Genomic DNA, 115,343 nt, shown 5'->3' with positions numbered 1-115,343 from the left:
ACTTGGACAACATGCTCATTGTCGATACGCCGGATGCTCTCTTGGTTGCGCCGCTTGCTAGCAGCCAGAAGGTCAAGAAGGTCGTCGACGAGCTCAAGGCTCGCGGCTCCGACTTGCCGAAGGTCCCGCAGACGGTCAACCGTCCGTGGGGTACGTACTCCGTGCTCGAATCTAGCGACCGCTACAAGATGAAGCGCATCGTGGTTCGCCCGGGTGAACGCCTCTCGTTGCAGAAGCATTTGCACCGTTCGGAACACTGGGTCGTTGTGAGCGGAACTGCAACATGCACCGTTGGTGACAAGGTGTTCTACGTGCGTCCGAATGAATCGACCTACATTCCGTCCGGAACGATTCACCGCTTGCAGAACGAAGGCAAGCTCCCGCTCGTGATTGTTGAAGTCCAGGTCGGCGAATACACCGGCGAAGACGACATCATCCGCGTGCAGGACGACTACAAGCGCTCATAAACATGTGGCGGGCTTCGCCCGCTTCTGTCATCCTGAGCGAAGTCGAAGGATCTAAAAAAAATGGCGGGCTTTTAGCCCGCTATTTTTGTACCCACGAAAAAAGCGAACCTCAACGGTTCGCTTTTTTAATCTTTCGTCTAAACTAGAACTGGCTCAGGAAACGCTGGTCGTTTGCCGTGAGGAGGCCGATTTCCGGAATTTCGTGGCGGAGCATGGCGATACGGTCAAGACCGAAACCGAATGCAAAGCCCGTGAACTTTTCAGCATCGATGCCGCAGTTCTTGAACACGTTCGGGTCCACAGAACCGCAACCACCGATTTCCATCCAGCCCGTGCCCTTGCAACGACGGCAGCCCTTGCCACCGCAGAACACGCAGCTCACGTCCATTTCTGCGGACGGTTCCGTGAACGGGAAGAAACTCGGACGGAAGCGAGTCTTGACGCCTGCGCCAAAGAGTTTGTTCATGAACACCTGGAGCACGCCCTTGAGGTCGGCGAAGCTAATGTTTTCGTCAACGACAAGACCTTCGCACTGCTGGAACATCGGAGCGTGGGTCGCATCGTTATCGACGCGGAACACGTGGCCCGGAGCGATCATGCGGAAAGGCGGCTTGTGCGTTTCCATGTAGTGAATCTGGGTGCCAGACGTGTGCGTGCGGAGCATGACCTTGTTGTCCACGTAGAACGTGTCCTGCATGTCGCGGCTCGGATGGTCAGGCGGAGTGTTGAGAGCTTCAAAGTTGTACCAATCCGTTTCGATGTCGCGACCGAAGTCCACATCAAAACCCATCTGCGCAAAGAAGTCGATGATTTCTTCGCGGACGTCGTACAGCGGATGCGTAGAACCGGCAGCGATGCCAGCGCCCGGGAGCGTGATATCGACAGCGCCGCTAGCGAGCTTCTTCTGGAGAGCGGCTTCGTTTGCGGTTTCGATAGCCTTGTCGATAGCTTCGGAAACGGCAACCTTCAGTTCGTTCACGAGCTTGCCGTAAGCGGGGCGTTCTTCGGCGCTCAAGGAACCCATCTGCTTCATGAGGTCCGTGACGGCGCCCTTCTTGCCGAGGTACTTTACGCGGAGATTGTTGACCGCTTCTTGATTGGTGAGGTCCGTTTGTGCAAGTTCTGCATCAAAGGCCTGCTTGACATTGTTAATAGCTTCACTCATAGTACGGCGAAATTTAGAAAAATAGCGGCCTCATTGCACGAGTAGATGCAAAAAAAAGCTCCCCGGCGGGGGAGCTTTTTAGGTGGTAATGAAAAATTTTATTGTTTCCAGTCGCAATCTGCAATTGTCATATCAGCGGTGGATTTTAAGTAGATTCTACAGGCTCCAATATTAATCTTTTCATACCAGTAGTTATCATGTTGGAACGTGTATGTTTGTGTATTCCCTGAGCAATCCGTGTATGTCATTTTTGTTCCGGCAACAGGAGCGGAGAAATTCCAACTGCCTGTATTTGCACCATCTGTTCCGAAATAACAACTAAAGGTATAACAAGTATTCGCTGATACTGAATGATTTCCATTACCTGTGAGATCTGTTGAATTGTTGGTGTTGCAATCAAATGTTATTTCCTCAGCAGATTTTTTACAATTATACCACCCAATTCGCGTATATGAATAATCCCCAGCTGTAGCACACACTGTTATATAGCCATCATCAGCGGCGGAATACTCCTTTGTCATGATATTATTTTCACCCATTTCAGCTTCATTCCCATTAACACAGAATGCACGCCCATTAGCACTACTTGACTGTACAGTAACTTTTGAAGCCTTTATTTTTACACATCGTGCACCCGTGCCCCAATTATTGATATTGCCGGCTCCGTTTTCAGTTTGGCATTCCCATTCATAAGGATTGGGGTCTGTCGGACACGTTAAAGGATCTTCCGTATTATTAATTGTGATGTTTCTTGAACAACTTGCTCCATAATTATTGTCTCCGCATGTACAGGCTAAAGTTAATGTCTTTCCTCCGGCAACCGTTGCCATTTTTGCTAATTCAATAGTGTTCGAGTTATCGGGGAAATCTACGCTTTGAGTCCCCGAATCATAAGTGTAATAGCAATTCCAGCAATTTTGATTTCTAGTTGCAGTAAATGTGTAATACGCCTTTTTATTAAGTTCAGACGGAGTCACTGAGCAAGAAAGCATTGGTTCAATAGTTACGCTTCCTTCGCATATCTTGCTTGTACCACTTGTTACGGAGTAACTGTAATTGCCTGGTGTTGTAGGAGCGGTTCTCGTATTATTCCAACAATTGCTTGGTGCACAGTCTATGGGTTGGCTATTCCCGTTTAACGTCCATGTGTATCGTGTATTTTTCGTAACCCCTGACACGTTCATTGAAATCACTTGCCCTTCGTACATTTTTCCAGATAAGTGGCAAGCGCCCGATTCTTCGTTTACGGTAACAGGAATGTCGCAAATCTTTTCATTATTGTAGTAAAGGCTGTAAGTGTAGTCGCCTGCGTTTAGTGTACCCAAATCTTTGATGTTTGTCAAACCGGACCAGTTGCTCAATGTTGCTGTGCCTAATTGTATTTCGCCATTTTTCAGTGTAACCGGATATTGCTTTTCAACGCTTTCGTTGTTTCGAGCAAGGAAATACACATTATCCGAAACGGATATCGGATTAGAGGAAAATTCGGTCGGGCTTGTCGAAATACCGCATGTTACTGATGGGGGAATGTCGTCTGCGTTTCTTTGAACTTTGAAGCTTGCGCTACAATCGTTAAAAAGTGCATGGTTTGCGGTGCTCTTCACAGTGTAAGTGTGTTCGCAACCTTCGGTCCTGTTGCAAGATTCGCTTTGGTTTGCGGAATGACGCGCTGCAGTTTTTTCCGTTCCTGTTGCAAATGGAGTGTATCCGTTGTCCAAATAGATTTCATAGCCGCAACCAGCGCCAGGGCATCCGCTGAAGTTTACATTAAATGTCGGGAATCTTGCTCCGCTTGCTACAGCGCTAATGACCGAGCAATCAACGCCGATGCGTCCAATCGGGTCTGGAGAAACCGAGCATTGCTTTGTGAATGTTTGGCCGGATGTTCCTGTAATTGTTGCGTTAAAGACGTACGATTTCTCCTGATGACTGTAAACGGTTGGATCAGGAATGCTGAGTGTTGCCATGTCGCCATTCCATACAATACCATCGTTACCTGTGGCATCTTTAGTTTGATTGATGGGGGTAGAGCCGTCGACAGTTGCCGTAATCTGTTGTTTTGAAATTAGGCTCTTGTTTGTCACCTGTGTTGTCACGTTCCAATTGTCACCATCGTATTCCGCTTTACAGTAGGTTATGCCGATGGCATTGGCGCAAGTGCTTGTAATCGATGTTACCGTAACACTTGTAGAACCGTGATTTTTCAAGACAATCTGTTTTACGTTTTCAGGGTCGAAACCGTTTGAACCTGTAGCAAATTCTTGCATGATGTTGAACGATCCTGTTGCTCCGCTCATGCTGACAGAATGGCTTTCGTGATCGTATTCGCCCCAGTTATCGCTTTCGCTGACCAACCAGATTTCTACTTCGTTGTTGTCGGTGTTCTCGAGCGTTACGTGGAGTGTTGCAGCTCTGAGGTTTTGCTTGTTCTTGAAAACGATGGTTTCTTCAAGGCTTCCGATGCTTTTTGAACCGCTAAAGAGGTCTTGATGCGCTAAGCACTCCGTAAATTCTCCAGTCCAGAAAGCTCCGCAATGAGCGCGTTCCTTGTCGGATGTGACCCCCCAGGCCATGGCTGATTCATCGATGTTTGTGCAGTTGCCGAGCCATGCTTTTGCTGTTTTGTATTCGGTTCCTGCTTCGGTGTAGCCGTGAGCGCCTATTCCACTCTTGTCGAACTTGTAACCGTCATTGCAGGATTCGCCATCGCAAGTTGTTCTGGCGTCATTGCCGTTGTAGTAGTAATAGAGCGGTGTACAGCCCTTGGAATCGAACCATCCAGAATGGCCAACCCAAGGTTTAACGAGTGTATCTATCTTGATGACTCCATCTGTTGCCACTGCGGCAAACGAGCATTTGACGGTGGGGTAGGTATCATAGCATTCAGAATTGTAAGTGGCGCTCTTCCAACCTATGCCGTAGATTTTGAAGTTTGGGTCACCGAGGCTAAATCCGACGTATTCATGGGCCGCATCGGCCAGCGGGTTGTTGAATTCCGAAAGGTCGAACGAACATTCATATTCCGACGGAGAGTCGTTATAGAAGTCCCCGATGTTTGCGCGTACTTCGATTTTTCCCGATGCCGTGATGCTGATGGTCGCCATGACCATCTTTGATGTGGACACATTAGCTTTGTAACCATTGCTGTTGGTCAATGTGGAAGTCAAACTTGTCGAGCCTTTCCAGAGCTGCGCTTCGAGATTCCCGCTGCTGTTTTCGTACAGGTTCAACATGAAGTAGTCGTTTCCGTACGTGTTGGCACGGAGCATGAACCCGGAGTTCTTGATGTTGGAAGAAGAATTGTCGTAGCTGGTCGTTACGCGTGGTACGTTGATCAAGGCTTTGAGCGTTCCCAAGATACCTGCGTTCACCGTGCTAAGGACCATAACTGGATTCCTGGCGGACTGTTTCTGCTTCTTGACTGCAGATTTGTCTATGTGGATTTCGCCACTAGAGCCGACGACAATTTGTGATAAATAACCCGAAATCAAGTGCCATTTCGCGTTCGGGTACAAGCTGTTTCCGTCTATGGCGCCTGTACATGTAGAATAGATGTCGTTGTTGCTGCATTTGTCAATGCAGTATTGCACATCGTCTCCGCATTCTACGCTGTTTCGCTTGAACTCGTCAAAGAAACAGTGCTTGTCGTTTTCGCCAAAGTATGCTATTAATTCAGTATTGTCGTCAGAAATTGTGAATGCGTCGAATTTCTTACTCGTGTTGGCACCGTCGGTAGTTGGGCAACTTCCGCCGGTACATTTCCAATAACTGAACTCGTTGGAGTCATCGTTGTCTTCAAGGGCGGCTTTCACACTCTCGCCTTTGAAAATCGAGAATGTACACGTCTTTGTGGATGTTTCTTCATTGTTTCTTGCATCGTCGTAGCGGCATTGTTCGTTTCGGCTACCGTAATTACTATCGATATATAGGGTTATTGTCGGATTATTGCCAGATCCTACGTTGCCTTTAAAGCCCACGGTGAATGTTCTTTTTTTCGCCTTGGCGCTTGCTCGCAAGGTGTAGCTCCTGTTTGCTTGCACTGCGTTTGCGGCAATCGAGTTATCTGTTTCTGGGATAATCGTTACGCAGTCGCTGCTGTTGCTTGTGCCCGTGAGGGTGACGCTTTGTGTGTTGCCAACGGTGATCACCCAAGAGTTGTTGTCCTGCAAGTTAATGAATGACGTTCCGGAGGGTTCTACCCATACTCCAGAAACGTCGCAGTCGGGCCAGTATGATTCGTAATTTGAGGGGCAATTTCCAGAATGGTTGTCGCAGTATTCCTTGATGTCTGTTGAAGAAACTTCTTCACGGTTCAACTGAGCGCTTGAAGCAATGTAGAGCTCTGTTGAGGAGGGCGAGCCAGGAATGTAGCCTTCACCAGGGAGCAACTGGAACAGTAATGTTCCTTTTACGGCATTTGAAGTCTTTATGGTGGCTATAGTCGGTGTGGTTTGCGAAGAATTGGCCACTAGTTTAAGTGAGCAAGACGTCCCATTGCGCGTGACGTTGTCGCCCAAAGAAACATAGGACCATGCTTCATTTTCGACGTCGGGGCAATAGAAGTTTATGGTAAGTTCTGCCGCATGTGCAGGGACGACGAGCTTTACTTCTTTTTGGTCGTCGGAATCCATTTCTTCGGATTCTTTTTCGAATACGATAGTTGTGGTTCCACGGGTGTCTTTGCCGACGTGGACCCAGAAGGGGATGCTTGGGTAACCGCTTGCTGCCGCAGTGCAAGTGTAGAGGCCTCTGCTGAGAGCTGTTCCCATATAGAGGCTCCCTGTTGTAGGCAGTGTTCCCGGCCCAGAGCAAGATACGTTTACATCTGATTTTCTCAAGGCCGCACCATTGCTGTTGAGCGTTTGTACGTTGTAGTAGTCGGTCAGCTGTCCGTAGGGGTCGCTAGGCAGGTAAATGATTCGCGGAAGCACGATGAAAGATGGCGAAAGCTCTGTAATGTTGTTGCTGTTTGCTTGTGGGGTGGCTTCTGAACTCTTGTTCTGGGATTCCAGTCTTATGCCCAATTGCGGAGCCATTGAAATGTAATAAGTATCGAATTGATTTTCGGTCGTTTCTGAGGAAGACGATGCGTCCCCTGTAGTTCCCGTTGTGGAACCTCCGCAAGAACTTTCTCCTACAGACGCGTTGCAAATGACTGCATTAGCGGTCAAGTCGTTCATCAAGTCGTCGTTGAAAACCAAGGAGCGTGCTTTGAAATCGCCCACTTTCGCGCAGTTGTCGGCGGTTGCATAAACCGAGCCGCTGAAAGTAGAATTGTTAAACAGTAGTCCGCCAATATCTTTTTTGGTGTAGATGAAGTAATTGTATATGCCGTTGTCAACTGCAGGTTGAATCGTTGAGCTTGCTCCTTCTTTCAGATAGAGGAGAACATAGGAGTCCGCCGTAGTCGGTGGCAAATTTTGTTGTCCTAAAGCTTGTGTTACGACGATGATAAACTTGCCCTTTAAGGGGGTGGTGGGGTTTTTAAGTTCGGTTCGATTTTTAATTTCGACGACTTGGTAGCCGTTGTAAAGGTTGTTTTTGTACTTGGTTGGATCGGAGCTGTTTTCTTTGTAGCATTCGTTAAGATAGCGACTCATGTTGTCGCCCCAGTGTGTTACATTGCTACAGTTTTTGTTGGCGTACGATATAAACTGATTGTAGGCGGTGACGAGAATGTCATCGACTTTGTAGCTAGCCCCGTCGCAGCCTTCTTTCTTTTTCCAGAGCTTGTTGCAATAGGTTTTGACGGATTCGGCGCATTCAAAAGGTTGGCTTGCCGGTAATTCGCTTGATACGGTTCCTTGGGATTTAAACCACGGGGTAACTCGGCATTCGGGGCGCCACTTATCTGGAGTCGCCTTGCAGTATGGCGAGCCTGTCGGTGTGCCGTTCTGGTAATTCAAGAAGTTATTTTTTTCCGGGGTATAGCCATACGATCCCCAATAGCCACTTTGGGGGGTGTAAAAAACTTTGTTTCCGACATAATAGTTGGCGTAATACGCTTGTGCGCCCCAGCCCCAACCACTTGCGTTTGAGACGATGTAGTCGACATCTTGACCTTTACCGTTGTAGTAGTAAAGGTAGTAGGCGTCGTCTTTGTTCTTCATGTGGGGCTTCAAATCAGGGTATGGACGGGTTGTCTTGTTATCCCATTTTGCTTGGGCGCCGTAATAGTAGGATCCTTTGTAATAGGTATTCTTTTCGATAAACGTCCTGTTGTTTCTGAGTGTTACGTAATCAGCAATGGGGTGGGCGCTCTTGATGTAGACTTTGGAATCCTTTTTGTTACCTAGAATAATCTTGTTGTATTCGCCTTCGTTGTCTTCGCCATTTCTAACCCAGATGGGGTATGTTGATTCGGCCCAGACGTTTCCTCCGACGAGGAAATCTCGTGCCGGATTTTTGTCGCTGATAAGGACTTGGCCATTTTCCCCAAAGCACATATTCCCTGCGACGCGGGAATCGTGTGCCCCGAGATTTGTTGTCCATGTGCCGTTGAGTGTCAGATTTTTCTGGAATTTTTGATCGCCTGTACTTGGTGCGTCAAGATTTCCTTCTATATAAACGTTGCCTGTGACGTTCGCGTTATAGAGTCCTGCTGCTTCAGATGTTGTCGGGAACGTGAAACTGGTCGCGTTTCCTCCGACGTAGAAGTCATTGCCGAGTACACCGTTGTTGGCATTGAGGTTTCCTCCGATGCATGCTGTAGTTCCTGCGCCAAGGGAGCTACCGGTGATATTGGCGTTTCCTGTAATGATAAGATCGTCATCTGTGTATACGGGGTTAGAACCGTTTAAATCGCCGTTGACAAGCAACGAAAATGCTTTTGTATGACCTTCCGAGTGCGTAGAACCACCAAAGTAATTGTACCTGAACGGAATGGCGCTATAATCGTTTTCTTCAAAAAGCCTGACTCGATACAAACCGTCTACGTTAAAGATGGCGGTTTCGTTCCATTGGGTGTTGTTCCTGGATTCGCCGGAGGAAAGAATTTTTAATTTGAACGTGGTCTTTTCGGTGTTCACACCTGTAAGCCATACGTGGTAGTTTTGCCCAGCGCGTTGCAACGGGCGTAACCTTGCGTCAAGGTTTATGGGCTTGTTTCCACCATCAATGAATGATTTTATCAATGCACCGACATCATTCGCGTGGAATGTCATCCACATTCGGGCGCTTTCGATACCCGCCTGTGAACTTTGATAAGCTTCTTGCTGGCGCATTCTGCTTTCGCTAGAGCGCCCTTGGCTTGTGAGCAACTTGTAGGTGGCTGTTGCCGCAATAGTTGCAATAAGCATTAGCATCAGTACGGTGATAAGAGATACACCGGATTTCATATTCTTTTGCTTAAACATAAATCCTCCTAATCGCGTGGACCGTTGCTTGGTGCAGGAACAACCATTTCAACATGTCCGGCCTCACCTCTGTTTGTAATATCCAGATCCAGCAGAAACGCCTTGACGTTCTGCTTGTCGCTTTTGTTAGCTTCGAAATCGTAATCTTCGAATTTGTAGTTTGCACTGGGTATTTTTAGGACTTTCAATTTTGTGATGGAAACTTTCCCTTGTGATACGAGCGGGGAATAGCAGGCGAACGTGAATGCGATACACGCTTTTGTAAACTTATCTGGGACAGAAAAACGCATGGAGCGCTCTCCGCTTCCTTCGTTCTTGACGCCCAAAGGTGGGAAAAATGCAAAATCACTAAATTTGGTGGCTGGCTCGCCATATGTAAAGGATGTCCCTGTTTCGAGACTTCTCAAACCGACTGCCATATGGTCTTCGCCTGGAACGAACAGCTTGCTTTTATCCGCATTTTCGTCTGTGGGTAGGATTTCGAATGAAATTTCATATTCGTTGTTCGGTTCAAAAGTAAAGTTGTTGCCTTCTTGGGCGCAAAGAGTTTGCCACGAAAAATCCGAGAATGTTTCGTTACGGACTGCGATAACTTCGTTGATCTTTCGGGCGGCTTCGCTTTTTATGGTTTGCATGTTTTGGTCGTAGTTCTGGTAAAATCCGGATATGGTTTGTGTGTTTCCGCCTTTGTGCATTTCTCCTGCTTCATTGCTCACGATAGGCATCTCACGGTCTCCGTCATTTCTACCGACGAATTTGAATTCGGATTCGCCTACGGCTGGGAATAGCTGGATGTTGTTCCCTACAACGCCGGGTTTTCCTGGAGTGATTTTGAACTTGCTCACGCCTGATGCCATTTCGATGTTGTTGGGCTCCGATGTCGCACCGTCGGTACAGGGGTCGTCGTCAGGGAGTGTCATTTTCTTTTCGATGACTTTGCAATTGCGCCAAAGCGATCCGTCTTGGACGAACCAGGCAATTTGCTCGACGGCAACGTAATGTCCGGATTCATCGTAACGTAAACGTCGAATAGTAAGGCTATCGAAACCGTCTTTGGTCACGACAGAAAAAGAGGACGAATCTTTATTGTCGCTGTTGGGGTCCATGTAAACGTTCGAGTAGATATTGCTGAACTTGTTGCCGTATTCTGCTCCAGATTCCGAGGCTCCATCTTCCATGGAAGTCTTTGCCCCTGTTTGTGCGATATCAGCCTTGAATATGGATGCCACCTTTTCTGCGGTTTCCGAAGCCTGCAGCATGCTCTGTGTGCGCATTCGCATCTTGGTGCTGTCGCTGAACGCCTGACCCGCGATGAGAACAATACCTCCAAGAAGGGCGATGTAGACCATCAACTCGATGAGGGTAAAACCTGCTTTGGTAGACCTGGGCATTCTTGTACCCTTGTCCATTACTTGACTTAAAAACTCCATATTCTGCCCTCGTTACCCTTTTTTGTAATTGCCGTAAAACCATGCTTTTATGCATGATTCCTGTTAATTTAAAAATAAGTTTTATGTATGAAAAAGTGATAAAAAATTCTTTTTTATTGTCTGATTTCACCTGAAAAATGATGAAAATCAACAAAAAAAAGCTCCCCAGCGGGGGAGCCTTGATGAAAATCTGGAATAATGGTTACCAGGAGTGCTGGCAGTACATTCCCTTGCCCTGTTGTTTAGCGTTTTCTTGGACGCTTGGGTTTGCACTGTTCGGCGGGAGGATGGTTATGGTTGTCTCGTAACCGCTGTGGCAAATATCGTCCTTGGAGCCGTCAACGGTTTGTCCGCCTGACTGTGAAGGCTTTACTTCGACGACGGTTCCGTGATATTGAATCTTGCAGTTCGAATAGCCCCATTCGGCATTTGGGCATTTGCAGACGAGTCTTCCGCCATTGCCTTCGCACTTGATGTCGTAGGTCCCTTCGCTGAAGTAATGCCAGTCATTACTGGAATTGTAATTGAGAACGACGGTGCTGCTGCTTTGACTGTTGAAGGACACGTTGAAGTTGCAATTCGCGACGTTGTCGTTGATGTCGGTTGCTTGCAGACGGTATTGCTTTGTTCCTGTTGCTTCGCGATCATAGAATATGAGGTCAGAACTCTTTTCGAGGTCTTCGTAGAAGATCTTGTAAGAGCAGCTGGAGCAGTTCTTGACTGTCGGGCTTACGACGATAGCTTCACTTGCATTCTGTCCAGTGATTGTTGTCGGGCATGAGAGTTCAATGGGGGATGTCACTGTCTTTAGCTTGGAACAAGAGCTTTCCCCGATTTTTACGGTATAGTTGTATGTGCCCGCCTTTCCTGGCGCGTATGTATAGTCGATGGTCGATTCATTTCCTGAGCCTGTTGTTCCATCGACAAGCTTGTTTCCGATATTGTCCAGGATGGTAAATGTGTATGTATAGTTGACGTCGTCAGGATTGCTTACGATAGCCGTAAATTTGCCGTTGTCCTCGACACTGCAAGACGAAATGGTGGGCGCTTGCTTTGTCTTGTCTTCTACGGTAAACGAGGCTGTACAGGACTGCGTCCAGTTGCCGATAATGAAAGAGACTTTGTATGTGTGACCACCACTGGCTGGCTTTGTATCGGAGTCCGAAGGCGAGTACGATTGCGTGGCTCCCATTTTGGCGGTGCCGTTGCTTTTCACGATGGTATTGTCCAGATACACGTTGTAATTGACATTGAAGTCCCAGCCGTTGATGCTTTCGCCAAACTTGAAATTGAATACAGGTGCCTTTGAATCGAATTCGATGGTCTGCTGGTCAGTTGGAACGCTGCAGGTAACGTTGTTGTTCCCAATTTTTTCACCCTTGATGGTGCAGGATTCAGAACCGAAGCTGTTTGTCGCTGTGACCGTGAATGTCGGCGGTTCATTGTAGATAATCCAGTTATTGGCAAAACCGTTTCCGTATTGCAGGTAAATGACGTCACTGCAATTGACATCGGTTTCGGAGTTGATGTTCGGATCTGTTGAAGTGTACGAGCATTTGACTCCATCTTTCTGGTGGTTTATCTTGATTTTCCAGCCTTTGTTCGTATAGTCGTAGACTGCCTGTTCGCACTTGAGGTCGAGTTTGTTTGGACATTTGCTGTGGATGTGCAGCTTTTCGATGTTGATGCTATTATCGCTTGTAATGATGACTTTTGTGACTTGTTCGGGATTGAAGCCCGTGGTTCCAATAAGGTCATCAACATTTATGTCATGCGCCCCGGCGGTGCTTATGGTTCTTGTCAAGCTCTGCATTTTGTTTGCGGAGAGCAGGTGAACTTTTAAGTTTGCGCCAAGGTTGTTGCCGTCTGCAATTTCGCCGTCCTTCTTGATATTAATATGCAATTGGGCCTCGCGTAAGTTGATGCCGTTTGTTTTGGGGGTTAAAAATTCATAGGGGACGTTTTCACCCATGTACTGGGCTTCGTTTACGATTTCGAAATCGTTGATGCAGTTTTGGGTTGTCCCGACTTGGAAGGTTCCGCAGCTGTAGAAGTCCTGGGCGAGGTCCAGACTGCCGGCGTCACCGGGGCATACCACCTTGATGGAGGCGTCCTGAGCTTTCTTGTTCTCGTCGATGAGGTAGCCATGCTGACCTTCCTGGGTAAACTGGTATGTTTCACCATCGAGTTTCGAGCCGATTTCGCCTGGTGTCCCTGTACCGTTGATGCATTCAGATGTCGAGTTGTCACAACCATTATAATAGTACTCCGTGGAGCAGTTCTTTTCGGAGAACCAGCTGGATACAAGGACTTTGGGCGATACGTAGTCGTTTAAGGGGACGATTTCGTACTTGTCGACAAAGTTGCACGATACGGTCGGAACGTCCCAGCATGTTTCTTCAAATGCGGATGGAACCCAGCCGTTGTCGAAAATCTTGAAGTCCTGATCTGCCAAGCTAATGCCTACGTGTGAATACGCGGCGTCGTTGCATTGGTAATCCTTGACGTTGAGTTCTCCTTCCCAAGTATCGTCATCGACTTTTGCTGTGACTTTTAACAGGTCTTTTTCATCGATGGTAAACCTGACTTTGATAAAGGAATTGCTGGTTATATAAATCGGGGTCGAACCTTCTTTCTTGGGAACTTCTTTGCAGGAACCCTGTGATGTGTTGTTTATTGCCTGTCCGCTGACCTTGCAGACGCGGAATGTCAATTCCCCTGTGCTGTTGGGCTTGCTGACTCCGAAAATGTTTAGAATCAGGTGCTCGTTCCCATTGCTTCTGAAAATGAGTCCCGAATTCAGGAAGTCGTTTGCTGTCGATTTCTCCAGTATGGAGGTTTTGACAAGGGCAAACATTGTTCCGTATAGACCTGCGGTCATGTTTCTCAAAATGATGGAAACTTTTCCGCTTTGGTTGTTTGCATTCTTGGTATTCGGAGCGTAAATGGAGCCGTTGCCGAAGTTTGGACGGGTATATTCTGCGTTGTTGCCGTTCCCGCTGTTGTGGTAGGTCATGAGCCAATGGGACTTGGGCTGCTTGCTGTTCTTCGGTGCGCAATGTGTTCCTTTAGAGAGCATCGTGGCGCATGTGTCGATGCAGTTTTCTTCACCGGCAGAGCAGAAGGCTACTGTATTGGCAAAGTCATCGTAATAGCAATGGGATTCCTTGTTGAATTCTGCGGTAATCGTGTGCGGTCCGTAGAATATGAATTCAGGTTCGTCTTCATGAGTTGTCGGTGCTGTGCAATTTTCGCCATCGCAAGCCCAGTAGTTGAAGTTTCCTTTGTCTTCGCCGGATTCCTCGTGTGTAAATACAATGGGTTCACCCGCCAATACGTTGAATGTGCAGGGGCTATTTTCTTTTGTACAAGTTTGACTAGACGTGTATTGTTGCCCTTGTAGTGTGACGGATGTATTTTTGTCGAATGCGTTTTTAAGGTTGACCGTCACTTCGACTTTTTTGCGCTTGAGGGAGGCGTAAAGGTTCTTTGTTTCTCCGCCAACAGGTGATGTGATGGAGTTGTTTGTAGACGGAATGATAATTTCGCATGCTTGTGGAATGTCGGCAGAACTTACGGAGGCAAGTGAAATGGCTGTGTTGGTCAAGCATTTCCAACTATAGTTCTTTTCGACGATACCACAGGCTGTACCATGAGCGATAATCCATTCGTCGCTGATTTCGCAGTCTGGGCGTTCGCTTTTTTCGCTCATGTCGTCGTCGCAATCGTTGACGTGGCAGTAATCGGAAAGTTCCGCCCTATTGATGGTCGTGTGGGTCCTGAGATACACGTGGTGGGTGAGGCCAGCCCCCGATACGAGGCGGCAGAGCTCTGTCGGCGCACTAAGTGTGAGATACATGTCGCCGTCATCAGCGTTGCTACCTGCGCTTATCGTAAAGATTTCAATGTCTTGTTCCTCGGTCGCATTCGGCGTGACTTCGACTGTATAGTAAAGGGCGCTTCCGCTTCCGCTGCGAGCTGTAACGCCTGGCTTGGTGGTTATAGTCCAGTCGGATATTGGCTGGTTTATGGCCACGTCGAATTTGATTTTCCCGCTGGTGTTGGTGGATTTGCCGATATGTACCGAGACATCGACACTGGAACCCAAGCTGAGGGCCTGAACGTTATGCGGTGCTTCCGGGAACGAAACGATCGGGAGCTCTCCGCTGGTGTTGCTTACAACAACATAGAACGGAATGGTTCCGTAATTTGTTGAAGCGTAGTTACAGGTGTATGTTCCGGGAGTCAGCTCTGTTCCTGTGTAAAGCTTTTCTGTTGTCGAAAATGTGCCATTGCAACTGACTTTGGATGGGCTCTTGTTTTCGTTTGCGCCGTTCAGACTCAAGACGGAATAATAATCAGCAAGCTTTCCAGCTGCGTTCCTGGAAAGGTAAATGATTCGCGGAATCACAAGAATGGAGGGGTCGATGTTGCTTGCGTCTTCGGGTGCTGCTTCTGTAGCTTTGTATTGTGATTCTAGCGTAACGTTTAGCTGAGGCGCAATGGAGATATAGTAGGGGTCCTTGCCGTTGATGCTTTCTTCGGATGCGGATGAACTCATGGGAGCCGCCGAGGAAGATGATGAGAATGCCGCGCCACCGCAGTTTGTAACGGAGGCATCGCAAATGATGCGGTTAATGGTCAGGCTGTTCATCAAGTCTTGATTGAATAGCAATGGCTTGGAGGACGTCAGTGCGGCCACTTTGGCGCAATTGGTTCCTGTTCCAACTTCGGCATACACGGATCCGCTGAGGGATGCGTGGTTGAAAAGAATTCCGCCACTAGGAGTGATTTGATGTGTTGTTTCACTATACGTTGATGATCCGATGTCTTCTTTGGTGTAGATGAAGTAATTATAATTGCTCGTACCAAGCCCCATCAGTTCACCGGCACCTTGTGTTAGGTAGAGAAATACGTAGTCATTTTCACCATAGGTCTGTGGGAATGCGACTTGTCCCGGTTTGTTTGTCACGATGATGATGAATTTTCCTTTGAGACCGTCTCCGTAATTTTTACTTAACTGCGTTGCCTCAATTTTTACAACGAGATAGCCGTTATACATGTGGTTCTTTTTCTTGTAATCATCTTTTGTGTTATCGTCGTAGCATGTGTTGGCAGCTTCTGCGAAACCGTCGTTTAAGGTTGTGATTGCTGCTGCACAACCACTATCGGCGTATTTTACGAATTGATTGTATGCCGTCGTTAATAGGTCATCCACCTTGAAGCTAGCTCCGTCGCACCCCGGCTTTTCTTCCCAAATGTCGTAACAGACTTGCTTGACGGAGTCGGCACAGGCTACAGGTCTAGTTGCGGGTAAATCTCTTGTAACTGTTCCTTTGGATTGGAACCACGGTGATACGTGACATTCTGGGCGATTTTCATCGGTGTTGTGCCGGCAATATGGTGAAAGCTTTTTATCATAACCGGTTCCATGTTGAAATTCATTATACCCATATACAGTTTTGAATAATTGGTTGCCCACATAATATACGCCACTGCTGTATGAAACATCTGTTACATTGGGCTCAACATAAAAGTAATATTTGTCCGAAGCTGGAGCTACATACACGTATGGTTTGTAATTTGGACTCCAATAGTTTACCCAACTATCAACAAACGCCTTGTTGTTGCGCATTTCGTCATAATTGCTGGAGGGGTATGCGTCTGGAATATAGACTTTAGAATCTTCGGTGTTCCCCAAAATAAGTTTGTTGTAGTTACTGCTGAAGTCTCCGTTATGTGCATAGAACGCTCTAGAGTGTGTTACCCAAACGTCTCCATTGACTGTAAATGGTTGATTGTACGTTGCCCCGCTACCTACAGAGCCTCCAATTTCAATTTGGGATATTGCGGAGTCAACACAAAGATTTCCGTTGATGGTGACGGGAGAACTTCCTGTACCCATGTGCGTCTTGAAAATATTTTTGATGGTGAGGTTGCCCCCGACGGTGATTTTTTTCTCACCATTCGCAGATTGAATGACTACTCCATCGAAGTAAGCGTGGTTTGTTATGCCTTTTTTGGTTTCGATATTTTTGGAACCGAAATCATAGGATGTTCTGTGTACATAGAGATTTTTTGCATCGAAACCGTTGTTTGCATAAAGGTTTCCACCGATGCAACCTGTTCCGTAAATATCGACGTTGTCACCGGAAAGTGAGGCATGTCCTGTGATGATGATGTTCTTGTCAATGCCAATCGGGTTTCCCGACCAGTTTCCGTTGATTAGCATGGATGAAAGTTTGGCATCGCCATGGTTCGAGATGGAACCTCCAAAGTACGAGTAGTCATAGGCAATGCTCTTGTACGTTTCCTCTTCTTCGGCTTCTGGAATTGATACTTGGTAAAGCCCTGAAACGTTGATGATTGCGGCTTCTGTATGCTTTGAGTTGTTGCGCGCAATGCCTTCGGATAGAATCTTGAATTTGAAGTAGCCGTTGGTTTCACTAACACCGGTCAGCCAGACGTTGAAATCCTGCTTGCTGCTGATGTGCGGGGAAACGCGGCTATTGAGCAAGATGGGCTGCTTCCTGCCGAGGACGTATTGGCGAACAAGGGCGCCGACTTCGTTTGCGTTGTTGGTCATCCAGGCTCTGGTGCTTTGGATGCCGGCGATGGCGCTCTGGCGGGCTTCTTGAGTCTGCATTCTCGTTGCTGAAGAACGGTTCTCGGAAGTGAGCCACTTGAATGTCGCTGTCGCTGCGATTGTAGCGACGAGCATAAACAGGAGAACTGTTACAAGAGAAATACCTTTTTTACTAAACATAACCACACTCCTCAATTTTTTTTAATCTCTTGGGCCGTTGCTTGGGATTGATATAATTGCTGTCTCGGCTCCGGCTTCGCCATTCTTGTTGATGGATAGCTCCAGCTTGATGGCTTTTACGTTTTTCTTGTCGGCTGTTGCAATCGCCTCGTCCGTGAATGTATAGTTTGAACTTGGAACCTTTCGGAGCCTGACGTTTGAAATGGTGATGTTCCCTGAAGAGGCTACAGGAGAGAAACTGACGAAAGTGAATCCTAGACAGACGTTTTCATAAGTCGTGTTTGTCGTAAAGCGCATCTTGCGGAGCCCCGTGTCGCGCTCATCGCCGACGGTTGGCGGGTAGAACTGAAAATCGCTCAGCCCGTCGAGCTTGTTGCCGTTCTCGGCATACCTGAAGCCTACAGCCATGTGGTCCCTGCCTGGGCAGAACATTCTGCTGGGGTCATCCGTTGCGGTATAGGGCATCGAAAATGAAATTTCGTATTCAATATAGGGGCTTAAGGTGACCTGGATGCACTGGGCTCCCCAGGAACACAAGCTGCTTCCGAGACTGGAAACGAAAACCTGATTCGCCTTGATCATGTCCGGATTGCTAATCGGTTCGCTGGTGGTAAAGTTGTAATTCATGGAAAAGCCTGAAAGCTTAATAGACGTGCCGCCTTCTTCGGGGGTAATCGTTACTGGCTCGAAGTTTTCATCGCCAAAACGGGAAACCAGTTTAAAGTTCTTGTCTGATTCGCTGGATGAGGGGAGTACGCTGACGGAGGCCACTTCTGTAGTGGGCTTTGCGGGCGTGAGCGAGAACTTGTCCACGTGTTCTGCGATTGTAACCACGCTAGCGTTTTCCGATGGGCATTCTGCATCTTCGACCAGGGCGCTTGTGCTTTTGCAAGATCTCTTAAGGACGCGGTCTTCAAGGAACCAGGTCACTTCTTCGACGGCCTGGTAGACGCCTGCATCGGAATAGCGCAGACGGCGCATGGTGATCTTGTCCCTGCCGTCTCCGTCATCGTTTTTGACGATTGTGAATGAAGATGAATCCTTGTCTGCATCTTCTGTAGCATCGGGATCCATGTAAACATCGTGAATATGGTCGGTGCTGAACACATCCATGGTTCCGCCGCCAGCTTCTTTTGAGCTTTTTGCACCTAGCTGGGCTATGTCGTCTTTGAGTATTGTACCGACGTTTCCGACGGTCTGGGATGCCTGTAACATACTCTGGGTACGTACACGCATTTTAGTGCTATCGCTAAAAGCTCGTCCTGCTATAAGGACTATACCACCAAGAAGAGCTATGTATACCATTAGCTCAATGAGGGTAAAACCCTCTCTAGAATTAAAACTCATTTTAATTCCTCATTCCAACTTCGTTTTTATAAATAAAGATAGGTTTTTTAGAATCAAAATGAAAATTTTTTTTTGCAACTTGTGAACTATCTCAAGAAATGTAAAAAAGGACCCCTTTGGGGGCCCTTTTCTATTCAGAATGGTTTTGCTATTTATTCTTGATGCAACGGACGGATGCACCGACTTGCTTGACTGGATTGTCTTGCGTTGTCGTTAAATTTTTGCGGTGAACGACAAGCCAGGCGAAGTTGTATTTGTCGGCGTAGGGTCGATCGGAGTAGTCGTATTCGGTTGATGTCCACATTAGCAATTCGATATTTTCGTTTGAAAAGCCGCTATTAGGACGGTAGAATCCGCCGATTTGGTTCAAGAAAAGCTCTTTTTCTGAAGGGTGCTTGTTGAGGTAGTCGTCTAACTGCTGCCATTCAGAAAGGCTTGGAAGGTGGCTACCTGCGGGGCAAATTCCTTGATGTGGTAACTTGATTTTGCCGAGCTCTGTTGTTGCGTAGCTTTCGTCTATGTTCATTGCCATGGTCCACGTATAAAGCCTGCCGTATTTTTCGCAGTTGGTGGAGAGGCTGTCGTAGCAGAAGCTTCCTTCGATTGGGATGTTTAAATTTTCCTTAGACCAAAGCTGGCCGCCAACATTGACAAAACTATCGTCTTCGTCGTTGGAATCGCTTCCGCATCCCCAAAATGCTGATGTTGCCATGCATGCAACTAGTAAAAAGGGAATATGAAATTTGTGCATAAACGAAACTCCTTGAAAAATCGTAATTAGCTCGGTTAATATACAATTTTTTTTGAACAAAGAAAAAAGGAACCCTTGCGGGTTCCCTTTTAGTATTGCCCTTCGGCGGGCTCAGGGCACTTGTAAGTTTGCTGAGCTTGCCGAAGCAACTTGTGCGGCTCTTACTTGATGATGAGCATGGAATCGTCCCAAGCTTCGTGCTTTTCGAGACCGAGGAGGTTGGCCGTCGTTGCAGCGATGTTGGAAAGGCCCCAGTCGCCTTCCTTGAGGCCGAGCTTGCCGCCAGTGACGTTATCGTAAAGGATGCACGGCACCTTGTTGAGCGTGTGGCTCGTCTTGGCCTTGAAGGAACCATCCTTGTTGACCTTCGGCATGCCGGTCTTCTTGTCGATTTCGTACATTTCGTCGGCGTTACCATGGTCAGCCGTGATGATAGCAACACCACCGAGTGCGTCAATCACCGGGAGGAGGCGGGCGAGGCCAATGTCCACAGCTTCGATAGCCATTGTAGCAGCGCGGAAGGAACCGGTATGGCCCACCATGTCGCCGTTCGGGAAGTTGCAGCGGAGAGTCTGATACTTGCCGCTCTTCAAAGCTTCGATCATGGCGTCGGTGATTTCGGCAGCCTTCATCCACGGGCGCTGTTCGAACGGAACAACGTCAGATTCGATTTCGAGGTAGGTTTCGCCGTCGAACTTGCTGGAACGGTTACCATTCCAGAAGTAAGTGACGTGACCGTACTTCTGCGTTTCGGAGCAAGCGAACTGCTTGACGCCGGTTTCAGCGAGCCATTCGCCGCTGGTTTCCTTGATTGCCGGAGGCGGAACGAGGAAGCGGTTCGGGAGCTTGAGGTCGCCGTCGTACTGGAGCATGCCAGCGTAGCAGACGTGCGGGAAGCGCTTGCGGTCAAATTCGTTGAAGGATTCTTCTTCGAAGGCGCGCGTGATTTCGATAGCGCGGTCGCCACGGAAGTTGAAGAACACCACGGAGTCGCCATCGTTGATGGTGCCAACCGGAGCACCGTCCTTAGCAATCACGAACGGCGGGAGGTCCTGGTCAATAGCCTTGGTTTCGCCACGGAGAGTTTCGATAGCCTGCGTAGCGTTGTCGAAGTAGCGGCCTTCGCCGAGCACGTGGGTCTTCCAGCCGAGTTCCACCATCTTCCAGTTAGCGTTGTAACGGTCCATGGTAATCTGCATACGTCCACCGCCAGAAGCGATGCAAACGTCGAATTCCGGAGAGCGGAGTTCGTCGAGGAACTTTTCAAACGGGCCGACGTAATCGAGAGCGGAGGTTTCCGGAACGTCACGACCATCGAGGAGGATGTGAACGCGAACCTTCTTGACGCCTTCCTTCTTGGCCTGGGCAACCATGGCCTTGAGGTGAGCGATGTTGGAGTGAACGTTACCATCGCTGAAGAGGCCGATGAAGTGAAGAACGGTGTTCTTTTCACGAACGTTGCCGGAGATTTCCTTCCATGCGTCACGGCCGAAGATGTCGCCGCTGTTGATGGCGTCTGCAACGAGGGCTGCACCCTGGTTGTAAACCTGGCCAGCACCGATTGCGTTGTGGCCGACTTCGGAGTTACCCATGTCTTCGTTGGTCGGCATACCGACGGCGCGACCGTGAGCCTTCAAGAGAACGTTCGGGTACATCTTGAAGAGGTTGTCGAGAGTCGGGGTGCGGGCGGCCTTGATGGCGTTGCCTTCGACCTTATCGGTGATACCAAAACCGTCCATCACGATGGTGACGACCGGGCCCTTGATGCCAGGGAAGTTGGAAAGTTTCTTGAGCATATTTACTCCATTAAAATGTTACGCGACAAATTTAGTAAAAGGCGAGCGCAGCGGCAAAACAACTTGTTGTTTTGACATTGCCGAGCCGTATTAAATGCGCTCCGAAGGAGCGCAAATTTAGAAACTTTTGCGTAAGGCGAGTGAAACGGGACTGTTTACAGGCCCACTTCCGAGCCTAGCAAAAGACACTCGAAGAGTGTCAAAAGGAGATTCCCGGTCATCCCCGTCAAGCGAGGACAGGCGCCGGGAATGACATGTAGGCAAAAAGGAAGACTACAAAAAAGACCTCCACGGGGGAGGTCTTTTTTCAAAGCTTTTTCGTTTTAGATTACTGTGCCTTGAGGTAGGTCAGATTGATCGAAACGTCGCCGTTGCCGTCCGGGGTGGACACGTCGCTCACGACGAATGCATAGAAGCCTACTGCAGAACCGGAGTTCGGAACGTAAGTGTCAGCAATGCCGACCGTGAACACTTCCAATTCGTTCAAGTAGTTGGCGATGGTTTCCTTCAAGGCTTCTGACTTGTACTTGAAATTGTCTGTAGTCGGAGAGGCCGGTAAATGTTCGCTAGTCCAGTCGTTCGTTCTGTCTGCGTCGTTCGGGTTGGTGTAGAAGGCGAACTTCAGACCCGTGCCGCTAGAAAGCGTGAAGGCGTCCTTGCCAACGCGGCTGATGCAGATATCGCCGGTATCACCAGTGGTGCCGGTAGCAAAAGTGAGGCACTTGGCAGACTTTGTGTTAAGAACAGTGGTTGCAACTGCGAGCGGTGCGCCCGGAACAACGACACTTGAAGAGGAGCTTTCCGGAATCTTGCAGTTTTCTTCGTCACGGACGAACGGAATCGTGTCTCTGGAGACAGACTGCAAAGTTTCGCCCGTTGCCGTTGCCGTAGAGGCGATTGCTGCAATAATGAGGTTGAAGTTACCACATTCAGTATAACCATCGTTAAGGTCTGCATAGAGACCGATCTGGTCGAAGTTGATGGTCGTAACCGGAGTTGCGGCAAAGTATGCTGCGTCCAAAGTAGCGCTCTGGGTCTTTATAGAACCAGTGCTTGTCTTTGATGCGCTTTCTACAAAGAACTGGATGTCCGTGAAACGGGCTGCGTTAACGTCGAAGTTTGCGGTTGTATCGCTGAAGTCGAGCTTTACAGTACCAGTGAAGTCAACTCTATTAATAAGAGTGGAGCTTACTCCGGTATTCAGGAAAAGGATTGTTGTAGTTGCAGTTTCTTGCGGAATTTCAGGCGGAACATAGGAAGAAGAGGTTCCCGGCTGGGAAGAAACGGTCGGATTGCTGTCTTCACCGCAAGCGATAAGACCAAATGCACTCAAAGCGAGTGCGGAGCTGAGAATAAGAGGCGTTGTGAATTTAGAACTCATTGTAAAACCCTTTCTATGTAATCTTAAAGTGAAAATAAACAAAATTTGGGCAAAAAGCACCAAGTATTTAACTTTTTATAATAATACAAAAATAAAATTACAAAGTGGAATTTTTATAAAGTGGGTGTGACGAATATTATAATAAATCTGTAAACAAAATTATACATTAAGCGTCGAGAGCGCGTATAATATCACGGATTCGGGCGGCTTCTTCGAAGTCGAGGCGGGCTGCCGCTTCTTTCATTTGGCGTTCCAGGTCGGCGAGCTTGGACTCGGATGCTTTGGATGGTTTGTCGGGATGTGCGCCGGGGACCGCTTTTTTCGAGGAGCTCTTCCTGAAGCGTGAAGGCTGTAAAGGTTCCATCGGACGGATGCCCAAATTAGTTTCTAGTTCAGAGTTACTAGTTACTAGAGAATCGTCTTCAATTTCGTTGTCGTCGCCGATATCGCCCAAGGGGTCGATGATTCGCAGGTCTTCTTCGATCTTGCGGGTGACGGACTTCGGTGTGATTCCGTGTTCCTTGTTGAATTCTTCCTGGAGGCCGCGGCGGCGGTTCGTCTCGTCGATAGCCTTTTGCAGACTTTCAGTCATATTGTCTGCGAACAAAAGCACTGTGCCGTTCACGTTGCGGCTTGCGCGGCCCATCGTCTGGATGAGGCTCCTGTAGTTGCGGAGGAACCCTTCCTTGTCGGCATCGAGAATCGCGACCATGCTCACTTCGGGGAGGTCGAGGCCTTCGCGTAAGAGGTTGATGCCCACGAGCACGTCGTATTCGCCGCTACGCAGTCCGCGGATGAGCTCGTGGCGTTCGAGCGTCTTGATGTCGCTATGGAGGTACTTGGCACGGACGCCTGCTTCGATGAAAAATTCCGTGAGGTCTTGCGCCATCTTCTTGGTAAGCGTCGTGACGAGCACACGGTCGCCGTTTTTGACGACTTCTTCGATGCGGTACAGGAGCACGTCCATTTGGCCCTGGATCGGGAACAGTTCGATTTTCGGGTCCAAAAGCCCGGTCGGACGGTTGATCTGTTCCGTGACAACGCCGTTCGTCTTTTTGAGTTCGTAGTCGCCGGGGGTAGCGCTCACAAAAAGCACTTGCTTCGGGTACATGTACTCGAATTCGGCAAAGTTCATCGGGCGGTTGTCGAGAGCGCAGGGGAGGCGGAATCCGTATTGCACGAGCGTGGTTTTGCGGGACTTGTCGCCTTCGGCCATGCCGCCCACTTGCGGGATGCTCACGTGCGATTCGTCAATCATCAAGAGCCAATCGTCGCCAAAGTAGTCGATGAGTGTGAATGGGCGGGTGCCCGGGGCGCGGTCTTCGATGATGCGGGAGTAGTTTTCGATGCCGTTGCACATGCCCGTTTCGCGGAGCATTTCCATGTCGTAGCGGGTGCGGCTCGAAAGGCGTGCCGATTCGAGAACCTTGCCTTCTTTGTCGAGTTCCGCGAGGCGGTCGGTCAGTTCCATTTGGATGCGCTGCAGCATACCCGCGCGGTTTTCTTCTTTGGTGACAAAGTGCTTTGCGGGGGCGATGGTGAGTTCTTCAACTTCCTTGATGACTTCGCCCGTGACGATGTTGAAGCGGTAAAGGCGGTCGACTTCGTCGCCGAAAAGTTCGATGCGCAGTCCGTCTTCGTCGTAGCTCGGGTGGACTTCAATCACGTCACCGCGGACGCGGAACGTTCCACGGTCGAGGCTAAAGTCATTGCGGGAATACTGGATGTGGACAAGGTCACGCAGAATCTTGTCGCGGTCGTAAATGTCGCCCTTCTTGATACGGACCATCAAGTCGAAGTATTCGCTAGGGCTTCCCAAACCGTAAATGCAGCTCACGGAAGCAACGATGATGACGTCGCGGCGGGTGAGGAGGTTGGCCGTTGCGCGCAGACGGAGCTTGTCGATTTCATCGTTGATGCTCGCGTCTTTTTCGATGAACGTGTCCGTGTGCGGAATGTACGCTTCGGGCTGGAAGTAGTCGTAATAGCTGACGAAGTATTCCACCGCGTTGTTCGGGAAGAACGACTTGAATTCTTGGTAAAGCTGGGCGGCAAGCGTCTTGTTGTGCGTGAGGATGAGCGTCGGCTTTCCGACATTCTTGATGACGTTTGCCATCGTGAATGTCTTGCCGGAACCGGTCACGCCGAGAAGCGTCTGGAACTGTTCGCCGTTCTTGAATCCTTCGGTCAACTCTTCGATGGCTTTGGGCTGGTCGCCTGCGGCGCCGTAAGGACTTACGAGGTCAAAATCCGCACGCGTGGGCGCCTGGAACTGCTTGAGCTTTCCGGGCAAGCTCTTGGAAGGCGGTAGCGGTTTCGCTATCGGTTTTGCATACGGATCAGGAGTAATAGTCTTACGTGCGCGAGCCATTGTTAGGTGATAAGATAGCAATATTTCTATATTGCATTCCATGATTTGCAATCGAATTCTTGGTACGACTCATCACGGCACTTACAAGAAGGTCGTTGACGTTCCTCTTTTGCGCGAGGAACTGACGGCTCGTTCAATCCGCTGCATCGCAAAGGATGGCGTTGAAATTGAAATCGATGTTTACGAGGACTTGCAGGAAGGTGATATTTTGGCGGAGACGGACTTTAACGTGTACGCCGTAAAAATCTACGTGCCCAAGAAAAAGCCCGCCGAAGCACCTGCGCCGAAGTTCAAGAGCTATTTGTAGAAATCTAAAGAGAATTTCTGTATTTTCTCCAGTCTCCGTATTCCGAGATGTCTTTCGCCTTGCCTGCTCGATACAGCTCAAGCACGGAGCTGTCGGCTACGAATCCCGAAATAAATCTTCCGTCAATGGTTTTTACTTTCCCTATCGAGAGCGGTGCAGGAACTCGCTTGACGAACTCGCCAAAATCTTCTGCAGAAAGTCCGTAGATTTCGATGTAGAAGCTTTTGCCTTCGCCATTGGATGCTGCAATAAGGGCTGGCTTTGGAATCGGGCCGTTCAGGGCGAGCATTTTGTACTCGGGTGCAGTTTCAGTCGCTTCTATGAAAACGGCACGGGAAAGTTCTTCGTGAAGAGAACATCCTTTGAGGTGCGCCCCGCAAACGGCCAACGGAATTTTTGAGGCGAGATAGCCTTCTACTTTCTTAGCGGCGTCAAGCAGTTTGTAGTCGTCGAATGCTTTGCCGACAAGGGTGACGCCAAATGGGAGTCTTGATGCGTTCCCGCTTTCGCTGGTTGCGTCTTCGGAGGGAATTGCTAATGCGGAATAATCCAGCAAATTCATGTAGTTGGTGTAGTACCCTAAATTCGAGTTCAGCTCGATGGGGTTCTTTTCGACATCGGCGGTCTTGTAAATTGTCCCTGCGGTGGGCGTGAGCAAAAAGTCTACGGATGAAATAATCTTGTCTGCAATTTTCTTGTAGGCTTGCAGCGTGTGGAACCCTTCGAAAACTTCTGAAGGGTGCGGGGTGCGCTTGGGCGTGATAATTGATTTTGTAACGGGATGAATTTCGTCCGGGTGCTTTTCGATAAACTTTCCTACGGCGTTGTAGCGCTCGAATACCCACGGGCCTTCGTAAAGGAGCTTTGCTGCTTTGAGGAATGGCTCGAACGGAATAATGACCTTGGTGCCGCCAGCTTTTTCAAATGCTTGTACAGTCTTTTCGAATGCTTTGCTGTATCCTTCATTTCCGAAAAATTCCAATTTGTCCGGTATGCCGAAAGTCCATTTTTCAGGGAGGCGTGCGCGATTGTTTTCGGTGTGAACCCAGGGCGCTTCTCGAGAATATGGGTCTTCGCTATCTTCGCCTTGAGCGATATTCAAAACTTCTTGGGCGTCGTTGGTGTCTAGCGCAAATATGCTTACGCAATCAAGGCTTCGACAGGCTGGAATAACACCGCTTGTGCTGAGCAATCCTCGAGTCGGCTTTACGCCAACTAGCTTGTTGAAGGCTGCGGGAACGCGCCCAGAGCCTGCGGTATCTGTACCGAGAGAAAAACTGCATAAGCCGTAAGCGAGTGCTGCGGCAGAACCGCTGCTGCTTCCGCCAGAGATGTATTCGGGTGCAAGCTTATTCGGGATGGAACCGTAAGGACTGCGTACGCCGACAAGCCCTGTAGCGAACTGGTCCATATTCGTTTTGCCAAGCGGTATGGCGCCTGCTGCGATGAGGCGGTTTACGACGAACGAAGATTTTTGCGGCTTGTAAGCGTAAGCGGGGCAGGCTGAGGTGCTTTCTAGACCTTCGAAATCAATGTTGTCCTTGATGGCGAATGGAATGCCGAACAAAGGCTTGTCCGCGGGAATGGTATTGCAATTTTCGAGCGGTTCCAAGTATTTTTCGAGAGCTTCTCGAGAAAGTCGGCTGATCCAAATCTGCGATGGCGCTTTGTCCATTTCTTTAAGGATGTTCTCGATGACCGTGCGCGGAGTCGTTGTTCCGTTACGGTAAGCGTTTAGCAGGGTTGAAATTCTAAGGTCCATAAAACCTCCTTTTAGGATTCCAGTAGGCGATCCATTGCAAGGCTGTAGAGTCCTGCGAAATATTCGTTTTCGGTATTGGGTTTGATGATGATTCGCGGCAGTTGCATGCGATTCAAATGTTTCCGCAGATGTTGAAGGATGGCTTGTTCGCTTATTTCGTTGGCGAGTCCGCCGGTAATGACAATCTGCGCGGGGTCCAAAAATACGGTGGCGGCGACAACAAGTTGGTTGACGATGGGCGAGGCGTATTCGATGTCGCTGAATGCGGCGTTTTGGCTGTTCTTGTCGAAGCTGAACGGAAAGTACGAAAGTTCTCCAGCCAAATTTGAAGTCCCTCGCAAAATTTTACCATCGACGATAAAGCCGCCGGCAGGCGTGTTCCCCTTGGGGAAGAACAGCAAGGCTACATTCTTCTCGTCGCTGTTTGCTTTGGAGTAGCCTAGCGCAATTGTATTCATGTCATTTTCGACGATGGTCGGGATCTTGACGGCTTCTTCAATTCTTTCGGCGAGGTTGATTCCGCGAAGTTCCTTGATATCGCAGAATTCAATTATTCCGTTGTTGACGCAACCTTGCACTCCGATGACGAGGACGCCTATGCCTGATTCCTTTTTCAAGATTTTTCGGATGTTTGCAATGATGACTTCTGCTGACAGATTCTTTTCCCTAAAGGCTCCGTTTTGCTTGATGTTCCCGGCGGTATCTTGAACGCGGTAACGTAAGAATTTTCCTTCGTGGTCGGCGTGGGCGAATAGGCAAAGGGTTTTCCCTTTTTCGTGGTTGTACTGGTAGGCCATTGCGGGGCGGCCACCGCTAGAAATTCTTTGTTCGTCTTCGGTGATTTCGCCGGAGGCTATTAATTCGTTTAAAATGGTGCCGCATGTGACAACGCTCAATCCAGTTTCTTGAGCGAGTTCTGCCTTGGTTGCGGAGCCCAAAGAAAATAGTGCCTTTTTTATGGCTTGCTTGTTATGTTGCTTTAAATCGGCTGTCGTGTTAGTTTGTTTCATGGTCAAAAATATAATGATGGTTTGGTACTTTTGTAAAGACGTTAAAAAAGTTTTTTTGAAAATTTTTTTGAATAGGTTAAAAATTCGTTTATTTGCATAAAAATGGGGTTTTACATTCTGTGAAATATCCCTATACTTTTTAAAAGTCTTTTACAAAGTGTGGTGCTACAGAACTGTTACAAAAAACATAAGTTCCTGAAAAATGGCGATTTTGAAGAAAAAACGGCAGTTTGAACGTTTTGGCACACCGTTTGCTTTTGGTGTAGTGAAAAGAAATCCAAAAAAGTGAGGACAATATGAATTTGAAAAAACTCCTTCTGACATGCATCGCCGTTGCCGCCGCTTCTGTATATGCTCAAAAGCCCGTGCTGAAAATCGCCTACAGTGATTGGCCGGGTTGGACCGCTTGGGAAATTGCCGACAAAAAAGGTTTCTTTAAAAAGCATGATGCCAATGTTAAACTGGAATGGTTTGATTATGGTCCGTCTATGGATGCTTTTGCCGCTAAGCAGGTCGATGCCGTTGGTGTGGCAAATGGCGATGCCATGATGATGAACGCTACGGGCGCCCGTAACTCAATTATCTTGATCAACGATTACAGTAATGGTAACGACAAGATTATTGGTGCTCCGGGAATCAACTCTGTTAAGGATCTCAAGGGCAAGAAAGTCGGTGTTGAAATCGGATGCCTTTCTCACGCGCTTTTGATCAATGCGTTGACGAAAAACGGACTCAAGGAATCTGATATTACTTTAGTCAACATGCCGACGCATCAAGCCGTGCAGACTCTTGAAAGTGGCGAAGTTTCCGCTGTTGTTGCTTGGGTTCCGCATTCTGTAAATGCTCTCGAAGTCGTTAAAGGATCTAAAGAGATTTATACCAGCGCGAATGAACCCGGAATCATCTACGATGTCCTCGCGGTATCTCAGGAATCGCTGATGAAAAACAAGGCTGAATGGCAGAAGGTTGTTGCCGCTTGGTACGATGTCATTGACTTCTTGAACGACCCGAAAAATAAGGATGAAGCGGTCAAGATCCTCGCTGCTCGAGTGGGAATTTCTGAAAAGAAATATGCCACATTTATGGGCGGAACCCGATTCTTGACGGCAGAAGAAGCGGCTGCACGATTCAAGAAGGGTAGTGGCTACAGCTCCATTTATGGCTCCAGCAAAAATGTCGATGCCTTTTTTGTCAAGAACAAAGTCTACGACAAAAGCGTGAATGTCGACCGCTATATCATCCCTTCGTTTACGGAAACCTTCCTCAAGACGAAATAACGAACCTTTAAAAATGGAATAATCATGGTAAACCCGATTGGAATTCAAAAGCATGTTGGGAAAAAGTGGACGACTGTGCTGACGGTACTTTCGTTCATCATTCCCCTTGCCATCTGGAGCGTGGTGAGTTACGTCCCCTTTGTATACCACCCGCTCGTCAAGGTCGTCGATGCCGGCGGAAGCATGTTTTGCCAACCGGGTGACGAAATTGAACGCAGTAATTTTGAAGAAGAGAACCGGAATCTCCTTGAGGCTAATGAAAAGCCCATGACGGGAATCCGCGTGAACCCCGCTTACCTTCCGGCTCCGCACAAGGTCGCAAAAGCTCTCGTCACGGCTTTTATGACTGAACCAAAGCGCGATGGTGATGTCTGGTTTTACGAAAGCATTCTGCATTCAATCAAGATTGTGTTCCTTGCATTTTTGCTTTCGAGCTTGATTGGCGTACCTCTAGGTGTTGCGTGTGGCGCTGTCCCGTTCTTTGAAAAGCTGACAGGTCCGTTTATCGAATTTTTCCGGTATTTTCCGGCGCCTGTGTTTGGAGCTTTGGCGGTTGCCATCCTCGGCATCAATGATGCTCCCAAGATTGCGATTATCATCATCGGTACGTTCTTTCAGCAAGTTCCGATGCTGAGTGCCACGACGCGTCGCGTAGATTCGACTCTTATCGAAGCGGCCCGTACTTTGGGAACATCGCCGATGCGCATTATGTTCAAGGTCGTATTGCCCGATATCGCTCCGAAGATGTACAAGGATATGCGTATTCTTTTAGGTTGGGCTTGGACTTACCTCATTGTCGCAGAAGTGGTGGGTACAAGTTCTGGCATTACCTGGTTTATCAATCAGCAGGCAAAGTACCGCAACTTTGACAATGTCTATGCCGCCATCATCATCTTGGGCGTCATTGGTCTGGGTTGCGATATGATCCTTAACTTCCTCGGTCGAGATTTCTTTGCCTGGGAAGGTGGCCGTGTGGGTGTCAGCTCCAAGATCAAGAGAGAAATTCTTGCTCCAAAGGATAATGTTTTCACATTCTGCCTCACCCCTGAAGAAAAGGCGCTTAAGGAGAAGTATCATGGAAGGCCGTAAGGATTGTTTCGAAGATTACATTTTGGAAGCCTGCCATATTGTCAAGGATTTCGAAAAGACTTCTGGAAAAGGGATGCATCGTGTTTTGGATGATATTTCTTTTGGCGTGCGTCGTCGCGAGTTCCTTTCGATCATTGGCCCTTCTGGTTGTGGAAAGTCAACGCTTATCCGCATTGCGGCAGGGCTTGAAACGGCGACTCGTGGGGAGTTCAGGCTTGATGGAAAGATTGTCCGCGGTACTGGTGCCGAAAGAGGAATGGTGTTTCAGAAGTATTCGCTGTTCCCGTGGCTTTCGGTAAAGAAGAATGTCATGTTCGGGCTCGAATCTACAGGGCGCGACAGCGACGAAGCCGAAGAAATTGCAGAACAGTGGCTTGAAATTGTTGGACTCGAAAAGTATGGCGAATATTTTCCGAAGCAACTTTCTGGCGGTATGCAACAGCGAGTCGCTATAGCAAGAGCCTTGGCCCCGCAACCGCGCGTCCTCTTGATGGACGAACCGTTCGGAGCGCTTGATGCACAGACGAGAGCGCAGATGCAAAAGTATCTGCTCGAAGTTTGGAAGAACATCGATATCACCATCATCTTCGTGACGCATGATCTTGATGAAGCCGTATTCCTTTCGGACCGCATTTTGACTTTGCAAGCCAATCCCGGAAAGGTCAAGGAATTGGTCGAAGTCAACATTCTTCGCCCGAGAAACAAGGAAACCCTTACTTTGCCAGAGTTCGTCGAAACACGCAAATATATCGAAGAACTCATTCGCCCGCCCAAGGTAAACGAAATCACCGAAGAAGAATTCAACATCGTGAACATGGTCGGGAAACAACTTTAAAAAACAGGAGCTAATATGTCTGAATCTAAAGTCCTTTGCGAACAAGTGATTGCCGGTGGCTGGAACTACTCTCGAATCGTCAAGCGCGGCCAGAAAATCCGACTCACTGACATTGAAGGTGGTGCAAATGCCTCTTTGATGTGCTATAACGCTCACAATTTTACGGAACGCTTTAACCTGGGCGATACCTTGAAAATCCAGCACATTTGCAGAATTGCAAAGAACTGCTGCCTTTATGGAGACATGGGCCGAATCTTGCTGAGCGTTGTCGAAGATACTGTGGGCTGGCACGATCCGCTTTGCGGCTGCACACATGCCTCGCTAATCAAGGAACGCTTTGGCGAAAAGGATTATCAGAGCGCCCACAACGATTTTTACCGCAATGGTTACGACTCTTTGCTTGTTGAAATTGGCAAGCACGGCATGACCAAGAGAGACTTTACGGAACTCGTCAACTTCTTCAGCAAGGTCGTTGTGACTTCTGATGGAAAGATGACTTTTGTAGAGAATAACTCTAAGCCGGGTGACTATGTGGAACTGCGTGCCGAGATGGATACTTTGGTCGTTATCGATACGGGTATGCATCCGCTGAATCCGAGCAAGGAATACTTGCGTAAGCCCGTGAAGGTCGAACTTATCACTTGCGATATCGCTGGTGCCGAAGATCCTTGCTTTACCTGGTGCCCGGAAAACGGTCGTGGCTTTATCAACACGGCAAACTACAACTTGTAAGAGGTCTATCATGTTTACGAAGTATTTGGAAAGTACGCTCAAGGAAGAAGACGCTTGTTATGTTGAAGATGTGGCTGCCGGAAAGGGCTGGTTGCATTTGATCAAGAAAGGTCAGATTTTCCGCATTTTGGACCTTAAAGGAAACCAGGCTGTCGATACGCTGTTCATCAATGCGAACGACCCGTCGGAACGCTACAGTGTTCAGCAGACGGTGCAAAGACAGGCAAACTGCTTGGTCGGTGTTGGCACGAAGCTTTATTCTAACGATGATAACGCCATGCTTACGGTTGTTGCAGATACTTGTGGCGACCACGATACGCTCGGAAGTGCCTGCTCTTGCGAAAGCAACACTTGCCGCTATTCGCTCGATAAGCGTTATATGCATGCCTGCCGTGAATCGTTTTTGAAGGTGTTGCTCGAAACACCGAATCTGGACAAGCGCGATCAGGTGAACAACTTGAACTTTTTCATGTATGTTCCGTTTGACGAAAAGGGAAACCTCAACTTTGCTGATGGTATTTCTTCGCCGGGAAAGTATGTGGAAATGCGTGCCGAAATGGATGTGCTCGCGGTTGTGAGCAACTGCCCGCAGCTGAACAACCCCTGCAACGCTTATGATCCGACGCCGGTAAGGATGATTATTTGGGATTCAAAGGAGTCCGTATGAATTCGAAGCTTCTTGAAAGCCCGCGTTGCGTAGAAGATGCGGTATCGGATGTGACCGTCCTTGCCGGGGACGGTTACATGCTGCCCCTCAAAAAGGGACAGATTCTCCGCTTGGTTGACGTAGAAGGCAACCAGTCTGGCGATGTGCAGATTTATAACGCGAATGACCCGACAGAACGCTACAATGCCAACAACACCATTACGGCTCAGGCGAATACGATGATTGAGCTTGGCACGGTCATTCGTAGCAACTGCGGAAACGCCATGCTTACGGTAATTGCGGATACTTGCGGAGAACACGATACGCTTGGAAGCGGATGCTCTGCGGAAGGTAATGTTGTGCGTTATACGAATAAGACTCGTTATATGCATAGCTGCCGCGATACGTTTGTGCGTACGCTTGAAAACTACGGCTTGAGCAAGCGCGATCAGACTTGCAACTTGAACTTTTTCACGAAGGTCATCTTGGATGACAAGGGACGCCTTGAATTTGCCGACGGTATTTCGGGCCCCGGAAAATACATAGAGCTTCGCGCCGATATGGATGTTCTGTTTTTGCTTTCGGATTGCTCGCAGTTGAACAATCCTTGTAACGACTACAATCCGACTCCAATTCGACTTTTGGTTTTTGACAAATAATTTGGGATACCGCTATGGACAACTACGTTTATCGAAACTTCACTAGGGAATCGCTTGGTAAAGCCTACGACAACACCAGTGCTGTTAAGAATAGTTCTGAAATTTTGGAAGGCTTCAATGCTCGTAGCGCAGAAATTTCAAAGCAGTTCCAGGATACCATGAATTTGCATTATGGCATGGATTCTAGGGAACGTATCGATTACTTTAGTTGTGGAAAAAAGGACGCTCCGCTTTTTGTCTTTATCCATGGTGGTTATTGGCAAATGCGTAGCAAGGATACTTTTCGCTTTTTAGCGAAGGGGCCTCTTGCTCAAGGATTCGATGTGGCTAGTGTCGGATACCCGCTTGCTCCGAGCGCAAGTATTGGTGAGATAGTTGCCAGTATCCGTAATGCCCTCTATTTTTTGCGCTGTCATAGTGATGTATTGGGCTTTGATAATTCTCGTATTTATGTGTCGGGCTGGTCAGCGGGTGCGCATCTTGCGGTAAGTGTGCTTGATGAAACCGGCGTATGCGGGGCGCTTGCCATCAGCGGTATTTATGACCTTAAACCTATTTCGCAATGCTTTTTGAACGATAAACTTCAGCTTACCGAGAATGAGATTCTTTTGTATAGTCCACTCCGTAGGCCGTTTATCAAAAAGCCGATTGCCGTAGTTGTTGGAGCCGATGAACTTCCTGAACTCCGTAGGCAAAGTGCTGAATTTGCGATGCACCGCGCCGAAGAAGATATTCCCGGTTCGTTCAATTTGCTTTCGAACCATAACCATTTTACGATCCTCGAGGAACTTGAAAATCCCGAAGGATCCCTGACGCAACTTCTTGTACAATTGATTAAATACTAAAGGAGATAGCCATGTTCAACAAAGTGCTTGTAGCAAACCGTGGCGAAATCGCTTGTCGCATTATTCGTACCCTGAAAGAGATGGGAGTAAAATCTGTTGCCGTTTATTCTGATCCGGATGAAACCGCAGCTCATGTATTGATGGCTGATGAAGCCGTTCGCATTGGCCCTGCTCCTGCCAAGGACAGTTACCTAAATGTCCCTGCCATTTTGGATGCCGTTAAGTCGACCGGTGCCGAAGCGGTCCACCCTGGTTACGGTTTCTTGAGCGAAAATGCAGATTTTGCAAAGACTCTAGAAGATAATGGAATTGCTTTTATCGGACCGACTCCGAAGCACCTTATTGAATTTGGTCTGAAACACCGTAGCAAGGAACTTGCACAGGAATTTGATGTTCCGCTTGTTCCCGGTTCTGGTCTTTTGGAAAGCTTGGATGATGCTATTGCGCATTCCAAGGAAATCGGCTATCCGGTAATGCTCAAGAGTACCGCAGGCGGTGGTGGTATTGGCATGAGCATTTGCCACAGCGAAAAGGAACTCGTTGAAAGCTATGACCGCATCAAGAGACTGAGTGAAAACAACTTCAAGAATGCGGGTCTCTTTGTCGAAAAGTATGTAGAACGCGGTCGCCATGTCGAAGTACAGGTCTTTGGCGATGGCGAAGGGAATGCTGTTGTGCTTGGTGAACGTGATTGCTCTGTGCAACGCCGTAACCAGAAGGTCATTGAAGAAACGCCTGCGCCTTGCTTGCCCGAAAAGACTCGCGAAGCGTTGCATGAAGCGGCTTTGCGACTTGTGCAGGGTGTTGCTTACCGTTCTGCCGGTACGGTCGAATTTATATACGACGCACCGAGCGACCGATTCTATTTCCTCGAAGTCAATACGCGTTTGCAAGTTGAACACGGTGTCACCGAAACAGTTTATGATGTCGATTTGGTGCGCTGGATGATTGAACTTGCTGCTGGAAATCGTCCCTTTGAAATTGGAGCAAAGTTTGTGCCGCATGGACACGCGATGGAATTCCGTGTTTACGCCGAAGATCCGGGGAAGAATTTCCGCCCGAGCAGTGGGCTTTTGACGGAAGTGAAATTCCCGGAGGGCATTCGTGTTGATACATGGGTTTCTCGCGGTACGGAAGTCAGCGCATTTTACGATCCGCTTTTGGCGAAGGTCATTGTCGCGGGCAGTGACCGTGAAGATAATATCGAAAAGGCAAAGAAGGCTCTTGCCGAGGTCAAGCTTTATGGCTTTGAAACGAACATCAAGCTTTTGCGCGATGTGCTTGAAATGCCGGATTTTGTATCGGGAAAGGTTTCGACTTGGATCTTGAACGATTACAAATATCGTGACAGGATTTTTGAAGTTCTCGCTCCGGGCTTGCAGACGACAATTCAGGATTATCCGGGGCGCCTAAAGTATTGGGATGTGGGCATTCCTCCTAGCGGTCCTATGGATAATTACAGCTTTAGGCTTGCGAACAAGATTGTCGGTAATGCCGAAAATGCGGCGGGAATCGAAATGACTCATTCGGGATGTACGCTTGCGTTCCATACGGATGCCGTGATTGCATTTACGGGCGGTGATTTCCCGGCAACAGTAAACAATATGCCGTGCCTGAAGAATACGCCTGTCGAAGTTCACGATGGGGATGTTCTCAAGTTCGGAGTTTCTAAGGCTGGACAACGCTGCTATTTGGCGATTCGCGGTGGTATTGATGTTCCTGATTATTTAGGTAGTAAGTCGACATTTACACTGGGCGGCTTTGGTGGCCACGGTGGACGTGCTTTGACTGCAGGAGATATTCTCCACATTGGAAACGATGCTTTTGGTGAAACGGTTATTCCGGCGGCAACGGCGCTTCCATCGATTGGGACCGAATGGGAAATTGGTGTGATGTATGGCCCGCATGGCGCTCCGGATTACTTGACTGCCGAAGACATTCAAGAATTCTTTGCAGCAACGTGGGAAGTGCATTACAACTCTTCTAGAACGGGTATTCGCTTGATCGGTCCGCAGCCCAAGTGGGCAAGACCCGATGGTGGTGAAGCGGGACTCCATCCCTCGAATTTGCACGATAATGCGTATGCCGTAGGAACTGTGGACTTTACGGGTGATATGCCGATTATCTTGGGCGTTGATGGCCCGAGCCTTGGTGGTTTTGCTTGCCCGGTGACGATTGTTTCTGCAGAACTATGGAAAATGGGACAGTTGCGCAGTGGCGACAAGGTTCGCTTTATTCCGCTTTCTGTAGAAGATGCTGAAAAGATCCGAATTGCACGCGAAGAAATGCTTGCTGCTCCAGATAAGGTATCGAAACCGGCTCCGGCGCTTATCTCCGCTCCAGTAACATCTCCAATTATTTCGGAATACAACACTGATTCTGAAATGGAACATATCGTTGTGCGTGCCGACGGCGATGATAACGTGCTTGTCGAATTTGGCCCGGCGATTATCGATTTGCGTCTCCGCTTTACGGCTCACGCATGGATGCTCGCTGTTAAGGAACGTTTTGCTGATGTCCTCATTGATGTTACTCCGGGTATTCGCTCTATACAAATTCACTACGATATCAAAAAGATTCGTCAGAAGGATGTTTTGGAACGCCTCTGGGATTTGGCAGAACACCTGAGAAAGAACAAGCTGACGAAGGTCCCGACAAGAACCATTTATCTCCCGCTTTCGTGGGATGACCCGCAGACACGTGTTGCCATCGAAAAGTATGTGACGACGGTTAGGCCGGGCGCTCCTTGGTGTTGCCCCAACAACATTGAATTTATTCGCCGAGTCAATGGTCTTGATTCCATTGACGATGTCAAGCGGATTGTATTTGATGCTGACTATCTCGTGATGGGTCTTGGGGATGTTTACCTTGGCGCTCCTGTGGCAACTCCGCTCGATCCGAGACATCGTTTGGTCACAACCAAGTACAACCCGGCTCGTACATGGACTCCTGAAAATGCGGTGGGCATTGGTGGCGCTTACATGTGCGTTTATGGAATGGAAGGCCCGGGCGGTTATCAATTTGTCGGCCGTACGGTGCAAATGTGGAACCGCTTTAAAAAGACGAGTGATTTCCCGTTGCCGTATTTGTTACGGTTCTTCGACCAGATTCGCTATTACGAAGTGAATGCGGATACGCTTTTGCAAATGCGAAAGGACTTTATCGCAGGCAAATTCCATGTCACTGTAGAGAACAGTTCCTTCGATATCGAGGAATACGAAAAGTTCTTGAAGGACAATGCGACATCTATTTCTGCATTCGAAGAAAAGCGAACCAAGGCTTTCGAAGAAGAAAAGGAACGCTGGATTGCAAATGGCCAGTTCACATTTGAAAGTCACAGCGCAGAGTCTGCTCCTGAAGCCGAAATTACGCTAGCCGAAGGAGAAGATGGCGTTTACAGCCCTGTTGCTGGCTCTCTTTGGAAGCTGATTGTCGCAAAGCCAGGAACATCGGTAAAGGAAGGTGATACTCTCGCCATCATAGAAAGTATGAAGACAGAAATTCCTGTGATTGCAACATGCGGAGGCATTGTGTCGCAGATCTTTGTGAAGGAATCCTCTGAAGTTAGAGCTGGGCAGTGCCTAGCATCCGTGAAATCATAAAAACAAACTCCTAATTCACGATTAAGCCTTTGCATTATTCCCTAATGCAGAGGCTTTCTTTTATGCTGATTTTTTCTTTGCCGAGTAGGCGGTGGAGTTTGCATCGGAAAAGCGGGATGGCGGCGATGGTGCCGAGCGCGACAATTGGGATGGCGATATAGGCGATTCCCGGCTGGTTGATTTGTGGTCTGAAAAAGAGTCTCAAAATCAGGACAATCCACCAGTGAACTGCAAGAATTACGAGCGCGTTGCGGGAAATGTTGCGGAGTATTCCCTTGAAAATGCGGATGGGTGCAATGTCTGGAATCTTGCTTGCGAGCAGGAACGTGGCGATAAGGCCGATAATGCCCGTAATGGAACTTGCGACAAATTGGGGGAGGCTCTTGCCCAAGTCGTTATTCATGATGCTAAAATTCGGACTTGGCGATTCCAAAAAAGCGTATGCGATAAAGCTTGCGATTCCGATGGCGGCGACGATAGCCGTGTTTTTCGTGGCGTGAGCTGCGCTCGCTGAAATGGCGTTGTGGATTTTTTTGATGGGTTCCTTGCAAAGATATCCGCAGCCGAAGAAGAATAAAATCGTGAGGTCGCGCTCGATGCCAAGCGGCAAGTGAATGTGATTCTCGTTCAGGAGCCAACCACCAAGGAGCCCTTCTATTGCCATAACGGCGAAAAACAGTTTGGGGTTGACTTGCTTTTTAGACAATTCATGAAGCCAGTAAAAAAGCAAGCTGACGGAATATAGTGTGAACACGAACCATAGCGGGCCTGCTCCGACCGAGGACTTCCCGGCGATGAAAATTTTAGCAATGTTCCAATAGATGTATTGCCATGTGTTGTTGATGTCGGGAATGGTATTCACGACTGTCATCGTGGGGGCTTTCGGGTAGAGCGCGAAGTTGTAAACGACCGGGTCAATGGCAAAAAAGAGGAACGAAAGATAAAGGTAGGGGACTAACAGGACTCGCGTTTTATGGGTAAAGTACCCCTTAAAATTTGTGAACCGCTTTGTGCTGAATAGGAATCCCGAAATAAAGAAAAATGCCGACATGCGCAGTGCGCTTAAATGCCACATTCCAAGGTGCGCGTTCGGGAAATTCTGCTCAATGTGGAACAGGCAAACGAGCAAAAGAACGAATCCCTTGAATTCGTCAATCCAACCGATTCTCGCTTGCCCGTTGTTGCTCATAACAAAGGTCCCTGAGCCTGTCGAAGGGTTAATACCACATCTTCTCGTTGCCAATGGTTGTGCTTGGTCCGTGGCCGGGGAATACAACGGTTTCTGCCGGGAGCGTGAGGAGCTTCGACTTGATGCCGCTCATAAGGGCGAATTCGTCACCGCCGTAGAGATCGCTGCGACCGCGGCTCCCTGCGAAAATGATGTCGCCTGGGAAAAGGAGCGGCGGAACGTTGTCTTGTCCGTTGACTTTGCCCGGATTTTCGCAGAAGAAGGCGAGACCGCCCGGAGAGTGCCCTGCAACGTGAATCACTTGCAACCGGATTTCTGCAATTTCGATAATGTCTCCGTCATTCAGGTAATTGCCCAATGCAGGGGCTAAATCGTTGCACGGGAGCCCGAACATTTGACTTTGTTCTTTTTGCGCGTCGAGAAGGAATGTGTCGTCTTTGTGCGCTTCGGCTTTGACGCCGAAAGTGCGTTCTGCAAAGGCGTTTCCAAGAACGTGATCCAAGTGCAGATGCGTGTTTAAAACGCGTACGACTTTCAGATTTTCGCTCTTGAGGTAGTCTGTAAGTGCCGCCTGTTCACGGGCATTGCTCACGCTCGGGTCAATTAAAATGGCTTCGCCCTTGCTGTTGTTCAGGATATAGCAGTTCACTCCGAACGGATTGAATACAAATTGCTTTATTTCCATAATAAACCCCTAACGTTTCTTTTGGCGATTGCGTAAACGACGTTGTATGCGACGTTCCCGTTTGAGAGTTTCCATCGAAACCGTGTGGAGAATGTCAATGACGCGTTCGCGGGCGTAAGATTTGTTCAGTTTCTTGTGCGTTACGTAGTCTAGCAGGCACACGCATAAAAGTAACAATCCGACAAAAATCGAGAGTGAAATCGGCCAAAGATGGACGGTGAATTTAGCTGCAACGAGACCAAATGCAGGTGGCATCAAAATGGAGCCCACGTAAGAACCGGCGAGCTGGATGCTAATCGCTTGACTCGAAAGCGATTCTCCAAAACGTGCGGGAGTCGCGTGGATTAGTGACGGGTACACGGGTGCGCAACCGAGGCCGAGCAGGCAAATGCAAACGGGCTGCATCCATAGCGGAAGCGGTAATGAGAGCACAAGGCAGCCTGCGGCGACGATGAAAATCCCGGCATAAATCAGGCGATGGTCGGTAAACTTGATTGCAAAAAATCCGCTTGCAATGCGGCCTATCATCACGGATGCAAACATCAATGAAACGATGAATGCTCCGATTTCGGGTTTGAATCCGCAAGCGATGAGGTAGGTGCCGCACCAAAGGCTTGTCGAAATTTCGAGTGCCGAATAAAAGAAGAAGGTGAGGAACGAAAGTTTCATTCCCGGGACGCGGAGCGCTTCGCGAATACTGATGTGCGGCGTGTTGCCGTCGGAGGGCGCGGCAGTTCTCGGCGCGTTTCCTGGGCTCGCGACTTTCACATTTTCAGAATTCGCCGGGATGGTTACGTTTTCCGAGAGCCCTCCACGCGCTTCCGTTTTTTTCCACAGCGGGAGTGAAATGAGAATTAAAACGAAAATTGCGGTGAGGCTTGCGGCGACATATTCGTATGCTCCACGCCAACCGCTGCCGATCATAATCGAGAACGAAAGAAGCGATGGCCCAAGCGTTGCTCCGATGCCCCAGCTTGCGTGCAACCAGTTCGTGTGCTTGGATTCCAGATAAATGGCGGCGAAGTTGTTCATCGCCACGTCGACGGCGCCTGCGCCAATGCCCATCGGGATCGCCCAAAGGCAAAGGACGTTGAACGAATCCGCATTTCCGTAACCGACAGAGGCAATTGCGGTCAGCGCAATGCTGTAGGCGACAAGCTTTCCTGTGCCTAAAATGCGAAGAAATTTTGGGGTGCAGAGGCTAGAGACGATTGTCCCGAGCGATGCGATAATGGAAAGGATGCCCGCTGCAGAAATCGGCGTTTGAAGGTCTAAATGCATTAAGGGCCAAGCCGCCCCAAGAATGGTGTCGGGGAGACCTAGCCCAATAAATGCAACGTATATGACAACGAGGAGGAAAATGGCTTATTCCTTCACGCTCCAGGTCGTGCCTTCCTTAGAGTCCTTGATCACGATGTTCATCGCGGCAAGTTCATCACGGATGCGGTCGCTTTCGGCCCAGTTCTTGTTGGCGCGAGCTTCCTTGCGGGCAGCGATCAAAGCTTCGATCTTAGCGGTATCGATGTTGTCGTTTGCGCCCTTCTTCACGTATTCTTCACGCGGCTGGTCGAGCTTGAGACCAAAGATCTTGTCGAAATCAGCCACGAGTGCTGCCTTTTCGCCGTCATCGATGTCGCTCTTGAGCATCGTGTTCATGATGCCGAGTGCGCGAGGCATGTTGAGGTCGTCACCGATAGCGTCCTTGAATTCCTGCTGGAAAGCCTTGGCAGCTTCGCTTGTGATGGCGGTTGCCTTGCCAATCAGCGGGTCCGTCTTCTTGTGCAAGCTCTTGAAGGCTTCCTTGGCGCCGGTGAGGGCTTCCCAAGTGAAGTTCAGGTAGTTGCGGTAGTGGCTGCCGAGTGCAAAGTAACGGTAGTCGAGCGGGTTGAAGCCGCGTTCCATGAGGAGCGAGACTGTCAAGAATTCGCCGCTGGACTTGCTCATCTTGCCGAACTTCTGTTCGGTCGTGCCGTCTTCAAGCTTTTCTTCGCTTGCGGTACGGAGGAATTCACCGTGCATCCAGAAGCGGCTGAACTGAACGCCGTTGGCGCATTCGCTCTGGGCAATTTCGTTCGTGTGGTGCACGCGGATGTGGTCCGTGCCACCGCAGTGGATGTCGAGCGTCGGGCCGTTGTACTTCATTGCCATGGCGGAGCATTCGATGTGCCAACCCGGGAAACCAACGCCCCACGGGCTGTCCCATTCCATAGCGCGCTTCTTGTCAGTCGGGCTGAACTTCCAGAGTGCGAAGTCTGTAGCGTTGTGCTTTTCGCCCATGTCGATGCGGCTACCCTTGCGGAGGTTTTCCACGTCAAGGCGGGCAAAGTCGGCATAGCGCGGGAACTTGAGGCTATCGAAGTAGATGCCGTCCGAAGTGCGGTAGGTGAAGCCCTTTTCTTCGAGCGTCTTCACCAAGTCAATCTGTTCCTGGATGTGGTCCGTGGCGCGCGTCCAGCGGGTCGGTTCCTGGATGTTGAGTCGGTGCCAGTCGGCCATGAATGCGTCGGTGTAGAACTTTGCGATGTCCCAGACGGACTTGCCTTCGCGGGCTGCGCCCTTTTCCATTTTGTCGTCGCCAGTGTCGCCATCGCTTGTGAGGTGGCCCACGTCGGTGATGTTCACGATGTGGTTGACCTTGTAGCCGTAGTAGTTGAGCGTGCGGACGAGGAAATCTTCAAAAATGTAAGTGCGGAGGTTGCCGATGTGGGCAAAGTGGTACACCGTCGGACCACAACAGTACATACGCACGGCGGGAACGCCTTCGGGAAGAGTGAACAGTTCTTTCTTGCGTGATGCGGTGTTGTAGAATTGAAGTGCCATAAAGCCTCCGGTTAATGCGGCGCAACATGCGCCAAACATGCTAATGCGCGAGGCAATTTAGAAATTTTTACAAGGGACGGCAATTGTGCAGAGCCAATAACTGACTATAGGATTTGGCTAATCCTGTCAATGTCGCGGCTATCATAATCGTTAAACCCTGTTGTCTTGACTTCAACGGAAATTGGGCGGCGGAATGGTCCATTTTGGAGCATGGAATTTATATTAAGAAAAAATGGAGTGTTCAATGATGTTAAAAAAGTTGCCTGTGATAGCTGCATCTGCAGCTTTGAGCTTTTGGGCGTGTGGCGAAGATAGTTCAATTGTAAATCCTGATTCGGGGGCTTATCTCCCTGCGGATGCTTCTTCTAGCAGTGACGCTTTTGGCATCGAATCTAGTTCCGGCATTTTAGACATTGATGTTGAAATTTGGAGCTCTAGCAATACGGCCCCAGTTATCGGGACTTCTAGTTCAAGCAATGCTTTGCCTGGCAATGTTGTTTCGAGTTCTAGCGTTGTGCCGAACGTCGGCGCCTCTAGCTCTAGCAATGTTATTCCTGTCGTGTCGTCGAGTTCTAACAATGCAGTCCCCGGCAGCTCGGAATTTGGCGACAACGAGAATGATAACGAAGACGCAAGGACTTTGGATGGTACGCAGATTCTCCTGAAACTTGCGAGGACTTCGGCTACTGTCGAAAACAACAATGGCTGCGTTGAAATTGCAGACAAAAACGCAACGATTACTTGCCCGGGTGCCTATTACGTCACCGGTGAATCGTCCGATTTCCAGGTGGTGGTGAATACTCCGGGTGCCGAAAACGAAGGCAACACGGGCATTTATCTTCACAATGCAACTATCAAGAGCTCCAATGCTCCGATTCTTGTGAAAAATGCTGACAAGACGGTTCTCCATTTGGTCAAGGGTACGACCAACGTGGTTGAAGACGGTAATGGTAATCACTTGTTCGTAAAGGTCAATGGTGCTCAGGATACGGCAAAGGCTGCTATTTATTCGAGAGATGATTTGAATATCAAGGGTGCCGGTACTTTGACCGTCAAGGGCAAGTTCAAAAACGGCATCCAGTGCAGTAACGATCTTAAAATCAAGAACGGCAACATTACTGTTGAAGCCGAAGAAAACGCCATCAAGGGCAAGGGTAGCCTCCAGATTTCTGGCGGTACGCTGAATCTCACGGCCAAGAAGGGCGATGCCCTTGAAAGTGACGAATGCGAAGAAGGTAACGATGGCAAGTGCAAGTCCTTTATCGACGGCAAGGGCATTGTCGATATCCGCGGTGGCAACATCACCATTAAAGCGGGCGATGACGGCATTCAGGCTGCACATTATGTCATGGTGAGCGATTCTACGGAACCGTCAACGGTTAAGGTGACTTCTACAGGCAAGGGCTTGGTGGCTGAAAAGTTCATCTATGTGAACGGCGGTAACATCAATGTGACTGCCGATGACGATGCAGTGCATACAAAATACAAAGTCTTCATGAATGCTGGTGATGTGACCATTTCTACGAAGGACGATGGTATCCATGCGGACTCCGCCTTGCATTTGAGCGGTTCTACGATTAATGTGGTCACTGCTTATGAAGGTCTTGAAGCGTATAAGATTTTCGCAGAAGGTGGCGTCACGGCTACATTTGCCACAAATGATGGCTGGAACGCTGCGGGTGGCGCCAAGGAAAATGCCGGTGGTTATTCCATGTTCAGCGAATCTAGTGGTCATGCTGTGATTAGTGGCGGTCACCACTACATCGCATCGAAGGGCAACATGATTGATGTGCTTGACGCCAATGGTTCTGCAAAGATGACGGGTGGTGTGTTGATTCTTGAAATTACCGGTCAAAGCTATGAAAATGGCGGTATGGGCGGCGGTTTCCCTGGCGGGGGCGGCTGGAACATGGGTGGCGGCTTCCCGGGTATGGGTGGTCAACAGGGTGGTGGCAATGGATGCCCCTCCAATATGGCGGGCGGCCTCATCGATACGGACACGGGCTTTGAAATTACGGGCGGCGTACTCCTTGCATTCGGTGACTACTCGACCGACACCCCGAATTGCGCTTCTGTCAGTTTCACGAGCGATAACTACTATGGCACGGAAAATGCTGCGTTCAAGCCGGAATACCATGGTAGCACAATTTTCTACGGTGGTGATGTGAAGTCCGTAAGTCAGGTGAATACCGCTGGGATGAAGGAATTCAAGTTCCCCAATGGCAAGATTTACATGTACAAGTAAGTCAAGTTTTTGAATAAATAGGTACAAAAATGGCTGCGAGAAATCGCAGCCTTTTTACTATGAAATTTTGCGGTTTTATAGCAGCCTTTTTAATCCCTCGATGTCGCGGAGCACGATTGCGCCGCGCTTGATTTCAACAAGCCCTTTGGCGGCGAATTCCTTGAGCATGCGGGCGACCACTTCTCGGGCGGAATTCACGTCTCGCGCTATTTCTTCTTGTGTCTTTTTGACTTCGGGCTTGTCGCTACTTTCGTATGAATTAATCAAGTAATTGGCAAGGCGCTGGTCAAAACGCTTGAATAGCATCTGCTGAATGGCCCAAATCGTCTGTGAATAGCGTTCCGTTTCACGTTCAAAAACGAATGAACGCACATGAATGTTCGAATCCATCAACTTGGCGCAAACGGAGGAGGGGATGACGAGTACGGTTGTGTCATCTTCAGCGGTGACGATTGTTTCGAATGTCAACTGGTGGATCACGCATGAGGCTGTCGAAATACAAAATTCGTTCGCGTGCGCACGGTACAGTGTGACTTCGCGACCTTCATCCGAGATAAGGCTCACGCGGATGCCTCCGCTCAAAATGAGGATAATCCCGAGGCAAGCGGAACTGTTGCTGCTGACAATCTGGTCTTTATTAAAGTGCTTGATCATCGCGCGTTGCGAAACTAACGCTTTTTCTTCAAGCGATAGATTTCCCCAAAACGGAATTTTCTTGACAATTTGACTAATCGGTTCGACCATAGCGAGCTCCCTCTAGAGGGAATATATAAAATCATTTTGTTTGTCATTCCCGGCTTGACCGGGAATCTCCTTTTTTAAAGGAGTAGGAAGTGTGCTGTGTTTGATGTGTTAATGCATAAAATGCCCGCGCACTCGGACTCTGCTTACTTCGGCTTGCTCAGTACAGGCCATACAGACGGTGGCGGGCTTGGTTGGATTGAACAGGAGAATAGAAATTATATCATCTTCACGATTTGGTCTTTTGGGCGGACGCCAACTGCGGAATTTGTGACTTTGCCGTCTTTCATGACCACGAGCAGCGGAATGCTAGACACGCGGAACATAGCGGCGAGATCACCCTCTTCATCGACGTTGACCTTGCAGACCTTGACTTTGTCCTTGTATTCCTCGGCAATTTCCGAGATGGTGGGCGAGAGCATGCGGCATGGGCCGCACCATTGAGCCCAGAAATCAATCAGAACGGGCTTGTCGGATTTGAGGACTTCTTGTTCAAAGTTTGCGCTAGTGATTTTTAATTCAGCCATTGTTTTACCTTTCCTTTTTTTTGTTTTATCTTAAACTCTTTTTGAGGGTGTTTCCCTTCTTTACACCTATATTTTAGATAATCACAAGGCTTTAGACTGTGACTAGGTCACATTAACGAAAAATCTTTTTTGTGTACGAAAAAAGCCGCGATGTTGTGCCGCGACTTTTTCAGAGTTGTTATCCCCGTCGCCTGTCTTCGTTTGACGGGAATCTCCATTACTTAATGGCGATTCGTTTGGTGAATTTTGTTACGCCTTGGCGAATTTGAACAACGTATAATCCTTTAGAAATTGAAGAAAGTTCAATGTCGCCTTTGACATCCTTTGCACTGAATACGGGGCGCCCTTGCATGTCGAATATGTCGACCCTCGCAGCGGTCTTCGAAGCCAAACCTGTTATGAACAGTGTGCGTCCGGCAAGGTGCATGGAAATGTTGTTCAACTTGGCGAGCGTCTTGATGGCGATGGGGTCGCCGCAATTTTCCGTTCCGCAATCTTTAGGCGGATTGAGAACAGATTCCGGGTACGGTGTTTTGACTTCGGAAGCGGGGTGAGCCTTGAGGCTTGCCATAACGCTATCGTATGCGGGCTTCGGTTTGTATTGCTTGTCGTAAAGGAGCCCTTCGGTCTTGCCCTGCTGTTCATCAAGCCAGCTGTGGGCATCGGTTAATCCCCAAATCACGAATTCGCCCATGTTTGGTTCTTCGAGGAACACGTCCATGAATTGGCGGTACAAGTGTCCCTGCTTGGCGTAGTCCGCTTCGGTGAGTTTGCCTGCCGAACCCTTCGGGAATCCGATGTCGAGTTCGGTGATGTTGAGTGTCACGTTGAGTTCAGCTAGTGCCTTGGCGAGGGCGCGCACGTTTTGCGGAGTTGTTTCGTGTGCAATTTCGATGTGGGTTTGCGTGCCCACACATGTAATAGGAATGTTGTTTGCTTTCCAGCGCTTGACCTGTTCCACTACAAAGCTTGCCTTGGAACCTTCGCGAAGGCCCCATTCGATGGAATAATCGTTGTAGCAGAGTTCTGCATCCGGATCGGCTTCGTGTGCCCAAACAAATGCAGAGTCCAAAAATTCAGCGCCGATGCCTTCGTACCACACGGAGTTTGTCGAACGCCAGTCGGCGTTGTAATCGTCATTGACGGCTTCGTTCACTACGTCCCATTCGGCAACTTTGCCTTTCCAGTGGCCGACGACTTTGGTGATATGGTTTTTGAGGACGGCGAGTAGCTTTTCTTTTTGTCCGCTGTAGTTGTTCACCCAGTTGGCGACTTGGCTGTGCCAGGCGAGAGCGTGTCCGCGAACGCGGAGCCCGTTGGCCTGTGCGTATTTGACCATCTTATCGCCCTTTTCGAAGTTGAATTCGTCTTCTTTGGGCTCGGTGGCGTCGAACTTCATTTCGTTTTCGGCGACGACCACGTTGAATTGTGTCTTGTGAATTTCTTCGAATTCCGGTTCAATTGCGTCGTTGAACCATTCGCTATTCAAGATGGTGCCGATAAAGCGGCCACGTTCCTTGGCGAGCTCACGAATGGTTTCGTCAGCGGCTTGGGCGTTCATGAAGCCTGCGCCAAAAAATGCTGCACTGAGTATAAATTTTGAAATACGATGTTTATTCATCGTTGAATCCTCTTTCTGACCCAGTACACCGACGAAAAAATAATCAAAAATGAATGCTAAAATTTTTCTTGCCCATTAAAATGGTTACCTTTTGTGTGTAAGGTTTTTATTGGAGGTACCTATGTCCCGTAAGCATAAATTATCACTTGCAATGGCGTCTGTTGTTGCTGTTTCGGCTATGTTTGCCGGTTGCAATGAAGAACAGCCCAAGGCTGAATCTAAAACGGCTCAGTCTGAAGTGCAAAATGCACCTGCGGTAAAATCTGCAAAGTCGGTGGTGGTTTATTATTCGCAGACGGGTGCCACGAAAAAGCTGGCGCAAATTTTCAAGAGCGCTCGCAATGCCGATGAATTTGAACTGAAACTTGCAAAGCCGTACCCGTCCACTTATGACAGCACGATTGCGGCGGTCCGTGCAGAACGTGAATCCAAACAGTGGCCCGCTCTCGTGAATGCAAAACTTGATGTGGCAAAGTACGATACGGTGTTCATTGGTTACCCGATTATGTTTGGAACGTTCACTCCGCCGATTTACTCGTTCTTGGACGCTAACGATTTGAGCGGCAAGGTCGTGGTGCCGTTCTGCACTTATGGTAGTGGCGGTCGCAAGGCTAGTGCCGCAGAACTCAAGACTCTTGAACCGAACGCCAACGTGACGCTCGCTTATGGAATTTCTAACAAGCGAATCAATGCCGAAAAGGGCATTGAAACGGCAACTCGTGAGGTCGAAGGTTTCTTTGCTGACCTTGCAACGGGCAAGACCGATGAAATGCTCATGGGTGGGTATTCTGGACAGCGCCCGCTTACGGCTGACGATTCTGCAGCATTTGCCGAAGCAACGAAGGATTACGCTTACCTCAACTTGAAACCGCTCAGCGTCTCTTCGCAGGTGGTCGCAGGCATGAACTATCTCTTCGTTTGTGAAATGAAGGCTTTTGGCGGCCCGGCTACGCAGACGAATGTGAAAATCTTCAAGCCGCTCCCGGGTCAGGGCGAAGCCCAGCTCATTGCCGTAGAAAAGTAAATTTGTCATGCCCGTCCCGGAACAAGTCCGGGATGACAGGCGGGCATCCCCCTTAAAAATCATGAATATGAATTATCTATCATCGGCTCTTGTCATTGCATTTGTTGCCTCTAGCGCATCTCTTGCCGCCCCCAAAGTAAAGAAAAACGAAATCAAGGACGCCCGCGATAAGCAGAAATATCGCACCGTCGTCATCGATGGTCGCAAGTGGATGGCGGACAACTTAAACTACAAGATGCCTGGTAGCACCTGCTATAGGGAAGATGAAGATAATTGCATGGTTTACGGTCGCCTCTACACGTGGGAAGCCGCGCAAAAAGCTTGCCCAGCGGGGTTCCATTTGCCGACGAACGAAGAATTCGAAAGCCTTTGGAAAGCCGCCGGCGGCGATTACAATGCCGGTTACTTGATTAAGGCAAATTACGGTTGGTCTGGCGAAACTAACGGCAATGATACGCTCAAGTTTAGCGCAATGCCCGCCGGCAATATGTTCGACGATGGCACGTACGGCAACGAAAGCAAGTTTGCGTTTTTCTGGAGCTCAAGCACCGAAGGGAGCGAAGCTTCGGTCTGGTACCTCTCTTCAAAATCCATGGGCTTCAGCTACATGATGAAACCCAAGATTTTTGGATTTTCCGTGAGATGTGTAGAATAAAATAAAACCGCGGCCTTCGAAGGTCGCGGAATTTTCTTTTACGGCGCGCATATCGATTTGCATTTTAGCATCTCGCCGCGCATCTTGTTTAGCTCGTAGCTGTCTTTATTTTACGTTTACGCGTTGCACTATCTTGTTGCTCCCTGTGCGTATCTGCACCACGTAAAGCCCTTCGGCAATATCCTTCAAGTCCACCATTCCATTTTCACACTTGGTGCTGAACACGGGACGACCTTGCAAATCGAGCAAGTCGACCTTCGCGGTGGTTTTCGAAGCCAATCCGGTTACGAACAATGTGCGTCCAGCAACGTATGCAGACATCGTCGTTCTGCTGGCGATTTTTGCGATGGCGTCGGTGGAGTCCTTTTTCGTAGAATCCTTGGCTGTCGAATCCTTCTTGATGGAGTCTTGTGCAACGGAATCCTGCTTGACAGAATCCTTGGGCGGTTCGTAAGTCTGGAGTCTCACCAAGATGCTGTCGAATGCGGGCTTCGGTTTTAAATTGTCGTCGTAGATAAGTCCTTTTTGTCTGTTCAAGCCGCCAAGCCAGCTCCATTTATCAGATACGCCCCAAATCAGGTACGTGTCTGCATTTGGTTCTTCGAGAATGATATCGAGGTATTGACGGAATGTTTGCCCCTGACGTTCAAGGTCGCTCTTGCTGACATTGATGCCGCTCTTGAATCCGATATCGAGTTCGGTGATTTTCAGCTTGACATTGAGTTTTGCAAGTTCCTTGGCGAGGGAACGGAGGCTATCCGGCGAACCGATAAAGTGCTTATCGGTGGTGGTGTCTTCCACGTGAGTCTGGGAACCCACGCAATGGATAGGAATGCCGTTTGCAACCCAGCGCTTCACCTGCTCCAGCAAGAAGCCGGCCTTTGCTTTCGGATTGACGCCCTGTTCGAGGTTGTAGTCGTTATAGCAGAGTTCTGCATCCGGGTCTACAGCGTGAGCCCATACGAATGCGGAGTCGATGAATTCCGGACCGATGCCCTGGTACCAAACGGAACCGGTGCGCCACTGGGGCTCGTTGTTGCTGATAGCTTCGTTCACTACGTCCCATTCGGCTACTTTGCCTTTCCAGTGCCCGACCACGTTCTGGATGTGATTCTTGAGCACCTTGAGCAGTTTCTGCTTGTCGTTCTTGTAGTTGTTCACCCAGCCCGGAACTTGGCTATGCCAGGCGAGGGCGTGGCCGCGGACGCGCATGCCGTTTTGCTGCGCGTACTTGACCATCTTATCGCCATTGTTGTAATTGAATCTTCCTTCTTGCGGTTCGGTGGCGTCGAATTTCATCTCGTTTTCGGCAACGACGATGTTGAATTGCTGCTTGTGGATTTGTTCGTAATTGCCGGGCAGGCCGCCGCCAAACCACTGCGAGTTCAGAATCGCTCCGATGTAGATGCCGTTTTTATCTGCAAGGGATCTTAATGTTTCGTCTGCGGCGAAGGCACTTGATATACCTGCGCCAAGAAGGGCTGCACCAAGTGCAATCCCTGAAAAAGTTTTCTTCAAACTCATTGCGTACTCCTTATTTGTTCTTATTAAAATATTTCCAAAAAGGAGAAACGGAACCTATGGTTCCGAAAATTAGCGTTGACTATTTGTCAGTAAAGATAAATTAACATGGTGCGGCGAGACCTCAGCGGTGCGACCTCTGCAGCGCGACTTTCTTTGTGCGTCAGACCGCCACCCGCGGTTGGTCCTAAAATGCTTGATAAATCTTGAAAATCGCGAGAATTTTGCCGATGATGGCCGGAATGCCTGGACACAAGAAGCAGAGGATGACTCTCGTCACGCGGTTCTTCCACCAGCGCTTGACCTGCCAGATGTCGTCTGTAAGCGTTTCCATTTCAGATACGCGCGGTGGTCGTACGTAAACCTGCGTCAGGGCTGTAAAGAATCCAACCCCGATAAGCGGTGTAAGCCCCGTAAACGGAGCCATGACCAGCGCCACAAGTACGGTCAACGGATGGCCGCCAGCGATGATAGCACCGAGCATGGCGCCACCGCCTGTGAGCATTGCCCACTGCAAACTCAGCTGCCCCGCCTTTTCGATGCCTGCGAAATAGCCGACGAGCACGATGCTTGCGATAATTGCGAGCGTGATGGTCCAGCCGATAATCTTCCAGATGGCCGTTCCCTTCGGGATGACAGAGATGGATTCTTCGCTTGGCAGTTCCTTGTCTTCTTCGATGATGCTTGCGATACCGCGCAGGTGACCTGCGCCAATGACGGCGACAATCTTGTTGCCTGGAGCGTTCTTGATCTTGCTTGCGAGGAACTGGTCGCGTTCGTCGATAAGCACCTGCTTCACTTCGGGGAACGTCTTTCCGAACTCCTGCATCATGGAGTTGAGGGCATCCTTTTCCTTGATCTTCTGGAGTTCTTCTTCGCTGATTTCGGTCTTGTCGAAAATGCTTGCGAAAAGTCCGCCCAAGAGGCTAAACTTGCGGTACCATGGCGTGCAAGCCCAGGTGCGCTTGAGCGTAATCTTGATATCGCGGTCAGCAAGGACGATAGGGATATTTTTCTCGTTGGCGAGGTCGACCGCTTCCTTGAGTTCGGAACCGGGCTTTACGCCTGTCTGTGCGCCCATGCGCTTTTGGTATGATCCAAGCACGAGGTTTGCGATGAGGGTCGCGAGCTGCTTTTTGCGTATGACGTCTTTCAAGTCTGTGTTCTTCCAGCGGTTTGGGTCCTGGATGGACTTGAGTCTGCCTTCGTCGAGCTCCACGCAAACGGTATTGGGGTTTTCCGTTTCGATGGTATCGTGGACGAGTTCCTTGGATACTTGCGAAATGTGGGCGGTACCGACAAGGATGATTTCCCTGTTATCCTTGGTGCGGATACGGTAAACGTCAGACTTTTCGCCCGTTACGGGTGCCTTGATTTCTTCAGACTGGGAATTAGATTCGTTCATACGGTAGACGTAATGTAGAAAAAGAACGTGGCAAATTGAGGAAAATGCCAAAAATGGGTACATTTTAAGGAAAAATGGAACATTTATTTGAATGTTTGTGATATTTATGTTTATATTTTGGTAGGATTTTTTTCGGAGGAGTACCCCATGAAAAAATTATTGGTTATTTTATCTGCTATTAGTTTGTTCCTTATGGGCTGTGCAGGCAGCGGTCCGAAGGACGAAGGCGAGGCTTTGGATAATGCCCTCGTATCTTTCACCTCTAGTGTCCAGAGCTCCCGTTGGCAGGATGCTCTTGCCTATGTGACCCCGGACGAAGCTCGCCAGATTGGCACCTCGGATGGCTACGAATTCTTGCCGGAATACCAGACTGCAGCAAGCCGTCTTCCGCTTTCTACGCTCCGCAAGGCTGGTCTTGGCGTCGATAGCGATGGTCGTCTCGTGGGCATCAAGGCTGTCATGGACGAAACCAACGAACGCTACAAAGTTTCCGAAGAACAGGCTAAGGTTGGCACGAACCTGAAGCAGATGGAAGATGACCGCATCAAGCGTCGCATCGAAGAAGGTCAGAAGATTCTTCAGGAAGAAGAAGCTACGGCTCACCAGGAACCGCAGGTTGAAGTTCTCACGAACCGCCTCACGGACGATGAAAAGCGCAAGTATGGCAGCACGGGTGAACTCCTTGCTCCGGAATCCACTCGTGAAGATGGTACTTCTGCTGAGTCCTATAACGGTGACTACAAGTAATTTTTCTTTTGGGTGATTCTTTTTTGTAGATTATATTCCCTCGACATCTTGTCGGGGGATTTTTTGTAGGAGCATGTGATGAATAGTCTTTTTGCTTTGATTCGGAATGTTGCTGGGCTGGGGCTTGCTGCTTTGGCTGTTTCTGCCTGCACCGATGGGTGGAGCGTTGGTCCCGATGACGGTGGCTCCTCTTTCAGCAGGCGATTCCACTATTATTATGAAGTGGACTGCCGTTATGATGCTTTTGATCAGCCATACGACTGCTCGGATACCTATTCCATGTCACCTTCCATGAGTGTTGACCTGCGGATTACACACGATGGCTATGCTACCCTTTGCGTCGATGATAATTGCTCCTACTATAACCCGCGCGATTACGATGTCGGTTACAATCATGGAACGCGCTATTACGATTTTGAGGGTGACTATACCCGCATGGTTGTCTATGCCGATGGCTCCGAAGTCGTCTTCATCAACTCTAACAAAAACGAAGCCTACTATTATTACTACGATAACCCGGACTATTACGATTATTACTATTGATTTATTGGCGCAATTTTCTATTTTTGTCCCCACTCATGAGTAATTCGGAAAATTTTGTTATCGCCCTTGATGGGGGCTCTGGCACAGGCAAGAGTACTACCGCAAAGATTATTGCAAAAAAATTGGGCATTACCTACCTCGACACTGGTGCGATGTACCGCGCTGTGACACTTGCCGCTCTCGATGCCGGTCTTTCCGCTGAAGAAGGCAAGGCTATGGACGAATTGCTCTCTAACCTCACACTCGGGTTTGACTCCGAAAACCGCATCCTCGTTAACGGTGTCTGCCGCGAATCTGAAATCCGTGGCATGCGCGTATCGAACAACGTGAGCATCTACTGCGCCCTCCCGTCGGTCCGCGCCGCAATGACTAAGCAGCAGCGCGAAATTGGCAAGAAACAGAGCTGCATTCTGGATGGTCGCGATATCGGAACGGTCGTTTTCCCCGATGCGAAGTACAAGTTTTTCATGGTGACGGACGTGAAGGTCCGCGCCGAACGCCGCTACAAGGAACTCCTTGAAAAAGGCGAAAAAGTTACCCTCGAAGAAGTCCTCAACAACTTGGTCGAACGCGACCGTCTGGACTCCTCCCGAGCGACCGCCCCGTTAAAGAAGGCGGACGATGCTATTGAAATTGACACTACACACATCTCAATCGAACAACAGGTTCAAAAGATTCTCGACTACGTAGGTGTAGTGGCGTAGCCTGAATCCTTTGTTACCACAACCCAATTAACTAATATGTCTCAAAATCTCAAATTCGGAACTCAAGAAGATCTCGAAGAAATTCTCGCCGCTCAGGGTGAATGCTCCCCGGACTTCCGCAAGGCTAACGCTGACGTCTATGCCGGCATGGGCTGCCTCGAACAGGGCAAGCTCGTCACGGGTAAGATCAGCCAGGTGAACGACCAGGAAGTTCTCGTCGACGTGAACTACAAGTCCGAAGGCGTTATTGATCGCGCCGAATTCAAGGATACTGATTCTCTCGAACTCGGTTCCGAAATCGAAGTGTTCGTCGAAAAGCTCGAAGACGAAGACGGTCGCCTCATCCTCTCCAAGCAGAAGGCTGACTTCGTTCGCGTGTGGGATCGCATCCACGCTGCATTCGAAAACAACGAAGTCGTACGCGGCACTCTCACGAAGCGCATCAAGGGCGGCGTTGTCGTCGACCTCTTTGGTATCGATGCCTTCCTCCCGGGCTCTCAGATCGACCTCCGTCAGATTCCGGACATCAACGCTCTTATCGGCCAGGAATTCGACCTCAAGGTTATCAAGGTCAACAAGGCTCGTCGCAACATCGTCGTTTCTCGCCGTGTTGTTCTCGAAGAAGAACGCAACAAGCAGCGTGGCGACGTTCTCGAAACTCTCGAGAAGAACCAGGTCCGCAAGGGTATCGTCAAGAACATCACCGACTTCGGTGCATTCATCGACCTTGGCGGCGTAGATGGCCTCCTCCACATCACCGACATGAGCTACAAGCGCATCAACCACCCGTCCGAAATGCTCCAGCTCGGTCAGGAAGTCGAAGTCATGGTTCTCGACTTCAACGACAAGAAGGAACGCATCTCTCTCGGCATGAAGCAGCTTAAGCCGCATCCGTGGAAGGATATCGCCGAACGTTATCCGGAAGGCGCTATCGTTAAGGGTAAGGTTGTTTCCATCACTGATTACGGTGCATTCGTCGAACTCGACAGCGGTGTTGAAGGTCTCATCCACGTTTCTGAAATGTCCTGGACCCAGCACGTCAAGCACCCGTCCAAAATCCTCACCGTCGGTCAGGAAGTCGAAGCTGTTGTTCTCAAGGTTGAAGAAGATGCAGAACGTATCTCTCTCGGCATGAAGCAGCTCGAATCTGATCCGTGGGATTCTATCGAAACCGAACTTCCGCCGGGCGCACGCGTCGTCGGTGAAATCCGCAACATCGCTTCCTTCGGCGCATTCGTCGAAATCAAGGAAGGTGTTGATGGCCTCATCCACGTCTCTGACATGTCCTGGACCAAGAAGATCACCCACCCGAACGAAATGGTCAAGAAGGGTGACAAGGTTGAATGCGTCGTTCTCGCCGTCGATAAGGAAAAGCGCCGCATTTCTCTCTCCATGAAGCACCTCACCGAAGATCCGTGGGATTCTATCGATTCCACCTACCCGGTTGACTCCGAAGTCAAGGGCAAGATCGTTCGCATGCTCGACCGCGGCGTCGTGGTTGAACTCGCTGACGGTATCGAAGGCTTCATCCCGGTCTCCAAGCTCACCGCTGAATACATCAAGGTTCCGGCCGATGCATTCAAGGTTGGCGACGAAGTTCCGGCTGTCGTGACCGAAATTGATCAGAACAACCGCAAGATCTACCTCTCCGTTGTTGACTACTTCAAGAACCGTGAATCCGCTGAACTCAAGGCTTGGATGGACTCCCACAAGCCGGGCGAAAACGGCACCACGATTGGCGACGCTGTTGCTCCGAAGAAGAAGGCTTCCAAGAAGAAGGCTGAAAAGTCCGAAGAAGAAGCTTAATTTAGTTTCAAACTAAAGCTTAAAGGAATCCCGCAGGCAACTGTGGGATTTCTTTTTTTTAATTAGTTTGCTATTTTAACTTTATGCAAAAACGTATTCAAGAATTAGATGTTTTGCGTGTGTTGGCAATGTTGTTTGTGGTTACATACCATTTCGCATTGCAATATGTAGCAGAAGGTATCCCTTGCTTTAATTTGTTCTGCACAACAGTAAACTATGATTTTGGGAATATTGCTGTTACACTTTTTATAGCTCTTTCAGGAGGGCTACTTTATAAAAAGTATGGAACAATCGGTTTTTCTGAAAAAGGTGCTTTTAAAGAATTTTATATAAAGCGTTTCAAGACAATCTATCCGCCGTTTTGGATTTTGAGCCTTTATATTCCCTTGACGATGATCCGCCATTTTTTGGCGGATGGCAACGTATTCTTTATGGGGCATCCGCTTAAGCTGTTGTTTACGATAGTGGGCTTTGATGGCTACGTTCGGCAGTATGGCGTTGATACCTATGTTTTTTGCGGTGATTGGTTTGTTGGGGCCATTGTACTTTTGTACTTATTGTTCCCGTTGCTTGCCAAATGCTACCATCATAGGCCTTATTTGACATTGTCTACTCTTGCGGTGCTTTATTCTTGTCAATACTTGATTCCTGCAGAATATGATGATGTGTTTGGTGCCTTACCTGTGACTTTATCTTTGAAATTTTGCGTCGGTTTTATGCTGGTCGAAAACTTGGATCGTTTAAAAGATTTGCGACTCGTTTTGGTTTCGGCTGTAGTGTTTGTTGTGCTCTCGTTTGTCGATATCCCCGGTCGAATCAATACAGATTGCTTGGGGGCTGTAGCCGCCATTGCTCTGTTTGTGGTGGTATTATATATAGCCCCGTTCCTGTTGCGTTTTAGGACGATTCGTCTTCCTGTTCAAAAACTCGCGAAACTTTCTTATTGCGTGTTTTTAGTGCAACATGTGGGCATTGTATGGGCACAAATGGCTTTTATCAAGATTTTCGAAAGAATGCACTGGAACTTTACGGAATGGAATGTTATGGTGCTGCTGTGCCTGACTTTTGCCTTCATATTTTTAGCGTCATGGATTTTAAAGCGGATTAGCGATACTATTGTGAAGTTTTTTACTTTCAGTAATGATTTTACTAAGAAATCTCTAATGACTATTGACCAATGACTATTAACTAAGCTATTTCTCTTTATTTTTCTATCTTGCATTTCATGAATCTTGCTGGAAAGAAAATCCTTCTTGGAGTCTCGGGCGGAATTGCCGCCTACAAGTCTTGTGAACTTTTGCGCCTGTTGCAAAAGAAAGGCGCCGAAGTGCGTGTCTGCATGACTGAAGCCGCCACACAGTTCGTTGCCCCGCTTACGTTTGCAAGCCTCTCCAAATGCCCGGTTTACTTGAAGAACGGCGCCGTCGAAGCGCGCCCTTTCCAACACATCGATTTCCCTCGTTGGGCGGACATGTACCTCGTCGTTCCAGCGACCGCAAATGTCATTGGAAAGTTTGTCTATGGTATTGCCGATGACCCTGTGAGCCTTTGCTTTATGAGCTGCACGGGGCCGCGTTTTATCGCCCCTGCGATGAATGTCGCCATGTTCAATTCTCCGGCAGTCAAGCGCAACCTTGAAACGCTCCGCAGTTTTGAAAATACGTTCGTGATGGACAGCCCGGCGGGTGAGCTTGCTTGTGGTGAAGTCGGCAAAGGCCGCCTCCTCGATCCTGCCGAAATCGTGGAATATCTGGAAGGTGCGAGTGTCATGCCGGACTCCGTTCCGGCATCGCCTATTTCATCTGCGTCAAATTCGTCATTGCGAGCGGAGTATAACGGAGCGAAGCAATCTCCTGCCGCGCAGTACCTTCAAGAAACCGCCTTGCAGGACCTTCCTGCATCCGGTGAACGCGTGCGCCGCGTCCTCATCACAGCGGGTCGCACGGAAGAAGCGATTGACCCCGTGCGTTATATTAGCAACCGTAGTAGTGGAAAGACTGCCGTTGCAATTGCTGCGACGTTCCTTGCGAATGGTTTTGATGTAAGCGTTGTCGCTGGCCCGATGGAAGCTGAATTCCCCGGTGCCGTCCATGTGACAAGAATCAAGAGTGCTTGTGACATGCACAAGGCTGTTCTTGAACAGATGAAAAATGCCGATGTGCTCGTGCATTGCGCCGCTGTGGCGGATTATCGCCCGAAGGTGACCGCTACCGAAAAAATCAAGGATAGCCGTAGCCAGCTCGTCTTGGAACTCGAACCGAATCCGAACATCTTGCGCGATAGCGTCGCTCAAAAGCGTGCTGACCAAATCATTGTCGGTTTTGCGCTAGAAACGGACCACTTTAAGGAACATGCGGCTGAAAAGCTTAAAAAGAGCGGTGCCGATGCACTTCTCCTCAACGCTCCCGTGGCAGCAAACAGCGGTTTCGGTTTTGACGAAGTCCGTTACACCTTGATCCGCGCGAACTCTCGCAATGCACAAAACGCTGCCGAGGTTGAAATTCCCGAGATGAAGATGGGCTCCAAAATCGATCTCGCGCAAGAAATTGTAGATTTTAGCCTTGATCAGTTAAAGAACGCTTAGAGGAACGGTATGCCCGAAGAATTTGATTTTAGCGAACTTCGCAAATATCTGCAAGGCCAAATGGACATGGGCGAGGAGGACTTGCTCCTCGATGAACCGTGGACATTGACCCGTAAAAAGTCCGCCGTTCCTGCTGGGGCTCCGCGCCCAGCTAATCCGATGCCGCAAATGCGCCCGGCAAATCCGGCTCCATTCCCGCAGCCGTCTCAAACGATCGCCCCGAAGAACCCCGCTCCGTTCCCATCTGTGGCGCAGTCTGCTTTCCAGTCTCCTGCGCAGTCTGCATTCCAGCAGTCCGCTTTTCAGCAACCTTCATTCGGCGCTCCCGCGCAACCTGCGCCTTCTCCGCGTCCGGCCCCGGCGCCAAAGCTCGATGCCGGTCTCACGATCGCCCCGCGTGCCGTCAAGAAGACGACTGCCGCGTACGAACTCGCCGATTCCATCGGCGCCTTCTACGATGCGCTCAAGACTGACGCGCTTTATGCGCGTGCCGCGAACGTTGTTCGCTACGAAGGCCCGGAGCACCCGCGCCTTCTGATTCTTCTTGCCGCTCCGAAGCTCGGCGAATCTACAGACAAATTCTTCCAGTCGCCCACCGGCGAAATGCTTGTGCGTTTGTTCGGAAGCCTCGGTTACGCCCCGGAAACCCTTGGAGTTACGTATTTCTACAAAGATGCTCCGCGAGCACTATCTCCGATCCTGCTCGCCTCGCTCCGTCGAATGCTAACAAAGGAACTTTCCTTTATCGCCCCCGAAATCATGATTACCTTTAGCGAGCCGCTTTTCTATGACGTGTTCAGCAAGGGTAAGAACTTCAACGATCTCGCAGGAACAGCGCTTGATTTCAATGGCACAAAGACTGTATCGCTTGTCGATGCCTACGCGATGACGACGGACAAACAGCTCAAATGGCTCACGTGGAAGGTGCATATCCCGCGCAGCGGGCTTTTCACCGCCGCCAAGTAGCTTGCGCATTCCTTTCGCGCTTCCCGCGCACTCTCGCTTTGCGATGTCATGCCCGCCACCGAGCGGGCTTCTCCATTTTATCCCCTTTTTGCCTTATTTTGGGCATCTTCCCAAAAATCAATGTAAATTTTTATTGTATATTTAAATCGGTATAGTTATGTCTGAAGAAAATAATTCCAAGTCGTTTGAAGGTCGCCAAATGCCCGCCGATGTTGAGGCGGAGCGCTGCCTGTTGGGCGGTATTTTGCGTGATCCCGAAGTGATGGGCACCGCAGTGATGGCCATCAGTGACGATGACTTTTTCTACATGGAACGTCATCAGTTGATTTGGAACGCACTTTGCAGTTTGAATAAGGCGGTTACACCTATCGATCCTGTGACGCTTTCGGCGGAACTCACGAAGATGGGCAAGCTCGACATTGTCGGTGGCCGTGAATACATCTTTGAATTGATGGAATCCGTCGCATCGTCGGCGAATGTCCCATGGCAGTTGGAACACCTCCGCAGCAAGGCGGTGCTCCGTAAGCTCATCCGCACGTCTTCCGAAATTATCCGCCAGGCGATGGATCCTGCTTCGACGCCGGATAACGTGCTTCAAGATGCCGAACGCGATATCTTTGCGATTGCCGATAACCAGGTGCGCAACACCTTAAAGTCTATCGACAACTTCGTGGCGCCTCTTCTGGAGCGCATCAACAATCGCAGGGAAGGCGGCATTACAGGCGTGCCTACGGGTATTACGGAACTGGACGAACTCACGAACGGTCTCCAGAATTCCGACTTGATTATTCTCGCTGCCCGTCCGGGTGTCGGCAAAACGTCTTTCGCCATGACCGTTGCTGCAAACGCAGCCATTCGCTACGGCAAGAATGTCGCGTTCTTCAGCTTGGAAATGGATGGCATCCAGCTTGCCCAACGTCTGCTCTGTTCGCAGGCACAAGTGGACCAGAGTAGGCTCCGCAACGGTAAGCTCAATTCTGACGAAATCAAGAAGATTATCGCCGCCGTGACTCCGATTAACCAGGCTCCGCTGTTTGTCGATGACAACGCTGACCTCGGCATCATGGAACTCATGAGCAAGGCGCGTCAGCTCAAACACAAGGGTCACCTCGACCTCCTCATCATCGACTACTTGCAGTTGATGAAGACCGGCAAGGAAGAAAACCGCGCTGTCGCTATCGGTGCGATTTCCCGTGGCCTCAAGATCTTGGCAAAGGAACTGAGCATTCCGGTCATTGCACTCGCTCAGCTCAGCCGTAAAGTCGAAGAAAAGGGCCGTGAACGCCCGCAGCTTTCGGACTTGCGTGAATCAGGTTCTATCGAACAGGACGCCGACATGGTGTGGTTCGTGGAACGCCCGTTCGTGCAGACGCATAAGGACGAAGACCGCTACAAGGCAACGCTCATTGTGGCGAAGCACCGTAACGGTTCTGTGAAGGATATCGATATGAGCTTCGTGCCGGAATACACGACGTTCTACGATGCAACCGACCAGCAAGGTATGGAAGGTGGCGACGAAGATTATCAGTATGGTTCAGATGACGATGGCGGTGGACCGCAGGTTGCCGACTTTGGCAGTTTTTAAGGAAGTGCTATGACGTTGATTCTGAAACCGATAACATGGATAGGGCAAAAGATTGTCGATGCAATCGCCGCTGTTGGCGAGTGCATTTGCATCCTGTTCATTACGCTCAAGCAGTTCCGGTACGTGCATAAGAATCCGTCGCTGATTGTGAAGGAGATGATTTCTGTTGGCGTCTCCTCGCTTCCGCTCCTGTTTGTGACGTCCATCTTTACGGGCATGGTCGCAACCATCATGGCGGAATTCGAATTCCACAATCTCGTGTCCGACAAGTTTGTGGGGACGGCCGCCTGCAAAATGGTGCTTATTGAACTTGGACCGCTCCTTACGGCTATTGTGCTTTCGGGGCGAGTGGGGAGTGCCGTCGCTGCTGAGCTTGGTTCCATGAAAGAGAAAGAAGAACTTTCTGCATACGTGGTGCTCGGACTTGACCCGTACCGCTACCTCGCGATGCCGCGCTTCTTTGCGTTCTTGACGATGATTCCGTGCCTGACCGCCATATCCAATGCGCTTGCGCTGATTGGCGGCTGGATTGTCTGTGTGCTTGCTTTGGATATCACGACCTACACCTATTCGACCGGTATGCAGTACCTGTTCAGCAATATGGACTTGTGGGCGGGGATTATTAAATCGATTGTGTTTGGTACAATCATCTTTGTATTGGCTTATTACCACGGGACGCACTCCAAGCCGGGGGCGCATGGCGTGGGCCTTGCAACGATGAGTGTTGTTGTGGCGAGTTGCCTTATGATTTTGGTTTCTGACTTTATTCTTGATGCGTTCATGTTCTTCTAGAGGTTGTTATGCCGAATGTAAAAATCGATCCGAATGATATTGCGATTCGACTCAAGGGGCTCAAGAAGTCCTTTGGCCCTCAGACGGTTCTTGAAGACGTGAACCTCGACATCCGCCGTGGCGAGACGATGGTCATCATCGGTAAGTCTGGCGGTGGCAAGTCCGTGATTCTTAAGCACATGATTGGACTTTTGCAGCCGGATGGCGGTGAAGTGACTGTCGATGGCGTGACGATCAGTACGCCGCAGTTCTTCGATACGCGTACCATCCGCCGCAAGATGGGTATGTTGTTCCAAATGGGCGCCTTGTTCGATTCTATGGATACAGGCGAAAATATCGCCTTTGCTCTCCGTGAACATCATCCCGAACTCTCTGAAGCCGAGATCCAGAACGTGGTGACCGAAAAGCTCCAGATGATCAACCTCGTACCGTCTTTCCGTACAAAGATGCCTTCCGAACTTTCGGGTGGTATGCGTAAGCGTGTGGCGCTTGCAAGAGCCATTGCTCTGAATCCGGAAATTCTTTTGTACGATGAACCAACAACGGGCTTGGACCCGATTACGAGTGACGTGATTAACGACCTTATTCTCGATATGCAGAGCAAGCTCGGGGTTACGTCTGTCGTGGTGACGCACGACATGGTCAGTGCATTCAAGGTGGCGGACCGAATTGCCATGCTCTTGAATGGTCGAATCATCGAGGTGGGGACCGTCGATGAAATCAAGAATACAAGCAACCCGTATGTGCATCAGTTCATTACGGGCCAGCGCAAAATTTCGGTGGACGGGGAATCGCAAGAATAAAAGAGTGGGGAAAATTATGGATAGGAAAAAATTAATACCGTTATTTCTTTCATCAGCGATGTTGCTCCTTTGGGCTTGTGCCGAAGGCGATATCATGAAAGCCGATGATAGTGATGAAATGATTGCTTCTAAGAGCGATCAGAATTCTAAAAATGCTATAAGCGATGAAGAATTTTTGCAACCTTATTTGGACTACTGCAATAGCAAGGAAGGCAAGAAAAAGGGGTGCGAAGCAGAGATTATAAAAAGCAGTAGCTCGAAGAAGGATGAAAAGAGCAGTGCTTCGGAAGAGGAGTCTAGCTCTTCGAAGGTTAATTCTTCCAGCTCCGGCAAGGGCTCTAGCAGCTCTGCAAAATCTTCTAGCTCCGGTAAGGGCTCTAGCAGCTCTACAAAGTCTTCCAGTTCTGGCAAGAGCTCTTCTAGCAGTGAACCGGCTCCAGTTGTTTCGGGCAAGTGCGACTTGATCAAGCCCGATGTTGTTCATGTCGGTGACGAGATCATTTGGCGATATCTGCCCGATGATAATTCCATTGGTTCTGCCAAGTACGAATGGGATGTGAACTATGAAGTCGAAAAGAGCATTCTCGACGGTAAACTGACGGGTGTTGGTCTGCCTGAACTTATGGTCAAGTTTACGACGAAGGGGCTGAAGTATGGTCCGACGCTGACCTTCGATGGCATTGAATTTGATTGTGAAAACCTCACCGTGGTCGATATTGGTGACGATCCTGTTTCGTCGTCTTCTGTCGCTGAATCCTCCTCTTCTAAGAAAGAATCCTCTTCTTCTTCGGCACCGAAATCTTCTTCAAGCTCCACGCCTATGGGCTATTGTGCCGTAAGCAAGCACGAAATCTTTGTCGGTGAAACTGTTGATTGGTACATCGTCGATAGTGAAGGAAATGAACTTGAAGGAAGGTATAACTGGTTTGACTTAGGTATTTCCGGTGAACTTGTAGAAGGTGAAAAGTCTGGAAAGGGCTCGACTCGAATTACGGTGAGATATACCCAGCCAGGTACTTCTATCTATCCTATGGGGTATTGGAATGGTAAGTATCAGATAGATTGCTCTCGTAATGAGCTTGATGAGGGAAATCTTGATCCTTTACTTGTTATTAAAGCCAAGGTAGAAAGTTCATCCTCTTCTGAGGAGGAACCGGAAGAAAGCTCTTCTTCGACGACAACGCCTAGATCGTCTTCTAGCTCTAAAGCAACCACTTGTGCAGAAGATCCGACCCTCCCAGGTTGCGAGTCGATTGATTTATAAAAGTGTTAAAATACACATTGCTGTATAATTAATTTTACAAACGTCTCGGAATCATAATCCGGGGCGTTTTTTTGTGAAAATCCTCAATAAAAAACACTTACAGTATTTGCATATTGGGGGATTTTAATTTATTTTTCGCCTAAGAGGTTTTTTTATGAATAAAAAGATTTATGGAATGATGGCTTTGGGTATTGCCACAGGTTTCTGGGCATGCGGAAGTGGTGATATTCTTCAGCTGAATGGCGGCGATGATATTATGAACAGTGTGATAGGCGCTGATGAAAACGATGGTGCTGTTATCACGGACCTTATGACAGAAGCTAATTGCCCGGAATGCTTTGCTGGTGGCATGCCATCTAGTTCCTCGAAGAAAGTTGTGGTTACATCTAGCAGTTCTTCGCCTTCTGTTTCCCAGTCTTCTTCTTCTCAGAAGACGGTTAGATCTTCTTCTTCTAGGAATCCGGTTTTGAGCTCTTCTAGTGCTTATGTACCTCCTACCCCGGGTTCATCGACGAGTGTGTCTTCAAGTAGTGCAAAGTCTGGTGCCGGTCAAATTGGTACTTGCGCTCCGCTTAAGTCTACTTATGAAAAAGACGAAGCTGGTGGAAGTACTGGCGTCACATGGAAGTTTACTCGTGACCCGTCTGTTGCCGCAACTCAGTTGATTAGTGCTTCGTTCAACTGGAGCTTTGAAGGCGCAACACCTGATAAGGCTTCTGCAACAGGTGCTAACGGTCTTTCCCAGAGCGTTAAGTATTCGACCTCTGGTCCGCATACGGCAAAGGTTGCTATTAGCATTGGCGCTGCTGTATATCAGGTGGATTGCTCTCCGGTTCAGGTCAATGGCGAACCGATTACAGGTTGTAAGTGCGCTGTTGAAGCTGGGTCTGTTGACTATACCGCAGGCACTCCGGCAAAATGGTCTGTCACGGGCTGCACCACTGGTGCCGGTTTGAACCTCGCTTATGAATGGAATGGCGTTCCTGGTGAAACTACTTATGAACAGACATTCGAAGCTGCAACTTTAGCCTATACTCCGGTACTCAGAGTCGCTAACGATGATAATACGATCATTGATGTGACTTGCCCGGCTGTGAAGGTTACTGAAGGTCCTGAATATAAAATTACTTCGACTCAGGATAAGGTTAATTTCGTTAAGGCTGGTAGCTATGCTGTCGTTGGTAATTTGCCTGCAACTTGGCACAATGCTGACAAGACTTGCACGCTCGTTTGCCAGAGCAAGCAGGAATTCGCATTGTCCTTCGATGAAATTGAAGTTGCTGGTTTCAACTACGTTTCGATTCCCTCCAAGCTGCAGGTGGAGCATACGATTAATGGTTATACAATCCCTGTAGTTGTGACTACGGTGGCTCCGGGTGATACCGTTTCTTGCGGTGTTAACTGGTAACTCCTAATAAATTCAATAAAAAAGACCTCCCATCCGGGAGGTCTTTTTGTATGCTTCGTTGCTTATAAAAAGGAAGCCCGCTTTCGCGGGCCATCATATTAGCGTCTAATAATCAATAACTATTGACTAAAGACCAATGACTACTCTTTATCTCCCTTGAACTTAGCAAGGAACGTCTTTGTTTCGTTTGCCACGATTCCAGAGAGAAGGATAAGTGCAATGAGGTTCGGGAATGCCATCAAGCCGTTGAAGATGTCTGCGCTAGTCCAGACTGCGCTTACAGTGAGATACGGTCCAATGAAAATCGCGAAGATGTAGAGCCAGCGGTAGGTGAGTATAGCCTTCTTGTCCCTGCGTCCGAGCAGGTATTGCAAGCACTTTTCAGAGTAGTATGCCCAACCGAGAATCGTTGTGAAGGCGAAGAACACGAGAGCTGTTGCAAGGAAGTACGGAGCAATCACGGCGCCGCCCGGGATAATGGAAAGGCCGCGGGAGAATGCTTCCATCGTGATGTTCACGCCTTCGAGCCCGAGCTTCGGATCCCAAGCGCCCGAGACCACAATGGCAAGGCCCGTCATCGTACAAATGATAATCGTATCGAAGAACGTGCCTGTCATGCAGACAAGGCCCTGACGCACAGGTTCCTTTGTCTTTGCGGCTGCAGCTGCAATAGGTGCAGAACCGAGGCCCGCTTCGTTACTGAAAATGCCACGAGCGATACCTTTTTGCATCGCAACAAAGATAGAACCGACAACGCCGCCAGTGACTGCAGACGGATTGAACGCTGCCTTCACAATCGTTTCGATGGCAGAAGAAATGTGCGAGAAGTTGAGGAGCAAAAGGAGAATGCAGGCAATGATGTAGATGATTGCCATGATGGGAACAATGTACATCGAGACTTTTGCAATGCGCTTGAGACCGCCGATGATGACGGTTGCTGCAAAGATCGTAACGAGGAGGCCTGCGATTGCTGTGGTGACACTCACGGAGTTTCCGCCGATGTTGACAAATTCAGCGGCGTTCGGGGTGAGGCGAGCCATAGCGCTCGTGATGCCGTTGACCTGCGTGATGGTGCCAATGCCGAGCAGGCCAGCGCACATGCCAAAGATGGCAAAAATCACGGCGAGCCATTTCATGTTCCAGCCAAAGCGTTCCTTGATACCCGTTTCAATGTAATAGAACGGACCACCGAGAACCTTGCCTTCCTTATCGACTGTGCGGTACTTGACGGCGAGCAAGCCTTCTGCATATTTTGTAGCCATGCCGAGGAATGCGGCGACTTCCATCCAGAAGAGGGCGCCCGGGCCACCGGTGCCGATTGCGGTTGCTACACCGACGATGTTACCCGTACCGATTGTGGCGGCGAGAGCCGTGCAGAGCGCTCCAAAACTGGATACTTCGCCTGCGCCGTCTTTTTCGCTGTGCGCCATGAAGCGGAGTGCGTTGTGCAAGTTCATGACCTGCAGACAGCCGAGACGGATGGTGAGGAGGATACCTACAAAGAGGATGATGACAATGAGGGGAACGCCCCAGACGTACCCATCGATAGCATCGAGAATGGAATTGAGTGTTTCCATAAGTTGTCCTTGATGTTAAGGGGTTTTGCCCCAAAAATAGAAACTATATGCTCGTTAGCGTTTTGACATCCGCTTCATAGTCCACTCCATCAATATCGAAACCGTTTGTCGCGAGAAAATCATGGCGGTATCCTTCGAGGTCACCCACTTCGGCGAGGTTCTCTTGCGTGACTGTTGCCATGCGCTTGTCCACTTCTGCCTGGACTTTCGGATCCAATTCATAATCGTCGATGCGGATGAGGTGATTCTCGTCCGTCGGGACTTTGGAACCCGTATAAAGTCTTTCGGTCATCAAGCGTTCCATCTGCTCGATGCAGCCCTCGTGATTTCCCATTTCCTTCATGACCTTGAAGAGCACGGAAATGTACATCGGGATGATGGGGATGACGGCGCTAGAGCGCGTGACAAGTCCTTTGTTCACAGAGACATAGGCTTCGCCGTGGAGGTCGTTTTGCAATTCCTTGTGGAGTTCCTGTGCGGTTGCTTCGAGGTGCTTCTTGGCGCCACCGATTGTACCGTCGCGGTAGATGGCGTGCGAAAGTTTCGGGCCGATATATGAATAAGCGACGGTCTTCACGCCTTCGGCGAGAACGCCTGCCTCTTTGAGCTTGCGTACCCAAAGCGCCCAGTCTTCACCGCCCATGACTTTGACTGTATTGGCGGCTTCTTCGGCGGTGGCGGGTTCTGCGCTGATGGTGCTGATCTTTCCGCTGAGGCAGTCAATCGTGGCGCCTGTGAATACTTGACCAATCGGCTTCAAGACGCTGCGGTAGATTGTTCCGTTGTCTGGATCAACGCGCACGGAGCTTGCGACACTGTAAACGAGTAAATCGACTTTCTTGTCCATATTCTTGAGTGTGTCGATAACGTTTTGGCGCATTTCGTGCGAGAACGCGTCTCCATTGAACGTCACGGTTTCAAGGCCCGCTTCTTTTGCGAACTTGTCGAAAGCCATGTTGTTGTACCAGCCCGGCGTGCCTGTCTTTTCGCGGGATTCCCCGATTCCACCGTCGGAGCCTTCCTTTTCGAAAGAAACGCCGATAGTTGAGGCTTTGTAGCCAAATGCGGCAACAATGCGGCTTGCAAGTCCGTAGCCGGTAGAGCAACCGAGGACGAGAACGGTCTTCGGTGCATCGGCAGGAATGCTGCGCGTAGTGAACTTCTTTTCGATAAATTCAATTTGGTGTTTGACGTCGGCAGCGCAGCCCTTCGGGTGGGCGTTAATGCACATGTTGCTGCGGATCAACGGTTTAATAATCATAATGACTCCTATTTTGACGCCCGCAACTTAGCAATTAACAGGAGACTCCGCTGGTTTCTTGATAAAAAAGAACTTCTAGAAAAGTAACTTTGTAATATCGCCGTAGTATTTTTGGAAGTAAATTGGGCCCGCGAACAGTTAAGCCATCCAATATGGAGCTTAATTGCAAAGATTCAATTTAATTTTATACGACTCAATTTGCTATTTTTTGTCATAAAAGAAAATATGGATTTAAAGAGGAATCTATGACTGAAAAAAGTCCTGTCCGTGTACGCTTTGCTCCGAGCCCCACGGGTTATTTGCATGTCGGTGGCGCACGTACGGCAATCTACAACTACTTCTTTGCGAAACACATGGGTGGCACGTTCTACCTGCGCATCGAAGATACTGACCGTAAGCGCTATAACGAAACGGCTCTCCACGACTTGATGCGCGACCTCAAGTGGCTTGGTCTCCAGTGGGATGAAGGTCCAGGTTGCGAAGGTGACTGCGGTCCGTACTTCCAGAGCGAACGCCTGGACATCTACCATCGCGAAATCAAGAAGCTCTTGGATGCCGGTTGCGCTTACTACTGCTTCTGCACGGAAGAGCGTTTGCAGGAAGTCCGCGCTGAACAGGAAATGTCTCACGTGCCGGTCACTGGTTATGACCGCCACTGCCGTAACATCAGCCGCGAAGAAGCCGAGGCCCGCATTGCCGCTGGCGAAAAGGCTGTCATCCGCTTTAAGGTCCCGGAAACGGGCGTCACGGAATTCGATGACATGATCCGTGGCCACATCAGCTACCAGAACGAACTTCTGGATGACCTCGTGCTCATCAAGCGCGACGGCTATCCGACGTACCACTTCGCAAGCGTTGTCGATGACCACTACATGGGCACGACGCATGTGCTCCGCGGTGATGAATGGATTAGCTCCACGCCGAAGCACGAACTCTTGTACAAGGCCTTTGGCTGGCAGCCGCCTGTTTGGTGCCATCTGCCGGTGATTCTCGACAAGAACGGCGGTAAGCTTTCCAAGCGCAAGGGTGCCGCTTCTGTCGGTGACTTCCGCGACCTCGGCTATTTGCCGGAAACGCTCGTGAACTACCTCGCGCTCCTCGGCTGGAATCCGGGTGACGACCGCGAAGTGATGAGCGTCAAGGAAATGATTGATTGCTTCACGCTCGAACGCATCAACCCGAAGTCCGCAAGCTTCGACGAAAAGAAGCTCCAGTGGATGAACGGCCAGCACATCCACATGTGCGATGACGAATTCCTCAAGAACATCATGGTTGATGGCCTCAAGGCTATGGGTGTTGATACGAGTGCCGAACCGAACGAACGCTTGCTCGAAATCGTGAAACAGCTCAAGCCGCGTGCGCATTTTGTGCAGGATCTCGCAACGATGGCAAAGTACTTCTTTGTCGCACCAACGGAATACGACGAGAAGGGTGCGAAGAAGCATTTCGGCGAAGGCTCCAAGGAAATCGCAACGCTTGTGCGCAACATGCTCGCCTCCATCGAAGACTTCAAGACTCCGGTGATTGAGAAGGGCTTCTACGACCTCGCCGAACGCTGCGGTCACAAGGTCGGTGAGCTGGTGGGCGCTCCGCGCCTTGCCGTGTCCGGCGTGACTGCTGGTCCGGGTCTCTGGGAAATGTTCGAAATTATCGGTAAGGAAGAAGTGCTCCGCCGCATCGACGTGGCGCTTCCGCTGATGAAATAAGCTCGATTAAAAAATGCGTCAGTATTTCCCTTACAGATTGTACTCGCAGCAACTGTACTGCCGGCAATGCCAGCAGGCAGTTCGCCATGACGTCTGCGCCATGGACGAGTACACGACGTATGGGGGAATGGAACGCGGTATCCCGTTGCTTTGTGTTTGTACTCACTGCGGAACATATCATGTGGCATTCTCGCAAGAATTTGCGTTTTGCCATAAGGATGATCCGCAATCCGAGTATGCAAAGGTCTACGGACACAATCGAATTTTCCCGGGCGATTGGCTTTATTTTGACGGGGCTGCACGCCCTTGTGTCGTCAAGAGTTTTTTCCAGACTAGGGATAAGGAAGTTGTCGTCTATAAAAAAGGACCTGAGGATGCAAAGTACGAGGGACCAAAAATTCCGATAGACCATGAGGCGTCGCCCGAAGGTTATCGGTTATTGCCTGCCCAGTGTGTGAACACGTTGCTGGGGGACCATGTCTACCATGTCATCCGCAAGCAGTTTGGTATTGCCATTGGAGTCGTCAAAGACGAAACCAAGGACAAGCTTGTGGTGAAAATGGATGACGGTCTAATCGTCTTTATGAGCTATCCGCGTTATGCGGAAAATCCGCCGAATCAAGAAGTTGTTTCTGTTGTGCGTAAGCACCTGGAACTTTTGTCGGATGGGCTTAGTGAAGAGGTTTCCGTTGAAGCGGGGCAGGGTATTGTCTATTTGCGTGGCTTTGTAGAAAGCCTTGCGACAAAGCGAAAAATACAGACCAAAATTGGTGAAATTGCGGGACTGCGCGGTTGTGTGAACATGGTTCGCGTCCGCAAGAATTCCAAGGTTTCCGACGAGGACTTGGAACGACAAATTTGGGATGTTTTGGATGATATTGCTCATCCGATTTTCAAGTATAGTGTCAAGGTAAAATCTGGCGCTGCAAAGGTGACGTTCTATTACGAAGATGAAGTTTATCCCGATGAACTGAGGTCTCGTATTGAATGTATTCCTGGCATAGTCTCATTGAATATGCATGGGACTGCGATTCTAAAAAAGAATCTCGGTAAAAAGGACCTTTGCCAGAAAATTATGGATAAGCTTGCGTCATACCGCTTCTTGAAAAATTCGTTTGTTCATGTTACGTACGTGGGCAAGCGTTTCTTGGTCGAGGGGCGTGTGGGCAATATTGCTCAGAGAGAGTTTGCGCTATTGGCTGTTGCTGGTTTTGCGCGGTCGGTAGCGGTGGGTAACCGTCTAAGAATTTTAAAAACTTAGGAAAAAGAGGAGTGAAAAATGGCTACAGGATATGAAAAGATAAATAAGATTAAATGTAAGCTTCGTGTGCCGATGACGGTGTCGATGCTTGCACAGGCGATGGATTGCGGACCGAGAACTATTTTCCGCCATTTAAATGCACTAGAACAGGAAAATTGTGGTCTCCATAAGTTCAAAAAGGATGGCGAAACTTTTTACGTTATTCAAACCGAGCAGAAGGTGGACTTTAACCAGAAAATCGTCAAGCAACTTGAAAAGTTGAAAAAGACGATGAACGATACAACGCCTTTGGACTTGAAAAACCGTAAGCTCATCGATAGCGTTATTTCGTCCATGCAGACAACGGACCCGGATGGATTCAAGGCTGAAGCGATTACGCTTGATCCGAACTACATTATGGATTATGGCCCGTTCTGCGACCATAAGGCTCAAGATACGATGGTCTCGAAGCTTTTGTCTGCAATTCGCGAAGGCTTCAAGATTCGCATTGTGTACAGAAGTACAAACGAAGAAACGGAAAAGAAAACCATTGAAGTTTGCCCGATTAAGCTTGTGATGCGTATTGATACGCTTTATCTGATTGCTGCCGATGAAACGTATGCCGAAACGCATATCTTTAAAAATTATCTTGTCGAAAATATCATGAGTGTGGTCCAGACGAATAACTGCGCCATGACACTTCGCGAACCGTTCTGCGTTTATGAACACTACAAGTATGCTTTTGGAAAGTATGTTTCCAAGGAAGACCCGCAAACGGTGACACTCCTTATCAAGACGGGCTGGCTTAAGACTCAGTTTAATAAGTCCCGTTTCTCTCCGGCTGCCGAAATCACCGAAGATAAAGACGGCAATATGATTGTGACGCTGAAGCTCCGCTTGACTCCGGACTTTAAAACATGGCTGTTTGGCGTGTTGCCGGATGTGAAAATTCTGAAGCCGGAATCTCTGCGCACAGAAATGATTGAAAAATTGAAAAATACATTGAAGGACATGAAGGCGTAGTAATGGATTACCGTCTTTCTGATTACAACTTTGAATTCCCGAAAGAATTAATTGCCTCCCGTACAGCGGGCAAGGGCAAAACTCATATTCTGTACTGCCCCAAAAATGGCGGCGAACGCCGCATCATGAAGGCTCCTGAAATTGTCGACCTGTTCCGCCCAGGCGATTGCCTCGTGGTAAACAATACCAAAGTGATTCCTGCTCGCTTGTATGGCGAAACGCAATTTGGCGGTCAGGTCGAAGTTCTCTTGGTGCAGGCGTTAAATCCGTCCGAAGCGGGCGAGGCGCGCTTTGAAGCTAAGGTGCATCCGGGAAAGGCTTTCCAGGTCGGGCGTGAACTCAAGCTCGCTGGCGTGCGCACGTTCGTGGAAGAAGTTCATGAAGAAGACGGAAACCGCGTTCTCCGTTTTGAGAAGACTCCTGCCGAGATGGAAGAGGTCATGAACAAGGAAGGGCACGTTCCGCTGCCGCCCTACATAGACCGCCCCGATGACGAAGACGACAAGAAGGCATACCAGACGATTTTCGCAAAGTATGCTGGCGCTGTGGCCGCACCGACCGCAAGCCTCCACTTTAGCGAACAAATGCTCGAAGACTTGAAGGCGAAGGGCGTGTACGTTGCTGAAGTCACGCTCCATGTGGGCCCGGGAACGTTCCAGAACATCTCTGTCGAAGATTTCACGCAGCATAAGATGCACGGCGAGCATTACGAACTCACCAAGGAAAATGCCGACATCATCAACAAGGCGAAGCGCGAAGGCGGCCGCATTGTAACAGTCGGTACTACAAGTACGCGAGTGGTTGAGACTATTGCCGATGCCAACGGATTCTTGAAACCGCAAAAGGGCGTGACCTATGCGTTCTTCTATCCGGGATACAAGTACAAGATTGTGGACGGTCTTTTAACCAATTTCCATTGGCCAAAGAGCTCTCTTATCTTGCTCGTGTCCGCATTCTATGGTCGCGAAAACACTCTTGATGCATACAAAATGGCCGTAGAGAACAAGCTTAAATTGTTCAGCTACGGCGACGGAATGCTGATATTGTAAGGAATTATTTTGCAGGCGTTTCGGATTCCATTTCGAGCGCTTGCGGAATCTTTTCGTCCTTGCAAAGGATTTCTTCGCGAATCTTAAATGTGAAGTCCTCCAGGTTGTTTTCAAACATCTTCTGGAAGGGCTTCTTTTTTTGTACGCGTTCCAAGGCGCAAGAGCAATAGTTGATGCGCTGGATTAGCTTCACATCGTCTGTCGGCGTGTCGTGAGAGAATACGCATTCGTGCATGATGGCGTATTCCATGGAACGGTCATAACGGAATTTGCACTTGTTCGGAAGGTCCGGCTGTGCTGCAATTTTTTCAATGATTTTTTCGGTCGGAATCTTGCTGCTAAACCAGTTGTTGGCCTGGTAGCCTAAGAAAAAGAACAGCAGGCATACGATGATGCGAATGGTGTTTCTTCTGCGGTAAGCCATTCTGTTGAAACTGCGTTCCAGAGCGGCAAACGTCATGGTCGCGTGTTTCTTGACTTCGTTCAAATCATCGTTATCGCTGTTGTTTACGTTATTGTTGTTTTCAATCATGCTTCTTCAAGTGCCCATACTTCTGGATAGGTGCGGTACGTATTTGCATAGTCGAGACCGTAACCTACCACAAATTTATCTTCAATTTCAAAACCAACGAAGTCGGCATGGTAATTCACCGTTCGTCTTGATTCCTTGTTCAACAGTACGCAAGTCGTGATGGATGCGGGGGTGTAGTCCGCGAGGGCTTTCACGAGGGAATACATCGTGTTGCCAGTGTCTAGAATGTCATCAATCAGCAAAACGCGTTTGCCCTTGATGTCGAGACCTTCAAGGCCCGAAATATGGACGTTTGCGTTTGGCTTGTCGGATTCGCCGTAGCTTGACGCCTTGATAAATGCAATGCGCAATTTCGGAGTCGCGATACGGCGAGACAAGTCGGCGGTAAACATGTAGCTGCCGGTAAGTGCAGATAAAATCACGTCGAAATCAAACGCCTTCAGTTCAGAGGCGAGTGAGTCTACGCGCGCATTTATCTCTTGCGCTGTAATGAGTGGGGCGCTCGGCAGCTTGTACATTAAACCACCTCGAAGTTCAGCCATTGGAACATCGGCTTGAGGGCCGCAAACTTTCCGTCAGGTTCTGCCTTGTATTGCTTGTAGATGCCAAAGACGTGGTTTTCAAGAGAAGTCTTGTTGATGAAAATCTTCAGCCAATCGGCGACCGTGATGAGGTCGGTGATGTAGTTGAGCGTTTCTTCGTTGAACTTCTTGGAAACTTCATCGATGAGGAGCGTGAGCTTGTGGAAGAACATGTGGCCAAGCCCGCCAAAGCTAAAGTGCGTGTTGAGCGCTGTTGCTTCGGTGATGAGCTCGTGAATTTCTTCGATGTTCGCCTTGTTGTGCTCGTTCAGCAACTGCAATGCTGCATGGTGAATGCGTGCGTTGATTTCCACCGTGAGGATCTTTCTCATTGTGTCCGGCAAGGTATGGTCCGGGTCGGCAAGGCTGTCGATGGAAATGCCATGGTTCAGCGCAAAGCCGGAGAACGACTTTGTGATGTTCTCGAGGTGCATCTGCGTGGAAAGCTGGTTGATGCGCTTCAGAGAATCGCTCGCGAGATTGCTCATGCGGACAACGTATGCTGTCGGATAGAGCTCGTGGAGCTGTTCCGTCGTCATGTTCGTATTTTCAACAAACGTGAGACCGCTTTCCTTTTCTTCGCCCATTGCCACAATGATGTTCACACGGCTGAGCTGGTCTGTGACGACCAAGTTCGTGGTCACGCAAGATTCGCCGAGATCGTTGTCCTCGTAAGATGTGCGCACGAGCGTCTGGCGACGGCGGGATGCAATCTTTGTGGCGGTGATGCGGGAATCCTTGTTGAGGTAGTCTTCTTCGAGTTCGAGGTGGTAAATCGCAGCGCGTTCTGCCATCTGCTTGATGACGGACGGGACGTTTTCTTCGGCGTACTTCGTGAAGACTTCGGCGCCGTTCCACTTGTGTTCGTTACTCGTGGCGCGAGCGAGAATGTACAGAATTTCGCTCTTGAGATTGTCGCCCATCGGGAGGAACGGCTTCAAGAGTTGCATGGCACGGAGGGCGTAACGCATGTTCTGCACCGGTTCCAGACCTTCGATATCGTTGAAGAACCAGCCGCAGCTCGTGAAGCTGAACAGGCAGAACTTCTGGATTTCGAGGAGTCGGATGGCCTTGGCGCGGTCTTCCGGTTTTTCGTAATCCTTGAGTGTGTCCTTGAGGTACTGTTCCTTGCGGGATTCGTCTTCAGGGGCGACAATCACCTGGATGTAGTTGTTGCGTGCTTCCCACGGATCAATCTTCGAAATTTTTTCGAATTCGCGAACGAAGATGTTGTCGGCGACTTCCTTGAGATGGTTGAATGCATCGCGGAGCGGGCCTCTCCATTTCTGGTTCCAGTTGGCGCCACCACCGGTGGAGCAACCGCAGTCTCTGTACCAGCGGCCTACGCCGTGAGCGCAGCTCCAGGCACAGCCTTCGCCGTAGAAATTCTTGAGTTCGACTTCGTGCTTGGGCGGGAACTTTTCGAGGAACCAGCCGTAGTTCACCGGAACCATGTTGTTCTGCGGGGCGAACTTGTTGTAGAGCCATGCGGCGCACATGTCGCCAAACGGTTCATGGTGGCCGTAAGATTCACCGTCAGTGCCGATGCTTACGAGCTGCGGATCGCTGCGGTTTGCGTCCCAGGCGCTTTCAATGCGGTGGCCGAATGTTCCGGCATCGCGGAGCAAATGTTCAAAGCCGACGGCACTCGAAAGCCATGGGTTGTAGAAGAACACGTCGAGGTAACCGTCACAGACGAGGTTGCCTTCCTTGTCGCGCGGGTAAATGCGGTACGGGCGCGTGGTATCGATATTCGTGTTGCTGCAATCGGTCCACTTCTTGTCGCCAAACTTGCGGAACTTGTCAGCCTGCGTGGGCGAAAGAATTGTGTACTTGATGCCTGCCTTGATGAGCTCGACAACAGTTTCAAAGTTGATGGCTGTTTCGGCAAGCCACATGGCTTCGGGCATGCGACCGAAATGGAACTTGAAATCTTCAATGCCCCAGCGGATTTGCGTACGCTTGTCTTGCGTGCTTGCAAGAGGCATGATGATGTGGTTGTAAACTTGTGCAATCGCATTGCCGTGCCCGTTCATGCGTTCCTGGCTGCGCTTGTCGGCGTCTTGAATGCGCTTGTAGGTGTCGGGCGTATTGGTGCGGATCCAGCCCATGAGAGTCGGGCCGATGTTGAAGCTCATGAAATCGTAATTGTTTACGATATCGACAATTTTGCCTTTAGAATTTAAAATACGGCTTGCGGAGTTCGGGCTATAGCACTCGCTTGCAATGCGTTCGTTCCAGTCGTGGAACGGACGTGCGCTTGGCTGGTTCTCGATAACACCAGTCCAAGGATTTTCGCGAGGGGGCTGATAAAAATGTCCGTGAATAGTAAAGTAAAGGGGGTTCTTTTCGGTCATGGTTTAAAAATAGAAAAAAGGTTCAAAAGTGAACCTTTTTTTTAAAATACATGTTGTAACGCACACTATTTTAAGCGCAAAACCTGCATAGTATTGTGATGTCCGACACTAGCCTTGACAATGTAGTTGCCGGCGGCGAGCGATTGGATGCTTAAGCTATGCGTTCCTGCCGAAATTTGACCTTGCAAAAGTGTAGCAACTCGGTGTCCGGTCAGGTCAAAAACAGTGACGGTGGCATTGCCGTTTTGATTCGTGGAAAGCGAAAGCGACTTGCCATTTATGGTAATATTTACTTTGTTTGTTGTAATGCGTTTTGCTATGGGATTGCGGACAGAAATTTTGTCCCAACCTGGCATGTCATCAAGAGCGATGATGCGCTTGTCATCGAGATTCCTCTTCCACATTTCTGTGGTAGTCTTTTCCAAGAAGTTTCCACTCCAGGTCTGGCTCCACGTCATCCAATAGCTCCAATTGGCCTTGTCTTCGGCAATGCTGTCGATGTCCGGAATGGCGCCGTTTTCGCTCAATGCAATCATCTTGTTCGTGCCCACATCGCTCACGATTTTGTTGTAGTAGTTTGCACCGGAATTGTGGTCGTTGAGCGGGTCGTAAATGTCAACAGCAACGATGTCCACGTATTCATCGCCCGGATACCAGCTAGCATTGAGTGCGGAGTAATCGTAACCAAATTGCGGGTCGGTATTGATGTTCCAAACCCAAAGCAAATTCTTGAGGCCGTTTGTTTTTACCATGCGGTCAAAGACGAGTCGGTAAAGTTGTTTGTAGCAATCGCCGCTGCCGACGCCCCACCAGAACCAGCCACCGCTGGCCTCGTGCAGGGGGCGCCACACGACGGCGATTCCCTTTTCCTGCAGTTGCTTGAAGTAGCCCGAAACGATATCCACGTCGGCGACGATGTCCTTGTATTCCTGCGAGGTCTCGTCGATGTCCTGGCACTTGTCGCCCTTGAAGGCCTTGGTGTAGTTGAAGCAGGTGTTGGTTTCACTTGTTCCCATGACGTCTTCGGTGCAGCCGGGGTTGTTAAAGCCTGCGGGAGTGCCCTGCGTGTAGAACACGGTGTCTTCCCCGACCTTCCAGTGCCAGGTATAAGTCGGAATGCCGCCCATTTCCCACAGCTGCTCGGTCATCACCAGGTTGTTTTCGGTGTAGCCCTTGAACCAGCCTTCTTCGTGGTGACCGCCTGCCGCAAACAGCATGTCGAAGCCGCCAATGGCGGGGTAGTGCCCGCTACGCTTGTAGAATTCGGCGATGTCGGTCTGGCCCTTCCACGAGACTTCCTCGTCGCTGAACTTGCAGGAATCCGCGGGCGTGCAGCCGCCAGGCGGAATGAGCCGCATGTTGCCGTAATCGTAGTTGAAATTCTGGTCGCTGATCATCATGCCGCTAACGGTCTTCTTGCCGAAATTTTCGCGGAGGAAGGTGTAGACCTTGCGGGCCGATTCCGTCGCGTTCGGTGTTACCGGCAATTCGCTAATCTTGAATACCGCGTCGGGGTGGCGTTCGACGGTAATGTAGTCCACGCCGAGAGCCTGGTTACCCACGGTAATCTTGTTTTCGCCGGCCTTCATTTTGGCGGATGCCGAAACCACGTAGCTCGAATCGCAATTACGCGGAGTCGTGAGCATGGAACCTACATCGACACCGTTGACCGCGATTTTAGAGGTGGTCCAGTCGTATTGCTTGATCAGAACCTTGGTGGTAATGTCGTAGACGGCGGTTTCTTCGACCTTGACGGTGAATGTGATGCCGCTAGGGTCTGCTGTCTTTGCGTATTTTCCGCCCGAATAATCAGCATCTTCGACAACAGTTGCGCCAGCCAAATCTTCGGCTTCGTAAGTTGTCGGTGCGGCTAAAGCTGATGTTGCCGCGACTGCGGTGACAAAAGCCATTGCGGAGCAAGCGCCCGCGATTGTTTTACATCCCATATCTACACTCCAATATTTTTTGTATTGTCATCCCAGCTTTATGCCGGGAACGTTGTTTTTTGCATTGTCATCCCGGACTCTGTTCCGGGATCGGTATTCTCAATTATTTTACCAGAATTCTTCCGTTCTGGTTAAATCCATTGCCTTGCACTTTCACGAGGTACTGCCCAACCGCAATTCCATTCAAGTTGATGCTAGCATTTGCACCATTGATAGTGCGGCTCATTACCTGATTGCCCTGCATGTCGAAAATTGCAACTCTTGCGTTGGCGTTTGCAGCAACGCTCGGAATGCTCACTTGCAAATTCTTGCCGATAACAGACAAACTTGCGGCAATGTTCTGCGAATGTAACGAATTCTTGATTTCTGTTGGCGGTGGCGTGACGATTTCGTACTTGTCCCATCCCGGCATATCTTCGAGCGTCAAGGTATATTCGTTGTTCATCACGATTTTCCAGCTTTCGGCATTGTTATCGTTTGCCCAGCCTTCCATTGCGTAGTCGCCATACCACGGCATGAACCAGCTCCAGTTGGCGCCATCGGCCTTCATCTCGTCAGGGTAGGGCACAGAACCATTTTCGCTGAGCGCGACAATCTTTTTGCCGCCGAAAATTTCCTTGACCGTCTCAAAGCTGCCGATGAGGCTGGAGTGGTTGGATTCACGTGGGTAGTAATAGTAGTCTCGGCCCACAACGTCCACGTATTCATCGCCCGGATACCAGTCGAGGGCGTCGCTCGCTTCATCGGTGGTCCACACCCAAATCAAGTTGTGCAAACCTTTCTGGTTCACGAAAATATCGAACATGAGCTTGTACAAAGCAACGCATGACTTGGCGCCATCGGTACCCCACCAGAACCACTTGCCGCTAGCTTCGTGGAGCGGGCGCCAAAGAACGGCGACGCCTTCTTTTTGCAAAGTCAAAAGCGAGTCGGCAATCATTTCCATATCGCGGACCATTGCCTTGTACGCATCGCTATCGGTTTTCCACTTACCGGTGGCTTCATCGTAAGCCTTGTTGATGCTGAATTCGGTGTAGGGGTCGTTTCCGCTCGACTGCGTGTAGAACGCTTCGACTTCGTGCATCGGGTCTTTCCAATGCCAGTTGAATTGCGGAATGCCACCTGCTTTCCAGACCGTCTTTGCCATTTCAAGCGAAGCGTGCGTGTATCCCTGATACCATTGCTGGTCAGAATTCTTGCCCGAGGCATGCAAAAAGTCAAAACCGACGAGGACCACGTTCTTGCCGCTTGCTTGGTTGATGTAGCTGAGTTCGGTTTGCGTTTCGTAGTTTTGCGGGGTGTACTGGCCGTTGTTTTCGAACGGGCGTTCCGTCATGACGCCGCTAATCACGTGCTTGCCGAAATTGTTGAGCAAGAAGTTGTAGAGTTTCTGTGCGCTTTCGGTCGGTTCAGGTGTGACCGGAGTCGGTGAAATGTTCCACGGGCTAGCTTCGTATTCTGTGAGTTCGATGTAATCGAGATTGACGTAACCCCAGCTGTGGACGATACCTATCTTGTTTTCGCCTGCGGTGAGTTTGATTTTGCCCGCACCTTTGATGGTCGTGAATTCGTCAGAGATTCCAAAAGAAATCTGACCTGCAGAAACTCCATTGACGGTCAAGTTCTGGATTTTGTTGGTCGATGTTGAGGGGATTTGGTATGTGGCCCAAAGTGTGTAATAGCCCGTTGCGGGGACTGTCACTTTGAACTCCAAATTGCCGTCTTTCATATCGACGGATTTTCCGCCCGAAGCTTTGGCATCTGTAATCACGACGACTTTGTGGTCATCGGCGAGGACGGCGTCTTCGGCTTCTAAACGGATGGGGGTGGCAGCAAATGCGGTGCCTGCGAGTGCTGCGACAGTTGCCGTAGCGATAAAATTTGTGTAGTTAAAGTGTTTCATAAACATCCATATCTCCACCCCTAAATCTATATTCTTGCGCCCAAAATTCAAAGGATTTTCGTCACTGCTTTCGTCCAAAAAACAGCATTGTCATGCCCCACGTCATCCTGAGCAACGCAATTCGTCATCCTGAGCGAAGCGAAGGATCCAGTTACATTTAAAGAAAAAGTCCCACTTTTCGCGGAACTCTTTTGCTTTGTCATTCCCGGCTTTGACCGGGAATCTTCTTTTTAACTTTTTACTTCAAAACCACCGGCTGTGTCGTGGTGATTCCAGCACCCTTCATGCGGATGATGTACTGACCCTTCGGCATATCAGCGAGGCTGAACACGTAATTGCCTGCGCCAAGCATTCCGTTAAAGAGTGTGGCAACGATTCTTCCGTTCATGCCGAATACGTCGACGCTGACTTGGCCCTTAGCCTTTGTGTTGAGCATAATCTTGTCGCCGTTGATGGTGAACTTCGAAGTGACAATCTTGCTCTTTGTCAAAGTTGTGGATTTGCCATAAACGTAGTTTTCATCGAAAACGATTTTGATTTCTGGAATCATTTCTTCGGTGTTCTCGTAACCGCGCTTGAAGGCGTCGTACTTGTCGGTATTGAAGTCAAAGAGCGTCAAATCGCCGGCCTTGATGTCGTCGTAAATCACCGTGCCGGTGTAGCCTGCGGCGTAGTTCGCAAACGTGATGCTGAGTGTCTTGTTGCGGTCGGCAAAGCTAGAGATATCGATAGAGCATGTGACCTTTTCGCCTGCCGGAACCTTGCAGCTGCCGTCCGTTTCGGTCCATGTCCAGGAATCCGTGAGCTTGAAAATCAAGTAGATGTCTGCGTCGGTCTTGCCGTTGTTCTTGGCGGTCCAAGTGAACGTCGTTGCTCCGGAGAGGTCCCAACCGCCCTTGTTCTGGTATTCCACTTGACCGTTGTCTGCTCCGTAGGTCACAGCCATCATGCCGTTTCCGCCCGTGGAGCCGGAAATGTCCACATCCTTGATCTTGATGGAGGCTTCTTCCGTTGCGGCGAGCTTCTTCATGGCTTCGAGAGCCGGGTCAATCGTGTAGCTGTAACCACCGAAATTCGCTTCGGTCTTGTCGCCGATGTACTGCCAGGCGAGAGCGCCTGCGTAACCGCCGTCAAAAGCCTTGCGGTAGCATTCTTCCGTTGTAATTTCTGTCTTTGCGGCGAAATTGGATCTGTAAGTATCGCCAGCCCAACCGCTTGCCGGGAATTCACCAATAATCATCGGCTTGCTGTCGTAGCTATACTTGGTAGCCATCTGGGCTGCTGTATTTACGAACGGGCTTACGGAATTGTCTTGCCAGTACGGGTAATAGTGCGTCTGGAAAAAGTCGAGTGTACCCTTGGCTTCGCCACCTGCTTCGATAAGGGTGGCGTCATTCCAGTACTTCTGGTATTTGATATTCACGCTGCCGGTAGAAACGAGGAGTTCCGGATCCTGAGCATGGATGGCTGCGGCGACCTTGTTCGTGAACTTCTGGATTTTGGCAAGGGCCATCTTCTTGGCGGTCCAGCCGCTGCATTCGCTTGTCATGCCCTCGGGTTCGTTAAAGACTTCCCAAGTCATGAGCGCTTTGTGGTTGCCAATGGCTTTCACGACCGGAATAAGAACGTTGTCTATAAATGCTTTGGTGCCAGCATCTTCGAAAAGCAATTCGTTAGCGGTAATGTCGAGCTTTTCGTTGTAAAGTCCCCACTGGTTCGGTTCCATCAAGTTGTGGCTGAAAAGGCACATCGAAACCATCACACCGTATTCTTCAGCGATGTCCAATGCCTTCTTCATGTTCGCGATGGTGTTTTCCTTCGGACCCGTGACCAAGTGCGTTGTTTCGTCAATTGTCGGGCTTTGGCTCATGTTGTTAAAGAGCCACCAACGAATAGCGTTACCGCCTGCGGCTCGCGTGCCTTCCACTGCCTTGCGCCAAGCATTTTCGTCAAGCGGGGAGGCTCCTACGTCAGAGTTGTAGTCACTCCAGGCGAGGTTTGTACCCGAGAAGAAAATCTTCTTGCCGTTGTATTGCAAATCGGTTCCGCTTACCGTGAGACCCGGGGCTGCAAATGCGGCCGTTCCGAGGAGCGATGTTACGAGCAAAGTCTTGAAGTTGATCATTGGGTATCCCTTGATATGTTTTTGCTGAAACTAAATAAAAAAGTTAAAATAAGCTATTTTAGAATCGCAGGGGTGTTGACAAAACCGTCAAAAATGTCCACACTCCAGACATCCAAACAACTATATTGAAAAATAGATTTGTAAAAAATGAAGTCAAGACGCACTGTGATAAAGTGCAATATTTTCACGGAAATGTAAGATAAATAAACGTTTTATTTTGGCTGTTCGGGGCAAAAAGTGACGGAATGCACATTGAATGTGTTTCGTGTGAGAGTATTGTCCTCCCGGACTCAGCTCGTCCAAGCTTGAACCTTTACGAAATCTCGTATTTTTAGTGACTTTTCGTAATAGTTCAGAAATTGAAGTATTACGAAATCTCTATTTTTTGGTCACATTTCGTAATAGTTCGGGAATTGAAGTGTTACGAAATCTAGCAAAGTTCACTAAGTTCGGTTGGTAAGTTTCATCAAGGAGTCTGTCATGGCGGTCTACAGGAGAAATGGGATAAAATTCAATAAAGCAATCAAGCTTGCGGTAACCATTGCAACTTTGGGTATGTTTATCGCTTGCGGTGATGACAGCGGTTCTAGTGCTCCTGAACAGACTAGCGAGTCTATTTCAGACACCGATTTGGTTGTTAAAACTTTCGATGACTTGCCTGTCTGCTCCAACAAGCGCTAAGGCTCCACAGCTTATGTAAAGGACGAAAAGGTAGCCTATGTGTGCGAAGACGGCGACTGGACTCCCGATTCCGATGAGAATGTCGATAAAAAATCTAGCAGTAGCGGCAAGGCGTCATCTTCTAGTAGCAAGAAAACTCAGTCTTCATCAAGCAGCGACAAGGCGAAGTCGTCGTCTAGCGGCAAGGTTTCTTCCAGCAGTGTAAGCAAAGCAAGCTCATCATCTAGTGGCAAGGAAACCTCTAGCAGCAGCTTCAAATACGAACAAGATAGTTCCGCTTACGTTCAGCCCAAGGTCGTTGCGGTCAAGAACAAATCCATTAGCGGCGTGTCGCAGAAGGGGCCGTTTGTCACCGGTTCAACAATCAAGCTTTACGAGCTGGACGGCAAAAAATTCGCTCAAACGGGCAAGAGCTTTTCTGGAAAAATTTCAAGCGATGATGGAAAATTCAGCGTTTCTAGTGTGAGCCTTGCGAGCCAGTACGCTTCGCTTGAGGCAACAGGCTATTTCCGTAACGAAGTTACGGGCGAGAAGTCTAAAGGAACGATCACCTTGAACGCATTGACAGACTTGAGCGACCGCAAGAATGTGAACATCAACTTGCTTACGCATCTAGAATACGAGCGCGTGTTGCATTTGATTGAATCTGGAATCAATTTCACTGCAGCCAAGAAACAGGCAGAAGCAGAAATTCTGAATGCGTTCGGCATCAAAGGCGAGTTCGCGAATTCCGAAGACTTGGACATCTTTGGCAAAGGCGATGGCAATGCTGCTTTGCTCGCATTTAGTGTGCTGATGCTCGGCGGCACAGTAGACGAGTATAGCGATTATAAAGAATTAAGCGAAGCGGAGCTTACTGAACGACTGACGAAGTTCGCTACAGACATCGCCAAAGACGGTTCCTGGGATGACGAAAATACCAAGGCCACAATAGCCGACAGGGCTGCTGCGTACTCGCGGTACGAAGCAGATGATTATTACAGAGACTATAATGGTTTCTCGAACATTCGCCAAAGTATCGAAAAATGGAATCTGGGAGCAGTTCCCGTTTTTGAAAAATATGTACGCAATTTCTGGACGGATGTTTATGGTTTGGGAAAATGCGATTCTAAGAATGAAGGCAAGGTTGTCGCAACAAAGAACAAACTCAGCAATACCTACGATACCGAATTTAGTAATACCTACGGTACGAAAGTTCGCTTTATCTGCAAGGAAGGCACATGGAAACATGCTTCCGACTTAGAGAAGGACACCTACCAGTGGGCAGCGGGTAAAGACGGTGAAATCAAAGTTGGAGACATAACCAAGCAAAAATACGATTACGATGGCAAACTCAAGAAATGGCGTTATGCAATAGGTGCGGAGGTCGTCTTAGGAGGCTGCACGGAAGCTCGTGAAAAAGATTTTAGCAAGAATACGGGCAAAGCTTATGGAGCTTGGTACATTTGCAAAAACCGCGAGTGGAAAGGGACCGACAGCACGACAGTTGATACACAAGCTTGGGGTCCGGGCGATGACGGCGAGTTGCGTAAAGGCGACAGCACTAGTGCAATTTACAAGTATGACGAAGACGAGAAAAAGTGGCTTACAGCAACAAAAAATGATACGATGCTCAAGTTGAACGGCTGCACGGTCAACCGCATATATGAAGTTAGCAAGAGTCCCTTCGATGATATGTTCTATGTGTGCGATTCGGTATTTTACAGCGCATGGTTTGGTAATGACTTTAAAGATACCGTTAAGATGGACTGGCGTAAAGCAACCAGTGAAGAAAGTGTTTTGGGAGTCTGCACAGAAACTCGCGAAAAAGACTTTAGTAAAAATACGGGCAGGGTAAACAGCATTTGGTATATCTGCAAAAATCGCAAATGGGAAATGACCGACCGCACCACTGTAGATACGCAGGGCTGGAGCAAAGGCAAGGATGGCGAGCTGCGTAGGGGAGATAGCACTGATGCTGTTTACAAGTATGACGAATATTATGATGAATGGCTTTCAGTAATAAGCTATAGAGATTCCGTATTGGAGTTAAATGGTTGCACGAGAAACCGCAATGGTGAAGTCGGCAGGAGTCCCTTCGATGATACTTACTATAAATGTAGTATTTATGATACTAGTTACTATAATAAAGAGTGTTACTGGATTATTGCCACGGAAGTTGAATATAACACCTATGGTAAAAGTTGTACAGCAACTGAGGTTGGTAAGATTATTGATGGTGTGGTGATTGATACGAATAGGTATTACTGTACAGCAGATGGTTGGATAAACTTGAAGGATTGGAGTTGGGGCGTGTCGAAGGAACTCCGTGTTAATCCGGAAATTACTTACGGCTCAATGACAGATAGTCGTGACAATAAAGTCTATAAAACGGTGAAAATTGGCAATCAAGTGTGGATGGCGGAGAACTTGAACTATGCAGACAGCGTTAAAACCCCTAGTCTGAAAGGAAAAAGTTGGTGTTATGACAATAAAGAGGAAAATTGCTTTGTTGCTGGGCGTCTTTATACTTGGACCGCAGCGATAGACTCTGTTATGTTGTATGATGATGGCGAAGGCGTGGCTTGTGGTTACGGCGTAGAAGAATGCCAGCTACCGGAAAAAATTCAGGGTGTTTGCCCTCCGGGCTGGCATCTGCCGACAGGTGATGAATGGAAAGAATTGATTGTAATTTATATTGGTGGTGGTGTAGATGCTGGAAAAAAACTGAAGTCTCAGACGGGTTGGAACGGTCGCAACGGTGCTGATGCCTTGGGTTTTTGTGCGTTGCCTGTTGGTTATAGTGGTAATGCTGGTAGGGGGTTCAGCAATGCTGGTCAAGAAACGCGTTTTTGGGGCTTTGAGAGAGATGGTTCCCCCTACTATTCTTCTTTGAATAGCAACTCCAATTTGGCAGGCTTTCAAAGTGGTGCTGTTGGTTCTTATATTGTAAAAAATTATGTCTACTCGGTTCGCTGTCTTAAGGACTAGTTTATCAATCGCTAATAGAGATAGGCAACGGGCCTAGCCACGTTGTGGCACGGCCCTTCTCTAAACGGGTTGGTGATTTAGGAGAAAAAACAAACAACATATTAATTAATCTTAAAAAGGAGCTGATTTATGGCTAGAAAATCTAATGTTGATACGGAAAACTCTGTGAAAAATCAATACACAATCGTTGCTACCATTGCAGAAGTGAAGAATGGTGGTAAAGTACTTCTCAATGGCGCTGGTAAATATGCCTACACTAAAGATGAAAAAATAAAGTGGCTTGTTCTTGAAGGAGACTCGCCAAAGTCGTCTGAGTTTATGGACGAAAAGACGGAATTTGTTGTAGATCCTAAAAATGAAATTGAGAAAACCATTTTTGCAACAGCAATGATAAACAAAAAACCTTTGAAATTGACGGTTGAAGGTGATTCACCCTTTACAATAACCTCCATCAAAAATCCCTAATGCCTATGCAATACATAATTCATTCTATTGCAGAATACCTTGAATGCTTAAAAGATTTGTCCGCAAACATGGTAAATTGTGGCTCGATAGATAAGTCTAGGTTGTATTTCCGTGGCGAACCGCAGGATTATGGCAAAACGGCTGGACAACCTGGAATTGCTCGTGGAACTTGGCTAGAAGGTAACAAAGAATCGGATTTGTTTCGTGAATGCGAACGTAGGCTAAGTCACGAGTTTGCTGGTTGCAAATCGACCTTTGAAAAATTGGTCTTGATGCAGCATTACTTTATTCCTACGAGGCTTTTGGATGTTACGTTAGACCCATTGATTGGATTGTTTTTTGCACTTTATAATGATCCTAAGTCAAAGCGAAGTGACAATTGTGATGCTGTTGTTTTAGTATATGAAGTTCCGAAGGACAGTATTCGAAATTACCATTCTGATGTTGTAAGTGTTATTTCGAATATTGCGGTTTATCATTATGAAAACGACGCTTTGTCTGTAAAAGATATGCCTTATTCTGATGACGAATGGGCTCGCGAAAAATTTAATGAAAATGATTCGATTAAACACCTGATTCACGAAATCAGAGCTGAAAAACCCTATTTTAGTGGCTGGATAAAAAAAGATAATATGGAGTCCATTTTCTGCGTTCATCCTTTGTTAGACAATCCCCGTATACGTTCGCAGCAGGGAGCGTTCCTTCTTTTTGGAATCAATGGCGACAAGCATAAAATCGCAACATTGGAGTCTAACAAAGGTCCTGAAATTCGGATGACTAAAATATGCATTCCACAAAGTGCAAAGTTGCGGTTGCGTGAAGAATTGAATTTGCTTGGTCGGACTATTGATACGATATACCCTGATTGGGATGGCGTATCGGATTTCTTCGCTAGATTCTACGACAAGTCTCCCGAAGAATACTATCAATCTTAAATTGAAAAAATACGCCACCTAAATGGTGGCGTTTATGCTTTTAGGCGACTTGCTTTTTTCGAGGAGATTTTGGGATGAATTTGGGTTCCATTTTTTCGGCTTTCGCTTGAGCAAGGAACATATTGATTAGTACTTGATAAGGTATGTCAGTCTTCTCGGAAAGAGTCTTGAAATAAGCGATAACCGATTCGCTGATATTGATGCAAATCGTCTTTTTGAGTTTTTTTGCGTATGGATTTTTAACCGCATTGCTGAAATCGTAGTTCTTTTTCATAGGGACCTCCTTTTCCAGTATTGTTCAGATTCCTTTTTGTTAGCCTTTCGAGATGAGATGATGCGAATGACTTCGTCGTTTTCGTCTCCGCGTTCACAGTAGCAAACCAAGAGCGTTCTCATAGATGTTGATTCGCCCAATAATATAAAACGATCCTCTTCATCTGAGTGTTTTTCGTCTGCTATTAAAAGAGCTTCTTCGTCGTAGAATACAGTTTGGGCTTCTTCAAAAGTTACCTTGTGCTTGGCAAAATTGATTTTAGCCTTGTTTTCATCCCATTCGAATATCATATATATAATATATATACAATAGCTATAAAAGTCAATAGCTTGTCGAGGTGGTGGTAATGGATTTTGAATATTCAAAAATAAGAAAAGGCAGCCGTATTCACGGCCGCCTTTAGGTATTTGGCTTTTTGTGTTATAGTCTACTTGATGAGAACCTTCTGGGTGGCATTGAGTCCGGCGCCCTTGACGCGGATGATGTACTGACCCTTGTTGAGGTTCTGGAGGCTGAACGTGTGGCTGCCTGCGCTGAGGTTTCCGCGGTGGAGTGTAGCGATGCGCTTGCCGATCATGTTGAACACGTCGATGCTTGCGAAACCGGAAACGTTTGCGGTGAGCGAGAGGTTGCCGTTCTTGACGCTCATGCCAGCCTTCTTTGCGGCGGCAATCGGCTTAAGTGCGGAAGGAGTTACCGGCGTGCCGTCCTTGTTAAAGAGCTCGATACTTGCGATGTGACCCTTGCTCTGGTCTGCGGCGGTAAAGAGTTCAGTCTTCTTGTTGAATCCGTTGATGATGATTCCGTTATCCGTGACCATGTTGTCAAAGAGGACAGTGCCTTCGAATCCGTTTGCACCTGCCAAGATAAAGGTGACGGAGAAGAGGTTGTCGAGATCCATCGGGTGTTCAACGCCTGCGTTGTCGGTATAAGTCTCGATAGCGAATTCGCAAGTGGCCTTGGCGCCGTCATTGAGCCAGCAGCCGTCAGACGGAGACTGTTCCCAGGTCCATGCCTTATCGGCGGAACCATCGCGGACAAATGCCATGCCGATCCAGATGCCGTTCATTTCGCCACCGGAACCCTTGTTTTCGATTGTGACGGCGATGCTCTTTGCACCGGTCAGTTTCGGAACCTTCTTGAATTCGATGTTTGCACCGCTGTCGTTGATAGCCTTGTAGGTCACGCCCATGACGAGGTCAACATTTTCCGGATTGGCCTTGGCCGTGTCTGCTCCGAACTTGGCATTCTGTGTAGAAGTCGGGCAAACGTTTGTTGCTGCGGCAGCTTCGCTATAGTTGTCCCAGCCCGGCATTTTGTCGAGGGTGATGATGCGTTCGTCGGCGAGGTTCTTCTGCCATACGCTTGCGGCGGTCTGGCTCACGTAGCCGCCGTTCCAGCTCGGGGATTCGTACCACGGCATCCACCAGCTCCAAGTAGCACCGTCTTCGTACATCTTGTCAACGTCAGGAATCGGGCCGTTTTCGCTGAGGGAGATAATCTTGTTGGTGCCAGCCTTGTTCGTGAGGTCAATGAATGCGGAGCTGTTGCTCTGGTGGTCGTTGGCTGCATTGTAAATGTCGACGCTCAACACGTCATAGTAGGTTTCGCCCGGAGTCCAGGACATCGTAGCGGCGTCCTTCGGATTGAAGTCCCAAATGAGGTTGTTGACGCCATTCGTGAAGACCATGCGTTCGTAGAGCAACTGGTAGAGGGCTGCGAACTGCTTGCCTGTGTGGGTGCTCCACCAGAACCAGTTACCACCGGATTCATGGAGCGGACGGAAGATGGCGGCAACGCCTTCTTTCTGGAGGTCAAGGAAAATCTTAGAAACGAGATCGATGTCAGCGACGAGAGCCTTGTAAGCGGTCGAAACGGTATCCCAGTTGGTCGTGCCGGTCACGAAAGCTTCGGTGAAGTCGAATTCGGTGTAATTGTCGTTTGCGCCTTTCACATAGAAGTTCTCTTCGTCACCTGGACGCCAGTGCCATGTGAATGCCGGAATGCCGCCCTTCTTCCAAGTGCTCTTGGCGATATCGATGGCCTTTTCGGTGTATTCCTGGAACCAGCTGTTGTTTTTGCTTGCGCCGGTGGCGTTCATCAGGTCGACTCCGACGAGTGCCGGGTACTTGCCGCCGGCCTTGAATACAGCCTGAACGTCTTCGTGCTGGGTAGCGTCGCCCTTGGTGTAGGCGTCCATGTTACCGGTCATCACGCCGGAAATGGTCTTTTTGCCAAAGTTGTTGACGAGGAAGTTGTAAAGCTTGATGGCAGACGGGGTGGCGGTCTTTGTCACCGGGGCGTTGCAGAGGTTGAACGCTTTAGCTTCGTAACCCTTGACTTCGATGTAGTCGAGGTCAATCCAGCCCCAGCTATTGGTGATGGCGATTGTGTTCTCACCGGCAGCGAGGTTCATGACCGTTTCGATATCGGCGAATTTGCCTTTTTCGGTCACATCGAACGTCACGGCAGAGGAGGCTCCGCCGACTTCAACGTTGTTAATCTTGGATCCACCGTAATTGTTCATGTAGTGGAGAACGATGGTGTATTTGCCTGCTTTTTCGACCGTCACCTTGGAAAAAGTGATGTCGCCGCCGTTCATCTTGACATATTTACCGCCGGAAGCGGCTGTATTAGAGGCTACGGCTGCGTCTTTGGTGATGGTTGCGTCTTCGGCTTCATACGGGGCCGCGAAGGCGGTGCAGGCGACTGAAAGGCCACATGCGAGGAAAACTTTCTTAAAATCCATGTTCTCTCCTTAAGATACGTGTTCTCAAAATATATTGAAAAAAGCAAAAATGCAATAGCATTTTTGCTTGAAAGGAAAAAATATGTTTACGGGCGTTTTTAGGTGCCTTTTTAGCCCGTTTTTTAGCGTTTTTGGAACTTTGCTCCGAAAACAAATGTGCGGATTTCGCCCGGCTTGATGACGATTAAATCACGGTGATGGTTTAAAGTATCGGGTTCCGCGGTCATCGGCTCGATGGCGATGCTCATACGATCAGGCGGAGTGTAAATCTGGATGGCGTTATATTGTTCTTTGCCGGCCTTTTGCCAAATTTGGAGGGATTTGGTATCGCTTTTGAGTTCTACGGTGGCTAAGATGTTCTCAAAATTTTTCTTGTTTTTGAGAACGTAGGGGGCTTCGCCCTGGTTTAAGCAGAAACAATCGTTGATGAACTCGTCGTTGATGAGTCTGCCGCCCACGAAACGGGTATCCGGCTTGAATTCGCCCGTCGGGATGTCTGCCTTGTCGAGAATCGCGAGGTTCGATTCAGGGAGTGTCATCTGGAGTCCGTTGATTTTTTCACCGAGCGTGTAATAGGGGTGCCAACCTTCGGAATAGGGGAGGTCGCCCTTGCCGATGTTCGTGACGGTCGATTCGACGGTGTAGCTTTCGCCTGTGAACGTAACCTTGTTGACCGCGCGGAAGGGGAACGGGAAACCTGTAAATGCACCTGGCCAGTCGATACCGAATGTTGCGATGCACTTTTCACTATCGCTTTCGAAGCTCAGGAGGTTCCATTCTTTGTTCTGCAAAAAGCCGTGGAGGGCGTGCGGAGCCCAGCTCACGTTGTTGACGAGCTGGTAATCGTTGCCGTTCCAGTTGAATTTGGCGTAGGCTACGCGTCCCGGGAACGGGGCGAGTCTGCAACCCGCGTTTGTGTCGGGACCCATTTTGAAAATGTCGTCGCCTTCGCGGTAACCGAAAAGGAGGTCCTGGAGCTTGCCGTTATTGTCGGGAATGCGCCAAGCGTTGAGGCCTGCGCCGTAGCCGCTCAAAATTTCAAATTCAGCGCCGTCGTCACGCTGCAAAACAAAGCACTGCACAGTGCCCAAAGGACGGGAAATAAGTTTGAAGTTGCTCATATCGTAGTTGCTAGTTAATAGTTATTAGTTGTTAGAGAATTTAGTAATTAGATGAGAGACCGCTCGCAGGCTCGCTACAGACGAGAGACGAAAGAATGTGGGTGAGGGAGCGATTATTATCTAACGACCAAAGACTAATGACCAATGACTAACTGCTAATTACTATCTTTTTCTTCATGGATTCTCAGACGATTGTTGCTCCGATGACGCCTGCGGGCGTGAGTGCCGTTGCCGCTATCCGCGTGAGTGGCTCGAAGGTGCGCGAAGTGGTGCGCCTTCTGTTCGGTGAATCGGTAATAAAGAATTTGAAGCCTCGCGAAGCAAAGCTTGCGACGGCTCGCGACTATCGTACAATGGTCGGCGATGACCGCGCGACAGCACTCGTTATCGATAGCCTCCTCTACATTTTTTTTGAAGGTCCGAATTCCTATACCGGCGAAGACGTGCTGGAACTTTACCCGCACGGAAACCCGATTATCGTCCGTGAACTGATTCAGGTTATCAAGAGCGTCGATGGCGTGCGCTTGGCAGAACCGGGCGAATACACGCGTCGTGCTTTCTTGAACGGTCGCATGGACTTGGTGCAGGCGGAATCCGTTGCCGATGTGATCCACAGTGCTAACCGTGACGAACTCAAGAACGCCCATCGCTTGCTCGGCGGTGCGCTCTCGAAAAAAGTCAAGACGCTCACGGAACAGGTCATGGATATCTCGGCTCGCCTCGAATTGGATGTTGATTTCTCCGAAGAAGAAGCCGACCCGGATTATGCGACCTGGGGCGTGAAAATTTCTGCGATTCGCGAAAGCGTAGAATCCATTTTGAAAAGTTTTAAGGGCAAGGCGGCGGTCAGCCGTTTGCCGCTTGCTGTTTTGTACGGTGCTCCGAATGCGGGCAAGTCGAGCCTCGTGAATGCGCTCCTCGGTGAAGACCGAATCCTCGTGAGTAACATCCCTGGCACGACCCGTGACTTTGTTGAAGTCCGCTTGTTCCTGGACGGGGGTGAAATCCGCCTGGTCGATACCGCTGGTATCGCGGACAAGGCGACCGATGCTCTCGATGCGCTTAGCATGGAAAAGAGCAAGGAAATCCTCGCCGAAGCCGACATGAAGATTCTGGTCCTCGATGGATCAGATGAGCGCGGCGCATCTTGTTATTCAGAGAATATAAAACCGGATTTTGTCGTCATTTCAAAGTCGGACTTGGACGCATCTCGTCAGGACGGAAACCTCCGTATCTCCTCCAAGACGGGTGAGGGGCTCGTTGATCTCAAGCGCGCCATGAACGCCACCCTTTTCAAAAAAACAGAAAATTCCGAAGACCTCTGGATTACGAGCGAGCGCGAAAAGACTTGCCTCGAAGAAGCTCTTGCGGGTATCGACCGTGCGCTGAACCTTATCCGCACGAATCCGGCGGTGGAACTTTTGGCTTTCGAAATGCAACTGGTGCGCCGTTCGCTCCAGAGTATAACGGGCGAAATCTCGTCCGAAGACGTTTTACAACAAATATTTGCGGGGTTCTGCATTGGGAAATAGTTACGTTGGTCTCGTCCTTGCCGTCTTTGCGTTCGGCACTTACATGGTCCCTCTCAAGGCTTGGTCCAAGTTCTCGTCGTGGGCTTACCTCTCCTGCATGGCGTTGGGCATGTTCCTCGGACAGCTTTGCATTTCTTTTGCAACGGACTCGTTCCGCTTTTTGCCGGTGGGTATCCTTTGCGGGTTCCTTTGGGTTTGCGCTGGCGCATTTTGCTTCTGGGCGGTCAAGGCGGAACAGGACTTGACGGGTGCCGGTGTGCGCTCGATGGGCGTAAGCATCCTTGCCTCGTTTGTGACGGGTGTGCTCATTTTCTCGGAATCGACCTTGCTTTATTTCTCGATCCCGGCAATCCTTCTTTTGCTTTTTGGTCTCAGTAAGCTTGCTCCTCCTCAGGGAAATGTCTTTAGAAATTGGCGCTCGCTTTTGGGCGGTCTCATCTTTGGGCTGTTCCTTATCCCGTACAAGTTTGCCGAAGTCCCCATACTCGAATTCATGGGCTCGTTTGCCTTGGGCATTTTTGTATCCGCTGAACTTTTGGTTGCAATTTTGAGTATAAAGCGCCGTGCTCTTTTTGAATATGGCCTTGCTCCGTCTGTGACGTCCATGCTTATGGGTGTCCTCTGGGTTATTGGGCAACATGGCTGCTTCTGGGCAATCGATTCGAATGGCGCTTTGGGCTATGCCGTTGGTTACCCGCTCACGCAATTGAACTTGCTGGTGAACTTGCTTTGGGGAGTGGTGGTTTTTCACGAATACCCGACAAAACCGGAGCGAATTAAGCTTGCCATTGCAGTTTCTGTCATTCTTTGTGGTGGTGCCTTGCTTGCATTGTCGAAAATGTAGGGTACTGTAACTTTTTGTCGCGGTTATTGCGGCCTGTTGGCGTTCTGTCAACGGAAAACATGTAAAAAACACATTGCTTTTTTGCACATCCCCGATTCTGAATATATGTTTATAGTATGAGTTGGTGGAAGTGCATATTGATTGGGTCTTTAGTCGGCTCCGCATCCGTGTGGGCCGTTAAAGCTGCACCGTTTTTAATCAATTCAACGCAGCCCGATGGCTCTGTTGTGCAGATTAGAAAGGTTGGAAACGAGCATTTTAACTATACGCTGACAGGCGAAGATAGTGTGCTCGTTGTCCGTGATTCCGCTGGTTATTGGAATTATGCCGACGAACATGGCCAAAAGACGGGCATGAGGGTTCATGCAAAGTCCAAACGTGGTGCAAAAGAGAAAAACTTCCTCAAAAAACGCGATTCTCGCCAAATTTTGGAAAAATTCCGCGAAAAGCGGTTGAAACAGCTCCAAGAACAGCAGGCGGACTCTTCTTTGGGGCCCATGATGCTTCAGTCTTCTACAGATGATCCGCAAAAGGCTAATGAATGGGGCGGCTGGGGTTGGGGTGGTTGGACTCAGCCCGAAGACCCTGTGCAAAATACCAACTGGCCAAAGCAGCCTACTTTGAATACCGTTCAAAAGGAAGGTGATGTTCGCGGGCTTGTCATTCTGGTGCAGTTTAGCGATGTCAAGTTCAATCGCAGTAATGCCCAGGAAGAATACCTGAATTTTCTTAATCAGGAAGGCTATTCCAACTACAACATGAGCGGAAGCGTCAGGGATTTCTTCATTGGAAATTCAAACGGCAAGTATAGGCCGACTTTTGATGTTGCTGGACCGATTACGCTGAAGGGAACTCGCGATTCTTATGGTGCTCTAGTTGATTCTAGGAATATGGCTACGGGTGCTGTCAAGGCTGTTAGCGAGGCGATGGATTCGCTTGTCGCTAGGAATGTTGATTTTACCCCTTATGATAGCGATGGCGACCGTGTTGTTGACTTTGTCTATATGATTTATGCCGGTGTCGGCTCGGCCGATACGGATGTCCAGTCGGCAATCTGGCCGCACTCGTATAACGTTTCAAAACGACTTACGCGTAATATGTCCATGAATCGCTATGCTTGTTCTCCGGAAATCGACGGACAGGCTTATATGTACCGTAAAAGTACAGATGCGCTGAATGGTATTGGAACTTTTTGCCATGAGTTTAGCCATGTGCTTGGCCTTATGGATCATTATGATGTGAACGTTAATAATTCAAAGACTCGAGCTCGCTACACTCCAGGGCCGTGGGATTTGATGGATGCCGGTTCGTACAACTGTCCGCAGAACAGATTCTATACAACGTCTTGTTCTCCTGCAAATATGTCTGCGTTTGAAAAATTTAGCTTGGGCTGGCTTGTGCCGCGTCGGCTAGAAGTATCGGACACGACTGTTGTCTTGAAGGCTGTTCAGGAAAATGATGGACTTGTGCTGACATCCGACAATGACAATGAATATTACTTTGTTGAATTCCGTCAGAATACTGGTTTTGATAAAGGTCTGCCGAATAAGGGTATGCTCGTTTGGCATATAAATTATGACCGGTATTCTTGGATGTATAATGAAATCAATGTGTCTGACCCGATGCACGTTGATCTGATTGAAGCCGATGGCAGAGCCGATGCCTACACGGTAGCGGCAGATGCTTTCCCGACGAGCCGAGTCAATAGCTTTAACGGATTTAAAACATGGGCAGGCGATAGCCTTGGACTTGAAATCTATGATATCAAAATTGTAGATGACCATGCGGAATTTAAGACTCGTGGAAACCGAGTCTCGCCGGTGTCTTCGTCAAGTTCTGCAAAGTCCTCGTCCAGCTCCGCTAAGTCTTCATCGAGTTCGTTGAAAACCTCATCGAGTTCTGCGAAATCGTCGTCCAGCTCAGCTAAGTCTTCTTCGAGTGTTGAAGTATCATCGTCTAGCGTGCGTTCTGCAGTGAAGGAGTCTAGTAGCTCTGCGAATCGCTCTAGTTCTTCTGTAGTGGCAAGCTCGTCCAGCAGAATGGAAGTTTCTGAATGGAGCTCGTCTTCTGAAGGTTCCGTGAATGCTCATAAGATGCGCGTTGCGTCTGTCGTTAGATTCTCGGTGTCGGAAAACGTTTTAATGGTAAATGCGAAGATGGCTGGGTTTAAGACCGTCAATCTCTTTGATGCCAACGGAACGCTCCTTATGACAAAGTCATTTACCGGTGAAACTTGTGAAATTCACATGGATGCGTTGCGAGGAAAGGCATTTATCATTGCTACGCTCGAATCTGAAGGGCGATTGATAAAATCATACAAAGTTCGAATGAAATAGAAACTGGGGCGAAAGCCCCTTATTTGCAATATGTCATCTCCGCTATGGCAAAATGTCATCCCCGCCTCGAGCGGGGATCTCCTTTTTATAGAAAATATCTAAATTGTTCAACATGAGAAAACTTTTCGCTAAAATTGCTATGAGCTGCGCTTTGGTGCCTGCGCTGTTGGTTGGAACGTCCGAGGCTGCAGTAAATTTGCCAGTGCACAAGGAAGTCCTTGATAACGGACTGACCGTTCTTTTGTACCCGAACAAGCAAGCTCCGACGGTGAGCTTCCGCCTGTTTTACGTGACGGGTTCCGTCCATGAAGTCCCCGGCAAATCGGGTCTTGCACACATCTTGGAACACGAACTCTTCAAGGGCACAAAGAAGGTCGGCATCTCCGATAGCATTGCCGATGTCAAGTTCATAGCAACGCAGGATTCCTTACAGGCTCTGATCCGCTCGGCAAGACTTGCTGACGATACCGCTCGTGTGAAAAAGCTGACGGCTGAACACGATTCCGTGCTGAACGAACACCGCAAGATTTTTATCAAGGATGAACTGTGGGGCGCCTACCAGGCTGCTGGCGGAACAGGTCTCAACGCCTTTACGAGTGATTTGGTCACTGCGTATACTGTAACGCTCCCCAAGAATAAAACGGAACTCTTTATGTGGCTTGAATCTGACCGCATGCAGAATGCCGTGTTGCGTGAGTTCTATTCGGAACGCTCTGTCGTTCGTGAGGAACGCCGCATGCGTTATGATGACCGCCCGACGGGCCGCTATTACGAAACGCTCAATTCCATGATTTACGAAGCGTTCCCGTACCGCGTGCCGACCATTGGCTGGCCGAGTGATATTGAAAACTTGACCCGCGAACAAGCTGAAGAACATTATCGCAAGTATTACAAACCGCGCAATGCAATCCTCGTGATGGCTGGTGATTTGGACACGCTTGAAACGATGAAACTTGTCAAGAAGTATTTCGCACCGATCCCGGCTGGCGAAGCGTTCCCTCCGCTTACCGTGCGCGACCCTGAACAGGCTGGCGAAAAGCGATTGACCGTCAAGCGCAAGGATGCTCCGAACCTTTACACGCTCGTCTTCAAGACTCCTGCCGTGGGCGATAGCACGCTCTATGCGCTCGACATTGCCGAAGGCGTTTTGAACGGACGTTCTGGTCGCCTCTACAAGCGCCTCGTCGAAGAAGAAAAACTCGCCGTTGGCGTGAGCGCAAGCAACAGCCCGAATAAGTACATCTCCGAATTTTCCGTCCGCGTAAATCTCCGTCCCGATGCCAACCGCGAAAAGGTCGAAAAAATTGTCTGGGAAGAACTTGAAAAATTGAAGTCTCAGCAAGTCAGCGAACGCGAATTCCAGAAAGTCAAGAACCGCGCATACGCAGGACTTGTCCGCAGCTTGACTGACATGGAAAATGTTGCGACCATGCTTGGCTGGTACGAAGTCTATGGCGATTACCGCATCTTCCTTAACTGGGCTGATAACTTGGACAAGGTAAATGTCGCTGACGTGCAGAATGTCGCGAAAAAAACATTTGTCCGTGAAAAGTCCATCGCCGGCTTCCTCGTGAAAGAATAAAACGAGACGTGAAGGGAAACCATTATAAAACGAGCGACGCTAATGCGTCGCTTTTTTTTTGAATTGCGGTTGATCCCTTACACCCCTTCGATGGCTTCGATCTGCTTGCCGAGTTCGCTTGCTTGTTGAGAATCTTCGTTGTAGATGGCGTTGATTCGCTTGCAGCTGAGCTCGAGCAGATTGCGGGCTTCGATGGAATCGCTTTGCTTGCGGAGTTCGCGCAGAGCTTTGTCGATTCTCTCGATGTCCTTTTGGTCGGGGTAACCCTTCATGAAGGCGTAGAAAAGCTGAATTTGTGAGTCGTATTCGCTGTCGGATTCGCAGGCGAGCAAGAACGGAATCACGCGTACGTTGAGGAGCTTCGAGAGGTCGCCCATGAACGTGTTGAGCGTGAGACCCTTTGGGAAGAGTTCTTCCGTGTCTTTTTGGATGTCTTCGGTGTTCACGAAATCGCCCTCTTCGAACTGCAAGAGCATTTCGTTGAGCATGTCCATTTCGTTGCGTTTAGCTTGTTCGCGATACTTTGCCTGGTAGTAAATCGGGAGCGTCGTTAGGCAATAGTGCGCCTGGTTTGCACCGATAAATTCACCGATGTAGTAGATGTCGGCGTCTTCCTTGAGAATGTCTTCTTCGTTGTTGAAGTTCCCGATGCGGGCTGGAATGGGAATTACTTCCATGTTCGAAAGTTCATGGAGGCGTTCGCGCATGGCGTCAACGTCCAAATTCTCGGGGAGTTCCACGCCGTTTTCTTCCATCGTCTTGAGAAAGTTGTTGAACTTTGCATCGACGGCGCGGTTGACTTCTCTTCTGCTTGGCTTGTGTTCGAACTGACGAAAATCGCCTTCTAACGTCAAAAGTCCGTTTTTGATCATGTCGTCAAACGGCGTTTCGTTGGGTTCGGCGTCGGGGGAGGGCAAAATGCGCGCATAGGCAATCATTCTGCCGCACAGTTGTTCGTCATTTCCTTTTTTCTGTTCGATTCCAAGCATGATTTAAAATTAACAAAATCTAGCGGACTTGGACCATTTTTTGTTTGCTGTAACCTTGCGCAGAGGTCTTTACGACGTAGATTCCGGGGGTAAGCCCGGTCAAATTGGCGTTCCCTTTCGCATAGCGTACGAGTTTTCCGTTCGTATCGTAGATGCGTGATTCGGTGACTGCTGTGTTTATGCGGTTGATTTTCGCGATGGCGACGCTTCCTTTATCGACGTCTTTTTCGGTCAGCTTGATTTGGTCGAGGTTCGGACCGTCGTTGCCGTCAACGATGGAGAACGTGATGTAGCTTGCGCCTTTGGGGAGCGTTATGGTAGATTCTTTTGTCTGGTATGTGGTCCACTTGTCGGTGGCTTCGAACGAAATGACTTCGGCGCCTTTGCATCCGTCAACGCCTGCGGTGCATGTGCCGGGGGCGGCGAAGGCGAGGCTGCGTGCTTTGCCGCTGCCATTTGCGTATGTCATTTCCATCGTGTATTCGCCGGGGTATTCTACATAGACAGGGACTTGAACGGTTGATTTCCCTGTGCCAAAGTTGATATAGCCTGTGCCTGCAAAGCCTGCGTTTGTGCTTTCGTTGATGGCGTTATCAATGATGCCGTCTTCGGCCTGGAACGTTGTTGTTCCCTTGGCTTCGAAGATCGCGCCGAGTTCGATGTCCTTGGTCATCGTGGTTTTCCAAGTGCTTTCGCTGCCGGCGTCGCTTGCGCTTTTGCCGGTCCAGCCTGCGAATTTCCAACCGCTAGCGGGTTCTGCGATAAACATGACTGCAGTGCCTTCGGCGATTTTTTCGCGGTTCGGGGAGGCAACGACGGAGCCTCCGATAGAAGAATTAATCGTTAAGTTGTAGTAAGTGACGTTTGCTTCGAGAACGGTAATTTCGTTGGAGCTTGCACCGAGACCGCCCATGGAATTTGCAGCACGTACCGTAACTTTGGAGCCAGCAGCAATGCCACCGACATCAATTGAATTTGTCGTTGTATTGCTGTGGTATTTGCCGTTCACGAATACCGCCCAGCAGATAGCGTTGTCGTCATCGTTCCAGATAATGTTTGCGCCTTCCTGCGAAATCTTCGGGGCGGAAACTTGTACTGTGAGTTTGTTCGGTTCCCAGTTATCGCTACCGCCCAAGACGTTTTTCAATGTATATTTCGCGGCATCGTTTGCATTCCACACGGTCTTGAGTGTTGTTGCTGTCGATGCGTCTTTGCCTCCGTTAAAATACGTTTTGCGTTGGCTCGTGTTGATTGCACCGCCGCTCCCGTTCTTGCTGTTGTATTCGCCGAAAATTACAGGGGCAGAATTCATGTCGGGACCCCAGCCTTCGGCTTTGGGTTCTGCGCGCATGATGGTGTTCAACCAGACGACTTTTGCGCGGCCCCAGGAACGTCCGAGATAGAATGTCTTGTTGAAACCGGAATTGCTGACTTCGATGATGGCGTTGTTGAAAACGTAACCCCAGGTATCTGGATTTTGCGATGCTGTGATGTAGCCACCGTTTCGTGTCATCACGAGTTTGGTGCCTTCGAAGAATACATCGCCACCACCACAGATAAAGTCTACAGTGCCGTCAATTTCGCCATCTTCCCAATAGGTGCGGCCTTTTTTGGTGTAGTATGTGTCTTGACCGCTCAAGAGGCGCACGTTTTTATAGATGAACTTGTCACCTGCGTTTTGCTGCAGTGCAACTTGGCGCGCTGCATTTGATGAGCTGACGGAACTTCTGTTTTGCAGGGTTATGTCCTGCATATACATGTTCTTGTTGCTAGGGAAGTACAGCGTTGCTGTGGTGCTGATGCCTTCGGTATCGGTTGTATTCCAGATAATCGTCTTGTCGACGGACTCGCCGATAATGGAAATGTTCGAGCCGCTAAAAGTCGATTTACCGTGTTCGTCACCGGTGACCTTGGTGATGTTGTATTCACCATTCGGCACAAAGAGAATGAATCGCTTGGATTCGGTGGCGCCCGAAGAAGACGCCTTGGCAATAGCAGCCTTGAAATCTCCATCGACGCCCAAGACAAAGTCAAATCCGTGCTTCGTAATTGCGGAAGCGCTCACCGCTATTGCAAGCGGCATACAAACTGCAAACCTGTAAACCCAACTATTCGACATATTACCTCAATTTCCCATTCAAGCGGTACGTGTTGTTTCCTCTCGTAAAGTAAGCTCCTGCGCTATTATTGTTGCGACCAAAGTCTACAAAATAGCGATTATCCTGTTGCTCTTTGCGTACAGTGCGCATTGCCTCAATGGATGTCGGCGGAATCTCGACTTCGCCAACTTTCAAATCATCACTCATCCAGCCAATGTAATCGATGTTTGCCATGCCATCTTTCGAAAGGCTTGTGAACTTGAGTTCGCTATAGCCTTGTGGCAATTCGATTTCGATGGATTGCATTTTCCATGTTGTCCACGCAGCGGTGGATTCCATGCTGCCCTCGGCAAGGAGTGTCTTGTCGCCAACAGAAACACTGTAACCGCGTGCAGAACCTCCGCCGTTTGCAAAGCTGATGAACAAGGTGTATTTGCCTTCTTTCAATGCGGTAACGCCGTAGGTCACGTAGCTTCCGGTGGAATTGTCAACGTTGGCATAGCCTTCACCAACGAATCCCGTGTTGGTTGTTTCCTTGACACCTTGAATGTCGATAAAGTCTACACCGTCAATGTACGTTTTGCATGTGTCGTTTCCGCACATAGCTGGTGCTGGCGGAGGTGGAACATAGTTGTCGTCCATCTTGGCGAGTGCTTCAAGGTATGCATTTTCGGTGCTTAAAATTGCAGAGCCGTAATCGCCTGCCCACTGGTAGCCCTTGCGACGTTCTTCGCTGATTTTCATGAAGTCCTGCGTCTTGGTGCTAGCACCATCGCGGTCGCAGAAAAAGTAGTTGTCGTTGTTGACTTCGTAAAAGCGGAACCACAGCGATGAACCCGCCTTGTCCACAACGCCTGCGGTCTTGCTAAACGCCTTGTCTTTTAGTTTATTCTTTTTGTACCAAGCGATTGCGCCTTTGACCGCCTTCTGGATTGCTTCGTTTTGGTCTGGCCAGTTCATCAAAAACCACACAACGCCCATGGATTCGTTGCCGGATTTGCTCGGGAGTTCGTAGGCTCGTGCGCCAACTGGGGCAAAGCTGTTGGTGTCATGCTGGGCGCACCATACCGTGACCTTTCCGTCGTTCACGATTTGCGCCTTGAGCAAGTAATCGACCGCTTTGTCAAGAGCCGATTTCATCTTGCTGCGGGTGGCGTCGTCGATGATGTCGCTGTCGAATGGACTTGTCTTGTTGGCGATATCCATCATCGTGACCATGGCGCGGATCATGGCGTTGTCATTCAGCGTGATTTGGTCGGAATAGTTGCCGCGCTTGGGCCAAACTTGCGGGAGTCCGCCTTTGGAGCGCTGCATGGTCAAAAGAAAATTGACGGCTTTATTGAAACTTGTCTTAAATGCGGATTTGTAATTGTTGTTCGTCGTTTCTTTGTAACGCACGGCGAGCAAACGCATTTCTTGAACGGTGGCGTTGTTGTCGATAGTGCCGAGGTCGGCCCCGCCCTGTGCACGCCATTCGGATTTTTGACCGCCGCCATACGCGCTTTTATACTTGTCGGCCATGGCTTTGTAAAAACCGCCGTTTGCGATTTGCCAAGTGGTCATGTTGTAGGTGTACTGGTCGATATCCATGCCGGATGCCGCCGAGGTCAGCTCCGAATAGCCGCGATAGCTGTTGATTTTCGAAACTGCTGTTGACGGGGGAGCATAGGTTGCCGCAAACGAAAAAGACGCGACAGACATTGCCGCTACAAAAAACTTGTAGTTTCCAAACCCAAAATTCTTCATAAAAAACCTATAGAAGAGTTTTTAAACCCACACCGCCTCTATAATCTACATTATAATACGCCGTTTTTTGTTATGAATTTCTTTTAAGTGTTGTCTATGGACAATGGGACCGGTCGCGTTGTCACCCCGGTCTCTGCTTTTTGTCATGCCGGACTCCGTTCTCTTTGACCACTTAGAGCTTTGACGCTTTGCGTCAGCATCTTCGGCTCAATCATGACAGTCTGCAAGCAGCCTGTCGCGACACTCGCCTTGAATGCAACTAGCTCTTACGTGGTCATGATCCGCGTATGGGGACTGCATCGCCATCTTGAATTTATAATACACTCTGTATAATATTTTTATAAAAATTTTTATAAAATCTAAAAATTGCTGAAATCTCTTTAAAAATCTTGATTTTGTATAATAAAATCTATTGCAAGATTATACCGCAAAATCTAATTTATAGGTATGAAACCAATAACCGAATATCAAGACTACCGAGAATTCATGCGGGACTTCTACGAAGAACGCAAACGCAGTTCTTTGTTCTCGTGGCGTGAATTCTCCAAATTGGCGGGGTTCACCTCGCCAAACTACGTCCAGCTTGTTTGTGAAGGCAAAAGCCGCTTGAGCAAAACAGGCGTCGAAAAAGTGGCCGATGCTATGGGGCTTGAGGGCGCTGACCGCGACTATTTCTTTGCAATGGAACGTTTTGGCGATGCCAAGAACGATGCGAAGAAAATCCAGGCGTTTAACGAAATGCAGAAAATTGCAAAAGAAAACCGCTTGCGAGTCGTCGATGCCGAGGCGTTCAAGTATTTCGAATCGTGGGTAAACCCGGTGCTGCGCGAACTCGCCCCGATTATGCCGGGGGCAAAACCGCTGGAACTGGCGCGTAAGTGTTATCCAGTTGTGAGTGCTGCCGAAGTTCGCCATTCGCTTGACTTTATGTGCCATGCGGAATTTTTAAAGAAGGTCGGCGAAGATACCTATGAGCAGACTGAGAAGGTCGTGACGGGCTCTTCCGAGGCGATTCCGTTGGCGCTGCGTTCCATGAACCGTCAAATGTCAAAGTTTGCAACAGAAGCCATTGACGAAATCCCGCCCGAGAAACGCCACATCGCAGGCGTAACGCTTGGAATGTCCGAATCGACATACCAATGGCTTGTGCAAAAACTTGAAACGCTCCGGCAGCAGGTGGTTGCCATGGCTGCTAAGGAAAAAGAATACGATAAAGTTTATCGATTGAATTTACAACTATTCCCGCTTACAAAAGGGAAGGAGGAATGAGATGAGAAAAATGTATAAAGTAATTCTGTCTGGAGTGGCTGCTTTTTTGGCTGCATGTTCCAATGATGTAAGCGTTGATTCGGGTTTCTCCGGAGCGACGACAGAACCGAGCACATCACCGATTGCAAATTTAACTGAAGAACAGAGAGCGATTTTGGCAAGGTCGTTCGAAATTTTGGTGGATTCGACGAAGCTTGATTCGTTAAAGGCTATTTTGGGTACTGAAGTTACCGCAGATAACCAGAGCTATTTAAATGCTAGTCCTATAAGTGTAAAGAACGATCAATTTTTTAGTTATCCGAGTAAGGACGGACGTAAGGTTTGTGATGTTGTGACTTTTTCACAAGAATCAAAACCAAGGATTGATCGAAAAGGTGTGTTGCGTGCAATGTCTTACGATACCCATGGTAGCACATGTTTTATGAAAAAAGCCAAATTTAATGAAGATCATTGGGCTGAAGTTTGCTCTGCAGAAGAAGATTATGTATTTGCCCACTCTTTAGAAACATACCGCACAACAAAAATTATTGATGTTGATGGGGTGCCAGTTGTTATGAATACGGTTGGATCTTATGGGAACAGTCATTTTTGGGGGTATGGCGTCTCTTGTGGTGAATACTTGAATGAATTCAAACAGTCTTGCAGTGCATCGAACGGTCTTTTCTGGGATTTGGGAGATGCTTGTAATATGAATCTTTTGAGTTTGGCTTGTGCGTCTTTTGTTCCTGAAGGTAAAACTCCTGATGAAGTTTTGAATTCATATACCGAGGCGTATAAAAATCAGTGCCTTGAGGACTCTATAAAATACGCTCCTTACGATGATGAGAATTATGTCTATCATGATCCTTATTCTGATAGTTTGTATAGAGATAGTGTGTATAGGACTAGTAATTTAGCCTATGAATGGAGTAGGGCTCAAAAGCATTCTATGTATGCTTATAGATGGCAATTTTCTATAGTCGATAGTACAGTAGGGGTAGAAGGTGAGTGGAATCAATATTATTATCAAGAAAGAGAAGATGACGAACTTGAACTCAAGCATGCGAATAGTCTAGGCTTCGCTTATAACACTTTGCCAGATACTAAAATTGCGGATGCATACCGCAAAGAAGGTGTTTATGTGTTGCCTGATTCTTTAGTGGCTGAATTTTTCCCGACATTCGCGACTTATCCGGTTGGAATAGAGAGCTTCAAGTGGTATCCTCCGGAAGTTTTCTACATCATCGTCTTGAAAGATGTTGGGGCAAAGGGGCACTTGGTGACGAATTATGATGCAAATGGAATTTACGTGACGGATATCGTGAAAAGTGGAAATTGCCCTGAAGATACAACGGTACACTATTCGATGATATTGTTGGCGGATTCTCCCGACTGGAATGTCTTAGATCGCTCCATTGTTAAAACGACTTATGTGAGCGACAACTGGAATTGTGACAAGCCGGAAACTCTTGAAAAAGTAGAACCGTATGGAGAATGGGTTTTCTCGAGTGAGCCTCACTATTATAACGATTGGCTTGAGTTGTTTGAACCAGATAGATATGCAGAACTCTTTGGTAAAGACTAGCCTATTTCTAGGATTTAGAACTTAACTTCCATGAGCTATTTTCTATCTTAGGGGTGTATGAATACTAAAATCTATTACACCCTTACGGACGAGTCGCCGTTCTTGGCGACTCAGTCTTTGCTTCCTATCGTATCTGCTTTCGCAAAGACCGCAGATATCGATGTTGAAACTAAGAACATTTCCTTACCGGGCCGCATTCTTGCCGCTTTCGCGGACACGCTCCCGGCAGGTACGACGTTTGCTGGTAAGCCGGTGACGGATGACCTCGCATTTCTCGGCAAGCTCACGCTTGAACCGGATGCAAACATCATCAAGCTCCCGAACATTTCTGCCTCGGTGCCGCAGCTCAAGGCCGCCATCGCCGAACTCCAGAAGAACGGCTACGCCCTCCCGGACTACCCGGATGCTCCTCTCAACGACGAAGAAAAGGCTATCCGCGCCCGCTACGACAAGGTGAAGGGCTCCGCTGTGAACCCGGTGCTTCGTCAGGGCAACTCCGACCGTCGCGCTCCTAATGCTGTCAAGAACTATGCTCGCAACAATCCGCATAGCAATGGCAACTGGAATGAATCCGTGAAGACTTATGTCGCCAGCATGCAAGCCGATGACTTCTACGGTAACGAAAAGTCCATCACAATGGCCGAAGCCGACTCCTTCAAGATTGAATTTGTCGATGAAGCTGGTGCCGTAACGGAACTCCGTGCCGCAAAGCCGCTCCTCAAGGGCGAAATCATCGATGCGACCGTCATGCGCATGGCTTCTCTCGAAAAGTTCATCGCTAATGCGATGGCCGAAGCTAAAGCCAAGGGCCTCCTTTTCTCCGTGCACCTCAAGGCCACGATGATGAAGGTCTCTGACCCGGTGCTGTTCGGAGCATTCGTGCGCGTGTTTTTCAAGGACGTGTTCACGAAGTACGCAGACCTCTTTAAGGAACTCGGAATCGACGCCAACAACGGTCTCGGTGACTTGTTCAAGCGCCTCGAAGGCAATGCCAAGGAAGCCGAAGTCAAGGCTGCTATCGACGCTGCACTCGCTGCAGGTCCGGATCTCGCTATGGTCGATTCTGCCAAGGGTGTTACGAATTTGCATGTGCCGAGCGATGTGATTATCGACGCTTCGATGCCGGCTATGATCCGCAATTCTGGTTGCATGTGGAACAAGGAAGGCAAGTTGCAAGAAGTTGTCGCCTGCATCCCGGACCGCTGCTATGCTGGTATCTACGACGAAACGATTGAATTCTGCAAGCAGAATGGTGCCTTCGACCCGAAGACGATGGGTACAGTGCCGAACGTGGGCCTCATGGCTCAGGGCGCCGAAGAATACGGCAGCCACGACAAGACGTTTGTCGCAAAGGGCAAGGGCGTCATTCGCGCTGTAAACAGCAAGGGCGAAGTCCTCTTGCAGCAGGAAGTCGCTGCTGGCGATATCTTCCGTATGTGCCAGGCCAAGGACGCTCCGGTGCGTGACTGGGTCAAGCTCGCTGTAACGCGCGCTCGTCTCTCCAACACTCCGGCTATCTTCTGGCTTGATCCGGAACGCGCTCACGACCGCGAAATTCAGAAGAAGGTCGAAGCTTACTTGCCGGAACATGACCTCAAGGGTCTCGACATCAAGATTATGAGCCCGCGCAAGGCTATCGTCGAAACGATGAAGCGTGCCAAGGCTGGCCTCGACACCATCGGCGTGACGGGTAACGTGATGCGTGACTATCTCACGGACCTTTTCCCGATTCTCGAAGTCGGTACTTCTGCAAAGATGCTCTCCATCGTGCCGCTTATGGCTGGTGGTGGCCTCTACGAAACAGGTGCAGGTGGTTCTGCTCCGAAGCAGGTGCAACAGTTCCTCGCCGAAAATTACCTCCGCTGGGATTCTCTCGGTGAATACTTCGCACTCGTGCCTGCATTCGAACAGGTCGCGCTGAAGGACGGCAACAAGAAGGCTAAGGTCTTGGCCGATACGCTCGATGCTGCCAACGGCAAGATTCTCGAATTCAACCGCACGCCGGCTCGTAAGATCGGTGAACTCGACAACCGTGGTTCCCACTTCTACCTCGCTCTCTACTGGGCTCAGGCTCTTGCCGCTCAGAAGGACGATGCGGAACTCGCCGGAAAGTTCGCTCCGATCGCTGCTGCTCTCTCCGCGAAGGAATCTGAGATTGTCGCCGCACTCGCTGCTGAACAGGGTAAGCCTGCCGATATCGGTGGTTACTATGTCCCGAAGGCAGAACTTCTCAAGAAGTGGATGCGCCCCGTCGAAGCGTTCAACGCGATTATCGACAACATCTAGAATGTCACCCCGGACTTTGTCATCCTGGAGCGTAGCGATAGGATCCAAGACATTAAAAAAGGAGTGTCGCAGAAATGCGCACTCCTTTTTTTTTGCTTCGCTGTGAAAATTTAAATCTGCCCGCGGCTCCCGTTGATAATCCATTGGCACAACGCTTCAATGCCATCGTAGTCGGGGAGCGTCTGCACAAAGTTCTTGGACTTGCTGCGTTCAATAAAATTGCGCCATACCATCTCGTTTTTGCCATTTAGCCCAAGGTGTTCTTCAATTGCGCCACGAGTCCAGACCCAAATGCCTTGCTCGCAAAGTTTATTGTGGATATTGCGGATGGGGCGTTCTGCTTCTGGCATAGATGCCATCATCGCGTACGCTGTAGAAGCGCTGATATTGCTGTGCTTGTTGACAGGGAGACCGTTTACCAAACGCAAATGGTTGTGGCAAGCGAGTTCGCGGAACAAGTTGCGGCATTCTGTAATGTCCGGGTCATTGGCGCTTAAAAATCCGTCGCGTGTTGCTGTGGTAAATGCGTAGTCCAAATCGACAATGGCGCGCACGGGAATGTCCATGGCGCTCAAAACCTGCATACTCTTGCGGGTGTTGCTTACGCCGCCTTGACGCACGAGCGCACATTTAATAAGTGCAAAAGATTGCCCGGTAATGCGCTCGAAAAGGGCGGGTAGCACACGCCATTCCGTTTTACCTTCGGTGAGCAGCACGTAGTCGGCAAACAAAAGTTCATTGCTGTTAGACAAACTAAACAGCATTTGCAGCTGGCTCGGTGCATCTTTCACGACTTGGCGAACGGCGTCTTCCATTCGCTTGCGCATAAATGTGCCGCGTTCCCTGTTTTTGCGGATCAAGAGAGACGTGCTTACATCTTCGCTAGTGACCATCTGCGCGGAATGCGTTGCGAAAATAACTTGATAGCCTTCGTTCGAAAGGTTCTTCAACGCCACGCGCACGAGCTCAACTGCTTGCGGGTGCAAAAAGAGTTCCGGCGAATCAATCAATAAAAGTTTGCGGCTCAGGTAATGATTGTTGTGGTGCTTTTTGATTTCAGCAAGGTAGCGGACAAGCGCCATCTGGATGGCTCGTTGCGAACCGGCACCCATACGCGAAATATCGCGTTCAAAACCATCATCTTCATCAACGACTTTAATCGTTGCGCTTTTGAGGAATGTCTCGAGAGTCGGCACGGGAATGTCGAGCTCCACGCGAACACTTGGGAAAAGCGGACGGAGCGCCGAGTTGACTTCTTTATCGAAAGCCTTGATTTCTTCAGCCTGGCAGTCGCTTCCGGGGGAGAGTAGTTCCGTAAATTGCTCGATGACCTGACTCAATTCGCCTCCAAACTTGCGTTCGAGCGGTTTGAAAATCTCGTGCATGAGCTTGGTGTAGGCTTGGTTACCCTCAAAATCCCAAATGGCGATGGATTCAGGGAACATGCGGTTAAAGGCTGCGGTAAACTTGTCATTGACACGTACCCAGTCTTTGCCTTTGCGCTTGCCGTTCGGGGGGCAAAATGCCCAAAATTCAATATTGCCGGGGAGTTCCCCTGGGATTCGCTGCACTTTCTTGACGCGGAGCGTTGTCCCCGAGAGGAACGGCTCGACTTCGGCCGCTTTTTCTTCTCCAAGACGGTTCAGAACCTGCTCGGTGATGCCTTCAAAAAGCCCCTCCGCTTCTACGGGGTGGTTCGGGTCATCAAAATACGAGATGTCCAGCGAGAAATTGGCAAGCAACCAGCGGATTCCCATCAAAATATTCGTTTTTCCGGCGTTGTTGTAGCCAATGAGGGCGGTAAAATCACTAAGCGGAAAAGTCTCGCGCTGGATAGAGCGGAGATTCGAAATCGTAATGCGGGACAATCTAAGTGCTTGCGGTTGCATAGCTTGAAACTATAAAAACTTTTCGCAAAAAGTCGTGTTTGGTGCAATTGCAAGCGAAAAAGTGCAATTATTGACCGTATAAATTGGAATGAATGGTACTCAAAAGCATTAAAAACGAAAAAACACTTTAGCTGTTGGGGCTAAAGTGTTTCTTTTGGGGTTAGGAGGAGAACAAAGAGTTCTTGAACATAAAGGTATTTAAAGTTTGGCTTCATAATGTGTTTTTCGTCATATTCGTGTTGAAAAGTGTTGTGAAGTTCTCAATGCTGTGTTGTAAATTTGCTACAATTAATATTAGGTATGTAAAAAAGAGGTTTTGTTCAGTGTCAAACATTGATAACGAAAAGGGTTTTATTGCTAAATTTTCGGGCATGAAGAAATACGCTGCTCCAGTTGTTCTTTTTGTCTTGGCTTGCGCCTTAATTGTATACCTCAAGGTTGATTTTTCTGGCTCGTCCTCCTCTTTTGACGTTAGCCGGTACATGCAGACGCGCGCAAAAATTGATTCCTTGGAGGTGGCGCTGTGGAATTCTCAGGGCAATGTCGATGCCCAGGTAAAAATCCGCGACGAACTTTCTAACGCATGGGAAGACCTTTCGGCGATGCGCACCAATACAGCTGATGAAGCTGAAGCTCCGGAAGAAAATGTGGGCGGCTTCTCTGGCGGCGTTTGGCTCTGGATTATCGGTGGAACTCTTGCCGTGCTCCTTTGCTCCGTGATTCTCGTGCTTGTGCTTATCCACCGCAAGAAAATTGTTGAAACTCGCATGATGGAAGCTCTTGCAAAATCGAGAGAGACCGGGGAGATGCCTTCTGTGGATGATACAGAAACGGTCCTTACTCCGCGTGTCCATGCCCCTAAAAAGTCAATTATTGATGAAGCCGAAGAATTTGCCGCAAAGCGTCGTGAAACGATGGCTCTTCAGACAAAGGCTGCCGCAGGTGCAAATCCTGTCGATCAGAGTGCAACGAACTTGAATGCGTCCAACGCAAATGCTTCGAACGTGAACGCCACGAAGGCTGCTTTCGAAGATGAACATGGCGTTCCTGAAAATCGAATTTTAACGTCTCCGTTTAACGGTAGAACGGTTCTCCGCCCGACGGCGAGAGAACGCATCACGTCTGCCATGCAGTCGCTTTCTGATGTGCTACATCATGACCGCACGAGGGTAAAGCCTGCAGCTCCGGCTGCTGCTCCAAAGCCCGAAGTCGTTGCAACGGCTGTGGCTCATCCGCTTGAGATGAACCGCTTTGACCGTGAATCTTCGGTGAATAGCAAGATTTTGCAGATGTCTCGCAGAGGTTTCCCGGCTTCGGCTATTGCTTCGAAGTTGAAGATTCCTCAGGCTAAGGTCGAGGCTGTTATCAAGGAAGCTGTAGAAGCAGGTAACTAATGCGTTACCGCTTTCGTTGTGAATATCTAGGCAGCGCCTTTTACGGCTGGCAAGAACAAAATTGTGGCGGCAAGCTCCGCTTTGTAACCGTACAGTCAACGCTCGAAGAGGCGTTGTCTACGGCGTTACGTGCGCCCATCCGCGTGGTGGGGTCGGGCCGAACAGATACGGGTGTCCATGCCCGCGGCCAGTGTGTCCACTTTGATTTTGATGGTGAACTGGACCCGCTGAAGGTTGTCCGTTCTGTGAACGGGCTTACCAAGCGCTTGATTCGCATTCGCGATTTAGAGCCTTGTGCACCGGACTTCAATGCTCGCTACGATGCCGTTTTACGTTATTACCAGTACACGATATTTACGCGCCCGGTGGCGCTGATGCGTGACTTTGGCTGGGAGTGCGGTTCGCTGAATTTGGACATCGATGCGATGGGCCGCGAGGCCCAGTCTTTCCTTGGCGAACACGATTTTATTGATTTTTGCATCCCGCGTAACGATGGAAAATCGACGCTTTGCACGTTGAGCGAATTCCGCCTGGAACGCTTGAATGACTGGAGCTGTATGTTCCACATCAAAGGGAACCGCTTCTTGCACCGCCAGGTACGTGCTATGGTCGGGACGCTTTTTGATATTGGTCGAGGCCGTTATCCTGAAGGAACGGTCAACCAGATTTTCGAGAAAAAGTTCAAAGGCGAACGCACGTGGGCGCCCCCGCAGGGGCTTGTCCTCGAAAACGTGGAATATAGGGATTATTAACCCCTGATTGCTTCAATCATTTCTTTTACAGCGCGTTCCATGCCGACGAGTGCGGCGCGGCTTACGATGCTGTGACCGACGATGATTTCGTCAATGCCGTCAATCTGTGCAACGGCTTCTACGTTTCTGTAGTTGAGTCCACGACCGGCGAGTACGTTTAAGCCATACTTGTGGGCGAGCACCGTCATGTCCTGCAATGCAGAAATTTCACGGTCGACTTCTTCGCGGCTGCCGAGTTCAAATGCTGTTGCGTATTTGCCGGTGTTGAATTCCACATAGTTTGCGCCGACCTTCTTGGCTGCCTTGACCTGTTCCGTTTCGGCATCGATGAACACGCTCACCTGGATATCGTTGTTTCTAAGCGTCATGATGCACTTTGCAAGTTCATCAATTTTTGCAGAAACGTTCAAACCGTCTTCGGTGGAAAGTTCCGTGTGGACTTCCGGCACGAGCGTTACCATGTCAGGTTGGCGGTTGATGGCGAACTGCACCATTGCCTGTGTCGGTGCCATTTCCAAATTCAACTTAGTGGTCACTGTTCCGCGGAGGAGCCTGATGTCGCGGTCCTGGATGTGGCGCTTGTCTTCACGGAGATGTGCTGTAATCCCATTGCAACCGGCGAGTTCTGCAATCATGGCTGCTGCAACCGGGTCGGGTTCCTTGCCTTTACGGGCTTCACGGATTGTTGCAATATGGTCCACGTTTACACCGAGTTTGATAGACATAGGCTCTCCTATTTAGAATTGAATAAAGTTGAAAGGTCTACGAGGGTAGTTCCTTGCTTGGCTGCTTTCTTGGAAATATCCTCAATTTTAGACAAATTTTGTTCTGTCAGCGGGATGATCATTACAGATGTTCCGCTTTTGGGCGCTTCCCTGAGTTTCTGGTGGACGTAGTCCTCGATAGAGCTGTTGTCCGGATTGTAAGGGAATGCAATTTTACATGTGATATTGAGGTCTTTGCAGGTTTGTGGAACGACGGTTCTGTCTTCCATCGATAAGTCCATAAACCACAAGTTCTGCCTTTTTGTCGGCTTTAGAATCGCCTGCATAAGTTGTTTGTGTTTGACCGCCTGTTCGCCATAACGTGTTGCGATACCGGTGGCGCTTGGAAGATTCTTTTTTGCGGCGTTGATAATCTCTTCGATTTGCTCTGCTGTATGGTGGATGCGGAGAGGGCGTAACTTGTTATGACGCTTGTCTAGTTTGGTCGATTCCATGACAAGCCACAAGACGATTTCTTTGTTGTGGATTTTGTCTAAACTTTTGTAGAACTCTTCGTTTAGACCAAATGGGGGGATCAACAAATCAAATGGATAATCGAGATTGTTTAGCTTGGCGATGATTTCAGGTGTTAAGTTTGTTGAGTTTATAGCTTGAAACGCAACGTTCATAAGCGATGCGTTGTTCATGAAGATATTGTCCGATATTTGAAGTATCAAGTGGAGGGAATCGCCTTTGGGCGTTAACATGTCAACCTTTGCGGATTGGTAGGCGTTCGGGTTCTCGGTGATTTCTTCCATCAAAAGAATTTTTCCGCCACGCTTTTGTACAAATTTTTGCGCTTGCAGAAGGTACACGACAATCGTCTTTCCACGGGCGAGAGTCCAGACATCACGTTTGCTGCGTTTTGAGTAACTAGACGAGATGACTTTAATCTCATCTTTCAATCTCTGTTCGAAAGGTAAGGTGTCGTTTTCGACAAGAGTTTCTTCGTCTTCATGCACGTTTGTGGATTCTTCGAGCTTTTCGAGAATCTGGAATGCCCTATCCTGGTTGTTTAGGTAATATGACAAACCGGCGAAAATCCCCAATGCGAAAAAAAGAGCGACAATGTGTTTAAGTTTTATCATTTCGCCTATAAATATAACTACATTGAGCGCATGCCTATTCTATTTGCACTTGTTGGAGCTACCGGTGTTGGCAAGTCTCGCCTTTCACTGGAACTGGCGGAACGTTTTAATGCCGAAATCATCGGCGTAGATTCCCGTCAGATATACAAGGGCTTTGCTATTGGAACGGCTCAGCCGTCTCATGCTGACTTGGCTAGGGTCAAGCACCACTTGGTGGATTTTCTGGATCCGCGCAAGGTGTTTTCGGCGGGCGACTTTTGTGCAAATGTGAAAAGTCTAATGGCTGGTAATCCGAACCAAAACTATATCTTGGTGGGCGGTACTGGACTTTATCTTCAATCCCTGATGCTTGGACTTCCGCAGATACCCAAAATCGATGAATCTGTGCGTAAGTCTTTTGAAGACGATGCTGCTAAGTTTGGGAGTAAGACTTTATACGAAAAAGCAAAGCTGGCGGACCCCGAAGCGATGGAAAAAGTTGAACTGAACAACGTTCAACGCATTATCCGCATATTGGAAGTATTCCAACTGACGGGGCGCAAGCTCTCGGATTGGCAAAAGGAACGAGAAGGCGGGATAGGGGAGTTGCCTGTGTTCTGGCTGAACCGCAGTCGCGAAAATCTCTATGCTCGAATTGATGCTCGTGTGGACCAGATGATGGCGGAGGGCTGGCTTGACGAAATCCATGAACTTGCCAAAACAGTTCCGTTAGATGCTCCAGCTTGGCAGGGGCTTGGCTATAAAGAACTTTTGTGTGCAAATGACGGCGATCAAGTCGAATGGATTCTCGAAGATGTCAAGCGAAAAACACGAAATTATGCCAAAAGGCAATTGACGTGGTTCCGTTGGCAGGTTAAATCGACGGAATTGGACTTGGATACCTGTGAGAACCCTTTGGAATATATCCAAAATAGGGTGGTTGTCCCCTAAAAGGGCTGTTTTTAGAGCTCCTCAAAAAAATTTTTTCCAAAAAATGGACTTCAAAAGGGCGAATAGCCCTTTTTCTTTTGGAGCGCTCCTAAAAAATTAGTGAATAGAATGTGAATATCATGATATAGAACCTGAATACAACCCGTTTTTATCAAAAAAAGTGAAAAAAAGTGAATTTTTTTTACGCTGACCCCTTGCTTTTATTCCTCAAAATTCTATAATTGGTCTCACCCTCGAACGGGTTGCCCAAAACGACCTGAACGAGAGACGAAAGCCCGCGAGACTTTCGGGAAGATTGAAGGAATCGGAGATGTGCTTAGTGACGGCCCAAGAAAATTTCTTGGAAGTCAATTAATCAAGAGGCGAGAGTCGCGACCAAGCCATGCTTGGGCATGACCGAGCCGAAGATTTAAGCGATACTTTAAGTATCGCCATTTACGAAAAACAGGACAGACTATTTTAAAATCAATGAAGAGTTTGATCCTGGCTCAGAACGAACGCTGGTGGCGTGTCTTATACATGCAAGTCGAGCGAGGCAGCAATGCCGAGCGGCGAA

The 115,343-nt window shown here is 49.0% G+C and carries 80 protein-coding genes, 1 rRNA gene and 1 pseudogene (1 of these 82 running past the window's edge); 44 read left to right on the top strand and 38 right to left on the bottom strand.

Annotation, left to right across the window (positions count from 1 at the left end; genetic code table 11):
* Positions 1–467, top strand: the end of a protein-coding gene (locus tag BUC30_RS14995; RefSeq protein WP_073443181.1) for a mannose-1-phosphate guanylyltransferase/mannose-6-phosphate isomerase. Its footprint begins 913 nt before the window's first position; 467 of the gene's 1,380 nt are visible here — the last part of the coding sequence; the start codon falls outside the window, past its left edge; the stop codon is at positions 465–467.
* A 142-nt stretch (positions 468–609) separates the two neighbouring features.
* Here BUC30_RS14995 and pheS read toward each other — a convergent pair whose 3' ends face one another.
* The 9 genes from pheS to uvrB all read right to left on the bottom strand — a co-directional run bounded on the left by pheS (position 610) and on the right by uvrB (position 24,829).
* Positions 610–1,632: a phenylalanine--tRNA ligase subunit alpha gene (pheS, locus tag BUC30_RS14990; RefSeq protein ID WP_073443178.1), complete on the bottom strand. Its 1,023-nt coding sequence runs from the start codon at positions 1,630–1,632 to the stop codon at positions 610–612.
* A 98-nt stretch (positions 1,633–1,730) separates the two neighbouring features.
* Positions 1,731–8,987 carry a pilus assembly PilX N-terminal domain-containing protein gene (locus tag BUC30_RS14985; protein ID WP_073443176.1) on the bottom strand — a complete coding sequence of 2,419 codons (7,257 nt, stop codon included), beginning with the start codon at positions 8,985–8,987 and terminating at the stop codon, positions 1,731–1,733.
* Between the two features lie 8 nt (positions 8,988–8,995).
* On the bottom strand, positions 8,996–10,378 hold the full coding sequence (locus BUC30_RS14980) for a PulJ/GspJ family protein (RefSeq protein ID WP_244536680.1): 1,383 nt from the start codon (positions 10,376–10,378) through the stop codon (positions 8,996–8,998).
* A 241-nt stretch (positions 10,379–10,619) separates the two neighbouring features.
* Complete coding sequence (locus BUC30_RS14975) at positions 10,620–17,183, bottom strand: pilus assembly PilX family protein (RefSeq protein WP_073443172.1); 6,564 nt, start codon at positions 17,181–17,183, stop codon at positions 10,620–10,622.
* Positions 17,184–17,204: 21 nt separating this feature from the next.
* Positions 17,205–18,530 (bottom strand): PulJ/GspJ family protein, encoded by a 1,326-nt coding sequence (locus BUC30_RS14970; RefSeq protein ID WP_073443169.1) that lies wholly within the window; start codon positions 18,528–18,530, stop codon positions 17,205–17,207.
* 148 nt (positions 18,531–18,678) lie between these two features.
* Positions 18,679–19,242 carry an FISUMP domain-containing protein gene (locus BUC30_RS14965; protein WP_170861554.1) on the bottom strand — a complete coding sequence of 188 codons (564 nt, stop codon included), beginning with the start codon at positions 19,240–19,242 and terminating at the stop codon, positions 18,679–18,681.
* Between the two features lie 200 nt (positions 19,243–19,442).
* Positions 19,443–21,077, bottom strand: coding sequence for a 2,3-bisphosphoglycerate-independent phosphoglycerate mutase (gene gpmI, locus BUC30_RS14960; protein WP_073443165.1), 1,635 nt, complete (start codon positions 21,075–21,077; stop codon positions 19,443–19,445).
* Positions 21,078–21,405: 328 nt separating this feature from the next.
* Positions 21,406–22,458 (bottom strand): hypothetical protein, encoded by a 1,053-nt coding sequence (locus tag BUC30_RS14955; RefSeq protein ID WP_073443163.1) that lies wholly within the window; start codon positions 22,456–22,458, stop codon positions 21,406–21,408.
* Between the two features lie 166 nt (positions 22,459–22,624).
* Complete coding sequence (gene uvrB, locus BUC30_RS14950) at positions 22,625–24,829, bottom strand: excinuclease ABC subunit UvrB (protein WP_211518026.1); 2,205 nt, start codon at positions 24,827–24,829, stop codon at positions 22,625–22,627.
* A gap of 40 nt (positions 24,830–24,869) precedes the next feature.
* Here uvrB and BUC30_RS14945 point away from each other — a divergent pair, with 40 nt between their 5' ends.
* A complete protein-coding gene (locus tag BUC30_RS14945; RefSeq protein ID WP_073443161.1) occupies positions 24,870–25,136 on the top strand; it encodes a hypothetical protein in 267 nt (88 codons plus the stop codon).
* Positions 25,137–25,140: 4 nt separating this feature from the next.
* On the opposite strand, the gene atzF is transcribed toward BUC30_RS14945, so the two are convergent.
* Both atzF and BUC30_RS14935 read right to left on the bottom strand, forming a co-directional pair.
* On the bottom strand, positions 25,141–26,898 hold the full coding sequence (atzF, locus tag BUC30_RS14940) for an allophanate hydrolase (protein ID WP_073443159.1): 1,758 nt from the start codon (positions 26,896–26,898) through the stop codon (positions 25,141–25,143).
* An 11-nt stretch (positions 26,899–26,909) separates the two neighbouring features.
* Complete coding sequence (locus BUC30_RS14935; protein ID WP_083555992.1) at positions 26,910–27,908, bottom strand: ROK family transcriptional regulator; 999 nt, start codon at positions 27,906–27,908, stop codon at positions 26,910–26,912.
* Between the two features lie 296 nt (positions 27,909–28,204).
* Between BUC30_RS14935 and BUC30_RS14930 the strand changes: the two genes are divergently transcribed.
* The 8 genes and pseudogenes from BUC30_RS14930 (at position 28,205) to uca (ending at position 37,593) form a co-directional block, all read left to right on the top strand.
* Entirely contained in the window at positions 28,205–29,185 is a 981-nt protein-coding gene (locus BUC30_RS14930) for an ABC transporter substrate-binding protein (RefSeq protein ID WP_073443155.1), read from the top strand.
* A gap of 24 nt (positions 29,186–29,209) precedes the next feature.
* A pseudogene (locus BUC30_RS14925) lies at positions 29,210–30,115 on the top strand (ABC transporter permease subunit); the annotation flags it as partial.
* Positions 30,116–30,260: 145 nt separating this feature from the next.
* A complete protein-coding gene (locus tag BUC30_RS14920; RefSeq protein ID WP_073443151.1) occupies positions 30,261–31,109 on the top strand; it encodes an ABC transporter ATP-binding protein in 849 nt (282 codons plus the stop codon).
* A 15-nt stretch (positions 31,110–31,124) separates the two neighbouring features.
* Positions 31,125–31,841 carry an urea amidolyase associated protein UAAP1 gene (locus BUC30_RS14915; RefSeq protein ID WP_073443149.1) on the top strand — a complete coding sequence of 239 codons (717 nt, stop codon included), beginning with the start codon at positions 31,125–31,127 and terminating at the stop codon, positions 31,839–31,841.
* 10 nt (positions 31,842–31,851) lie between these two features.
* On the top strand, positions 31,852–32,508 hold the full coding sequence (locus tag BUC30_RS14910) for an urea amidolyase associated protein UAAP2 (RefSeq protein ID WP_073443147.1): 657 nt from the start codon (positions 31,852–31,854) through the stop codon (positions 32,506–32,508).
* Positions 32,505–33,146 carry a DUF1989 domain-containing protein gene (locus BUC30_RS14905; RefSeq protein ID WP_073443145.1) on the top strand — a complete coding sequence of 214 codons (642 nt, stop codon included), beginning with the start codon at positions 32,505–32,507 and terminating at the stop codon, positions 33,144–33,146. The genes BUC30_RS14910 and BUC30_RS14905 overlap by 4 nt, the downstream gene beginning before the upstream one ends.
* Before the next feature lie 14 nt (positions 33,147–33,160).
* On the top strand, positions 33,161–33,991 hold the full coding sequence (locus BUC30_RS14900) for an alpha/beta hydrolase (protein ID WP_073443143.1): 831 nt from the start codon (positions 33,161–33,163) through the stop codon (positions 33,989–33,991).
* A gap of 11 nt (positions 33,992–34,002) precedes the next feature.
* Complete coding sequence (uca, locus tag BUC30_RS14895; protein ID WP_073443141.1) at positions 34,003–37,593, top strand: urea carboxylase; 3,591 nt, start codon at positions 34,003–34,005, stop codon at positions 37,591–37,593.
* Between the two features lie 34 nt (positions 37,594–37,627).
* Here uca and BUC30_RS14890 read toward each other — a convergent pair whose 3' ends face one another.
* From BUC30_RS14890 to cysS, 4 genes are read right to left on the bottom strand one after another with little or no spacing between them, the layout of a single operon-like run.
* Positions 37,628–38,782, bottom strand: coding sequence for an acyltransferase family protein (locus tag BUC30_RS14890; protein WP_073443139.1), 1,155 nt, complete (start codon positions 38,780–38,782; stop codon positions 37,628–37,630).
* A gap of 28 nt (positions 38,783–38,810) precedes the next feature.
* Positions 38,811–39,467 (bottom strand): MBL fold metallo-hydrolase, encoded by a 657-nt coding sequence (locus tag BUC30_RS14885; RefSeq protein WP_073443137.1) that lies wholly within the window; start codon positions 39,465–39,467, stop codon positions 38,811–38,813.
* A gap of 9 nt (positions 39,468–39,476) precedes the next feature.
* Entirely contained in the window at positions 39,477–40,796 is a 1,320-nt protein-coding gene (locus tag BUC30_RS14880; protein WP_280168901.1) for an MFS transporter, read from the bottom strand.
* A 36-nt stretch (positions 40,797–40,832) separates the two neighbouring features.
* Entirely contained in the window at positions 40,833–42,287 is a 1,455-nt protein-coding gene (cysS, locus tag BUC30_RS14875) for a cysteine--tRNA ligase (protein ID WP_073443133.1), read from the bottom strand.
* A 244-nt stretch (positions 42,288–42,531) separates the two neighbouring features.
* Between cysS and BUC30_RS16470 the strand changes: the two genes are divergently transcribed.
* Positions 42,532–44,532 (top strand): carbohydrate-binding domain-containing protein, encoded by a 2,001-nt coding sequence (locus BUC30_RS16470; protein WP_073443131.1) that lies wholly within the window; start codon positions 42,532–42,534, stop codon positions 44,530–44,532.
* Positions 44,533–44,607: 75 nt separating this feature from the next.
* On the opposite strand, the gene BUC30_RS14865 is transcribed toward BUC30_RS16470, so the two are convergent.
* From BUC30_RS14865 to BUC30_RS14855, 3 genes are all read right to left on the bottom strand, one after another.
* Positions 44,608–45,276 carry a Crp/Fnr family transcriptional regulator gene (locus BUC30_RS14865; RefSeq protein ID WP_073443129.1) on the bottom strand — a complete coding sequence of 223 codons (669 nt, stop codon included), beginning with the start codon at positions 45,274–45,276 and terminating at the stop codon, positions 44,608–44,610.
* Positions 45,277–45,491: 215 nt separating this feature from the next.
* Positions 45,492–45,800 (bottom strand): thioredoxin, encoded by a 309-nt coding sequence (gene trxA, locus BUC30_RS14860; RefSeq protein WP_073443127.1) that lies wholly within the window; start codon positions 45,798–45,800, stop codon positions 45,492–45,494.
* 217 nt (positions 45,801–46,017) lie between these two features.
* Positions 46,018–47,421, bottom strand: a complete 1,404-nt coding sequence (locus BUC30_RS14855; RefSeq protein WP_073443125.1) for an endo-1,4-beta-xylanase — start codon at positions 47,419–47,421, stop codon at positions 46,018–46,020.
* A 121-nt stretch (positions 47,422–47,542) separates the two neighbouring features.
* On the opposite strand from BUC30_RS14855, the gene BUC30_RS14850 reads away from it, so the two are divergent.
* Both BUC30_RS14850 and BUC30_RS14845 read left to right on the top strand, forming a co-directional pair.
* Positions 47,543–48,445, top strand: a complete 903-nt coding sequence (locus BUC30_RS14850; RefSeq protein WP_073443123.1) for a flavodoxin — start codon at positions 47,543–47,545, stop codon at positions 48,443–48,445.
* A gap of 67 nt (positions 48,446–48,512) precedes the next feature.
* On the top strand, positions 48,513–49,100 hold the full coding sequence (locus BUC30_RS14845; protein WP_170861553.1) for a fibrobacter succinogenes major paralogous domain-containing protein: 588 nt from the start codon (positions 48,513–48,515) through the stop codon (positions 49,098–49,100).
* Positions 49,101–49,205: 105 nt separating this feature from the next.
* On the opposite strand, the gene BUC30_RS14840 is transcribed toward BUC30_RS14845, so the two are convergent.
* Positions 49,206–50,624 carry an endo-1,4-beta-xylanase gene (locus BUC30_RS14840; RefSeq protein WP_073443119.1) on the bottom strand — a complete coding sequence of 473 codons (1,419 nt, stop codon included), beginning with the start codon at positions 50,622–50,624 and terminating at the stop codon, positions 49,206–49,208.
* Between the two features lie 184 nt (positions 50,625–50,808).
* Complete coding sequence (locus BUC30_RS14835) at positions 50,809–52,026, bottom strand: TraB/GumN family protein (RefSeq protein WP_073443117.1); 1,218 nt, start codon at positions 52,024–52,026, stop codon at positions 50,809–50,811.
* Between the two features lie 147 nt (positions 52,027–52,173).
* On the opposite strand from BUC30_RS14835, the gene BUC30_RS14830 reads away from it, so the two are divergent.
* From BUC30_RS14830 to BUC30_RS14775, 12 genes are all read left to right on the top strand, one after another.
* Positions 52,174–52,773: a hypothetical protein gene (locus BUC30_RS14830; protein WP_073443115.1), complete on the top strand. Its 600-nt coding sequence runs from the start codon at positions 52,174–52,176 to the stop codon at positions 52,771–52,773.
* 78 nt (positions 52,774–52,851) lie between these two features.
* Positions 52,852–53,316, top strand: coding sequence for a hypothetical protein (locus tag BUC30_RS14825; protein WP_073443113.1), 465 nt, complete (start codon positions 52,852–52,854; stop codon positions 53,314–53,316).
* A 35-nt stretch (positions 53,317–53,351) separates the two neighbouring features.
* Complete coding sequence (cmk, locus tag BUC30_RS14820) at positions 53,352–54,020, top strand: (d)CMP kinase (RefSeq protein WP_073443110.1); 669 nt, start codon at positions 53,352–53,354, stop codon at positions 54,018–54,020.
* Positions 54,021–54,056: 36 nt separating this feature from the next.
* Positions 54,057–55,826 carry a 30S ribosomal protein S1 gene (gene rpsA, locus BUC30_RS14815; RefSeq protein ID WP_073443106.1) on the top strand — a complete coding sequence of 590 codons (1,770 nt, stop codon included), beginning with the start codon at positions 54,057–54,059 and terminating at the stop codon, positions 55,824–55,826.
* 83 nt (positions 55,827–55,909) lie between these two features.
* Positions 55,910–57,007, top strand: coding sequence for an acyltransferase family protein (locus BUC30_RS14810; RefSeq protein WP_083555978.1), 1,098 nt, complete (start codon positions 55,910–55,912; stop codon positions 57,005–57,007).
* 44 nt (positions 57,008–57,051) lie between these two features.
* Positions 57,052–58,410 carry a bifunctional phosphopantothenoylcysteine decarboxylase/phosphopantothenate synthase gene (locus BUC30_RS14805; protein ID WP_073443101.1) on the top strand — a complete coding sequence of 453 codons (1,359 nt, stop codon included), beginning with the start codon at positions 57,052–57,054 and terminating at the stop codon, positions 58,408–58,410.
* Between the two features lie 9 nt (positions 58,411–58,419).
* The gene (locus BUC30_RS14800; protein ID WP_073443099.1) at positions 58,420–59,376 is read left to right on the top strand and encodes a uracil-DNA glycosylase family protein; all 957 of its coding nucleotides are present in this window, start codon (positions 58,420–58,422) and stop codon (positions 59,374–59,376) included.
* A 157-nt stretch (positions 59,377–59,533) separates the two neighbouring features.
* Positions 59,534–60,961 (top strand): replicative DNA helicase, encoded by a 1,428-nt coding sequence (gene dnaB, locus BUC30_RS14795; protein ID WP_073443092.1) that lies wholly within the window; start codon positions 59,534–59,536, stop codon positions 60,959–60,961.
* Between the two features lie 9 nt (positions 60,962–60,970).
* Positions 60,971–61,753, top strand: coding sequence for an MlaE family ABC transporter permease (locus BUC30_RS14790; RefSeq protein WP_014545512.1), 783 nt, complete (start codon positions 60,971–60,973; stop codon positions 61,751–61,753).
* Between the two features lie 8 nt (positions 61,754–61,761).
* On the top strand, positions 61,762–62,556 hold the full coding sequence (locus tag BUC30_RS14785) for an ABC transporter ATP-binding protein (RefSeq protein ID WP_014545511.1): 795 nt from the start codon (positions 61,762–61,764) through the stop codon (positions 62,554–62,556).
* A 16-nt stretch (positions 62,557–62,572) separates the two neighbouring features.
* Entirely contained in the window at positions 62,573–63,820 is a 1,248-nt protein-coding gene (locus BUC30_RS14780; protein WP_073443090.1) for a hypothetical protein, read from the top strand.
* 154 nt (positions 63,821–63,974) lie between these two features.
* A complete protein-coding gene (locus BUC30_RS14775; protein ID WP_073443088.1) occupies positions 63,975–65,228 on the top strand; it encodes a hypothetical protein in 1,254 nt (417 codons plus the stop codon).
* A gap of 140 nt (positions 65,229–65,368) precedes the next feature.
* Here the strand turns inward: BUC30_RS14775 and BUC30_RS14770 are convergent, their stop codons facing one another.
* Positions 65,369–66,805, bottom strand: a complete 1,437-nt coding sequence (locus BUC30_RS14770; RefSeq protein ID WP_073443086.1) for an alanine/glycine:cation symporter family protein — start codon at positions 66,803–66,805, stop codon at positions 65,369–65,371.
* A gap of 43 nt (positions 66,806–66,848) precedes the next feature.
* Entirely contained in the window at positions 66,849–68,066 is a 1,218-nt protein-coding gene (gene fabV, locus BUC30_RS14765) for an enoyl-ACP reductase FabV (protein ID WP_073443084.1), read from the bottom strand.
* A gap of 245 nt (positions 68,067–68,311) precedes the next feature.
* Here fabV and gltX point away from each other — a divergent pair, with 245 nt between their 5' ends.
* The 4 genes from gltX to queA are packed head-to-tail and all read left to right on the top strand — an operon-like array spanning position 68,312 to position 73,084.
* Complete coding sequence (gltX, locus tag BUC30_RS14760; protein WP_073443082.1) at positions 68,312–69,772, top strand: glutamate--tRNA ligase; 1,461 nt, start codon at positions 68,312–68,314, stop codon at positions 69,770–69,772.
* A 13-nt stretch (positions 69,773–69,785) separates the two neighbouring features.
* Complete coding sequence (locus BUC30_RS14755; RefSeq protein WP_073443080.1) at positions 69,786–71,033, top strand: BON domain-containing protein; 1,248 nt, start codon at positions 69,786–69,788, stop codon at positions 71,031–71,033.
* Positions 71,034–71,051: 18 nt separating this feature from the next.
* Complete coding sequence (locus BUC30_RS14750) at positions 71,052–72,035, top strand: helix-turn-helix transcriptional regulator (protein ID WP_073443078.1); 984 nt, start codon at positions 71,052–71,054, stop codon at positions 72,033–72,035.
* 2 nt (positions 72,036–72,037) lie between these two features.
* The gene (queA, locus tag BUC30_RS14745) at positions 72,038–73,084 is read left to right on the top strand and encodes a tRNA preQ1(34) S-adenosylmethionine ribosyltransferase-isomerase QueA (RefSeq protein WP_073443076.1); all 1,047 of its coding nucleotides are present in this window, start codon (positions 72,038–72,040) and stop codon (positions 73,082–73,084) included.
* A 4-nt stretch (positions 73,085–73,088) separates the two neighbouring features.
* Here queA and BUC30_RS14740 read toward each other — a convergent pair whose 3' ends face one another.
* The 6 genes from BUC30_RS14740 to BUC30_RS14715 all read right to left on the bottom strand — a co-directional run bounded on the left by BUC30_RS14740 (position 73,089) and on the right by BUC30_RS14715 (position 82,528).
* On the bottom strand, positions 73,089–73,616 hold the full coding sequence (locus tag BUC30_RS14740) for a hypothetical protein (protein WP_073443074.1): 528 nt from the start codon (positions 73,614–73,616) through the stop codon (positions 73,089–73,091).
* Positions 73,613–74,158, bottom strand: coding sequence for a hypoxanthine phosphoribosyltransferase (gene hpt, locus BUC30_RS14735; protein WP_244536679.1), 546 nt, complete (start codon positions 74,156–74,158; stop codon positions 73,613–73,615). The genes BUC30_RS14740 and hpt overlap by 4 nt, the downstream gene beginning before the upstream one ends.
* A complete protein-coding gene (locus BUC30_RS14730) occupies positions 74,134–76,554 on the bottom strand; it encodes a DUF3536 domain-containing protein (RefSeq protein ID WP_073443070.1) in 2,421 nt (806 codons plus the stop codon). The genes hpt and BUC30_RS14730 overlap by 25 nt, the downstream gene beginning before the upstream one ends.
* 65 nt (positions 76,555–76,619) lie before the next feature.
* Positions 76,620–78,500 carry a glycosyl hydrolase gene (locus BUC30_RS14725; protein ID WP_073443068.1) on the bottom strand — a complete coding sequence of 627 codons (1,881 nt, stop codon included), beginning with the start codon at positions 78,498–78,500 and terminating at the stop codon, positions 76,620–76,622.
* Between the two features lie 103 nt (positions 78,501–78,603).
* Positions 78,604–80,409, bottom strand: coding sequence for a glycosyl hydrolase (locus BUC30_RS14720; protein ID WP_073443066.1), 1,806 nt, complete (start codon positions 80,407–80,409; stop codon positions 78,604–78,606).
* A 232-nt stretch (positions 80,410–80,641) separates the two neighbouring features.
* The gene (locus tag BUC30_RS14715) at positions 80,642–82,528 is read right to left on the bottom strand and encodes a T9SS type A sorting domain-containing protein (protein WP_073443064.1); all 1,887 of its coding nucleotides are present in this window, start codon (positions 82,526–82,528) and stop codon (positions 80,642–80,644) included.
* Positions 82,529–83,008: 480 nt separating this feature from the next.
* Between BUC30_RS14715 and BUC30_RS14710 the strand changes: the two genes are divergently transcribed.
* The 4 genes from BUC30_RS14710 (at position 83,009) to BUC30_RS14695 (ending at position 87,579) form a co-directional block, all read left to right on the top strand.
* Positions 83,009–83,209 (top strand): hypothetical protein, encoded by a 201-nt coding sequence (locus tag BUC30_RS14710; RefSeq protein ID WP_073443062.1) that lies wholly within the window; start codon positions 83,009–83,011, stop codon positions 83,207–83,209.
* A 39-nt stretch (positions 83,210–83,248) separates the two neighbouring features.
* Positions 83,249–86,179: a fibrobacter succinogenes major paralogous domain-containing protein gene (locus BUC30_RS16385; protein WP_073443060.1), complete on the top strand. Its 2,931-nt coding sequence runs from the start codon at positions 83,249–83,251 to the stop codon at positions 86,177–86,179.
* A gap of 129 nt (positions 86,180–86,308) precedes the next feature.
* Entirely contained in the window at positions 86,309–86,644 is a 336-nt protein-coding gene (locus tag BUC30_RS14700; RefSeq protein WP_073443058.1) for a hypothetical protein, read from the top strand.
* Between the two features lie 5 nt (positions 86,645–86,649).
* Positions 86,650–87,579, top strand: coding sequence for an FRG domain-containing protein (locus BUC30_RS14695; protein ID WP_170861552.1), 930 nt, complete (start codon positions 86,650–86,652; stop codon positions 87,577–87,579).
* A gap of 40 nt (positions 87,580–87,619) precedes the next feature.
* On the opposite strand, the gene BUC30_RS14690 is transcribed toward BUC30_RS14695, so the two are convergent.
* The 4 genes from BUC30_RS14690 to BUC30_RS14675 form a co-directional block, all read right to left on the bottom strand.
* Positions 87,620–87,853: a CopG family antitoxin gene (locus tag BUC30_RS14690; protein WP_073443054.1), complete on the bottom strand. Its 234-nt coding sequence runs from the start codon at positions 87,851–87,853 to the stop codon at positions 87,620–87,622.
* The gene (locus BUC30_RS14685) at positions 87,850–88,152 is read right to left on the bottom strand and encodes a BrnT family toxin (protein WP_348536648.1); all 303 of its coding nucleotides are present in this window, start codon (positions 88,150–88,152) and stop codon (positions 87,850–87,852) included. Before BUC30_RS14685 ends, BUC30_RS14690 begins: the two co-directional genes overlap by 4 nt.
* A gap of 128 nt (positions 88,153–88,280) precedes the next feature.
* Entirely contained in the window at positions 88,281–90,602 is a 2,322-nt protein-coding gene (locus tag BUC30_RS14680; protein WP_073443052.1) for a glycosyl hydrolase, read from the bottom strand.
* Between the two features lie 122 nt (positions 90,603–90,724).
* A complete protein-coding gene (locus tag BUC30_RS14675) occupies positions 90,725–91,723 on the bottom strand; it encodes an aldose 1-epimerase (RefSeq protein ID WP_073443050.1) in 999 nt (332 codons plus the stop codon).
* 176 nt (positions 91,724–91,899) lie between these two features.
* Between BUC30_RS14675 and mnmE the strand changes: the two genes are divergently transcribed.
* The 4 genes from mnmE (at position 91,900) to BUC30_RS14655 (ending at position 98,017) form a co-directional block, all read left to right on the top strand.
* Complete coding sequence (gene mnmE, locus BUC30_RS14670) at positions 91,900–93,255, top strand: tRNA uridine-5-carboxymethylaminomethyl(34) synthesis GTPase MnmE (RefSeq protein WP_073443048.1); 1,356 nt, start codon at positions 91,900–91,902, stop codon at positions 93,253–93,255.
* A complete protein-coding gene (locus BUC30_RS14665; protein ID WP_244536678.1) occupies positions 93,245–94,099 on the top strand; it encodes a GRP family sugar transporter in 855 nt (284 codons plus the stop codon). The genes mnmE and BUC30_RS14665 overlap by 11 nt, the downstream gene beginning before the upstream one ends.
* Before the next feature lie 137 nt (positions 94,100–94,236).
* On the top strand, positions 94,237–96,435 hold the full coding sequence (locus BUC30_RS14660) for a M6 family metalloprotease domain-containing protein (protein WP_244536677.1): 2,199 nt from the start codon (positions 94,237–94,239) through the stop codon (positions 96,433–96,435).
* Positions 96,436–96,547: 112 nt separating this feature from the next.
* A complete protein-coding gene (locus tag BUC30_RS14655) occupies positions 96,548–98,017 on the top strand; it encodes a M16 family metallopeptidase (RefSeq protein WP_073443042.1) in 1,470 nt (489 codons plus the stop codon).
* Between the two features lie 77 nt (positions 98,018–98,094).
* Here the strand turns inward: BUC30_RS14655 and BUC30_RS14650 are convergent, their stop codons facing one another.
* From BUC30_RS14650 to pelA, 3 genes are read right to left on the bottom strand one after another with little or no spacing between them, the layout of a single operon-like run.
* Complete coding sequence (locus BUC30_RS14650; protein WP_073443040.1) at positions 98,095–99,006, bottom strand: hypothetical protein; 912 nt, start codon at positions 99,004–99,006, stop codon at positions 98,095–98,097.
* Positions 99,007–99,025: 19 nt separating this feature from the next.
* A complete protein-coding gene (locus tag BUC30_RS14645; protein ID WP_244536676.1) occupies positions 99,026–101,089 on the bottom strand; it encodes a pectinesterase family protein in 2,064 nt (687 codons plus the stop codon).
* Positions 101,090–101,126: 37 nt separating this feature from the next.
* Positions 101,127–102,806 carry a pectate lyase gene (gene pelA / locus BUC30_RS14640; protein WP_244536675.1) on the bottom strand — a complete coding sequence of 560 codons (1,680 nt, stop codon included), beginning with the start codon at positions 102,804–102,806 and terminating at the stop codon, positions 101,127–101,129.
* Between the two features lie 492 nt (positions 102,807–103,298).
* Between pelA and BUC30_RS14635 the strand changes: the two genes are divergently transcribed.
* The 3 genes from BUC30_RS14635 to BUC30_RS14625 are packed head-to-tail and all read left to right on the top strand — an operon-like array spanning position 103,299 to position 107,970.
* Positions 103,299–104,120, top strand: a complete 822-nt coding sequence (locus tag BUC30_RS14635; RefSeq protein ID WP_073443034.1) for a TIGR02147 family protein — start codon at positions 103,299–103,301, stop codon at positions 104,118–104,120.
* A gap of 1 nt (position 104,121) precedes the next feature.
* On the top strand, positions 104,122–105,684 hold the full coding sequence (locus tag BUC30_RS14630; protein WP_073443032.1) for a hypothetical protein: 1,563 nt from the start codon (positions 104,122–104,124) through the stop codon (positions 105,682–105,684).
* 57 nt (positions 105,685–105,741) lie between these two features.
* Positions 105,742–107,970, top strand: coding sequence for an NADP-dependent isocitrate dehydrogenase (locus BUC30_RS14625; RefSeq protein WP_073443030.1), 2,229 nt, complete (start codon positions 105,742–105,744; stop codon positions 107,968–107,970).
* 110 nt (positions 107,971–108,080) lie between these two features.
* On the opposite strand, the gene BUC30_RS14620 is transcribed toward BUC30_RS14625, so the two are convergent.
* The gene (locus BUC30_RS14620; RefSeq protein ID WP_073443028.1) at positions 108,081–109,859 is read right to left on the bottom strand and encodes an ATP-dependent nuclease; all 1,779 of its coding nucleotides are present in this window, start codon (positions 109,857–109,859) and stop codon (positions 108,081–108,083) included.
* Positions 109,860–110,230: 371 nt separating this feature from the next.
* On the opposite strand from BUC30_RS14620, the gene BUC30_RS14615 reads away from it, so the two are divergent.
* Together BUC30_RS14615 and truA are read left to right on the top strand one after the other, a co-directional pair.
* Complete coding sequence (locus BUC30_RS14615; protein WP_244536674.1) at positions 110,231–111,253, top strand: hypothetical protein; 1,023 nt, start codon at positions 110,231–110,233, stop codon at positions 111,251–111,253.
* Positions 111,253–112,005 carry a tRNA pseudouridine(38-40) synthase TruA gene (truA, locus tag BUC30_RS14610; protein ID WP_073443024.1) on the top strand — a complete coding sequence of 251 codons (753 nt, stop codon included), beginning with the start codon at positions 111,253–111,255 and terminating at the stop codon, positions 112,003–112,005. The genes BUC30_RS14615 and truA overlap by 1 nt, the downstream gene beginning before the upstream one ends.
* On the opposite strand, the gene BUC30_RS14605 is transcribed toward truA, so the two are convergent.
* Together BUC30_RS14605 and BUC30_RS14600 are read right to left on the bottom strand one after the other, a co-directional pair.
* Positions 112,002–112,730, bottom strand: coding sequence for a pyridoxine 5'-phosphate synthase (locus tag BUC30_RS14605; protein ID WP_073443022.1), 729 nt, complete (start codon positions 112,728–112,730; stop codon positions 112,002–112,004). The genes truA and BUC30_RS14605 overlap by 4 nt on opposite strands.
* Positions 112,731–112,738: 8 nt before the next feature.
* Positions 112,739–113,857, bottom strand: coding sequence for a divergent polysaccharide deacetylase family protein (locus tag BUC30_RS14600; protein WP_073443020.1), 1,119 nt, complete (start codon positions 113,855–113,857; stop codon positions 112,739–112,741).
* Between the two features lie 30 nt (positions 113,858–113,887).
* On the opposite strand from BUC30_RS14600, the gene miaA reads away from it, so the two are divergent.
* Positions 113,888–114,787: a tRNA (adenosine(37)-N6)-dimethylallyltransferase MiaA gene (gene miaA, locus BUC30_RS14595; RefSeq protein ID WP_073443187.1), complete on the top strand. Its 900-nt coding sequence runs from the start codon at positions 113,888–113,890 to the stop codon at positions 114,785–114,787.
* A gap of 465 nt (positions 114,788–115,252) precedes the next feature.
* A 16S ribosomal RNA gene (locus BUC30_RS14590) occupies positions 115,253–115,343 on the top strand; the annotation flags it as partial.

Source organism: Fibrobacter sp. UWB7 (genome assembly GCF_900142945.1).
In the GTDB taxonomy this organism is placed as follows: Bacteria; Fibrobacterota; Fibrobacteria; order Fibrobacterales; family Fibrobacteraceae; genus Fibrobacter.
This window is presented reverse-complemented; position numbering and strand designations above follow the sequence as displayed.

Bases quoted from the DNA above. Each gene is read 5' to 3' on its own strand.
- pheS (WP_073443178.1), bottom strand. From the start codon at position 1,632: ATGAGTGAAGCTATTAACAATGTCAAGCAGGCCTTTGATGCAGAACTT.
- BUC30_RS14985 (WP_073443176.1), bottom strand. From the start codon at position 8,987: ATGTTTAAGCAAAAGAATATGAAATCCGGTGTATCTCTTATCACCGTA.
- BUC30_RS14980 (WP_244536680.1), bottom strand. From the start codon at position 10,378: ATGCCCAGGTCTACCAAAGCAGGTTTTACCCTCATCGAGTTGATGGTC.
- BUC30_RS14975 (WP_073443172.1), bottom strand. From the start codon at position 17,183: ATGTTTAGTAAAAAAGGTATTTCTCTTGTAACAGTTCTCCTGTTTATG.
- BUC30_RS14970 (WP_073443169.1), bottom strand. From the start codon at position 18,530: ATGAGTTTTAATTCTAGAGAGGGTTTTACCCTCATTGAGCTAATGGTA.
- BUC30_RS14965 (WP_170861554.1), bottom strand. From the start codon at position 19,242: ATGGCAACATCAGCATTTTGGGGATGCGGAAGCGATTCCAACGACGAA.
- gpmI (WP_073443165.1), bottom strand. From the start codon at position 21,077: ATGCTCAAGAAACTTTCCAACTTCCCTGGCATCAAGGGCCCGGTCGTC.
- BUC30_RS14955 (WP_073443163.1), bottom strand. From the start codon at position 22,458: ATGAGTTCTAAATTCACAACGCCTCTTATTCTCAGCTCCGCACTCGCT.
- uvrB (WP_211518026.1), bottom strand. From the start codon at position 24,829: ATGGCTCGCGCACGTAAGACTATTACTCCTGATCCGTATGCAAAACCG.
- BUC30_RS14945 (WP_073443161.1), top strand. From the start codon at position 24,870: ATGATTTGCAATCGAATTCTTGGTACGACTCATCACGGCACTTACAAG.
- atzF (WP_073443159.1), bottom strand. From the start codon at position 26,898: ATGGACCTTAGAATTTCAACCCTGCTAAACGCTTACCGTAACGGAACA.
- BUC30_RS14935 (WP_083555992.1), bottom strand. From the start codon at position 27,908: ATGAAACAAACTAACACGACAGCCGATTTAAAGCAACATAACAAGCAA.
- BUC30_RS14930 (WP_073443155.1), top strand. From the start codon at position 28,205: ATGAATTTGAAAAAACTCCTTCTGACATGCATCGCCGTTGCCGCCGCT.
- BUC30_RS14920 (WP_073443151.1), top strand. From the start codon at position 30,261: ATGGAAGGCCGTAAGGATTGTTTCGAAGATTACATTTTGGAAGCCTGC.
- BUC30_RS14915 (WP_073443149.1), top strand. From the start codon at position 31,125: ATGTCTGAATCTAAAGTCCTTTGCGAACAAGTGATTGCCGGTGGCTGG.
- BUC30_RS14910 (WP_073443147.1), top strand. From the start codon at position 31,852: ATGTTTACGAAGTATTTGGAAAGTACGCTCAAGGAAGAAGACGCTTGT.
- BUC30_RS14905 (WP_073443145.1), top strand. From the start codon at position 32,505: ATGAATTCGAAGCTTCTTGAAAGCCCGCGTTGCGTAGAAGATGCGGTA.
- BUC30_RS14900 (WP_073443143.1), top strand. From the start codon at position 33,161: ATGGACAACTACGTTTATCGAAACTTCACTAGGGAATCGCTTGGTAAA.
- uca (WP_073443141.1), top strand. From the start codon at position 34,003: ATGTTCAACAAAGTGCTTGTAGCAAACCGTGGCGAAATCGCTTGTCGC.
- BUC30_RS14890 (WP_073443139.1), bottom strand. From the start codon at position 38,782: ATGAGCAACAACGGGCAAGCGAGAATCGGTTGGATTGACGAATTCAAG.
- BUC30_RS14885 (WP_073443137.1), bottom strand. From the start codon at position 39,467: ATGGAAATAAAGCAATTTGTATTCAATCCGTTCGGAGTGAACTGCTAT.
- cysS (WP_073443133.1), bottom strand. From the start codon at position 42,287: ATGGCACTTCAATTCTACAACACCGCATCACGCAAGAAAGAACTGTTC.
- BUC30_RS16470 (WP_073443131.1), top strand. From the start codon at position 42,532: ATGATGTTAAAAAAGTTGCCTGTGATAGCTGCATCTGCAGCTTTGAGC.
- BUC30_RS14865 (WP_073443129.1), bottom strand. From the start codon at position 45,276: ATGGTCGAACCGATTAGTCAAATTGTCAAGAAAATTCCGTTTTGGGGA.
- trxA (WP_073443127.1), bottom strand. From the start codon at position 45,800: ATGGCTGAATTAAAAATCACTAGCGCAAACTTTGAACAAGAAGTCCTC.
- BUC30_RS14855 (WP_073443125.1), bottom strand. From the start codon at position 47,421: ATGAATAAACATCGTATTTCAAAATTTATACTCAGTGCAGCATTTTTT.
- BUC30_RS14850 (WP_073443123.1), top strand. From the start codon at position 47,543: ATGTCCCGTAAGCATAAATTATCACTTGCAATGGCGTCTGTTGTTGCT.
- BUC30_RS14845 (WP_170861553.1), top strand. From the start codon at position 48,513: ATGAATTATCTATCATCGGCTCTTGTCATTGCATTTGTTGCCTCTAGC.
- BUC30_RS14840 (WP_073443119.1), bottom strand. From the start codon at position 50,624: ATGAGTTTGAAGAAAACTTTTTCAGGGATTGCACTTGGTGCAGCCCTT.
- BUC30_RS14835 (WP_073443117.1), bottom strand. From the start codon at position 52,026: ATGAACGAATCTAATTCCCAGTCTGAAGAAATCAAGGCACCCGTAACG.
- BUC30_RS14830 (WP_073443115.1), top strand. From the start codon at position 52,174: ATGAAAAAATTATTGGTTATTTTATCTGCTATTAGTTTGTTCCTTATG.
- BUC30_RS14825 (WP_073443113.1), top strand. From the start codon at position 52,852: ATGAATAGTCTTTTTGCTTTGATTCGGAATGTTGCTGGGCTGGGGCTT.
- cmk (WP_073443110.1), top strand. From the start codon at position 53,352: ATGAGTAATTCGGAAAATTTTGTTATCGCCCTTGATGGGGGCTCTGGC.
- rpsA (WP_073443106.1), top strand. From the start codon at position 54,057: ATGTCTCAAAATCTCAAATTCGGAACTCAAGAAGATCTCGAAGAAATT.
- BUC30_RS14810 (WP_083555978.1), top strand. From the start codon at position 55,910: ATGCAAAAACGTATTCAAGAATTAGATGTTTTGCGTGTGTTGGCAATG.
- BUC30_RS14805 (WP_073443101.1), top strand. From the start codon at position 57,052: ATGAATCTTGCTGGAAAGAAAATCCTTCTTGGAGTCTCGGGCGGAATT.
- BUC30_RS14800 (WP_073443099.1), top strand. From the start codon at position 58,420: ATGCCCGAAGAATTTGATTTTAGCGAACTTCGCAAATATCTGCAAGGC.
- dnaB (WP_073443092.1), top strand. From the start codon at position 59,534: ATGTCTGAAGAAAATAATTCCAAGTCGTTTGAAGGTCGCCAAATGCCC.
- BUC30_RS14790 (WP_014545512.1), top strand. From the start codon at position 60,971: ATGACGTTGATTCTGAAACCGATAACATGGATAGGGCAAAAGATTGTC.
- BUC30_RS14785 (WP_014545511.1), top strand. From the start codon at position 61,762: ATGCCGAATGTAAAAATCGATCCGAATGATATTGCGATTCGACTCAAG.
- BUC30_RS14780 (WP_073443090.1), top strand. From the start codon at position 62,573: ATGGATAGGAAAAAATTAATACCGTTATTTCTTTCATCAGCGATGTTG.
- BUC30_RS14775 (WP_073443088.1), top strand. From the start codon at position 63,975: ATGAATAAAAAGATTTATGGAATGATGGCTTTGGGTATTGCCACAGGT.
- BUC30_RS14770 (WP_073443086.1), bottom strand. From the start codon at position 66,805: ATGGAAACACTCAATTCCATTCTCGATGCTATCGATGGGTACGTCTGG.
- fabV (WP_073443084.1), bottom strand. From the start codon at position 68,066: ATGATTATTAAACCGTTGATCCGCAGCAACATGTGCATTAACGCCCAC.
- gltX (WP_073443082.1), top strand. From the start codon at position 68,312: ATGACTGAAAAAAGTCCTGTCCGTGTACGCTTTGCTCCGAGCCCCACG.
- BUC30_RS14755 (WP_073443080.1), top strand. From the start codon at position 69,786: ATGCGTCAGTATTTCCCTTACAGATTGTACTCGCAGCAACTGTACTGC.
- BUC30_RS14750 (WP_073443078.1), top strand. From the start codon at position 71,052: ATGGCTACAGGATATGAAAAGATAAATAAGATTAAATGTAAGCTTCGT.
- queA (WP_073443076.1), top strand. From the start codon at position 72,038: ATGGATTACCGTCTTTCTGATTACAACTTTGAATTCCCGAAAGAATTA.
- BUC30_RS14740 (WP_073443074.1), bottom strand. From the start codon at position 73,616: ATGATTGAAAACAACAATAACGTAAACAACAGCGATAACGATGATTTG.
- hpt (WP_244536679.1), bottom strand. From the start codon at position 74,158: ATGGCTGAACTTCGAGGTGGTTTAATGTACAAGCTGCCGAGCGCCCCA.
- BUC30_RS14730 (WP_073443070.1), bottom strand. From the start codon at position 76,554: ATGACCGAAAAGAACCCCCTTTACTTTACTATTCACGGACATTTTTAT.
- BUC30_RS14725 (WP_073443068.1), bottom strand. From the start codon at position 78,500: ATGGGATGTAAAACAATCGCGGGCGCTTGCTCCGCAATGGCTTTTGTC.
- BUC30_RS14720 (WP_073443066.1), bottom strand. From the start codon at position 80,409: ATGTTTATGAAACACTTTAACTACACAAATTTTATCGCTACGGCAACT.
- BUC30_RS14715 (WP_073443064.1), bottom strand. From the start codon at position 82,528: ATGATCAACTTCAAGACTTTGCTCGTAACATCGCTCCTCGGAACGGCC.
- BUC30_RS14710 (WP_073443062.1), top strand. From the start codon at position 83,009: ATGGCGGTCTACAGGAGAAATGGGATAAAATTCAATAAAGCAATCAAG.
- BUC30_RS14700 (WP_073443058.1), top strand. From the start codon at position 86,309: ATGGCTAGAAAATCTAATGTTGATACGGAAAACTCTGTGAAAAATCAA.
- BUC30_RS14695 (WP_170861552.1), top strand. From the start codon at position 86,650: ATGCAATACATAATTCATTCTATTGCAGAATACCTTGAATGCTTAAAA.
- BUC30_RS14690 (WP_073443054.1), bottom strand. From the start codon at position 87,853: ATGAAAAAGAACTACGATTTCAGCAATGCGGTTAAAAATCCATACGCA.
- BUC30_RS14680 (WP_073443052.1), bottom strand. From the start codon at position 90,602: ATGGATTTTAAGAAAGTTTTCCTCGCATGTGGCCTTTCAGTCGCCTGC.
- BUC30_RS14675 (WP_073443050.1), bottom strand. From the start codon at position 91,723: ATGAGCAACTTCAAACTTATTTCCCGTCCTTTGGGCACTGTGCAGTGC.
- mnmE (WP_073443048.1), top strand. From the start codon at position 91,900: ATGGATTCTCAGACGATTGTTGCTCCGATGACGCCTGCGGGCGTGAGT.
- BUC30_RS14655 (WP_073443042.1), top strand. From the start codon at position 96,548: ATGAGAAAACTTTTCGCTAAAATTGCTATGAGCTGCGCTTTGGTGCCT.
- BUC30_RS14650 (WP_073443040.1), bottom strand. From the start codon at position 99,006: ATGCTTGGAATCGAACAGAAAAAAGGAAATGACGAACAACTGTGCGGC.
- BUC30_RS14645 (WP_244536676.1), bottom strand. From the start codon at position 101,089: ATGCCGCTTGCAATAGCGGTGAGCGCTTCCGCAATTACGAAGCACGGA.
- pelA (WP_244536675.1), bottom strand. From the start codon at position 102,806: ATGTCTGTCGCGTCTTTTTCGTTTGCGGCAACCTATGCTCCCCCGTCA.
- BUC30_RS14635 (WP_073443034.1), top strand. From the start codon at position 103,299: ATGAAACCAATAACCGAATATCAAGACTACCGAGAATTCATGCGGGAC.
- BUC30_RS14630 (WP_073443032.1), top strand. From the start codon at position 104,122: ATGAGAAAAATGTATAAAGTAATTCTGTCTGGAGTGGCTGCTTTTTTG.
- BUC30_RS14625 (WP_073443030.1), top strand. From the start codon at position 105,742: ATGAATACTAAAATCTATTACACCCTTACGGACGAGTCGCCGTTCTTG.
- BUC30_RS14620 (WP_073443028.1), bottom strand. From the start codon at position 109,859: ATGCAACCGCAAGCACTTAGATTGTCCCGCATTACGATTTCGAATCTC.
- BUC30_RS14615 (WP_244536674.1), top strand. From the start codon at position 110,231: ATGAAGAAATACGCTGCTCCAGTTGTTCTTTTTGTCTTGGCTTGCGCC.
- truA (WP_073443024.1), top strand. From the start codon at position 111,253: ATGCGTTACCGCTTTCGTTGTGAATATCTAGGCAGCGCCTTTTACGGC.
- BUC30_RS14605 (WP_073443022.1), bottom strand. From the start codon at position 112,730: ATGTCTATCAAACTCGGTGTAAACGTGGACCATATTGCAACAATCCGT.
- BUC30_RS14600 (WP_073443020.1), bottom strand. From the start codon at position 113,857: ATGATAAAACTTAAACACATTGTCGCTCTTTTTTTCGCATTGGGGATT.
- miaA (WP_073443187.1), top strand. From the start codon at position 113,888: ATGCCTATTCTATTTGCACTTGTTGGAGCTACCGGTGTTGGCAAGTCT.